The sequence below is a fragment of the Mucilaginibacter sp. McL0603 genome (genome assembly GCF_049992945.1).
Lineage (GTDB): Bacteria > Bacteroidota > Bacteroidia > Sphingobacteriales > Sphingobacteriaceae > Mucilaginibacter.
In genome coordinates, this window is record NZ_CP188251.1 from 4,435,096 (window position 1) to 4,550,438 (window position 115,343).

113 protein-coding genes, 6 tRNA genes and 1 pseudogene (2 of these 120 only partly in view) are annotated in these 115,343 nt (G+C 40.6%); 48 read left to right on the top strand and 72 right to left on the bottom strand.

Annotated elements, in window-relative coordinates; genetic code table 11:
• From rpoC to ACPPVU_RS20355, 21 genes and pseudogenes are all read right to left on the bottom strand, one after another.
• On the bottom strand, positions 1-1,843 hold the beginning of the coding sequence (rpoC, locus tag ACPPVU_RS20255; RefSeq protein WP_426668549.1) for a DNA-directed RNA polymerase subunit beta'. The gene continues 2,444 nt to the left of window position 1, outside the view; only the first 1,843 of its 4,287 coding nucleotides appear in the window; it begins with the start codon at positions 1,841-1,843; the stop codon falls past the left edge of the window.
• Between the two features lie 34 nt (positions 1,844-1,877).
• On the bottom strand, positions 1,878-5,681 hold the full coding sequence (rpoB, locus tag ACPPVU_RS20260) for a DNA-directed RNA polymerase subunit beta (protein ID WP_426668551.1): 3,804 nt from the start codon (positions 5,679-5,681) through the stop codon (positions 1,878-1,880).
• Between the two features lie 226 nt (positions 5,682-5,907).
• Positions 5,908-6,291, bottom strand: a complete 384-nt coding sequence (rplL, locus tag ACPPVU_RS20265; protein ID WP_426668552.1) for a 50S ribosomal protein L7/L12 — start codon at positions 6,289-6,291, stop codon at positions 5,908-5,910.
• A 60-nt stretch (positions 6,292-6,351) separates the two neighbouring features.
• Positions 6,352-6,870 carry a 50S ribosomal protein L10 gene (gene rplJ / locus ACPPVU_RS20270; RefSeq protein WP_426668553.1) on the bottom strand — a complete coding sequence of 173 codons (519 nt, stop codon included), beginning with the start codon at positions 6,868-6,870 and terminating at the stop codon, positions 6,352-6,354.
• Between the two features lie 2 nt (positions 6,871-6,872).
• The gene (rplA, locus tag ACPPVU_RS20275; RefSeq protein ID WP_426668554.1) at positions 6,873-7,571 is read right to left on the bottom strand and encodes a 50S ribosomal protein L1; all 699 of its coding nucleotides are present in this window, start codon (positions 7,569-7,571) and stop codon (positions 6,873-6,875) included.
• Between the two features lie 107 nt (positions 7,572-7,678).
• Complete coding sequence (gene rplK / locus ACPPVU_RS20280; protein ID WP_426668555.1) at positions 7,679-8,119, bottom strand: 50S ribosomal protein L11; 441 nt, start codon at positions 8,117-8,119, stop codon at positions 7,679-7,681.
• 172 nt (positions 8,120-8,291) lie between these two features.
• The gene (nusG, locus tag ACPPVU_RS20285; protein WP_426668557.1) at positions 8,292-8,834 is read right to left on the bottom strand and encodes a transcription termination/antitermination protein NusG; all 543 of its coding nucleotides are present in this window, start codon (positions 8,832-8,834) and stop codon (positions 8,292-8,294) included.
• 13 nt (positions 8,835-8,847) lie between these two features.
• Positions 8,848-9,042, bottom strand: a complete 195-nt coding sequence (gene secE / locus ACPPVU_RS20290; RefSeq protein WP_426668558.1) for a preprotein translocase subunit SecE — start codon at positions 9,040-9,042, stop codon at positions 8,848-8,850.
• Positions 9,043-9,060: 18 nt separating this feature from the next.
• Positions 9,061-9,131, bottom strand: a tRNA-Trp gene (locus ACPPVU_RS20295).
• A 117-nt stretch (positions 9,132-9,248) separates the two neighbouring features.
• Entirely contained in the window at positions 9,249-10,436 is a 1,188-nt protein-coding gene (gene tuf, locus ACPPVU_RS20300; protein ID WP_426668560.1) for an elongation factor Tu, read from the bottom strand.
• A 56-nt stretch (positions 10,437-10,492) separates the two neighbouring features.
• Positions 10,493-10,564 (bottom strand) — tRNA-Thr (locus ACPPVU_RS20305).
• Between the two features lie 87 nt (positions 10,565-10,651).
• Positions 10,652-10,724: transfer RNA gene (locus tag ACPPVU_RS20310), tRNA-Gly, on the bottom strand.
• A gap of 79 nt (positions 10,725-10,803) precedes the next feature.
• Positions 10,804-10,884 (bottom strand) — tRNA-Tyr (locus ACPPVU_RS20315).
• Between the two features lie 91 nt (positions 10,885-10,975).
• Positions 10,976-11,048 (bottom strand) — tRNA-Thr (locus ACPPVU_RS20320).
• Positions 11,049-11,357: 309 nt separating this feature from the next.
• Entirely contained in the window at positions 11,358-11,705 is a 348-nt protein-coding gene (gene hpf / locus ACPPVU_RS20325) for a ribosome hibernation-promoting factor, HPF/YfiA family (RefSeq protein WP_426668562.1), read from the bottom strand.
• Between the two features lie 14 nt (positions 11,706-11,719).
• Positions 11,720-12,607 carry a tyrosine-type recombinase/integrase gene (locus tag ACPPVU_RS20330; RefSeq protein ID WP_426672211.1) on the bottom strand — a complete coding sequence of 296 codons (888 nt, stop codon included), beginning with the start codon at positions 12,605-12,607 and terminating at the stop codon, positions 11,720-11,722.
• 86 nt (positions 12,608-12,693) lie between these two features.
• Positions 12,694-12,888: a 30S ribosomal protein S21 gene (rpsU, locus tag ACPPVU_RS20335; RefSeq protein ID WP_426668563.1), complete on the bottom strand. Its 195-nt coding sequence runs from the start codon at positions 12,886-12,888 to the stop codon at positions 12,694-12,696.
• Positions 12,889-13,343: 455 nt separating this feature from the next.
• Complete coding sequence (locus tag ACPPVU_RS20340) at positions 13,344-13,577, bottom strand: hypothetical protein (protein WP_426668565.1); 234 nt, start codon at positions 13,575-13,577, stop codon at positions 13,344-13,346.
• Between the two features lie 65 nt (positions 13,578-13,642).
• Positions 13,643-13,774, bottom strand: a pseudogene (locus ACPPVU_RS20345) (acyl-CoA dehydrogenase family protein); the annotation flags it as partial.
• Between the two features lie 214 nt (positions 13,775-13,988).
• Positions 13,989-14,207 (bottom strand): hypothetical protein, encoded by a 219-nt coding sequence (locus tag ACPPVU_RS20350; RefSeq protein WP_426668567.1) that lies wholly within the window; start codon positions 14,205-14,207, stop codon positions 13,989-13,991.
• A 150-nt stretch (positions 14,208-14,357) separates the two neighbouring features.
• Complete coding sequence (locus ACPPVU_RS20355) at positions 14,358-15,530, bottom strand: acyl-CoA dehydrogenase (RefSeq protein ID WP_426668568.1); 1,173 nt, start codon at positions 15,528-15,530, stop codon at positions 14,358-14,360.
• 357 nt (positions 15,531-15,887) lie between these two features.
• Here ACPPVU_RS20355 and ACPPVU_RS20360 point away from each other — a divergent pair, with 357 nt between their 5' ends.
• Positions 15,888-16,802, top strand: coding sequence for a slipin family protein (locus ACPPVU_RS20360; protein WP_426668571.1), 915 nt, complete (start codon positions 15,888-15,890; stop codon positions 16,800-16,802).
• Between the two features lie 300 nt (positions 16,803-17,102).
• On the opposite strand, the gene ACPPVU_RS20365 is transcribed toward ACPPVU_RS20360, so the two are convergent.
• Entirely contained in the window at positions 17,103-18,497 is a 1,395-nt protein-coding gene (locus ACPPVU_RS20365; RefSeq protein ID WP_426668573.1) for an FAD-binding oxidoreductase, read from the bottom strand.
• Between the two features lie 396 nt (positions 18,498-18,893).
• Between ACPPVU_RS20365 and ACPPVU_RS20370 the strand changes: the two genes are divergently transcribed.
• From ACPPVU_RS20370 to ACPPVU_RS20390, 5 genes are all read left to right on the top strand, one after another.
• Positions 18,894-19,106 carry a DUF2281 domain-containing protein gene (locus ACPPVU_RS20370; RefSeq protein ID WP_426668575.1) on the top strand — a complete coding sequence of 71 codons (213 nt, stop codon included), beginning with the start codon at positions 18,894-18,896 and terminating at the stop codon, positions 19,104-19,106.
• Positions 19,106-19,513: a type II toxin-antitoxin system VapC family toxin gene (locus tag ACPPVU_RS20375; protein ID WP_426668576.1), complete on the top strand. Its 408-nt coding sequence runs from the start codon at positions 19,106-19,108 to the stop codon at positions 19,511-19,513. The genes ACPPVU_RS20370 and ACPPVU_RS20375 overlap by 1 nt, the downstream gene beginning before the upstream one ends.
• A gap of 378 nt (positions 19,514-19,891) precedes the next feature.
• Positions 19,892-22,216 carry a TonB-dependent receptor gene (locus tag ACPPVU_RS20380; RefSeq protein WP_426668578.1) on the top strand — a complete coding sequence of 775 codons (2,325 nt, stop codon included), beginning with the start codon at positions 19,892-19,894 and terminating at the stop codon, positions 22,214-22,216.
• A gap of 3 nt (positions 22,217-22,219) precedes the next feature.
• Positions 22,220-23,023 carry a DUF4249 domain-containing protein gene (locus ACPPVU_RS20385; RefSeq protein ID WP_426668579.1) on the top strand — a complete coding sequence of 268 codons (804 nt, stop codon included), beginning with the start codon at positions 22,220-22,222 and terminating at the stop codon, positions 23,021-23,023.
• A 90-nt stretch (positions 23,024-23,113) separates the two neighbouring features.
• Positions 23,114-23,323: a hypothetical protein gene (locus ACPPVU_RS20390; RefSeq protein WP_426668580.1), complete on the top strand. Its 210-nt coding sequence runs from the start codon at positions 23,114-23,116 to the stop codon at positions 23,321-23,323.
• Between the two features lie 4 nt (positions 23,324-23,327).
• Here ACPPVU_RS20390 and ACPPVU_RS20395 read toward each other — a convergent pair whose 3' ends face one another.
• The gene (locus ACPPVU_RS20395) at positions 23,328-23,654 is read right to left on the bottom strand and encodes a hypothetical protein (protein ID WP_426668581.1); all 327 of its coding nucleotides are present in this window, start codon (positions 23,652-23,654) and stop codon (positions 23,328-23,330) included.
• 269 nt (positions 23,655-23,923) lie between these two features.
• Between ACPPVU_RS20395 and ACPPVU_RS20400 the strand changes: the two genes are divergently transcribed.
• Positions 23,924-24,898: an integrase core domain-containing protein gene (locus ACPPVU_RS20400; protein WP_426667237.1), complete on the top strand. Its 975-nt coding sequence runs from the start codon at positions 23,924-23,926 to the stop codon at positions 24,896-24,898.
• A gap of 584 nt (positions 24,899-25,482) precedes the next feature.
• Here the strand turns inward: ACPPVU_RS20400 and ACPPVU_RS20405 are convergent.
• Together ACPPVU_RS20405 and ACPPVU_RS20410 are read right to left on the bottom strand one after the other, a co-directional pair.
• Positions 25,483-26,010 carry an adenine phosphoribosyltransferase gene (locus ACPPVU_RS20405; protein WP_426668582.1) on the bottom strand — a complete coding sequence of 176 codons (528 nt, stop codon included), beginning with the start codon at positions 26,008-26,010 and terminating at the stop codon, positions 25,483-25,485.
• The gene (locus ACPPVU_RS20410; RefSeq protein ID WP_426668583.1) at positions 26,007-26,639 is read right to left on the bottom strand and encodes a ComEA family DNA-binding protein; all 633 of its coding nucleotides are present in this window, start codon (positions 26,637-26,639) and stop codon (positions 26,007-26,009) included. The genes ACPPVU_RS20405 and ACPPVU_RS20410 overlap by 4 nt, the downstream gene beginning before the upstream one ends.
• A 150-nt stretch (positions 26,640-26,789) precedes the next feature.
• Between ACPPVU_RS20410 and ACPPVU_RS20415 the strand changes: the two genes are divergently transcribed.
• Both ACPPVU_RS20415 and ACPPVU_RS20420 read left to right on the top strand, forming a co-directional pair.
• Positions 26,790-28,544 (top strand): lysophospholipid acyltransferase family protein, encoded by a 1,755-nt coding sequence (locus ACPPVU_RS20415; protein WP_426668584.1) that lies wholly within the window; start codon positions 26,790-26,792, stop codon positions 28,542-28,544.
• Positions 28,545-28,614: 70 nt separating this feature from the next.
• The gene (locus ACPPVU_RS20420; protein ID WP_426668585.1) at positions 28,615-29,418 is read left to right on the top strand and encodes a hypothetical protein; all 804 of its coding nucleotides are present in this window, start codon (positions 28,615-28,617) and stop codon (positions 29,416-29,418) included.
• Positions 29,419-29,495: 77 nt separating this feature from the next.
• Here ACPPVU_RS20420 and phoU read toward each other — a convergent pair whose 3' ends face one another.
• The 6 genes from phoU to ACPPVU_RS20450 all read right to left on the bottom strand — a co-directional run bounded on the left by phoU (position 29,496) and on the right by ACPPVU_RS20450 (position 35,525).
• On the bottom strand, positions 29,496-30,167 hold the full coding sequence (gene phoU, locus ACPPVU_RS20425) for a phosphate signaling complex protein PhoU (RefSeq protein WP_426668586.1): 672 nt from the start codon (positions 30,165-30,167) through the stop codon (positions 29,496-29,498).
• A gap of 107 nt (positions 30,168-30,274) precedes the next feature.
• Entirely contained in the window at positions 30,275-31,033 is a 759-nt protein-coding gene (gene pstB, locus ACPPVU_RS20430) for a phosphate ABC transporter ATP-binding protein PstB (RefSeq protein ID WP_426668587.1), read from the bottom strand.
• Positions 31,015-31,860, bottom strand: coding sequence for a phosphate ABC transporter permease PstA (gene pstA, locus ACPPVU_RS20435; protein ID WP_426668588.1), 846 nt, complete (start codon positions 31,858-31,860; stop codon positions 31,015-31,017). The genes pstB and pstA overlap by 19 nt, the downstream gene beginning before the upstream one ends.
• A 5-nt stretch (positions 31,861-31,865) precedes the next feature.
• On the bottom strand, positions 31,866-32,852 hold the full coding sequence (gene pstC, locus ACPPVU_RS20440; RefSeq protein ID WP_426668589.1) for a phosphate ABC transporter permease subunit PstC: 987 nt from the start codon (positions 32,850-32,852) through the stop codon (positions 31,866-31,868).
• Between the two features lie 143 nt (positions 32,853-32,995).
• Entirely contained in the window at positions 32,996-34,036 is a 1,041-nt protein-coding gene (pstS, locus tag ACPPVU_RS20445) for a phosphate ABC transporter substrate-binding protein PstS (RefSeq protein WP_426668590.1), read from the bottom strand.
• Between the two features lie 34 nt (positions 34,037-34,070).
• A complete protein-coding gene (locus ACPPVU_RS20450) occupies positions 34,071-35,525 on the bottom strand; it encodes a hypothetical protein (protein WP_426668591.1) in 1,455 nt (484 codons plus the stop codon).
• A gap of 302 nt (positions 35,526-35,827) precedes the next feature.
• Between ACPPVU_RS20450 and ACPPVU_RS20455 the strand changes: the two genes are divergently transcribed.
• Entirely contained in the window at positions 35,828-36,469 is a 642-nt protein-coding gene (locus ACPPVU_RS20455) for a DUF47 domain-containing protein (protein WP_426668592.1), read from the top strand.
• Between the two features lie 120 nt (positions 36,470-36,589).
• On the opposite strand, the gene ACPPVU_RS20460 is transcribed toward ACPPVU_RS20455, so the two are convergent.
• The 7 genes from ACPPVU_RS20460 to rpsT form a co-directional block, all read right to left on the bottom strand.
• A complete protein-coding gene (locus tag ACPPVU_RS20460) occupies positions 36,590-37,126 on the bottom strand; it encodes a DUF962 domain-containing protein (RefSeq protein ID WP_426668593.1) in 537 nt (178 codons plus the stop codon).
• A gap of 47 nt (positions 37,127-37,173) precedes the next feature.
• Complete coding sequence (gene rny / locus ACPPVU_RS20465; protein WP_426668594.1) at positions 37,174-38,739, bottom strand: ribonuclease Y; 1,566 nt, start codon at positions 38,737-38,739, stop codon at positions 37,174-37,176.
• 217 nt (positions 38,740-38,956) lie between these two features.
• Positions 38,957-39,247 (bottom strand): cell division protein ZapA, encoded by a 291-nt coding sequence (locus ACPPVU_RS20470; protein ID WP_426668595.1) that lies wholly within the window; start codon positions 39,245-39,247, stop codon positions 38,957-38,959.
• Positions 39,248-39,268: 21 nt separating this feature from the next.
• Positions 39,269-39,559: a hypothetical protein gene (locus ACPPVU_RS20475; RefSeq protein WP_426668596.1), complete on the bottom strand. Its 291-nt coding sequence runs from the start codon at positions 39,557-39,559 to the stop codon at positions 39,269-39,271.
• 107 nt (positions 39,560-39,666) lie between these two features.
• Positions 39,667-42,066, bottom strand: a complete 2,400-nt coding sequence (gene pheT / locus ACPPVU_RS20480) for a phenylalanine--tRNA ligase subunit beta (protein ID WP_426668597.1) — start codon at positions 42,064-42,066, stop codon at positions 39,667-39,669.
• 125 nt (positions 42,067-42,191) lie between these two features.
• Entirely contained in the window at positions 42,192-42,890 is a 699-nt protein-coding gene (gene radC, locus ACPPVU_RS20485; protein ID WP_426668598.1) for a RadC family protein, read from the bottom strand.
• Positions 42,891-43,068: 178 nt separating this feature from the next.
• Positions 43,069-43,323: a 30S ribosomal protein S20 gene (gene rpsT / locus ACPPVU_RS20490; protein ID WP_426668599.1), complete on the bottom strand. Its 255-nt coding sequence runs from the start codon at positions 43,321-43,323 to the stop codon at positions 43,069-43,071.
• A 202-nt stretch (positions 43,324-43,525) separates the two neighbouring features.
• On the opposite strand from rpsT, the gene ACPPVU_RS20495 reads away from it, so the two are divergent.
• Positions 43,526-44,476, top strand: coding sequence for a zinc dependent phospholipase C family protein (locus tag ACPPVU_RS20495; RefSeq protein WP_426668600.1), 951 nt, complete (start codon positions 43,526-43,528; stop codon positions 44,474-44,476).
• On the opposite strand, the gene ACPPVU_RS20500 is transcribed toward ACPPVU_RS20495, so the two are convergent.
• The 9 genes from ACPPVU_RS20500 to ACPPVU_RS20540 all read right to left on the bottom strand — a co-directional run bounded on the left by ACPPVU_RS20500 (position 44,473) and on the right by ACPPVU_RS20540 (position 52,803).
• Positions 44,473-45,123 carry a DedA family protein gene (locus ACPPVU_RS20500; RefSeq protein ID WP_426668601.1) on the bottom strand — a complete coding sequence of 217 codons (651 nt, stop codon included), beginning with the start codon at positions 45,121-45,123 and terminating at the stop codon, positions 44,473-44,475. The two genes, ACPPVU_RS20495 and ACPPVU_RS20500, sit on opposite strands and share 4 nt — an antisense overlap.
• 39 nt (positions 45,124-45,162) lie before the next feature.
• On the bottom strand, positions 45,163-45,891 hold the full coding sequence (locus ACPPVU_RS20505; protein ID WP_426668602.1) for a DUF4397 domain-containing protein: 729 nt from the start codon (positions 45,889-45,891) through the stop codon (positions 45,163-45,165).
• 27 nt (positions 45,892-45,918) lie between these two features.
• Positions 45,919-46,641 carry a hypothetical protein gene (locus ACPPVU_RS20510; RefSeq protein WP_426668603.1) on the bottom strand — a complete coding sequence of 241 codons (723 nt, stop codon included), beginning with the start codon at positions 46,639-46,641 and terminating at the stop codon, positions 45,919-45,921.
• Between the two features lie 113 nt (positions 46,642-46,754).
• Positions 46,755-47,879 (bottom strand): DNA polymerase III subunit beta, encoded by a 1,125-nt coding sequence (gene dnaN, locus ACPPVU_RS20515; RefSeq protein ID WP_426668604.1) that lies wholly within the window; start codon positions 47,877-47,879, stop codon positions 46,755-46,757.
• A 35-nt stretch (positions 47,880-47,914) separates the two neighbouring features.
• Positions 47,915-50,311 carry a gliding motility-associated ABC transporter substrate-binding protein GldG gene (gldG, locus tag ACPPVU_RS20520; protein ID WP_426668605.1) on the bottom strand — a complete coding sequence of 799 codons (2,397 nt, stop codon included), beginning with the start codon at positions 50,309-50,311 and terminating at the stop codon, positions 47,915-47,917.
• An 88-nt stretch (positions 50,312-50,399) separates the two neighbouring features.
• Complete coding sequence (locus ACPPVU_RS20525) at positions 50,400-50,894, bottom strand: hypothetical protein (protein WP_426668606.1); 495 nt, start codon at positions 50,892-50,894, stop codon at positions 50,400-50,402.
• A gap of 111 nt (positions 50,895-51,005) precedes the next feature.
• Positions 51,006-51,368, bottom strand: a complete 363-nt coding sequence (locus tag ACPPVU_RS20530) for a four helix bundle protein (protein WP_426668607.1) — start codon at positions 51,366-51,368, stop codon at positions 51,006-51,008.
• Between the two features lie 82 nt (positions 51,369-51,450).
• On the bottom strand, positions 51,451-52,155 hold the full coding sequence (locus tag ACPPVU_RS20535; RefSeq protein WP_426668608.1) for an ATP-binding cassette domain-containing protein: 705 nt from the start codon (positions 52,153-52,155) through the stop codon (positions 51,451-51,453).
• Positions 52,156-52,329: 174 nt separating this feature from the next.
• Positions 52,330-52,803, bottom strand: coding sequence for a hypothetical protein (locus ACPPVU_RS20540; protein WP_426668609.1), 474 nt, complete (start codon positions 52,801-52,803; stop codon positions 52,330-52,332).
• 102 nt (positions 52,804-52,905) lie between these two features.
• Between ACPPVU_RS20540 and ACPPVU_RS20545 the strand changes: the two genes are divergently transcribed.
• Positions 52,906-54,369, top strand: a complete 1,464-nt coding sequence (locus ACPPVU_RS20545) for a glycine--tRNA ligase (RefSeq protein ID WP_426668610.1) — start codon at positions 52,906-52,908, stop codon at positions 54,367-54,369.
• 185 nt (positions 54,370-54,554) lie between these two features.
• A complete protein-coding gene (locus tag ACPPVU_RS20550) occupies positions 54,555-56,837 on the top strand; it encodes a tetratricopeptide repeat-containing sensor histidine kinase (RefSeq protein ID WP_426668611.1) in 2,283 nt (760 codons plus the stop codon).
• A gap of 34 nt (positions 56,838-56,871) precedes the next feature.
• Here the strand turns inward: ACPPVU_RS20550 and ACPPVU_RS20555 are convergent, their stop codons facing one another.
• The 4 genes from ACPPVU_RS20555 to namA all read right to left on the bottom strand — a co-directional run bounded on the left by ACPPVU_RS20555 (position 56,872) and on the right by namA (position 61,324).
• Positions 56,872-58,203, bottom strand: a complete 1,332-nt coding sequence (locus ACPPVU_RS20555) for a M16 family metallopeptidase (RefSeq protein ID WP_426668612.1) — start codon at positions 58,201-58,203, stop codon at positions 56,872-56,874.
• A gap of 15 nt (positions 58,204-58,218) precedes the next feature.
• Positions 58,219-59,598 carry a M16 family metallopeptidase gene (locus ACPPVU_RS20560; protein ID WP_426668613.1) on the bottom strand — a complete coding sequence of 460 codons (1,380 nt, stop codon included), beginning with the start codon at positions 59,596-59,598 and terminating at the stop codon, positions 58,219-58,221.
• A gap of 148 nt (positions 59,599-59,746) precedes the next feature.
• The gene (locus tag ACPPVU_RS20565) at positions 59,747-60,166 is read right to left on the bottom strand and encodes an OsmC family protein (RefSeq protein WP_426668614.1); all 420 of its coding nucleotides are present in this window, start codon (positions 60,164-60,166) and stop codon (positions 59,747-59,749) included.
• A 93-nt stretch (positions 60,167-60,259) separates the two neighbouring features.
• Entirely contained in the window at positions 60,260-61,324 is a 1,065-nt protein-coding gene (gene namA / locus ACPPVU_RS20570; RefSeq protein WP_426668615.1) for an NADPH dehydrogenase NamA, read from the bottom strand.
• Between the two features lie 337 nt (positions 61,325-61,661).
• On the opposite strand from namA, the gene ACPPVU_RS20575 reads away from it, so the two are divergent.
• Entirely contained in the window at positions 61,662-62,861 is a 1,200-nt protein-coding gene (locus ACPPVU_RS20575; RefSeq protein WP_426668616.1) for a cation:proton antiporter, read from the top strand.
• Here ACPPVU_RS20575 and ACPPVU_RS20580 read toward each other — a convergent pair whose 3' ends face one another.
• Positions 62,862-63,227, bottom strand: coding sequence for a hypothetical protein (locus ACPPVU_RS20580; protein WP_426668617.1), 366 nt, complete (start codon positions 63,225-63,227; stop codon positions 62,862-62,864).
• A gap of 149 nt (positions 63,228-63,376) precedes the next feature.
• Here ACPPVU_RS20580 and ACPPVU_RS20585 point away from each other — a divergent pair, with 149 nt between their 5' ends.
• The gene (locus ACPPVU_RS20585) at positions 63,377-63,715 is read left to right on the top strand and encodes a single-stranded DNA-binding protein (RefSeq protein ID WP_426668618.1); all 339 of its coding nucleotides are present in this window, start codon (positions 63,377-63,379) and stop codon (positions 63,713-63,715) included.
• A gap of 101 nt (positions 63,716-63,816) precedes the next feature.
• Positions 63,817-64,092 (top strand): hypothetical protein, encoded by a 276-nt coding sequence (locus tag ACPPVU_RS20590; RefSeq protein WP_426668619.1) that lies wholly within the window; start codon positions 63,817-63,819, stop codon positions 64,090-64,092.
• A gap of 209 nt (positions 64,093-64,301) precedes the next feature.
• On the opposite strand, the gene ACPPVU_RS20595 is transcribed toward ACPPVU_RS20590, so the two are convergent.
• The 3 genes from ACPPVU_RS20595 to ACPPVU_RS20605 all read right to left on the bottom strand — a co-directional run bounded on the left by ACPPVU_RS20595 (position 64,302) and on the right by ACPPVU_RS20605 (position 67,881).
• Positions 64,302-65,006, bottom strand: a complete 705-nt coding sequence (locus tag ACPPVU_RS20595) for an SDR family NAD(P)-dependent oxidoreductase (RefSeq protein WP_426668620.1) — start codon at positions 65,004-65,006, stop codon at positions 64,302-64,304.
• A 58-nt stretch (positions 65,007-65,064) separates the two neighbouring features.
• Positions 65,065-66,834, bottom strand: a complete 1,770-nt coding sequence (locus ACPPVU_RS20600) for an aromatic amino acid hydroxylase (RefSeq protein WP_426668621.1) — start codon at positions 66,832-66,834, stop codon at positions 65,065-65,067.
• Positions 66,835-66,918: 84 nt separating this feature from the next.
• Positions 66,919-67,881: a lysylphosphatidylglycerol synthase transmembrane domain-containing protein gene (locus ACPPVU_RS20605; protein ID WP_426668622.1), complete on the bottom strand. Its 963-nt coding sequence runs from the start codon at positions 67,879-67,881 to the stop codon at positions 66,919-66,921.
• A gap of 144 nt (positions 67,882-68,025) precedes the next feature.
• On the opposite strand from ACPPVU_RS20605, the gene ACPPVU_RS20610 reads away from it, so the two are divergent.
• The 3 genes from ACPPVU_RS20610 (at position 68,026) to ACPPVU_RS20620 (ending at position 70,548) form a co-directional block, all read left to right on the top strand.
• Positions 68,026-68,895 (top strand): carbon-nitrogen hydrolase, encoded by an 870-nt coding sequence (locus ACPPVU_RS20610; RefSeq protein ID WP_426668623.1) that lies wholly within the window; start codon positions 68,026-68,028, stop codon positions 68,893-68,895.
• Positions 68,885-69,937, top strand: a complete 1,053-nt coding sequence (locus ACPPVU_RS20615) for an agmatine deiminase family protein (protein ID WP_426668624.1) — start codon at positions 68,885-68,887, stop codon at positions 69,935-69,937. Before ACPPVU_RS20610 ends, ACPPVU_RS20615 begins: the two co-directional genes overlap by 11 nt.
• A gap of 227 nt (positions 69,938-70,164) precedes the next feature.
• Entirely contained in the window at positions 70,165-70,548 is a 384-nt protein-coding gene (locus ACPPVU_RS20620; protein WP_426668625.1) for a LiaF transmembrane domain-containing protein, read from the top strand.
• Positions 70,549-70,629: 81 nt separating this feature from the next.
• Here ACPPVU_RS20620 and ACPPVU_RS20625 read toward each other — a convergent pair whose 3' ends face one another.
• The gene (locus ACPPVU_RS20625; RefSeq protein WP_426668626.1) at positions 70,630-71,790 is read right to left on the bottom strand and encodes a hypothetical protein; all 1,161 of its coding nucleotides are present in this window, start codon (positions 71,788-71,790) and stop codon (positions 70,630-70,632) included.
• A gap of 119 nt (positions 71,791-71,909) precedes the next feature.
• Between ACPPVU_RS20625 and ACPPVU_RS20630 the strand changes: the two genes are divergently transcribed.
• The 7 genes from ACPPVU_RS20630 to ACPPVU_RS20660 all read left to right on the top strand — a co-directional run bounded on the left by ACPPVU_RS20630 (position 71,910) and on the right by ACPPVU_RS20660 (position 77,611).
• Positions 71,910-72,815, top strand: coding sequence for an SAM hydrolase/SAM-dependent halogenase family protein (locus ACPPVU_RS20630; protein ID WP_426668627.1), 906 nt, complete (start codon positions 71,910-71,912; stop codon positions 72,813-72,815).
• A 161-nt stretch (positions 72,816-72,976) separates the two neighbouring features.
• Positions 72,977-73,798 carry a LiaF transmembrane domain-containing protein gene (locus tag ACPPVU_RS20635; RefSeq protein ID WP_426668628.1) on the top strand — a complete coding sequence of 274 codons (822 nt, stop codon included), beginning with the start codon at positions 72,977-72,979 and terminating at the stop codon, positions 73,796-73,798.
• A gap of 19 nt (positions 73,799-73,817) precedes the next feature.
• Positions 73,818-74,156 (top strand): DUF4288 domain-containing protein, encoded by a 339-nt coding sequence (locus ACPPVU_RS20640; protein ID WP_426668629.1) that lies wholly within the window; start codon positions 73,818-73,820, stop codon positions 74,154-74,156.
• 22 nt (positions 74,157-74,178) lie between these two features.
• Positions 74,179-75,213: a sensor histidine kinase gene (locus tag ACPPVU_RS20645; RefSeq protein ID WP_426668630.1), complete on the top strand. Its 1,035-nt coding sequence runs from the start codon at positions 74,179-74,181 to the stop codon at positions 75,211-75,213.
• Entirely contained in the window at positions 75,210-75,956 is a 747-nt protein-coding gene (locus tag ACPPVU_RS20650) for a LytR/AlgR family response regulator transcription factor (protein WP_426668631.1), read from the top strand. The genes ACPPVU_RS20645 and ACPPVU_RS20650 overlap by 4 nt, the downstream gene beginning before the upstream one ends.
• A 182-nt stretch (positions 75,957-76,138) precedes the next feature.
• Positions 76,139-76,750, top strand: coding sequence for a hypothetical protein (locus ACPPVU_RS20655; RefSeq protein WP_426668632.1), 612 nt, complete (start codon positions 76,139-76,141; stop codon positions 76,748-76,750).
• 129 nt (positions 76,751-76,879) lie between these two features.
• Positions 76,880-77,611 (top strand): L,D-transpeptidase family protein, encoded by a 732-nt coding sequence (locus tag ACPPVU_RS20660; RefSeq protein ID WP_426668633.1) that lies wholly within the window; start codon positions 76,880-76,882, stop codon positions 77,609-77,611.
• On the opposite strand, the gene ACPPVU_RS20665 is transcribed toward ACPPVU_RS20660, so the two are convergent.
• The 3 genes from ACPPVU_RS20665 to ACPPVU_RS20675 all read right to left on the bottom strand — a co-directional run bounded on the left by ACPPVU_RS20665 (position 77,597) and on the right by ACPPVU_RS20675 (position 80,056).
• Complete coding sequence (locus ACPPVU_RS20665) at positions 77,597-78,487, bottom strand: flavin reductase family protein (RefSeq protein ID WP_426668634.1); 891 nt, start codon at positions 78,485-78,487, stop codon at positions 77,597-77,599. The two genes, ACPPVU_RS20660 and ACPPVU_RS20665, sit on opposite strands and share 15 nt — an antisense overlap.
• Before the next feature lie 108 nt (positions 78,488-78,595).
• Complete coding sequence (locus ACPPVU_RS20670; protein ID WP_426668635.1) at positions 78,596-79,591, bottom strand: fumarylacetoacetate hydrolase family protein; 996 nt, start codon at positions 79,589-79,591, stop codon at positions 78,596-78,598.
• 90 nt (positions 79,592-79,681) lie between these two features.
• Positions 79,682-80,056 (bottom strand): four helix bundle protein, encoded by a 375-nt coding sequence (locus ACPPVU_RS20675; RefSeq protein ID WP_426668636.1) that lies wholly within the window; start codon positions 80,054-80,056, stop codon positions 79,682-79,684.
• 412 nt (positions 80,057-80,468) lie between these two features.
• Here ACPPVU_RS20675 and ACPPVU_RS20680 point away from each other — a divergent pair, with 412 nt between their 5' ends.
• From ACPPVU_RS20680 to ACPPVU_RS20700, 5 genes are all read left to right on the top strand, one after another.
• Positions 80,469-81,626, top strand: coding sequence for a homogentisate 1,2-dioxygenase (locus ACPPVU_RS20680; RefSeq protein ID WP_426668637.1), 1,158 nt, complete (start codon positions 80,469-80,471; stop codon positions 81,624-81,626).
• Between the two features lie 113 nt (positions 81,627-81,739).
• Positions 81,740-82,864, top strand: coding sequence for a 4-hydroxyphenylpyruvate dioxygenase (gene hppD, locus ACPPVU_RS20685; protein WP_426668638.1), 1,125 nt, complete (start codon positions 81,740-81,742; stop codon positions 82,862-82,864).
• Between the two features lie 383 nt (positions 82,865-83,247).
• A complete protein-coding gene (locus ACPPVU_RS20690; RefSeq protein WP_426668639.1) occupies positions 83,248-83,457 on the top strand; it encodes a hypothetical protein in 210 nt (69 codons plus the stop codon).
• A 35-nt stretch (positions 83,458-83,492) separates the two neighbouring features.
• Positions 83,493-83,708, top strand: a complete 216-nt coding sequence (locus ACPPVU_RS20695) for a hypothetical protein (RefSeq protein ID WP_426672212.1) — start codon at positions 83,493-83,495, stop codon at positions 83,706-83,708.
• A 359-nt stretch (positions 83,709-84,067) separates the two neighbouring features.
• The gene (locus ACPPVU_RS20700) at positions 84,068-85,549 is read left to right on the top strand and encodes a PAS domain-containing sensor histidine kinase (protein ID WP_426668640.1); all 1,482 of its coding nucleotides are present in this window, start codon (positions 84,068-84,070) and stop codon (positions 85,547-85,549) included.
• A gap of 79 nt (positions 85,550-85,628) precedes the next feature.
• Here the strand turns inward: ACPPVU_RS20700 and ACPPVU_RS20705 are convergent, their stop codons facing one another.
• From ACPPVU_RS20705 to ACPPVU_RS20720, 4 genes are all read right to left on the bottom strand, one after another.
• Positions 85,629-86,609: a type I phosphomannose isomerase catalytic subunit gene (locus ACPPVU_RS20705; RefSeq protein ID WP_426668641.1), complete on the bottom strand. Its 981-nt coding sequence runs from the start codon at positions 86,607-86,609 to the stop codon at positions 85,629-85,631.
• 15 nt (positions 86,610-86,624) lie between these two features.
• Complete coding sequence (locus tag ACPPVU_RS20710; protein ID WP_426668642.1) at positions 86,625-86,810, bottom strand: type II toxin-antitoxin system HicA family toxin; 186 nt, start codon at positions 86,808-86,810, stop codon at positions 86,625-86,627.
• Positions 86,810-87,025 (bottom strand): type II toxin-antitoxin system HicB family antitoxin, encoded by a 216-nt coding sequence (locus tag ACPPVU_RS20715; protein ID WP_426668643.1) that lies wholly within the window; start codon positions 87,023-87,025, stop codon positions 86,810-86,812. Before ACPPVU_RS20715 ends, ACPPVU_RS20710 begins: the two co-directional genes overlap by 1 nt.
• Positions 87,026-87,103: 78 nt before the next feature.
• Positions 87,104-88,333, bottom strand: coding sequence for an NADP-dependent isocitrate dehydrogenase (locus tag ACPPVU_RS20720; protein WP_426668644.1), 1,230 nt, complete (start codon positions 88,331-88,333; stop codon positions 87,104-87,106).
• 197 nt (positions 88,334-88,530) lie between these two features.
• On the opposite strand from ACPPVU_RS20720, the gene ACPPVU_RS20725 reads away from it, so the two are divergent.
• On the top strand, positions 88,531-89,244 hold the full coding sequence (locus tag ACPPVU_RS20725; protein WP_426668645.1) for an outer membrane beta-barrel protein: 714 nt from the start codon (positions 88,531-88,533) through the stop codon (positions 89,242-89,244).
• 67 nt (positions 89,245-89,311) lie between these two features.
• Positions 89,312-89,737, top strand: coding sequence for a hypothetical protein (locus tag ACPPVU_RS20730; protein ID WP_426668646.1), 426 nt, complete (start codon positions 89,312-89,314; stop codon positions 89,735-89,737).
• A gap of 9 nt (positions 89,738-89,746) precedes the next feature.
• Here the strand turns inward: ACPPVU_RS20730 and ACPPVU_RS20735 are convergent, their stop codons facing one another.
• Together ACPPVU_RS20735 and ACPPVU_RS20740 are read right to left on the bottom strand one after the other, a co-directional pair.
• A complete protein-coding gene (locus ACPPVU_RS20735) occupies positions 89,747-91,546 on the bottom strand; it encodes a DNA polymerase III subunit gamma/tau (RefSeq protein WP_426668647.1) in 1,800 nt (599 codons plus the stop codon).
• A gap of 75 nt (positions 91,547-91,621) precedes the next feature.
• Positions 91,622-91,843: a hypothetical protein gene (locus ACPPVU_RS20740; RefSeq protein ID WP_426668648.1), complete on the bottom strand. Its 222-nt coding sequence runs from the start codon at positions 91,841-91,843 to the stop codon at positions 91,622-91,624.
• A 183-nt stretch (positions 91,844-92,026) separates the two neighbouring features.
• On the opposite strand from ACPPVU_RS20740, the gene rpsF reads away from it, so the two are divergent.
• From rpsF to ACPPVU_RS20770, 6 genes are all read left to right on the top strand, one after another.
• A complete protein-coding gene (gene rpsF / locus ACPPVU_RS20745; protein ID WP_426668649.1) occupies positions 92,027-92,395 on the top strand; it encodes a 30S ribosomal protein S6 in 369 nt (122 codons plus the stop codon).
• Positions 92,395-92,658: a 30S ribosomal protein S18 gene (gene rpsR / locus ACPPVU_RS20750; protein ID WP_107831271.1), complete on the top strand. Its 264-nt coding sequence runs from the start codon at positions 92,395-92,397 to the stop codon at positions 92,656-92,658. The genes rpsF and rpsR overlap by 1 nt, the downstream gene beginning before the upstream one ends.
• 16 nt (positions 92,659-92,674) lie before the next feature.
• The gene (gene rplI / locus ACPPVU_RS20755) at positions 92,675-93,118 is read left to right on the top strand and encodes a 50S ribosomal protein L9 (protein WP_426668650.1); all 444 of its coding nucleotides are present in this window, start codon (positions 92,675-92,677) and stop codon (positions 93,116-93,118) included.
• 218 nt (positions 93,119-93,336) lie between these two features.
• Positions 93,337-93,942 (top strand): hypothetical protein, encoded by a 606-nt coding sequence (locus ACPPVU_RS20760; RefSeq protein WP_426668651.1) that lies wholly within the window; start codon positions 93,337-93,339, stop codon positions 93,940-93,942.
• Between the two features lie 151 nt (positions 93,943-94,093).
• A complete protein-coding gene (gene mtgA, locus ACPPVU_RS20765; protein ID WP_426668652.1) occupies positions 94,094-94,855 on the top strand; it encodes a monofunctional biosynthetic peptidoglycan transglycosylase in 762 nt (253 codons plus the stop codon).
• Positions 94,856-94,990: 135 nt separating this feature from the next.
• Complete coding sequence (locus tag ACPPVU_RS20770) at positions 94,991-95,590, top strand: hypothetical protein (RefSeq protein ID WP_426668653.1); 600 nt, start codon at positions 94,991-94,993, stop codon at positions 95,588-95,590.
• Positions 95,591-95,641: 51 nt separating this feature from the next.
• Here the strand turns inward: ACPPVU_RS20770 and ACPPVU_RS20775 are convergent, their stop codons facing one another.
• Entirely contained in the window at positions 95,642-96,250 is a 609-nt protein-coding gene (locus ACPPVU_RS20775) for a YdeI/OmpD-associated family protein (protein ID WP_426668654.1), read from the bottom strand.
• A gap of 86 nt (positions 96,251-96,336) precedes the next feature.
• Positions 96,337-96,819 (bottom strand): ABC transporter ATPase, encoded by a 483-nt coding sequence (locus ACPPVU_RS20780; RefSeq protein ID WP_426668655.1) that lies wholly within the window; start codon positions 96,817-96,819, stop codon positions 96,337-96,339.
• Positions 96,820-96,889: 70 nt separating this feature from the next.
• Between ACPPVU_RS20780 and ACPPVU_RS20785 the strand changes: the two genes are divergently transcribed.
• The gene (locus ACPPVU_RS20785; RefSeq protein ID WP_426668656.1) at positions 96,890-97,348 is read left to right on the top strand and encodes a hypothetical protein; all 459 of its coding nucleotides are present in this window, start codon (positions 96,890-96,892) and stop codon (positions 97,346-97,348) included.
• Here the strand turns inward: ACPPVU_RS20785 and ACPPVU_RS20790 are convergent.
• Both ACPPVU_RS20790 and ACPPVU_RS20795 read right to left on the bottom strand, forming a co-directional pair.
• Positions 97,343-98,140 (bottom strand): (Fe-S)-binding protein, encoded by a 798-nt coding sequence (locus ACPPVU_RS20790; RefSeq protein ID WP_426668657.1) that lies wholly within the window; start codon positions 98,138-98,140, stop codon positions 97,343-97,345. The two genes, ACPPVU_RS20785 and ACPPVU_RS20790, sit on opposite strands and share 6 nt — an antisense overlap.
• Before the next feature lie 91 nt (positions 98,141-98,231).
• The gene (locus ACPPVU_RS20795; RefSeq protein WP_426668658.1) at positions 98,232-99,533 is read right to left on the bottom strand and encodes a 4Fe-4S dicluster domain-containing protein; all 1,302 of its coding nucleotides are present in this window, start codon (positions 99,531-99,533) and stop codon (positions 98,232-98,234) included.
• A gap of 211 nt (positions 99,534-99,744) precedes the next feature.
• Between ACPPVU_RS20795 and ACPPVU_RS20800 the strand changes: the two genes are divergently transcribed.
• The 8 genes from ACPPVU_RS20800 to ACPPVU_RS20835 all read left to right on the top strand — a co-directional run bounded on the left by ACPPVU_RS20800 (position 99,745) and on the right by ACPPVU_RS20835 (position 110,948).
• Positions 99,745-99,817, top strand: a tRNA-Phe gene (locus ACPPVU_RS20800).
• A 741-nt stretch (positions 99,818-100,558) separates the two neighbouring features.
• Complete coding sequence (locus ACPPVU_RS20805; RefSeq protein WP_426668659.1) at positions 100,559-103,702, top strand: SusC/RagA family TonB-linked outer membrane protein; 3,144 nt, start codon at positions 100,559-100,561, stop codon at positions 103,700-103,702.
• 62 nt (positions 103,703-103,764) lie between these two features.
• A complete protein-coding gene (locus ACPPVU_RS20810) occupies positions 103,765-105,606 on the top strand; it encodes a RagB/SusD family nutrient uptake outer membrane protein (RefSeq protein WP_426668660.1) in 1,842 nt (613 codons plus the stop codon).
• Between the two features lie 19 nt (positions 105,607-105,625).
• Positions 105,626-106,345, top strand: coding sequence for a DUF3823 domain-containing protein (locus ACPPVU_RS20815; RefSeq protein WP_426668661.1), 720 nt, complete (start codon positions 105,626-105,628; stop codon positions 106,343-106,345).
• A gap of 19 nt (positions 106,346-106,364) precedes the next feature.
• Positions 106,365-107,510: a hypothetical protein gene (locus ACPPVU_RS20820; protein ID WP_426668662.1), complete on the top strand. Its 1,146-nt coding sequence runs from the start codon at positions 106,365-106,367 to the stop codon at positions 107,508-107,510.
• Positions 107,511-107,588: 78 nt separating this feature from the next.
• Positions 107,589-108,593, top strand: a complete 1,005-nt coding sequence (locus tag ACPPVU_RS20825; protein ID WP_426668663.1) for a family 43 glycosylhydrolase — start codon at positions 107,589-107,591, stop codon at positions 108,591-108,593.
• 33 nt (positions 108,594-108,626) lie between these two features.
• Positions 108,627-109,631, top strand: a complete 1,005-nt coding sequence (locus ACPPVU_RS20830; RefSeq protein WP_426668664.1) for a family 43 glycosylhydrolase — start codon at positions 108,627-108,629, stop codon at positions 109,629-109,631.
• 45 nt (positions 109,632-109,676) lie between these two features.
• Positions 109,677-110,948 (top strand): glycoside hydrolase family 71/99-like protein, encoded by a 1,272-nt coding sequence (locus tag ACPPVU_RS20835; protein WP_426668665.1) that lies wholly within the window; start codon positions 109,677-109,679, stop codon positions 110,946-110,948.
• Positions 110,949-111,238: 290 nt separating this feature from the next.
• Here the strand turns inward: ACPPVU_RS20835 and ACPPVU_RS20840 are convergent, their stop codons facing one another.
• From ACPPVU_RS20840 to ACPPVU_RS20850, 3 genes are all read right to left on the bottom strand, one after another.
• Positions 111,239-113,500: a glycoside hydrolase family 3 N-terminal domain-containing protein gene (locus ACPPVU_RS20840; RefSeq protein WP_426668666.1), complete on the bottom strand. Its 2,262-nt coding sequence runs from the start codon at positions 113,498-113,500 to the stop codon at positions 111,239-111,241.
• A gap of 166 nt (positions 113,501-113,666) precedes the next feature.
• Positions 113,667-114,926, bottom strand: a complete 1,260-nt coding sequence (locus ACPPVU_RS20845; RefSeq protein WP_426668667.1) for a glycoside hydrolase family 71/99-like protein — start codon at positions 114,924-114,926, stop codon at positions 113,667-113,669.
• A gap of 38 nt (positions 114,927-114,964) precedes the next feature.
• Positions 114,965-115,343: the end of a GH92 family glycosyl hydrolase gene (locus ACPPVU_RS20850; RefSeq protein ID WP_426668668.1), read on the bottom strand. It continues 1,868 nt past the right edge of the window; the window shows 379 of its 2,247 coding nt (coding positions 1,869-2,247); its start codon lies off the right edge, out of view — the gene reads right to left on this strand; it ends in the stop codon at positions 114,965-114,967.

The following is a 115,343-nucleotide window of genomic DNA, read 5'->3' on the forward strand; positions in this document are numbered from 1 at the left end:
GTAATGATTTTTTGGTCAATAGCTCATTAATATAACCTACCTCAATTGGAACGTGCTGGTTAAATAACACGCGACCAACAGTAGTGTCAATCAGTTTATTAACAATGGTGCCATCTTTTTCTTTCACATTAGCCTTAACTTTAATAAAGGCGTGCAGGTCAAGTTTACGCTCATTATAAGCGATAATAACCTCTTCAGAAGAATAGAATGACAAGCCTTCACCTTTAATAGTACGACCAGCATCAGTTTTACGGCCTTTGGTTATGTAGTACAAACCAAGCACCATGTCCTGAGATGGTACTGTAATAGGTGTACCGTTTGCAGGGTTAAGGATGTTATGCGATGCAAGCATCAATATTTGGGCTTCCAAAATAGCGGCATTACCAAGCGGTACGTGCACAGCCATCTGGTCACCGTCAAAGTCAGCGTTGAATGCGGTACAAGTTAACGGGTGTAACTGGATAGCTTTACCTTCAACCAGTTTTGGCTGGAAGGATTGTATACCCAAACGGTGCAGCGTTGGCGCACGGTTTAGTAATACAGGGTGGCCTTTCAGTACGTTTTCCAAAATATCCCAAACTAATGGGTCTTTACGGTCAACTATCTTTTTAGCTGATTTTACTGTTTTAACCACACCTCTTTCAATCATTTTACGAATGATGAATGGTTTAAACAACTCGGCAGCCATATCTTTTGGTAAACCGCACTCGTGTAATTTAAGGTTTGGACCTACAACAATTACCGAACGGGCTGAATAGTCAACACGTTTACCTAATAAGTTTTGACGGAAACGGCCTTGTTTACCTTTCAGGATATCTGAAAGTGATTTCAAAGCACGGTTACCTTCTGTTTTTACAGCGTTTACCTTACGTGAGTTGTCGAATAATGAGTCAACAGCTTCCTGTAACATACGTTTTTCGTTACGTAAGATTACTTCTGGTGCTTTGATCTCGATTAACCTTTTTAAACGGTTGTTACGTATAATTACACGACGGTATAAATCATTCAAATCGGAAGTAGCAAAACGGCCACCTTCCAATGGAACCAACGGACGCAATTCAGGCGGGATAACCGGAACGATCTTAACGATCATCCACTCAGGGTTATTTTCGATCCTGGTTTTTGCATCACGGAAAGCCTCAACAACCTGTAAGCGCTTCAAAGCTTCGTTTTTACGTTGCTGAGAAGTTTCGTTAGCTGCCTGGTGACGAAGGTTATAAGATAATTCGTCCAGATTTAAACGACGCAATAATTCCTCTAAAGCTTCAGCACCCATTTTGGCTACGAATTTCTGAGGGTCTTTGTCATCCAGGTACTGATTTTCTTTTGGAAGAGTATCCAAAACATCAAGGTATTCTTCTTCAGTCAGGAAATCCATTTGCTGGATACCATCACCTTCTTTAATACCAGGCTGGATAACTACGTATCTTTCATAATAAATGATCAGATCGAGTTTTTTGGTTGGTAAGCCCAGCAGGTAACCAATTTTGTTTGGTAACGAACGGAAATACCAGATATGCGCAACAGGAACTACCAGGTTAATGTGTCCCATACGCTCACGACGTACCTTTTTCTCGGTTACTTCAACACCGCAACGATCACACACGATACCTTTGTAACGGATACGCTTGTATTTACCGCAATGGCACTCGTAATCTTTAACCGGACCAAAAATACGTTCGCAGAATAAACCATCACGCTCAGGCTTGTAGGTCCTGTAGTTGATAGTTTCTGGTTTTAAAACTTCGCCGCTTGAACGCTCAAGAATGGATTCAGGTGAAGCCAAACTGATGGTAATAGTGGTGAAGTTACTTTTGATTTTATTATCCTTTTTGTAAGACATAGTCTCCTTTGTTTTTAATTATTGAATAATAGAATTATTCTAACGTGATATCCAAACCTAAACCTCTTAACTCATGAACCAATACGTTGAATGATTCAGGAACTGATGGTGTTGGCAGGTTTTCACCCTTAACGATAGCTTCGTAAGTTTTAGCACGGCCGATAACATCATCCGATTTAACGGTTAATATTTCCTGCAGAATGTTTGACGCACCAAATGCTTCAAGTGCCCAAACTTCCATCTCACCAAAACGCTGACCACCAAATTGTGCTTTACCGCCCAATGGTTGTTGTGTAATTAATGAGTATGGCCCTATAGAACGTGCGTGCATCTTATCGTCAACCATGTGACCCAGTTTCAGCATGTAGATAATACCTACTGTAGTTGGCTGGTCAAAACGATCGCCTGTTAAACCGTTATACAGGTAAGTTCTTCCTGATTCAGGTAAACCGGCTTTCTTAACCCACTCTTCCACTTCTTCGTGAGTTGCCCCATCAAATATCGGAGTAGCGAATTTCATGCCCAGTTCTTTACCTGCCCAGCCTAAAACTGTTTCGTAGATCTGTCCAAGGTTCATACGCGATGGTACACCCAACGGGTTCAATACGATATCAACAGGTGTTCCGTCTTCAAGGAATGGCATATCCTCGTCACGTACGATACGGGCAACAATACCCTTATTACCGTGACGACCGGCCATCTTATCACCCACTTTAAGCTTACGCTTTTTAGCGATGTAAACCTTAGCCATTTGCACAATACCTGATGGAAGCTCGTCACCTACACTAATAGCAAATTTATCACGACGGTAGCCACCCAGTTCTTCATTGACTTTTATTCCATAGTTATGAAGAAGGAGTTTTATCAGGTCGTTTTTATCATCATCAGTGGTCCATTTAGTTGGGTTAACGTTTTCATAGTTTAACTCAACCAATATTTTTTGGGTGAACTTAACACCTTTTGGTACCAGCAACTCTTTGTAAACATTGTAAACACCTTGTGATGTTTTACCGTTCACGATCTCGAATAATTTGTCGATCAAAATATTCTTAAGATCTTTCATTGCCTTTTCGTGCTTGGTATCCAGTTTCTCCAGCTGAGCTTTCTCTTCAGCCTTTGAAGTTTTCTTAGCACGTGAGAACAATTTGGTATCAATTACCACACCATTGATTGATGGAGGAGTTTTTAATGATGCATCTTTAACATCACCTGCTTTGTCACCAAATATGGCACGTAATAATTTTTCTTCCGGTGAAGGATCAGACTCACCTTTTGGAGTGATCTTACCGATCAGGATATCACCTTCTTTAACCTCGGCACCAACACGGATAATTCCGTCCTCGTCAAGATCTTTAGTGGCTTCTTCTGATACGTTAGGGATATCCGGAGTCAGTTCTTCCTCACCACGTTTAGTGTCACGAACTTCAAGTTCGAATTCTTCAACGTGTAAAGAAGTAAATATATCCTGTGACACAACGCGTTCTGAGATCACGATCGCATCCTCAAAGTTATATCCCTGCCAAGGCATGAACGCTACTTTAAGGTTACGGCCTAATGCCAGCTCACCATTTTGTGTTGCATAACCTTCGCAAAGCACTTGTCCTTTTTCAACTCTTTCGCCTTTTTTAACAATTGGCTTAAGGTTCATGGTTGTGCTCTGGTTGGTCTTTTTAAACTTAGTTAAAAGATAACCGCGTGTATCGCCATCAAATGATACCAAACGATCTAACTCGTTACGGTCGTATTTGATACGGATCTCGGTGGCATCCACGTATTCAACTACACCATTGCCTTCAGCATTGATCAGTGTACGTGAATCTTTTGCTACACGGCCTTCCAAACCTGTACCTACAATTGGCGCTTCAGGGCGCAATAATGGTACGGCCTGGCGTTGCATGTTTGATCCCATCAGGGCACGGTTAGCATCATCATGTTCCAGGAACGGAATTAATGAAGCTGCGATAGACGTGATCTGGTTAGGGGCAATGTCCATATAATCAAGTCTTTCAGGCTCAATTACCGGGAAGTCACCTTCGAAACGTGCTTTAACACGTGGCGTAGCAAATACACCTTTATCATCATATACTGCATTAGCCTGACCGATGGTTTTTCCATCCTCATCTTCTGCAGATAAGTATACAACTGGTTCATTAACAGCTACAACACCATTATCAACACGTTTGTATGGAGTTTCGATGAAACCTAAATTGTTGATCTTAGCGTGTACGCAAAGTGAAGATATCAAACCAATGTTCGGACCTTCAGGAGTTTCGATAGTACACAAGCGACCGTAGTGGGTGTAGTGTACGTCACGAACCTCGAAACCTGCACGCTCACGTGACAGACCACCGGGCCCTAAGGCTGACAGACGACGCTTGTGCGTGATCTCTGCCAGTGGGTTGGTTTGGTCCATAAACTGTGAAAGCTGGTTAGTACCGAAGAACGAGTTGATAACTGATGACAGTGTACGTGCGTTGATCAGGTCGGTTGGTGTGAACACTTCGTTGTCACGAATGTTCATACGCTCACGGATGGTACGGGCCATACGTGCCAAGCCTACACCGAACTGTGCATATAATTGCTCACCTACTGTACGAACACGACGATTTGACAAGTGGTCAATATCATCCACCTCAGCTTTTGAGTTGATCAGTTTGATCAGGTATTTAACGATCGCAATAATATCCTGCTTGGTTAAAACCTTAGTCTCGTCTGATGTATCCAGTTTCAGTTTGCGGTTGATGCGGTAACGGCCCACATCACCCAGGTCATATCTCTTATCAGAGAAGAACAAACGATCGATGATACCACGAGCTGTTTCTTCATCAGGTGGTTCAGCGTTACGTAATTGACGGTAGATATGCTCAACCGCTTCTTTTTCTGAGTTTGAAGTATCCTTTTGTAATGTATTGTATATAATAGTATAATCACCGCTGGTTGAAGCATCTTCCTTGTTCAGGATGATGGTTTTCACACCTGCATCAATGATCATATCAATATGGTCGTCTTCCAATACGGTTTCACGCTCAAGGATGATTTCGTTACGGTCGATAGACACAACTTCACCTGTATCCTCATCCACGAAGTCTTCAACCCATTTTTTGAGCACCCTTGCAGCAAGCTTACGGCCAATATATTTCTTAAGGCCTGATTTGCTCACTTTCACTTCATCAGCCAGTTCGAACAACTCTAAGATATCTTTATCAGAGTCATAACCAATAGCACGAAGCAATGTAGTAACCGGGAATTTCTTTTTACGGTCAATGTAAGCATACATCACGTTGTTCACGTCTGTAGCAAATTCGATCCATGATCCTTTGAAAGGGATAACACGTGCCGAATAAAGTTTTGTACCGTTAGTGTGACGGCTCTGACCAAAGAACACGCCTGGAGAACGGTGTAATTGCGATACAATTACACGTTCAGCACCGTTGATAACAAAAGTACCTTTAGGCGTCATATAGGGGATGGTTCCCAGGTATACGTCCTGTACTATTGTTTCAAAGTCTTCGTGTTCAGCGTCATTACATGATAAGCGAAGTTTCGCTTTCAGTGGCACACTGTAGGTTAAGCCGCGCTCAATACACTCGCGTATATCATAACGTGGCGGGTCAATAAAATAGTCAAGAAACTCTAAAACGAAGATATTTCTTGAATCTGAGATTGGAAAGTTTTCGGCAAACACTTTAAACAGCCCTTCTTTATGACGGTTGTCTGAGGTGGTTTCCAATTGAAAAAATTCCTGGAAAGATTGCAACTGAACATCCAGAAAATCTGGGTAATCTAATACCTTTCTGCTGGTTGCAAAGTTTACTCTTTGATCGATTTTGTTTGCCAAGGGATTATAATTTTAGTTTACTAATAAACTGTTGTAGATGTTCTTGAAGATGTGAGACGTGAGATTTGAGATTTGAGACATATGAAACAGATTTAAAACCAATTGGTGAAAATCCCACATCTCATATCCACTTCCCGTTATCTAAACTTCACATCTAATTATTATAAACGACAATAGACCCCGACCAAAACAGGTCGGAGTCTTATGCTATTTTTGCTGGTTGAAGTTATTTAACTTCAACAACAGCTCCGGCTTCTTCTAATTGTTTTTTCAGAGATTCAGCTTCTTCTTTAGTTACACCAGTTTTAACTTCTTTAGGTGCACCGTCAACAAGATCTTTAGCTTCTTTCAAACCTAAACCAGTAAGGTCTTTCACTAATTTAACAACTGCTAATTTAGCGCCGCCAGCTTCTTTCAGAATAACATCAAAAGCTGTTTGAACTGCTTCAGCAGCAGGAGCGTCACCACCACCAGCAGGAGCAGCAGCAACAGCAACAGCTGCAGCAGCAGGCTCAATGCCATACTCGTCTTTTAATATCTGAGCTAATTCGTTAACTTCTTTTACTGTTAAGTTTACCAACTGTTCAGCAAATGATTTTAAATCTGCCATTTTATTTTAATTTTTACTTTAAATACGTTTGTTGTTTAATTGCGAACTTTTAGGTGTTCGTTAACCTCTTTCTTGTAATGTTTTAACAATTCCTGCCAGTTTATTTCCGCCTGATTGCAGACCTGAAATAACGTTTTTAGCTGGTGATTGCAGTAATCCGATGATCTCTCCGATCAGTTGTTCTTTAGATTTTAAGTTAACTAAAGTATCCAACTGTTTGTCGCCGATAAATACAGACGAATCGATATAAGCTGCTTTTAAAATTGGTTTTTCACCTGTTCTCCTTAATTGTTTGATCAACTTTGCCGGAGCAGTTGCTGATCTTGAAAAAAGGATTGATGATGAACCTTTTAATACATCATATATCGGGCTGAAATCACCACCTGCGGCTTCCATAGCTTTTTTAATCAAGCTGTTTTTAGCCACCTGCATGGTGATGTCGCTTTCGAAAAATTTACGACGGATATCGTTTATTTTTGCAACCGTCAGATCAGAGGTATCAGTAATATAAAAATTACCGTATTCTTTAATCTGTTCAGTAAGGGCAAGAACAAGTTCGTGTTTTTCTTCTTTATTCATGATTAAATCCCCGCTACTGTTTTAGTTTCAATTTCGATTCCGGGCGACATAGTTGAAGAGATATGAATACTCTTGAAATATGTTCCTTTAGCTGCTGATGGTTTTAATTTTGAGATAATCTGCAATACTTCTAAAGCATTCTCATAAATTTTATCAGCAGGGAAAGATACTTTTCCTATTGATGCGTGAATGATACCGGTTTTATCAACCTTGAAGTCGATCTTACCACCTTTTACCTCAGTAACTGCTTTACCAACTTCGGTAGTTACAGTTCCTGATTTAGGGTTAGGCATCAGGTTACGCGGACCTAAAATACGGCCCAAACGTCCAACCTTAGCCATAACACTTGGCATAGTAATAATAATATCAACGTCAGTCCATCCGCCTTCAATCTTGGCAATATAGTCATCCAAACCTACAAAATCTGCACCTGCATCCTTTGCTTCCTGCTCTTTGTCAGGTGTGCAAAGCACTAATACACGTACAGTTTTACCGGTTCCATGAGGCAATGTTGCAATACCACGCACCATTTGATTGGCTTTGCGTGGGTCAACACCTAAACGAACATCTATATCAACAGAAGAATCAAACTTTGTATAGTTAATTGTCTTAACTAAAGCTGATGCGTCCTGTAGTGAATATGCCTTATTAGCCTCAATTTTGGATAGTGCCGCTTTTTGATTTTTTGTTAATCTTGCCACTGTCTTAAACTGATTTGTATAAATTAATTTATTTTGATTTGAGATCTGAGATTTGAGATTTGAGATTTAAAAAATCCGAAATCGAAAATCCGAAATCCGAAATCAATTTAGTTCCAGGGAGCCGTACCAGATACGGTAATTCCCATACTTCTGGCAGTTCCTGCCACCATTTTCATGGCTGATTCTACTGTAAATGCATTTAAATCAGTCATTTTATCTTTGGCGATTGTCTCAACCTGTGACCAATTTACATTGGCAACTTTTTTACGGTTGGGTTCAGCCGACCCACTTTTAATACCTGTTGCTTCCATTAACTGGATTGCTACAGGAGGGGTTTTGATGATAAAATCAAATGACTTATCGACATAAACAGTAATTACAACAGGTAACACTTTACCAGGTTTATCCTGGGTACGTGCGTTGAACTGCTTGCAGAACTCCATGATGTTCACACCTTTTGCACCTAAAGCAGGTCCAATTGGAGGAGATGGATTTGCAGCGCCGCCCTTCACCTGAAGCTTAACCATTGCACCGATTTCTTTTGCCATTTTGTTAATTTTAAATAGTACTCAATGTTATAAGTGGAAGCTATGTAACATTTAAGATCTTGCTGATTTCGGATTTCGGATGTTCAATTTCGAATTTGAAAAACCTCATTAAGAAATCTAATATTTTTAATTATAAAATTCCGACATCGGACATCCGACATCCGAAATTCTATTATTCTTTTTCAACCTGCATGTAATTCAATTCAAGCGGCGTACGGCGCCCGAATATCTTTACCATTACTTTTAATTTTTTCTTTTCTTCGTTTACCTCTTCTATCACACCGCTGAAACCATTGAACGGACCGTCCATTACCTTTACGCTTTCGCCTACATAGTAAGGTACGTTCATTGTTTCGCCCTGTGTGCTCATTTCGTCAACCTTACCTAAAATACGGTTAACTTCTGCCTGACGAAGCGGAATAGCATTGCCGGCTTTATCGCCAAGGAAACCTATCACACTGTTTATATTTTTAATGATGTGCTCAAGTTCTCCGTCCAGCGCTGCTTCCATCAATACATATCCAGGGAAAAAGTTACGCTCTTTAGCGATCTTCTTTCCATCACGCATCTGGTAGTACTTTTCAGTAGGTATTAAAACCTGTGGAACTAAATGGGTAATGCCCAAACGATTAATTTCGGCATCAATATATTGTTTCACTTTTTTTTCCTTACCACTGATGGCTCTTACCACATACCATTTCAATTGATCGCTCATCTTTGTATACAAATTAGGCTAATGATGTATAAAATTTATCCAGCACAAAATGTATTGCCTGATCCATAAAAAATATAGCTAAAGCAATAATTATTGCCGCTATCAAGACAACAACCGCGCTATTCTGTAACTCGCGCCATGTTGGCCAGGTTACTTTCTGGGTTAGCTCGATGTAAGACTCTTTAATATACTCTGTTACTGCAGCCATTTTTTGTTACTTATTATGCACGGGAACAAGGATTCGAACCCTGATCAAAGGTTTTGGAGACCTCTATTCTACCATTGAACTATTCCCGTTTTTAATTTAAACTTATAACTTCCTTTTAGTAAACAAAGTACTTAGCCAAATTTGACTAAGTACTTTGCAAGAAATTAACCTATTCCTTGTACCCCATTAAGGGTTGTCAGGCTAGATTATTTTAATATCTCAGTTACCTGACCAGCACCTACGGTACGACCACCTTCACGGATAGCGAAACGTAAGCCTTTTTCCATAGCGATAGCGTTGATCAACTTTACAGTGATGGTAACGTTATCACCTGGCATAACCATTTCTACACCTTCAGCCAGTGTAATTTCACCGGTTACGTCAGTTGTGCGGAAATAGAATTGCGGACGGTATTTGTTGAAGAATGGAGTGTGACGGCCACCTTCTGCTTTTGATAATACGTAAACTTCTGCTTTGAAATCTGTGTGAGGAGTTACTGAACCTGGTTTGCAAATAACCATACCACGACGGATATCAGTTTTTTCAATACCACGTAACAATAAACCTACGTTGTCACCAGCTTCACCTCTGTCAAGGATCTTGCGGAACATTTCAACACCAGTTACAGTTGATTTTAAGTTCTCAGCACCCATACCCAGGATGTCAACAGCTTCACCAGAGTTGATAACACCACGCTCGATACGACCAGTTGCAACGGTACCACGACCAGTGATCGAGAATACGTCTTCAACAGGCATCAAGAATGGAAGATCAGTTAAACGTGGAGGAATTGGAATGTGTGCATCAACTGCATCCATTAATTCCATAATTTTTCCAACCCATTTTGGATCGTTGTTCAAACCACCCAGAGCTGAACCTTGTATTACAGGAATATCATCACCTGGATATTCGTAGAATGATAATAATTCACGAATTTCCATTTCAACTAATTCTAATAATTCCGGATCATCAACCATGTCAACTTTATTCATGAACACAACCAATGAAGGCACACCTACCTGGCGGGCTAACAGAATGTGCTCACGAGTTTGAGGCATTGGACCATCAGTAGCGGCAACAACTATAATTGCACCGTCCATTTGAGCAGCACCTGTAACCATGTTCTTCACATAATCCGCGTGACCTGGACAGTCAACGTGTGCATAGTGACGGGTTGCAGTTGAATACTCAACGTGCGCAGTGTTGATAGTGATACCACGCTCTTTTTCTTCAGGAGCTGAGTCGATTGAATCGAATGAACGAGCTTCTGAGAAACCTTTATCAGCCAATACTTTGGTAATAGCTGCGGTAAGGGTTGTTTTACCGTGGTCAACGTGACCGATTGTACCGATGTTTAAGTGCGGCTTGCTGCGGTCAAACTTTTCTTTTGCCATGATTTATAAAAATTTTGTAGGTTAATTTTATATTTAATTGTCGTTTTTATACGCCGAGCCAACAATGGGATTTGAACCCATGACCTCTTCCTTACCAAGGAAGTGCTCTACCCCTGAGCTACGTCGGCTTATATTCAGTTTGCAGTTATCAGTTTGCAGTTATCAGTTATTAATTACTGCCAACTGCTTACCGCCGACTGCCCACTGTTTAACAGAGCGGAAGACGAGGTTCGAACTCGCGACCTATAGCTTGGAAGGCTATCGCTCTACCAACTGAGCTACTTCCGCATTTTGTTAATTAGTGAATGAGTGAATTATCGAATGAATGATTACTCACACATTCACTAATCCACTCATTCAAAAATAGTGGGGGGAGAAGGATTCGAACCTTCGTAGCCGAAGCAACGGATTTACAGTCCGTCCCATTTGACCGCTCTGGTATCCCCCCAAGCTTATTTAGTGATTGAGCGAATTAGTGAATTGCCGAGTTCATCACTCACTCATTCACTAATTCAGCAATTCACTCACTAAATAAACAGAGCCTCCTATCGGGATCGAACCAATGACCTACTGATTACAAGTCAGTTGCTCTACCAGCTGAGCTAAGGAGGCGTTTTTTATCTACTTTTTCGCCTGATCACATACCTGTTTGCAAGGGTCCGCCAGCTAAGCTAAAGAGATTTATTGCCTTTGTTTTTACTGTTAGTTTTCAAAATATTCCTGAATACCACCAGTTTAAACTACAGGCGTAAATTTTGTATTTTAATGAACAACCCTTTTGAATAAAATTTGAGGCTTGCATACCTCTCCGAAAGGGATTGCAAATTTACAAAATTTTAAACCCGGACAAAATTATTTTGCAAAAAAAAATCGACGGCCTTAAAAGCCGTCGATCTCCGCGATTTTTTATATGAATTTTTATTAATATTCTTCGTTTTCTGCCAGTATAGCGGCTTTTTTTGAAGTCTCAGCAACTAGTGCTTTCTTTTGCTTATGTTTTTCTATTTGCTTGCGAAGGCACTCAACCGCCAGGTCAGTCCCCTCTTCAAAGGTTTTACATTGCTCTTTTGCGAATAATTGAACGCCCGGTATCGACAGTTTTATTTCCGTTATTTTATTTGCCACATCTTCTACATTTTCTAATCGTAAATAAATTTCGCCACTAATGATCCTGTCATAAAACTGATCTAACTTATTGACTTTCTTCTGAATAAAATCCAATAATCTTTTGTCTGCATCGAAACGGATAGACTGCACTGTAATTTTCATGTTTCCTCCTTGAATTACGCCTTTGGATGGGCTTGTTTATAAATAGACTTTAATCGCTCAACTGAATTATGTGTATAAACCTGGGTGGCACTGAGGTTTGCATGGCCCAGGAGCTCCTTTATAGCATTTAAATCGGCTCCCCGGTTTAACAGGCTGGTTGCAAATGTATGCCTCAGCACGTGTGGACTTTTTTTATCCTGGGTTGATATGTAAGAGAGGTATTTCTGCACTATTAAATAAATAAACTTTGGATACACATCGGATCCTTTATTTGTAACGATTAACGTTACGGAATTGTTATGAAAATTTTGATTTTTCTTTAACTCGATATATTTCTCCAGCAAAATCTTCAGTTCATGGTTTACGGGGACGATCCTTTCCTTGTTCCTTTTACCTAAAACCTTTATAGTATCTTCATACAGATTGATGTCCTGCTCCTTTAAATTAACCAGTTCGGCCAATCGTATGCCTGTGCCGAAAAGTGTCTCGATAATCAGTTTATCGCGTGTACCTTCAAAGTCATCGCCGAACACTTCGCCATCATTAAGCATAGCACTGAGTTTAGCATCTTCAACCACTACAGGAAGATGCTTAACATTTTTGGGCGATTGAATTTTGGAAGTTGGATTATTGGTGATCAATCCCTCGCGAAGCAGGAACTTGAAGTATTTGCGTAACGTAGCAATCTTCCTGTTAACGGATCTCGCGGTCATCTCGCTCATCAAATGCACCATCCAGTTGCGGATATGCTGATAAGTAATTTCGGCAGGATTGCTTACCGTTTCTTCAGGATGATTCAGGAATTTAAAAAACTGATCAAGGTCTGACTGGTAAGCGGAGACTGTATGCGGAGAGTACCGCTTTTCGAATTTAATATATTGTATAAACCGCTCTAAAAACATAAAAACTATCTGTACACCCGGAGAATGAATGTACAAATAGTTTTAATATATATTGGAAAAAAAACTTAAAATTCTTTTAACAAGAATTAGACGTTTGTTTCTAAGTTCATATTTTGTTTGTAGATGGCATGTTTTACCTCGTGACGACGGGTCACAGATTTTTTCTCAAATGCCTGGCGACTGCGAAGTTCTCTTAAAACTCCAGTCTTTTCAAATTTCTTCTTAAAGCGTTTTAGTGCCTTGTCTAATGATTCGCCGTCTTTTACGTTGATAATGATCATAATTTCCTACATACCTCCTTTCAGGGACGTCAAAGGTACGGACAAAGTTTTGATTTTCAAATAGGAATATTAAAAATCAAAACTTTCTGAATATCGAACACTGAATGATGAAGTTACTTCGAAATTGGATATTCGACCTTAGTGAAGATCACGACTTTATTTTATACTTAAGCTTTGGATTACGGCTGGTATGGAAAACATGCAAAACATACATAGTATTTTCTGCCCTGTTGTACCTGAATATGATAATAAATGGAAAATCTTTAATTACAACTTGCCCTAAAATATCCCTTAGTCTTAAGAAATGCTTCAGGATTGGCTGACGATGCTACCAAAGTATCCCTGATTGTTTTTACAAACCGTTTTCCTAATCCTGTTGATCGATCTTCATACCAATCTGATGATTGTTCTAATTCTTTTATAGCGATTGATGAGTATCTAACCTGAGCAGGCATCTATCTTAATCTGTTCAATAAATGCTCTGTGGCTTGTTCCAAATTCATTCCTTTATCTTTTCCACTTATCAAATCACTATAACGGCGGTTCAGTTCTGCTACCAGTTCTTTATCCTTCCACCATTCATGAACTTTTTCTGCTTCATTGACAACTGTATAAATTGCCTCCAGTGATTTATCATCAGCATGGTTAATAAGATCATGCAATTCCGTCCTTATAACTACAGTATCCATACGTTTTACGTCTTTACGCAAAAATGATAAAAATTGTTTATTTGTTTTATTGACTAATCCAAAAACTACCTCAACGCCTCCCTCGCAATCACTATCTTCTGTATCTCTGATGTTCCCTCGCCTATGGTGCATAGTTTGGCATCGCGTTAATACTTTTCTACGGGGAAATCTTTGGTATAGCCGTAGCCGCCAAAAATTGAGCCGATGTCATTATTGGGATATCCTGAAAAGGATTTAATACTAATAAATCCTGGTCGCCTGTAATAAATAAAAACTTCAGTAAACTCATCCGCTGATTGCTGGGAAATTGCAACATACCCTTCTTTGCGGGCCTTGTTTAATGCTTTACGGGATATAGAATGTGGCAGTATAAAAGCACTAATCAGAATATTTGTATCAATTACAAATAGATTATTCTTCGTCATTCAATAGTTCATTCAATTTTTCTTCAGTAAGTCCGTTTGCTTCTGCGATTTTTCCCGCCTTATTAAGTAAATTATCAAACTCAGCTTCTTTTAGCCCTCTTAACAGATCGCTTATTTGACGCTCATAACTTGATCTTAAGGCTGGCGAACTATTTTTCCATGCCCTGGCTAATGCCCCATCCACTTCTAATACAATGCGTTCCATAATTCCTAAGATTACGTTTATATACAAAAATGCACGAATTAAATTTTGCAAGCAATAGTGGAATTTAGCTCTTTTAGATTAATACCGACTGAACAAGTGTTTACTTCAATATTCGGCATTCAAAATTCATCATTCGATATTGTCTTTTTCTCATCGAAGAACTTCCCTCGCAATCACTATCTTCTGTATCTCCGATGTCCCCTCGCCTATGGTGCAAAGCTTGGCATCACGGTAATACTTTTCTACCGGGAAATCTTTGGTATAGCCGTATCCGCCGAATATCTGTACGGCATCATTGGCCACTTTAACTGCTACTTCTGATGCATAATACTTGGCCATGGCTGCTTGCTTGGTTACAGGTTGATGGCGGTTTTTAAGATCTGCGGCCTGCATCAGCAACAAGTCTGCCGCTTCTATTTGTGTGGCCATATCTGCTAGTTTAAAGGATATGCCCTGAAAATTTGCTATCGGCTGACCGAACTGGTGCCGCTCTTTAGAATAAGCCACCGCAGCTTCAAAAGCCCCTTTGGCTATACCTAATCCTAATGCGGCTATAGATATACGCCCACCATCCAATACTTTCATCGCTTGCTTAAAGCCTTCACCTTCGTTGCCCAGCAGGTTTTCTTTGGGTACGCGACAATTGTCGAATATCATTTCGGTAGTTTCTGATGCACGCATGCCCAGCTTGTTCTCCTTTTTGCCGGCATTAAAGCCGGGAGTACCTCTTTCTATTACCAGGGTTGATATGCCCTTTGAACTTCCTTTTTCGCCCGTACGCACCATTACCACGGCTACACCGCTTGATTTACCATGCGTTATCCAGTTTTTTGATCCGTTCACGATATAATGATCGCCATCTAATACAGCTGTAGTGCTCATCCGCATGGCGTCTGATCCGGTATTGGCTTCGGTCAATCCCCAGGCGCCCAGCCATTCGGCGGTAGCCAGTTTGGGCAGCCATTTCATTTTCTGTTCCTGAGTGCCAAAATTGAGGATATGACCTGTACATAACGAGTTATGCGCCGCTACCGATAGCCCTATCGATCCGCAAACCTTTGCTATCTCCTGTATTACAGTTACATATTCAAAATAACCAAAGCCGGAGCCTCCATACTCTTCTGGCACAAATACGCTCATCATGCCCAGTGCGCCTAACTTTTTGAAGAGTTCTACCGGGAAATGCTGTGCCTCGTCCCATTCCATTACATGTGGTCTGATGTGTTTTTCGGCAAAGTCTTTAGCCATTTGTTCAACCATCTGCTGGTTTTCAGAAATAGAGAAATCATATCCTGCAAATGTTGCAGTAGCATCATTATCCATAAAAAAATATTATCGTTCGCAATTTAAACAAAAACAATTATTATGCATGCATAGTAATTGCAATTATTGTCCCGCTGTCCTGTCCCGGGACAATAAGACAAGCAAGACAGCACAAGACAGTTACTCTACTAGTGTCGTGTCAATTAAGAACTGACGTTTAGTCCTGAGTCTAAAGCCTTGAGTTCTGAGTAAGGTAATGCATAAAATTTGACTTACGACTAAAGACTGTTGACTTGACACCAGGTTATTCTAAGCAAGATACCTGGCTGCAAAATGTGTGATTGCTATTACTAATCAAGGTCACAATTTAATTATCTTTATTATACAATATATCAACCAATTAGGAGGTGGTTTGATATGAGAAATCAAAATTCGTTTCCTGTAATCATATTTGTTATAATTTTTGGTATTGGTATTGTATGGGCAAGGACAGCATATGAGGGTTCGGGTGTTACCACAAGCACAATCATTGTGATAAGCGCCTTTGTAGTTGCTTTGTTAATTGCTATATCTATCAAAATTGCTAATCCATGGGAGAAGGCCATAGTATTGCGCCTGGGTCGTTTTCAGTCTCTCCGGGGGCCCGGATTGTTTTTCATTATCCCCATCCTGGATACCATACCATATTGGATTGATACCCGCGTGATCACAACATCTTTTAAAGCTGAGAAAACCCTTACCAAAGACACCGTACCTGTTGATGTGGATGCCGTACTATTTTGGAAGGTGCTGGATCCGAAAAAAGCTTCCCTGGAGGTTGCGGATTATAAAGGTGCAATTAGTTGGGCTTCGCAAACCGCATTGCGCGATGTTATCGGAAAGACCATGTTATCAGACATGCTTGAGGGAAGGGAGAAAATTAGTGGCATATTGCAAAAAATTATTGATGAACGCACAGAACCATGGGGTATCAATGTCAATTCTGTGGAGATTAAAGACGTTTTGATTCCTGGCGCATTGGAGAACGCAATGTCTATGCAGGCACAAGCAGAAAGAGAACGGCAGGCCAGGGTAATTTTGGGGGATTCTGAGAAACAGGTGGCCGAAAAGTTTGGAGAAGCAGCCCTAACCTACGCAGACAACCCGGTGGCATTACATTTGAGGGCGATGAATATGCTCTACGAAGGTTTGAAGCAAAACTCCACCATTGTTATTGTACCCAGTTCGGCAATTGATACTATGCAACTGGGCAGCATGGCAGGGCTAACTGCATTGACTATGGGCATCGGCCAGGAAAAAGCAAACAAAGACAAGACCGCCGGTAAAAAATAAAATGCAGTTGACTCATCCTCTGCTTCGCAAAGAGGGGAGTCTAAAAAAACAAACCCTCTTTCTCCGCCTCGGGCAGAAAGAGAGGGTAGTCGGGCAATGTCATTAAGTTAAACAAAAATAGGCACTGATAATATCCATTAATGAATTTCGAACGCAGATGTTTTTTACTTCATTATTCAGCATTGAACATTCGATGTTCGATATTTAAAAGCTCGCAAATCCTTAACTTATAACTTAATGACATTGTTGATAAAATGAACCGATGACCGGGTGAGTCAATTCAAATCATACTTCCCAGCCTTAATGATGCGCCAAATGCATAGCCGGCTTAATATTCTGATTTACCCTGAACAAATTATCCGGATCATACTTTGCTTTAATGGTTGTAAGTCTTTCGTAATTATCACCATAAGTTGCTTTTATCCTGTCTTCGCCTTCTTCCATCATAAAGTTTACATAGGCACCGCCTGCCGAGTAAGGATGTAAAGCTTCCCAGTAGTCCTTTGCCCACCTGGTGATCTTATCATTATTTGCCGGATCGGGGTCGATACCTGCAATTACCATGGCCCACGTTGCGCTGCGGTAATTCCAGGCAGTATCCTTGTTACTTACTCTTGAGGCAGCACCATTTATAGGATACATGTGCATGGTAGAAAGCAAAGTAGGCATTTGCGGGCCATATTTTAAATGCGCGGCAATTGCTTTGTCATTCAGCTCATTTACAAAATCGGCTTTCCAATACCAGTTTAATCCGGGTGGCATCAGCGCATCGAACATACTGTTTAATGCAGGTACCGGTATCGGGCCTACAAAGTCAAGGGCAGGCTTTTTAAAGTTACGAATAGGTTCAAATACCTGTTCCGCCTTTTCCAGGTCACCACTATAGCACCAAACTACACCGCACATTTTTTTTGCATGCAGATGCTCAGGGAATGGTGGCCCCGGCGGAACAGAAAGATATGCAAAAAACCCGTTGAGATCATAGTGAGCGGTTTTTATCAGGTCTTGATACCATCGCAGCACTTCTTCGGCCTCATCAAGCTCCCATAACATTGGCCCTCCGTATACGGTGCTTAAAGGATGCAGCCTGAACACAAAAGAGGTAACCACACCAAAATTACCACCACCGCCTCTAAGCGCCCAGAAAAGATCCGGGTTGGTTACGGCGTTTGCTTTTGTTACGCTGCCATTAGCCAGCACTACATTTGCCTCTAATAAATTATCTATAGCCAAACCGTAATGGCGCGTAAGGTGCCCAAGGCCCCCGCCTAAGGTAATGCCGCCTATTCCCGTGGTTGAGAATATCCCGCTTGGAGTGGCCAAACCAAAGGCATGTGTTGCATGATCAACATCCCCCAGTGTACAACCAGCCTCTACCCAGGCTGTTTTTGCATCCGGATCAACATGGATGCCTTTCATTTGCGAGAGATCGATCACCAGTCCGTCATCACATAAACCCAATCCTCCGCCATTATGCCCTCCGCTCCTTACAGCCGTAAGCAGATCATTTTCCCGTGCAAAGTTCACTGCCGTAATTACATCGGCAATACCGGTGCATTTAGCTATTAATAACGGGCATTTGTCTATCATACCATTATACACTTTGCGGGCAGTATGATAATCGTCGTCATTCTGCTGAATTACTCTCCCGCGCAGGGACTGTTTCAGCTGTGTGATTTTGTCTTCAGATACCATGGTCTTCTCATTTAATTGGTTAAAAAATGATTACTAATAGTTTACAAGTACACATGAACCCCCGTTTTACCGCCTGATAACGATAGCAGCGTATAGCCGGGAAATAATATCTAAGGTTGGAGGTAAATTTTGGATACGTCGGGGTATTAAATTTGCCGGACAGATTTTATAATAAGATATTGAAAAGTATAATAAAGTTATACATAACTATATTGAATTTCAACGCTTTTGGTAAAAAAATATCAACTCACATTCTTCGGGTGAAATTGCGAGGTAAGGTTATGCTACTGCCACACTGTCCCGTTACAAGACAAGACAAGCGAGACACCCGGGACAGTATGAGACACTTTTTATTTAAACTTCAGATATTGTATATTTGTATTAAACAGAGTTATTATGCTTACGGCTATAAAGGGGTATTACGAGAAGGGGAAGATCATCATGAATGAAGATGCCCCTGTTAAGTCAAAGACCGATGTAATCATTACCTTCCTTACTAAGGATGATGAAAACACTGCAGGCAAAAGAATCCCCGGAGGCTTGAAAGGTAAAGTATCATTACCGGACGATTTTAATGAACCATTAGATGATCTAAAAGATTACATGTAATGGCTGGTGTTCGTTATCTTTTAGACACCCATGTTTTAATCTGGTTTCAGGAAAACAACCCAAAAATTCCTGAAAGAGTAATGAAAGAGATCCAGAAATCGGACAACACTATCTTATTTAGCCAGGTTAGTTTGTTTGAGATCAGCATTAAGCAAAAGATAGGAAAATTACCAGCTTTTTATGCCACAATTGAAGAAGTCTATCAGCAGGCTATCAACGATGGCTTTACATTCCTTAATATTCAAAATCAGCACATATATAATTACAACAGAGTTCCGCTTTTAGAAGACCACCGCGATCCATTTGACCGTTTGTTAATAGCAACGGCAATGGAAGAAAAAGCCGTTATTTTATCTGTTGATGAAAAAATAAGTCTTTATACTGATCTGGTTAAGGCACTTTGGTAAACTCAAAAATTGCTATTCGACCAATAAGCCCTGTCCCACTGTCCTGCTGTAAGACAATAAGACAAGCAGGACACCCGGGGGCAATACAAGACAGATCGTTGCTCGTATAGTTGACTCACGCCTGTGCCCCCTTTCCGCGCAGCGAAGAGAGGGCGCTCGATCCGACTTTAGGCGGAAATGACCGGGTGAGTAAACTCACGGATAAGTAATCAACAAGTTACATCTTTCGTAAGGTTTTATAACTAACTGATAACTAACTAAATTTACAGGTCATATTATGTTACAAGCAAAATGATTAACAAATATTTAACAAATACAGTAACAAAATCTGCTAATTGGTATCTGTAATACAATTACTTTAGCGTCAAATTTTACTGAATGGCCAAAACTTTACTTGCTTTTTTATTCCTACTCCTTGCACTTACCTCTTTCGGCCAAAAAAAATTCGCTATTAGCGGTACTATTACTGACGCTGCAACGGGCGAACAACTCATCGGCGCTACCGTACGGATAAAGGAACTGCCTCAAAGCGGTACCGCTACCAATAGCTACGGGTTCTACTCCATCTTTGCTCCTGAGGGTAATTATACCTTATTATATACCTATACGGGATACGAACCCGTTGTGAAACAAATATCTCTGCACAAAAACGAGGCGATCAATCTGCCGCTTAAAACGAGGACTGATTTGAAAGAGGTAGTGATAAGTGCTGATCGACCTAATAATGATAATATTGTTTCTCCCCAAATGGGTGTTGAGAAGCTGAATATGGCGCAGATAAACCAGGTGCCTGTTTTGTTAGGCGAAAAGGATATTTTAAAGACCATTGCCCTGCTGCCCGGTATTAAATCATCCGGCGAAGGGAATACCGGCTTTTATGTACGTGGTGGCGCATCTGATCAGAACCTGATCTTGCTGGATGAAGCTACTGTTTATAATGCTTCCCACTTTTTTGGTTTCTTCTCTACCTTTAATTCTGATGCGGTAAAGGATGTAACGCTGTACAAAGGTGGTATGCCTGCCGAGTTTGGCGGTCGACTTTCCTCTGTGCTGGACATTAAAATGAACGAGGGTAACAATAAGGACTATACTGTACAGGGTGGCTTGGGTTTGATCTCATCGCGTATTAAGGTTGAAGGGCCGATAGTGCAGGATAAAGGTTCGTTTATGATAAGCGCCAGGCGTACTTATGTCGACTTTTTCCTGAAAGCATCGTCCGACTCCATCGTTCGTGGCAGCTCTATTTATTTTTATGACCTGAATGCCAAGGCCAACTACCACTTTGATGATAAAAACGCCATTTACCTGTCGGGATATTTTGGCAAGGATGTTTTGGGGCTGAAGGGTACTTTCGGTACCAATTGGGGCAATACTACGGGTACTATCCGTTTTAACCATGTGTTCAACAGCAGGTTGTTCTCCAACACGTCTGTCATCTTCAGTAATTATAGTTATGTGGTGCAAAGCTTTTTGAGTAACGAAGATTTTAAAGCTACCTCGCAGATCAACGACGTTAACCTGAAGGAAGACCTGGCATATGTTATGGGCGATAACCATACGCTTAAATTTGGCTTTAACGTTTTGCACCATGATATCGCTCCGGGCAATATCTCCAGTTCAGCATCATCCAGCTTTAATAATATCAGCGTACAAAAACGCTATGGGTTTGAGAATGCCGCTTATGTAAGTGATGAGTGGAAAGCCAATAATAACCTCACCTTTTTATACGGTGTGCGCTTAAGCGGGATGTTTTTGTTGGGTCCCGGTACTTTTAATACTTATGACGATGCGGGTAATGTTACCAGTACAAAGGCCTTTACCTCGGGACAGCTGGTAAAAAGCTATGTTAATTTGGAGCCACGCTTCTCGGCAAGCTATACTTTGAATGATGCCAACTCGTTCAAGTTCTCGTACAATCGTAACACACAGAATATACACCTGCTCAGCAACTCAACAGCCAATACCCCTACCGATCTGTATGTTATGAGCAGTAACAATATTAAGCCCGAAATTGCCGACCAGGTATCTACCGGATGGTTCAAAAACTTTAAGGATAATACCTACGAGTTCTCGGCCGAGGTGTATTATAAATGGATGCAAAACCAGATCGACTATAAAGACGGTGCGCAATTACTGGTGAACCAGGATGTGGAATCGCAGTTAACGTACGGCTCGGGCAGAGCTTATGGGTTAGAGCTATTCCTGAAAAAGAAATATGGCCGTTTTAATGGCTGGATAGGTTATACCCTGTCTAAAACTGAAAGAAAGTTCCCGCAAATTAATGACGACCACTACTACCCCGCCACGCAGGACCGTACGCATGATCTCTCCGTAGTAGGTATCTACCAGCTGAATAAACGCTGGAGCTTCTCGGCTGATTTTATTTATGGTACGGGTAATGCGGTTACTTATCCTACAGGCAAATACAATATTGGCGGATTGACGACGTACTCTTATTCGGAGCGTAACGGGTACAGACTGCCATCATCTAACAGGCTGGATATCGGTGCTACTTTGGAGGGTAAACAGCATAAGAAATACCACTCCAGCTGGACATTTGGTATCTACAACGTGTATGCGCACCGCGACCCGTATTCGGTAACTTTTCGCGACAGCAAAACAGTGCCTAACACAACAGAAGCAGTGGAAACCAGCATTTTTGCTACCCTTATACCGTCCGTTACCTGGAACTTTAAATTTTAGCGTATGAAGATCATCAACTTAAAATATTATACAGCTCTACTGCTCCTGGCACTGATAGCCTCCTCATGCCAAAAGGTGATCCAGCTTGATTTGGGGAACGAGTCGGGCAAACTGGTGATAGAAGCCAATTTTATCGACGTGGTGAGCACGCAGTCGGTAAAGCTTAGTCGCAATGTGCCTTTTACCAGCACCAACACTTACCCGCCTGTTACCGGGGCGACGGTTACTATGGATAACCACCACGGCCGGATAATTAATTTTACCGAAACATCGCCTGGTTATTATTCTATTGATTCATTAGGTGGCATTGACGGCCGCAGCTATACCATGAGTGTGGTTACCGGCGGAACAACCTATAGCGCCAACTCCACCATGCCTAATTTAGTAGTGCTTGACTCGATAGCCTCAGCCTCTAATATTTTCGATAATAAAGATAATACGCGGATGATCACCGTTTATTTCCAGGACCCCGGAACTGAACCCAACTATTACCGCTTTATAATGTACGTTAACCACATACAGGTAAAAAGAGTTTTTGCTTTTGACGACCAGTTTTTTAACGGCAAGTACGTAAACTTTAACCTGCAACAAAACGATATTGATATCCACCCCGGCGATGTAGTAACCGTAGAGATGCAATGCGTTGATAAGCCGATATACACCTACTGGTTTACCCTATCCCAACAACAAGCCGATAACCCCGGCGGACAGATAGCGCCATCCAATCCCCCAGGCAACTTTACCCCAACCGTGCTCGGCTACTTTAGCGCGCATACCACGCAGAGTATTACGTTGGTGACGAAGTGATTTTTTGATTGTCTGAACTATGATTTTTATGATTGGTTGACTACTATGATTACCCGTTAAAATCAAGCTAATCATTTAATCTGTTTAATCATGGTTCAGACAAGTGCATTGGCTGTCTCACGCCACCGTGTAGAGCTATACCCCGACGTAAGCGCCTACACCAACTGGCAGCAAAAAGCCACCGACCTGCAACTGCTCATCAACAAAACCCGCTTCGTGGTATCAGACTTTTTAGAGGTGAACGCTACCGAGCAAGAGCGGAATGAGGGGTGGGATTTGGGGGATTATTTGGTGAGGTGAGATTTTATTCTTTAGGATGTAATGGTTTGTTTATGCCTGGATGGTCTTTATTATATTCAACCTCAACAGTATCACCAATTTTAAGGGAAGTATCGTGAGTATTCCCTTTGTATTGAGTCCCATTAATCTTGAATGAATAAGAATATGAGAATTTGGGGTCTACAGGGTGATTTCCCATAAAATTCTTTTCATCAATAATTACTGCTTTTATGTGTTGCGGATTAGAACCCAGAAAATGATCTGTAAATGAGTTCATGGCTATTTTATAAATAAGATACCCTATAAGTGCAAATGGCAATATTATCCAAAAGAGAGTTTGTATTTTTTTCATTGTGACTCAGGTTGGTAGGGCTAAGATAAAAATATTTCATCAACTAATCTCCGCACAATGACGGGCTGTCCCGTAGTGTCCCGCTTGTCTTATTGTCTTGTACAGGGACAGTGGGACAGTTAAATACTTGTCATTGCGAGCGATAGCGTGGCAATCGCAGACTATGCAAGTCCGCCCTGTACAGTTCGCGATTGCTTCGTACCTCGCAATTGTAAAGGTCAGATAATTCGGTAACAGAATTAGCTTTATATAATTTAAAGTTAAGCGTTATGCGAATCAATACAAATGATCTGACATTAAAGAGGAACTATTTACAGACTTACCGCCAACTGATTGCCGATTATGAACAGGTAAAGTTAGGCCATCACCCTAAGTATAAACTGGCGAAAGAGTTTTATGAAGCCAATCATACAGACAGGCGCAGTTTCCTGAAGTATTATAACCGCTATAAACAATCCGGGAATCCGGATGATCTGCTTCCGGGTAAACGCGGGCCGAAGTATCAGACCCGCAGACCCTCTGATGCGGATGAACAGCAGGTATTGATGCTGCGGCAGCGGGGCTGCAATAAGTTTGAGATCGCCAGTCAGCTTAAACAAAAATCAGATAAATTTACACCGTCTCCGTCAGGGGTGTATAATATCCTGAAGCGACATCATCAAAACCGGTTAACGGCGACTGATAAAGAAGTAAAGCGAAAGATCATCAAGGAACGTATGGGCCAATTAGGACATATTGACTGCCATCACTTAAGTAAAAGTGTTATCAGAGGTCAGCATAGGAACCTTTACCTGCTGTGTGTCATAGATGATTATTCCCGCCTGGCCTGGGCAGAAGTGATGGGAGACATTACCGCTTTAACAACCATGTTTACAGCTATGCGCTGTATGCAGAGGCTCAAACAGGAGTTCGGCATACAATTCGAAGAACTTATTGCCGACAACGGCCCTGAGTTTGGTACAGCTATTAGCCAGAATAAGCACAATCATCCATTTGAAAGAATGCTGGTAGAAACAGGTATTAAACGACGTTACATGAAGCCTTACCGCCCACAAACCAACGGCAAGGTGGAACGTTTCTGGCGTACACTTAAAGAAGACCTTATTGAGGAAACAGACTTTGACAGTTTGGAAGAACTAGAAGATGAACTCCTAAAATACCTCGTTTACTACAACTGGGAGCGACCTCATCAGGGTATCAATGGCAAAAAACCTATCGATATGGTCTCCCTAAACAACAAATAAAAATACCTGATTCTGTCATCGAATTACTAAACCCTTACAGCAATGACATGGTGGTGAGAATGTCTTGTTACTGTCCCATAGTGTCCCGCTTGTCTTCTTGTCTTGTACCGGGACAGTGGGACAGTGAGGTTCCCCTATTGACGGTAATGATATATGAGTTAGGGATAAGATTATTTTAACTTGTTAGCCTGCCTATACTTTCTTACAACGTAGATAATTATAATAGTAACTATTATTCTAAGCGTCCATATAAAATATGGGTTATAAAATTGATTGGTAATTAAGTTCAACATTGCAATAAGGTTTTAGGTGAAGTTACAGCTAAAGTTGCAAAAATGAAATAGCTGAACTGGTAGGCTTCCGAAGGATAGTTACTGTCCCGTAGTGTCCCGCTTGTCTTATTGTCTTGTACCGGGACAGTGGGACAGCTTGATTTCGGATGTCGAATTTTTCGCTTTTTGTTTGTTTTTAAGTTGTGCTCAAGAAAGCTTCGCTGTTTTCGATTTCGGATTTGAATAAGTTAATGGAGTAAAACAGCCAACCTAATCAACTTAATCCAACCCAATCAACCTAATCAACCCTACTCAATAATCCGCCAACACGATCACATTATCACTCAGCGGTGCAATACGTTCTTTGCCATTCAGGAAGCCTAAACCTACCACAAAGGCGAAGCCGGCTACGATGCCGCCCATTTCGGTGATGAGTTCGCTGGCTGCGGTTACGGTGCCGCCGGTGGCTAATAGGTCGTCGTGTATCAGTATGTGCTGACCGGGTTCGAAGGCGTCGGTATGCATTTCAATAATGGCAGTGCCGTACTCCAGTTTGTAGGCTTTTTGCTTGATGGTATAGGGCAGCTTACCGGCTTTGCGCACGGGGATAAAAGGGACACCGAGTTTGGTAGCTAATGTCAACCCAAACAAAAATCCACGACTCTCTACCCCTGCTACCACGTCAATGCGGATGCCTTTCAGTTTTTCAATAAAGGCGTCAACCACGTTTTCGCATAAAGCGGGGTCTTTCAGTATCGGGGTAATGTCCTTAAAGGTAATGCCCGGCTTCGGGAAATCAGGAATATCGCGTATGGCTGCTTTGATCTGCTGCTCTATCATTTGAAAACTAAATATGGCCCAATTTTACGCAAAATTCCGTCATTTAGGATGGCAATATTTCGCATATCGTCCAAAGAAGCATATTCGCCGTGCTGCTCCCGAAACTGGATAATAGCATTCATCTGCTTATAAGTAAGGTACGGGAAATGCTTCAGGCTATCAAAAGTAGCTTTGTTTATGTCGATCTTCCGAATGTGCACGGCATCAAACTTAACCTGCGACTGCAAGCCTGCATATTTTTCAGAATCAATCCCAAATACTTCTTTCAGCTGTTCTTTGTTAATGAACCCTCCTAACCTATCGCGGTAGCTAACAATACGTTTGGCAAATGTTGCACCTATACCATGTAATTGGGTTAATTGGGCTGTATCGGCAGTATTCAGGTCGATTATGGTACCGGGTGCTGCTTTTTTGTAGAATGCGGGTTGGTCAGCCGACTGTGATTTTTTGGCGCGATCGAGTACCTCAAGGGCGTTATTGAACTCTTTAGGATTAATTGTATTATCTTTGTGACCGGGTTGAAGGATATAAGGCGCAGTAAGGATCAACACAATCAGTATCAGGAGTACTACCAAACCGTTCCAATCTTTTTTGGTTAGGGACAAGTAGTTTTTAATGGCTGATCGCATATGGTCTAGGTTGAAACAAGTGTAAATTAAATAAATTTTTAGATATTTATTCGATAAAAATTCATGCTCCCTCCCTTCCTCCACCTAAAATCAGGGGGAGGTGTCGACCTAAGGACACGGAGGGGGTAAAACTATTTTTTAAAACTGTAGATGAAAATAATAACCACTGAAGAGTTTGCCAAGGCAACCAAACTGGATAAGCTGAAAATGCCCGGACTGGCGGCCCTGCTAATGGAAGTGATGAAGATAAACCAGGTGAACAAATTGTTTGCACAGGCACAGCCCAAACAAGGTCCTGAGTTTGTAGATGCAATTTTAGAGGGATGCGGTGTAGATATTGAGTTTGATGAACGCGAGTTAAGAAACATACCTAAAGATGGTGCTTTTATCGCCATCGCTAATCACCCTTATGGCGGTATAGAGGGCATGGTGTTATTAAAGATACTGTGCATGGCAAGGCCCGACTCAAAGGTAATGGCCAACTTCCTGCTCAAAAAAATACCTAACCTGAGCGATTACTTTGTAGCCGTAAACCCTTTCGAGAATATAGACCATTCGTCGAGCATAAGCGGGTTAAAGAACACTTTAGAATTACTTAATAATGGTACGCCTATCGGCATATTCCCGGCAGGTGAAGTATCTACCTTTAAAGTAGAACAACAACAGATCACCGACCGTATGTGGCATCCTGTTGTGGGCAAGATCATAGCTAAGGCAAAGGTGCCTGTTGTACCTATTTACTTCCATGGCAATAATGGGCTGCTGTTCAATCTGCTCAGTATGATCCATCCGGCGTTACGTACAGCCAAGTTGCCATCGGAATTGTTCAATAAGCAAGGGCATACCATTAAACTGCGTATAGGCAAGCCTATTAATGTAGAGGATATTCCTGACCATAACAATTCCACCAGGCTGCTCAACTTTTTAAGGGCACGCACCTATGCACTTGGGACAGGGCTTGAAGAGGAAAAGAAGATATTTAATCCGCGTAATCTTTTCAAAATAAAGAAACAGGCAGAGGAGATAGCGCCGGAGACACCAGCATCTGTATTAGAAAAAGAAATAGAACCGCTTCGCGAGGATTACAGGGTATGGGTTGAGAAAAACTACGAAGTGTTTATTGTACCCACTTCAGACATACCCCATGTTATACGCGAAATTGGCAGGCTGCGTGAGGTTACCTTTAGGGAGGTAGGCGAAGGCACTAATAAAAGCGTGGACCTGGATGAATATGACATTTACTACAATCACCTGTTTATCTGGGATACAGATGCCAAGCTAATAGTAGGCGCTTACCGCATAGGTATGGGCGATGAGATATTTTACAGTCTGGGCAAAAAAGGCTTTTATGTTACCGAATTGTTCAAGATCAAAGAACAATTTACACCGGTACTAAAAAAGAGCCTGGAGCTTGGCCGTTCATTCATCCGTAAAGAGTATCAGCAAAAGCCTTTACCATTATTTCTGCTATGGAAAGGTATATTGAAATATTTGATCGATAATCCAAGATATCGTTATTTGATCGGACCGGTAAGTATCAGCAATGCGTTTTCAAAATTCTCTAAGTCGCTTATTGTCGATTATATCAATCGTAACCATTTCGACGACGAACTGGCACAATATGTAAAGCCACGTAAAAAGTTTAAGGTTGATTTTTCGAGTATCGATACAGACCTGCTGATGTCGGGCGAAGACAGCTTTAAAGGATTGGATAACCTGATTGGAGAAGTAGAAAGCAGGAGCATGAAAGTGCCGGTATTGTTACGTCAGTACATCGCTTTAAATGCCAAGATCATCTGCTTTAATATCGACCCTAAGTTTGCCGATTGTTTAGATGGTTTCCTGGTACTGGATCTGCAAAAAGTGCCTCAGGATATATTGGAGAAGTTGGGGAAGAATTTGTAGTGGGGTTGGTTGGATTAACGAGTTGTTAGCTAATAACTTATTAAATTTATAAAACCTAAATCCTTAAACTATGAGATGGTTGATAGTAATTTTATGTTCAGTAGGATTTTCCTACGGCATCACAGCGCAAACAAATCCGACCAGGCAAACACAATGCGACTTTCTTAAAAATATAAAGTTCAGAAGTGGCAAGGATACTATCGTGATAAAAGCCATTTTGCATGATATTATTGAAGCGCCTCCCAGACTCATAACCTTAAAAAAGTCACCAAGAAGTATTTACAAATACAAATTTGGTAGTGAAATTGTCTTTCAGCCTGAAAACTGCACTAAAAAATATAGCGCACCGCTACTTGATGCTGCGTATGACAATCATTTCCTAAATTCGGCCAACCTGGGTATTACTGTTTACTTGACTTGTGTAGTATTCAATGAGTATTTTGACAATAACGGAATGCCTGATCTTATAGTAATAAATGTAGCTCCAAAAGTGCAGGAGCACATTGCCGGACAACAGACATCTAATTTTTTAACAAACCTGCATTTCAAAAACGGGGTTGATACTGTTGTTTTAAAAGCTAATTATCGTGGTATTTTCAAACAAGATGCAGGGTTAATAATGAACGATCTGGAAAAGAAACATTTTCTAATAGCAAACCAATACGATTATGGTATCGCCATTGAATTACCAGAGTACTCAAAAGAGTTTATAAGTCCTTATCATTTTAAAAACGCAAAAGAATATAGCTTACTTAAAAAACAACCTGAGGGGACAATCGCTTACCTAACATGTGTAGTTTTTAAAGGATATTATAGCTACAACGAGCCATTTTTTATAGTGAATAAGTTTGGTCTGAACAACCCCAACAAATAAAAAGATATAAAAAACGAAAAGGTGCTCAAAACAAGCACCTCTTCGCAGTTAAATTAATCAATAATTTATCCTTACACTTATTTACCTCTTGAGGCACCTGAGTGTTTTAGTATTTTCGCTTCTACGTAGAAGATAATTTCCTCAGCAATATTTTTAGATTGGTCGCCTATACGTTCCAGTTTACGGATGATCGACAGCATAAACAATGCCTCAGTAAGCATAGAAGAATCGCCTTTTATTACTTCGGCAATGCTGGTTGTAGCATTCCTGTTCACAACGTCCAATACTTCGTCCCTTTTAAATATGCTGCGGGCAAGAGCAGTATCTTCATTCTCAAATGCTGTACGGGTATCAGTCAGGATGGCAATAGCCTCGTCAAACATACGCAGTATAGATGTGCTCTCCAATGCGGCTTCATTAAAATTTGTAGTCGACTCGATCACATATTTAGCTACACCGGCAGCAATATCCCCTATACGTTCGAGGTTGGTGTTTATTTTTAGCGCAGCCAATAAAAAGCGCAGATCAATAGCTACGGGACAATGCAGAGCGAATATATTTTCGCAATCGCGATCTATTTTCAACTCAAATGAGTTAACCCTTTTCTCTTTTACCAATATTTCACGGGCAAGGTCCTTATCAAAGTTGGTCATTGCTTCGCGGGTCTTGTTCAATTGTGATTGCACAAGCATCCACATATTAATCAGCTCTTTCTTAAGAGATATTATTTCATTTTCTATTGGTGCCATGGTTTACCCCCTATCCCCCTAAAGGGGGAACATTTAATTGGTTTATTTTAATTTTTTATTTAACATTTTTAAGTTTTCCTTCATTCCCCCTTCATGGGGTTAGGGGGCTAACTGAACCTGCCTGTGATATAATTTTGTGTACGCTGATCTTTGGGATTGGTAAACATGATCTTTGTATCGTCAAACTCTACCAGTTCGCCCATGTAAAAGAATGCTGTCCTGTCGCTTACACGTGCGGCCTGCTGCATATTGTGTGTTACGATGATAAGCGTATAGTTTTGTTTCAGTTCGTGGAACAGATTTTCGACACTTGAGGTAGATATAGGGTCTAAAGCTGAAGTTGGTTCATCAAACAGGATCACTTCAGGCTGCATCGCTATAGCACGGGCAATACAAAGACGCTGTTGCTGACCGCCTGAAAGGAACGTACCTTTTTTATGCAGTGAGTCTTTGACCTCATTCCACAAAGCTGCACTAGTCAAAGATTTTTCAACTATGACATCCTTGTCTGCTTTTGGAAGTTTAATTCCATTCAGCAAGTAACCGGCTACCACATTTTCATAAATACTGAGGTTCGGAAACGGGTTGGGCCTTTGAAAAACCATTCCGATCTTATACCGAACATAAATAACGTTCATCTTATATACATCGTCGCCATCGAGTTTCATAATCCCTTCGGCACGGGCATTGGGAATCAGCTCGTGCATGCGATTGATGCAGCGCAAGAAAGTTGTTTTACCGCAACCGGACGGCCCCATCATCGCGACAACCTCGTTCCTGTTTATCTTGATATTGACATTCTTTATAGCGTGATTATCGCCATAATACGCGTTAATATTTTCAGCACTTACAATTGTACTTTCCATTTTCTTGTTAAAACCTTAGTGATTATGTTTAATGTCAAAACGAATACTAATAATATAAAGGACGCTCCCCATGCCAGGTCATGCCAGTCGTCATAAGGACTCGTTGCATAGGTATATATCAGGTGAGGCAAACTTTCCATCTCTTTACCCACAGAAAATGACAAATATCTGTTGCCTAAAGCAGTAAACAACAATGGGGCAGTTTCACCGATAATACGTGCTATCGATAAAGTTATACCGGATAAGATACCTGCAAAACCACAAGGTACAATTACTTTTAAAATAACACGATGATACGGTACACCCAATGACAGCGCTGCTTCTTTAAGTGAAGGGGGTAACAACAACAAAGTTTGTTCGGTAGACCGGATCACTATAGGCAGCATCATTATTGCCAGGGCTATACTGCCGGCTATTGCTGAGAAACCACCCATTGGTTTCACTAACCAGAAATACATTACAATGCCCACAACAATTGAAGGTACCCCTTGCAAAATATCAACACAAAGTCCGCTATAATAAGCAAGCTTCGTTCTGGGGTTTTCACTTAGATAAATACCTGCGAAAATACCTACCGGTATAGCAATTATTGATGCCATTATTACCATTAGGAAACTCCCGACAAGAGCATTAATGATACCTCCGCCTGTTTCGCCCACAGGAACAGGTACGTTGGTTAAGAAATGCCAGTTTACCTGTACTATCCCTTGTTTAACAATATATGCCAATACAATTATCAGCGGTGCAGTGATTATAAAGGCAAAAAATATCACTACCCACTTAAAGATCAAACTTTTTGCGTTTCGGATGCCTAATTTTGGTTCCATAGATCTTATTGATTAGTGAATCTGGAAATTATTCTTTTACCTATAAGGTTAATTATGACAGTTACGATGAATAGCACCAAGCCCAGTTCTATTAGCGCTGATAAATATTCAGTATGATCTGCTTCAATCAACTCATTTGCTATAACACTGGCCATAGTATTACCCGGTGAAAAAATACTGGTAGGTATGGCACTTGTATTACCGATAAGCATGGTTACGGCCATTGTTTCACCTAATGCCCGGCCTAATGACAATAAAACGCCTGCAAATAAACCAGAACGTGTATAAGGCATTATTACGCTGCGAATTACCTCATAGCGCGTAGCACCCAATGCGTAGGCACCCTCTTTTAATGCGGCCGGAACCATCCTTATTAGAGTGATACCAAGTGACGCGCCATACGGAATGATCATTACAGCCAGTACCAATGAGGAAGTAAAAATACCTATACCATAGGGCAACACATGAAATTTGACCTCTAGAGCGCGAACCAAAGGGACCAAAACAGCAATACCCCAAAAACCGTATATAATAGATGGGACTGCGGCGATTAATTCGACAGTATTTTTTAATAGATCCGACAACCATCCTTTGGGATTGTATTCCCCCAGGTAAATGGCAATAGCGTATGAAAAAGGGATTGAAATGATCAATGCTATAAACGACGTAAGCAATGTACCGATCAAAAATGGGTAAGCTCCGTAAATGTTGCTTACCGGGTCCCATACCTTACCCCAAAGAAAGCCAATCCCCAATGTTTTAATTGAGGACCAGGATTCAACAATGAGCGTTATCAATATGCCTGATACAACAAGTAACAGAATAGCGCTCATGATGATCAGGATCTTCTTAAATGTGATCTCCCATTTTAGCTGACTGTTGGAAAGGGCTAATCTTGTATTTTTCATCGCTGTAACCTGTTTTTTGTCGGAGCCGAGACTATCAGCATTGTTATTCATCGTTTTGCCGGTGTTTGCTAAAGATGGTTCCATAAATTCCTGGTTGTTATTACAAAACAATTACCAGCACCCTTTGCGGTGCTGGTAATTCATAGAATCAAGAGCCAATATTCAAGAGTCAAGACTTTTAAATAACCAACCTGGTTTCTTGACTCTTGTTTCCTGATTCTAATTAATTATAATATTGGCTTACCGTCGTAAGTAGCTGATTTTAGTATTTGTTCAGCAACTTTAACAGCAGATTTTGAAAGTGGCGCATAATTTAAAGGTGCACACTCTGCTTGTCCCTGGTGAATGTTATACCAAAGCAATTTCAATAATTCAGTAGCACGTGCTTTAGAACGGCTATTATAGTTTTGTTCTTTATAGATCAAAGCCCAGGTAAAGCTTGCAATAGGATAGCCTTTAGGGTTATCAGTATCAGTGATTGATACTTTTGAATCAGCAGGGATAGTTACATTACTTGCTAAAGTAGTAGCTTCCAGTGTTGGGGTAATATATTTACCGCTTTTGTTCTGGATGTTAGCAAAAGGCATGTTATTTTGTTTAGCATAAGCTAACTCAACATAACCTACAGCGCCAGGAGTTTGTTTAACCAAACCAGCAACACCTTCGCTGCCTTTACCACCTAAACCGGCTGGCCAGTTTACAGCACTTGCTTTACCAACTTTCTTTGCCCAATCAGCATTTACTTTGGTTAAGTAGTCAGTGAAAATAAATGAGGTGCCGCTACCGTCTGAACGGTGAATAACCACGATAGGAAGATCAGGGATAGCAACGCCTTTGTTAGCATCTTTTATCTCAGGGCTGTTCCAGTTGGTTATCTTTCCTAAATAGATATCAGCAAGGTCTTTACCACTCAGATTCAAACCACCTTTAACACCAGGTACATTGTAAGTTACTACTACAGCGCCTGAAGTCATTGGGATGTGCAGAACAGCAGCACTCATTTTAGCTGTCTGATCAGCATTCAATGGAGCATCTGAATCACCGAAATCAACAGTTTTGTTGGTAAGTTGCAAAATGCCGCCACCTGAGCCTATTGACTGGTAGTTAACTTTAGAAGCAGTATATTTTGAAAATATCTTCGAGAAGAGCGGGTACACAAAGGTACTGCCTGCTCCTAATAAGGTATTATCCTGTGCTGAAGCTGCTAACGATATGCACGATACCGCTGCTGCTACAACTGCTAATTTAAGGTTTTTGATCACTCTCATGGTTTGATTAATTTATGTTTTGAATTGTTTGTTCTTATTTACCAAATGTATAGAAGAAAGTCATTCTGTAAACCAAAGTATGGTTATCAGGTACATAACCAGCATGAGTTGGATCATATTGAGTTTTGTATTGAGTAAACCAGACGTTCGGCATAAAGTGGATGTTTTTAGCAGGAGTAAAATCTAAACCAGCTGTAACAAATTGTTCTTTAGTAGTTGGATCAAATGAGCTGTAACCATTAGCGTTAACTGAATAATTAGCAGCATTATCAAATTTGGAATCAGGGTTATAGTTGTCATAACGGGCGAAGTAACCCCATTTGTCTTTAACGATTGTACCGCGGATCCAGAATGAAATAGCATTCACTGTTGCATCATGAACTGTTTTATCCACAGAATTGATCATTGCATTTTTAAGCTTTTGAGTGTAAGCTTCAACCCCTATTGTAAAAGGCTTGGCATTATACGCCACAAAAAGCTTAAACATGTTATGTTCCTGAGGGTCGATAATACCTGACGCAACAGCTGCACTTGATACAGAAGATGAAGTTTCTGCATAATCCGCATATAAATCCACGTATAATTTTTTATCGAGGAATTTACCCCACAAGTCGCCATAAAATATTTTAAAGAAACCGGTGTTAGGGTTAGGGTTTGTTGGACTTGCAGGGTTGTTAGGGTTGTAAACTGTTGTTAAGTTTGACGTGGTGTTATCACCGACCATTAATACATAACCAAAGTTTTTAGTTTTAGGATCAAAAGTTCCCTGTAAAGCAGCACCTACGTCATAAGAGTTGTTTTTATGGAAATCGGTGATGGTTCTTTCAACTGAACGATAACCCCAGGTTGATTCCGATAATGACACAGGAGCGTTAGTTCCCGGCTCATTTAATGCGAAACCAGGTGTTCCCATTTCACCGATCACGAAGTCAGTACCATTCCAAATTTCTCTAACACGTAAGTTAAAGTTTTTGATGTAGAATGACATTCTGCCATCTGCAAGGTTATCACCGTTAGGAATTCCTGAAGTAGAAGTTGTAGGCGTAGTGTTTTCGTTTGGCTCAGATGCTAACAATACTTCTGCTTTGAATTTTTTGTTAATATCATAATCGTAGCCTAAATACAAACGACGGAACTGGAAAGCATTTCTGTCGGTTTGTGCCTGGTAATAGTTGTTTTCTTTACCTTGTGAAGAAGTAAGCGGCGGTGCGTGCTGTACATAGTAAGCATCACCAAATGCGTAACCCCATAATCTTCTTTGTGGGTGCCAGGTAGTATCAGCATCTGCAGGTTTAGCTGCAGCTTTTACTTCTGTTTTTGCGGCAGGTTTAGTTGCAGTAGCGGCAATAACTGCTGAATCTTTCTTAGCCTCTGTGGTTTTAAGCGTTGTGTTTGACGCTAAAGTAGTTTGCGCTTTAACATTAAAGCCAACTAATAAAAGGGCCAATATTAGTATTGATCCCGTGAGTTTCGTAAACATTTTTTCCATGTCTGGGTAAGGTTAAATTAAATTTCGGCTCAAAAATGCGTAGCCAGCATTACGTTAATGTTAAGACATGATTAACATTTGGTAATATTATGCGAACATTAACTTTAACCTGACGAAACAAATCCCCACCAGTTAAATCACATAAATCAATAGTTAAAAATGTTGTAACTATTTAAAGATCAATTATTTAATAGCAAATGATTGTTTTCTCCTTAAAATAACAATTTCTTAACATTGAGTTATTCTCCTTTAATGATGTCTTAATATAGCGAGCGTATTTTAGCTTTTTATAATTTGATACTATGCGCAAGCTGTTTTTTGATTTCTTTTCACACCGCGCTTTATTTTACGGGCTATTTAACCAGGCAGGCAAAAACATTGTGGAAATGTCGGAGCTACTTTCGGCCGTTGTGGATGCCGTTCCTGAAGAAGACCGTGAATCCTTATACAGGCAAATTAATGCGCTTGAGGAAACAGGCGATGATATCACACATAAAGTATACTTAGGATTAGATAAAGTTTTCTTTACCCCTATTAACCGTAAAGATATTCATATACTGGCATCTGCTATTGATGATGTCGCGGATAATATACATGAAGCCGCAGGGAGAATGAATATTTATGAGATAGAAATCTTTATACCGGCAATGAGCCAGATGGCAAAATATATTCAATTGTCATGTACTGAAATCCAAAAACTCATCAACGGATTAAGCCATATAACAGATACTGAAGCCATGCTTGAATCGTGCCGGTTGATAAAGGATCATGAACACCAAACCGACCAGGTTTATTACCATGCACTTGCCGATCTGTTCGCCCATGAAAAAGATGCTATTAAATTAATCAAGCACCGGGACATTCTTTTTTCGCTCGAAGCATCTGTCAACAAGTGCAAATCCGTAACCGATGCAATCGAGATCATCGTACTAAACAGTATCTAGTATCAATTCAAAAGTCTTTAGTCGAGAGTCTTAAGTCTTAAGTCAATTCTGTACTTTTTCTGACCCAACACTTAAGACTCTCGACTCAGGACTAAACGTCAATTCATAATTGACACGACGCTAGTACTTAATTGAAAATTTCTTTAGAATAAAATGCAACAGCCATATCGGGCCGATCAGTAAAAACTTCAGGTCGTCCAAAAATGATGGTTTCTTACCTTCTATATTGTGCCCGATAAACTGTCCGATCCATGATAGCACAAACAATACCAGGCATACCAGCCATAATGCAGGACCACCTGCCTTTTGCCAGTCAGCCAGTTCTATTACCCCGAAACTAAATATCATTAGTACGAGCAACATAAAATAGGACAGCACAGGCGATAGTTTGTAGTAGTAATAAATGCTGAACGCGATCAGGAAAGAGGCCCAATTAAAAAACCCATTGTATGAGCCCAGAAACTTAAGGTACGGGAATGGAATAGACCACAGTAAACCAAACAAACTAAATACGATCAATGGTACGCATATCCAATGTATCAGCTTATTTGTTGGGTTTTGATGGCTTTCGGAGTATTTGGCAAAGTAAATATCTACCGGGCGCATCTCGACCAGTCCCGATGGTTTACTTTGATTTGAATTTTGATTTTTCGCCATTATAATAAAAGCCCTCTCCAATGGAGAAGGCTCTGGAGAGTTCTTATTTATTTAGCAAACGCAACGGACCTTGTTTCCCTGATCACTGTTACCTTGATCTGGCCCGGATAGGTCATTTCTGTCTGGATGCGATTGGATATATCAGCAGCTAATATCTCTGATTGCGCATCGCTGATCTTTTCACTTTCAACCACTACACGCAACTCACGGCCAGCCTGTATTGCAAATGTCTTTTCAACACCAGGATAAGACAGAGCCAATTCTTCCAGCTCTTTTAAGCGTTTGATATAGCTTTCAACCACTTCACGACGTGCACCGGGACGCGCTCCTGATATAGCGTCACAAGCCTGTATGACCGGCGACAGCATTGATGTCATTTCTATTTCATCGTGGTGGGCGCCTATTGCGTTACAAACTTCGGGATGCTCTTTATACTTTTCGGCAAGTTGCATACCCAAAATAGCGTGTGGCAGTTCAGGATTATCATCGGGCACTTTACCAATATCGTGTAATAAGCCTGCACGTTTAGCCAGCTTCACATTCAAGCCTAATTCAGCTGCCATTGTAGCGCAGAAGTTAGCTACCTCACGTGAGTGTTGCAATAAGTTTTGTCCATAAGATGACCTGTAACGCATACGGCCAACCATACGGATCAATTCGGGATGTAAGCCGTGGATACCCAGGTCAATTACTGTGCGCTCGCCTATCTCTACTATCTCTTCATCAATCTGCTTTTTGGTTTTGGCCACCACCTCTTCAATACGTGCAGGATGGATGCGACCGTCGGTCACCAAACGGTGCATAGCCAAACGTGCAATTTCGCGTCTTACCGGGTCAAAGCCTGAAAGAATGATCGCCTCCGGGGTATCATCAACGATGATCTCTATTCCGGTAGCGGCCTCCAGCGCACGGATATTTCTTCCTTCACGACCAATAATGCGACCTTTGATCTCGTCATTTTCGATATTGAAAATAGATACCGTGTTCTCAATGGCACTTTCGGTAGCTGTACGTTGGATTGTTTGGATAACTATTTTCTTTGCCTCTTTTGTGGCAGTAAGTTTCGCTTCGTCAACAATATCCTTGATTTGCATCATGGCTTTGGTACGTGCTTCCTCACGCAGGTTATCAACCAATTGATTTTTTGCTTCTTCGGCAGATATTCCAGCTATAGTTTCCAGTTGTTCTACATGCTGTTGTTTCAAGTGCTCAACTTCTTCCTGCTTTTTAACCGCAATTTCAGTTTGTCTTTCCAGGTTTTTGCGCACATTATCCAGTTCAGACTCCTTGCGAGACATGTTTTCAAGACGCTGATTAAATGATTGCTCTTTTTGTTTTACGCCGTTCTCACGCTGATTAATGGCATTATTTTTTGAGTTGATCTCGTTCTCATGTTCAGCCTTCATCTGCAAAAACTTCTCTTTTGCCTCAAGGAGTTTATTTTTCCGCAATATTTCAGCATCGTTCTCCGCATCCTTCAAAATCTTTTTTACTTTATTTTGTGCTGATGATTCCTGGTCTTTAAAAAGCTTCCTGAGCAGGAAGCGGCCGACAACGATACCCGTGGGTACACCGGCAAGTAATCCGATAATAATGTATAATACAGAGTTCATTTTAAGTTTATATAAATAAAAAACCGCAACTAATTTTTAAGTGTCATGTATTGAAAAACTTCAAGTAACATGGTGGGACCTGGATGTCGTTAAATACAATGAAGTAACGTATACCGTTTGTGATCCGCTGATATTGAAGCGTTAAGTTTTTAATAGTGAAACCTAAAATTTAACTGCGGTTAAATCTTAATTTGCTCGTTATGTGTAAGAACGTTTATTACTTCGAGAAAAATTCAGACAACAGATGGTCCAACTGATAAACTTTGTCCGCCACATCTGTATCTTCTACCATCACCTTTTTTTCCGCCTTTAAGGATGATGTTGCATAATGCAACACCGCCATTGAAAGCAGATCCTGTTTATCCCTGACCGCATAATTTTCCTGGTATTCTTTTATCCGGTCGTTGATCAGCTTAGCTGCTCTGCGTATTATTTCTTCTTCCTCCATGTTTACCTTTAAGGGGTAAACTCTGTCAGCAATATTTATTTTTATTGAGATTTCTCCCATTTGAGCTATTCACTTTTTGCACTACTTTTTCAGTAACACAATACACTTGTCTATTTCTTGCACAAATTCGTCAATTTTTTGCTTTATGTCAAGTGTTTTTTCATTAGTTTCTGAAAAAGACCTCGCCATTTTCACTACCCGCAATTTTTCTTCCAATTCCTGGCTCTTTTCTTTGCCTGATTTTAATGCCGACGAGAGTGTCTGATTCTCCAGTTTCAGTAGATCATTCTCCTCCTGCAACGCTGAGCAAAGCTCAATTAAGCGCTCTGTCTTCTCTACAACTCTGTTTAACTGTTCAGCTACCGTTGGCATTTTAATTAGTGATTTATTGAATTATTGAATTATTTATTTTTTCAGTACCGGGCAATTAAAATATTGATTCAACAACCCGATAATTCACTAATTCATTAATTCAATAATTATTTACGTATCTCCGCTCCTGCTTCTTTACCGAAATTATAAATTAATTTTTGCATAACCGAATCTATTGCCTTGTCTGTCAAAGTTTTTTCTTCATCCTGTAAAGTAAAACTTAAAGCGTATGATTTTTTACCTGCCGGAAGCTTATCTCCCTGGTAAACATCAAATACATTTACATCTTTTAATAATTTCCGTTCTGTTTTTTGTGCGATCTGTTTCAGCTGACCGAAAGTAACCTGCGTATCCACCAGCATAGACAGATCACGCCTTACTGCCGGGAACTTTGAAACTTCCTGGTAAATGATCACATTCTTTCTTACCGCAGCAAGGATCAGATCAAAATTAAAATCAGCGTAAAAGACCTCTTTCTCAAGGTCTACCTTTTTTAATGAAACTGCTGCAACAGATCCGAACTTAACCAATTGTTTACCATTCCTCATATATTGCAAACCAAAGGCCATTTTACTGCAGTTAGCATCTTCAGTTATTATATCTTTGATATTCAACCGATCCAGTAAACCATCAACAACCGCCTTCAGCATATAAAAAGAAACCGGGTGTGGCTTTTGGTTCCATTGTTCAGCTTTATCAGCACCGGTAAGAAAGACAGAAAAACGTTGCGTCTCAATATACTTCTCTTCCTTTACACTATACACCTTACCAAATTCATAGAATTTCAAATCAGTGTTCTTCCTGTTTTGATTATAGGCAATCGCCTCCAATCCGGAATATAACAGGCTTTGACGCATCACATCCAAGTCATTACTCAAAGGATTCAATATTTTAACAGCATGATCCAAATCACTTGAATAAGCAGATTTGGTTAGCGAATTGGATAATATTTCATTAAATCCATTTGCAGTCAACAGATCGGATATGTTGTTCTGCACATCGTCCTTTTCTGGTCTTACAGAATTATTTAATGAAGCCCTGATCTGGGTTGGTATCTCGATATTGTTGTAACCGTAAATACGCAGTATCTCTTCAATCACATCCACCTCGCGGGTTACATCCACCCTATAAGGAGGTACTTTTAAAGACAAACCTTCTTCCGATTCCTTTATGATCTCGATATCCAGCGCCTTAATAATTGACCTGATCTCTTCATGTTCGATAGATTTACCGATCAAACGGTGCACGTTATGATAGGTAATATCAACATCAAAAGGCTTGATAGGTGTTGGGTAGATATCAGATATTTCGGATGATATAGTACCGCCGGCTACTTCTTTGATCAACAAGGCCGCATATTTCAAAGCAAACACCGTGATATCCGGATCGATACCGCGTTCAAAGCGGAATGATGCATCTGTTTTTAGGCCATGCCTCTTAGATGTTTTACGCACCCATACCGGGTTAAAATAAGCGCTCTCGAGAAATATACTTTTTGTTGAGCTTTTGACACCCGAATTGATACCCCCGAAAACACCGGCAATACACATTGGCTCTTCAGCGTTGCAGATCATCAGGTCATCCGCAGATAACTTACGTTCCACTTCATCCAAAGTCTTGAATAGTGTCCCCTCCGGACAAGTTTTCACAATAACCTTATTGCCTTTTATGGCATCAGCATCAAAAGCATGTAACGGTTGGCCCAGGCCATGTAATACATAGTTGGTTACATCTACTATGTTATTGATAGATCGAATACCAATTACAGCTAATTTTTCTTTCAGCCATTTTGGTGAGTCTTTCACTTCAATGCCCGAAATAGTTAAACCGGCATAACGTGGACATGCTGTTTCGTTCTCAACCACCACCTCAATTTTACGACTAGTGTTTTCTACTTTGAAGCCTGAAATATCGGGTTTAGTGAAGTTGGTTTTTAAGAACGCTGCGATATCCCTTGCCGTACCCAAATGTGATGCAGCATCAGCGCGGTTAGGTGTTAAACCGATCTCGTAGAGGTAATCATCAGTCAGTTTAAAATAATCTTTAGCCAGGTCGCCTATTAGGGCGTTGGCATCCAGTATCATAATCCCTTCGTGCGACTCACCTAATCCAATTTCATCTTCGGCACAGATCATTCCTTCAGATTCTTCTCCGCGTATTTTTGATTTGTTGATCTTGAACGGTTCGCCTTTGGTTGGGTAAACAGTTGTGCCTACAGTAGCAACCACCACTTTTTGTCCCACTCCTACATTAGATGCACCGCAAACGATCTGTAATTCAGTTCCTGTTCCTGCATCTACTTTGGTTATTTTCAGCCTGTCCGCATTTGGGTGCTGGCGGCATTCTTTAACGTAGCCAATTACCAGGCCTTCCAATCCACCGGGTACAGCCTGCACTTTCTCCAGGGTTTCCACTTCAAGCCCAATGCCAGTTAATATCTGCGAAAATTGTTCGGGAGTTTTATCGGTATCAATAAATTGTTTAAGCCAGTTATAAGAAATTTTCATTATAGCAAAATGATAATCGGCAAAGATAGGATTTAGTCCGGAAGTCGGGAAGACAGAAAGTCCGAAAGATGAAAAGAAGAAAAACACTTACGGACTTTCTGACTTGTGCCGACTTCCGGACTTAGTCACAAAAGGCCTTCGTCACCAAAACTGAAATAGCCATTATCAGTAATGATCAGGTGGTCTATTACATGAATATCCAGCATCTTACCGGCAGCTGATAGATTTTTGGTGAGGCTAATATCCTGCTGACTAGGTTTTAAATTACCTGATGGATGGTTATGGATTAGCATAATGCTGCTTGCCTGGTACTGCAACGCAGTATGGAATATAATTTTCGGATCTGCAACTGTTCCAGCCAAGCCGCCTTTGCTGATCAATTCTTTACCCAGCACTTTGCTTGATCGTCCAAGCAGGATGATCCAGAATTCTTCATGGTTCAGATCAACGAGGTAGCGACGCATCAGGTTATAACCATCCCGACTGCTCATGATGGTTTCTATTGCCTTGCTTTCAGTATCATCCCTGCGCCTGCCTATTTCAAGTGCGGCGATAATAGAGATCGCTTTAGCCTCTCCTATTCCTCTGAAATTAGAAAGTTCGTTGATGGATGCTTTAGCCAGCTTATTCAGATCATTATCGTAATGATGGAGGATACGTTTACTCAGTTCAACTGCTGATTCTGTACGGCTGCCGGAGCCGATCAATATGGCGATGAGTTCTGCGTCGGTTAAAGCCCGGCGGCCCTGGGTGCTTAGCTTTTCACGCGGTCGGTCTTCTTCAGCCCAGGATTTTATGCTGATCTTGTCTTGATAAGGTTTCATTAATACGAATACACGATTTAGCGATTATAATGATTTTTTTGATATCATCTCCTATTTCTTTAGTCTTTTAATTCACTAAAATCCTGAAATCGTGTCTTTATAATCCCAAAATCGTGTCCAAAAAAAATAGCGATGAGTTTGCACTCATCGCTATTCCTATATGATTAGAATATCTTAATTATTTTAAGCCGTTCACAAACTTAGTCAGCTTTGATTTATTGTTCGAAGCTTTGTTTTTGTGGATTACATTCTTTTTAGCTAAACGATCAAGCATAGATATCACTTTAGTTAAAAGCGGAGCTGCTTCTGCTTTAGTAGGTGTGCCTCTTAATTTTTTGATGGCGTTCCTGGTAGTTTTAGCCTGGTATCTGTTACGCAGACGCTTCGCAGCATTTGCTCTGATCCTTTTTATTGATGATTTATGATTTGCCATTTTAGCTAATTATTCTTTTTTATTTAAGGACTGCAAATATATGACGAATATTTATATTATCAAATGGGTTTTTAAAAATTTGTTGATTAAGTTGATTGGGTTAGAATAAGTTGATTAAGTTTCCTTCAAAAAATGCGATTCTTACCTAAATCAACCGCTCACCTAATCAACTCAATCTAACCAAAAATGAGCATATTTGGATATGAAACCTGTTGCAAGGAGCATTATTGCTTTGGCTATTCTTATTTCTTGTTCATCGTGGGGCTTCTTTGCACACAGGCGAATAAATCATGTAGCAGTTTTTACATTGCCAAAAGCAATGGCGGGATTTTATGAGGCGAATATTGATTTTATTACCGAACATGCTATCGACCCTGACAAAAAGCGTTATGTAGATTCGCTGGAAGCGCCCAGACATTACCTGAATATTGACCATTATGGCAAGAAACCTTTTATGAAGATGCCTGTAAAATGGGATGATGCCGCAAAAAAATATACTGCCGATACGTTGGCAAAATATGGGACAGTCCCCTGGCAGATCCAGTATGAGTACTATAAACTGGTAAAAGCTTTTAAGGAACATGACACCACAGCCATACTCAAAACCTCAGCTAACCTGGGTCATTATATTGCTGATGCCCATGTGCCACTACACCTTACCCAAAACTATAATGGACAGTTAACCCATCAGGATGGCATACATGCATTATGGGAAAGCCGTATTCCCGAATTGTTTAGCGACCAGTACAATTATTACGTCGGCAAGGCCCGGTATATTGAAAATCCTTTGAACGAAGCTTTCAAAATTTGCCGTGCTTCATTTAAATGCGTGGATTCAGTATTGCTTTTTGAACGGAGATTGAATAGCACCTTCCCTCCAGACAAAAAATATGAGACAATAAAGCGTTCAGGTAAAAATGTAAAGGATTATTCTGCCGCTTATGCCAAAGCTTATCAGATGTCTTTAAAAGGCATGGTAGCTCGAAGAATGCGCTCTTCAATATTGGAAGTTGGCAGCTTTTGGTTCTCGGCTTGGGTGGATGCAGGGCAACCAGATCTGAATAAACTGATCGGTAAGCCGTTATCTGCTGATGAAAAGAAAAATATTCAGCGTGAAGCGGCTTTGTACAGAATTGGAAAAATCAGTGATTAAACAGACTCTTTAGCTGGTCGCCTTTTTAATCCTGCTATGATCGGCGGAATAACAGAAACTAAAATGATCGCTATACCTACTAATGAAAAATGTGCTTTAAAGAACGGCACATTACCCAACAAGTAACCTGCAAACAGGAATACAATGATCCACGATACACCACCAATGATATTATAAAGGCTATATCTTAAAAACGGCATACGGCCTACCCCGGCAACAAAAGGTGCAATGGTACGGATGATCGGCATAAAACGGCTGAATATAACAGCCTTGCCCCCATGCTTGTCGAAAAAAGCTTTGGTTTGGAGGTAATAATCCAGTTTAAGTATTTTATTATTCTCTTTAAACACTTTAGGCCCAAGGTAATTTCCTAATAAATAGTTTATCGTATTACCTGTAAATGCGGCTATGATCAAGATAACAGCGAGCAAATAGATATTTAAACCTGTATTACCCCCGGCTATTAAGGCGCCCGCAGCAAAAAGCAGTGAATCGCCTGGCAAAAACGGGGTAATAACAAAACCAGTTTCTGCAAAAATGATCACAAACAATATCAGATAAGTGAGCGCATGATACTGGCTGATGATGTCGGCCAGGTGTTTATCAATATGCAGGATAAAGTCTATCAGGTGTTTAATGAGTTCCAATTGCTTAAATTTTTGCCAAAAATATAAATAAAACCCGGATTACTTGTTGGTAATAAAACCTGAACTAAAAGCCAGGGTATCGGCAGTGTGGCTTGCCAGTCCATAACAATAAAGAGTGTATAATCGCCCATCCTGTATAGTCACATTAGGTACATCTCTTAAAAGTGTAGCGGTGCCGGTAGGATACATTTTAAACTCGTACGTGCCGGCAGGCACTTCTTTATAAGCAGAGTATTTGGTATAAGCTATATTTGAAAAAAGGGAAGTATCATTTGCCGTTATATCAAAGCCGGTTGAGCCCGGAGAGGCATTGACAAACCGTATCTTACCCCTACCGCGGCTTGGGGACGAAGAAGTATCCGTCAGAAAAATATAAGTGCTATCAGGTTTTATACCTGTTAGTATAAGTGTATACCTTGTATTAGGTTTCAATGTATCATTCAGGGTAAAATAATTAGCACTTGAGGTTTGGGTACCCGGCACTAAAGTAGTACCCGGCCTTATCTGGAAAGGCAATTGGGTTGAATTAAGAAAAAAATATCCTGAAGGTGTTGGGTAAAAATAAGATGATGTATTTACTTTGATGTAGTTAACATACAGATCGACTGAACCCAGGCCGGGGCTTACATTTATGATCTGGTATTCTATATTCGAGCTTGGGCCTGTAGTTCCACTTTTACCGCATGACGAAATAAACGGCATCACTACAAACACAACGCCAAATAAAAAAAGAAAAATCAATAAACTGTTATTGTGCCTTTTATACATTTTCAATTCATAGTTAGTAAGTACAATTTATTGTATCCCGGTAGAATTTATTGTAGCTTCTACGCTAAATATCAAATTACCAGTTCCATTTAACTTCCCTTGTGTCCAAAAAGTATATGCATTGCCCGGAATTAATGAATAATGCCCGCTTATGATCGGCGTGGTTTGGCCTGCATGATATACGTTGATCGTCGCAAGGGTATCTGTGCTGGCACTTACAGTGACATGCTTAAAGCCGCTACCCGTTTTAAATGCCTGGTCACTAAATTTTGTACTATTCGCCGCAAAATCCAAACTGCCAGCATCTACGGATGCGTTTACAAATCTCACATAGCATGTTGTATTAATTGTACTTGTATCAACCAGGAATGCCAGCGTATCTACAGTAAAAAACGCATTTGCCTGGGTTTCATCCACTACAAATAATGAATGATACGGATGACCATCTGCCGGGGATGTTATACTGAACAGTGGCTGTACTACACTGGTTATTGGGTCAAACTTCTTTTTTATCTGGAAAGTCTGCGCACCGGAGGGAACAGGATAATAAACTGAAGCAATACCGGGGGACAAATCTGTATTATTATCCAGCCGGGTGCCATTCAGGTAGAAATTAACCGTATCTGCGGATGCATTAATCACCATCAGAGTGTCGGTGGTTTTAATCGTAGGCGCGTCATTATTTTTTTTGCAGGATGATAAACCTAAAATAAAAACAATGCTTAGCAGCGCTAATAACCTTATAATCATATTAACTAATTGCAATAATAACTGCTTATAATCGGTTTTGTTATTGTGTCGAACAAAAAAGTCCGGTTTGTACACCGGACTCTGGATTTGGATTTATAATTTAAGTTTACAACTTAAGCATAACTATTAAGCATTACCGGCATCACCAACATCAGCACATCTTCGTTCTCATCGCCGTTTTGCGGTAACAATAATCCTGCGCGGTTAGGGGTCGACATTTCAAGCATCACCTCTTCACAACTCAGGTTCTTTAACATTTCTATCAAAAACCGTGCATTAAAGCCGATCTCGATATCTTCGCCATCATACTGACAGGTTAAACGCTCATGCGCCTCATTAGCGAAGTCAATATCTTCTGATGAAATATTTAATTCACTTCCGTTGATCTTTAACCTAACCTGGTGTGTGGTTTTATTAGCATATATAGCTACACGGTTGAGTGAGCTCAAAAATGACTGCCTGTCTATAGTCAGTTTATTCGGATTATTCTGAGGAATAACTGCTTCATAATCAGGATAACGCTCATCTATCAAACGGCAAACCAGGTTGATATTGCTAAATTTAAAGAACGCACTTGTACTATTATACTCAACAGATACATTGATATCTTCTGAGGGCAAAGCCGATTTAAGCAAATTTAACGCCTTTTTTGGTAAAATAAAGGATGCTGTGCTTGCTGCTTTTGCGTCTTTTCGGCGGTAACGCACTAATTTATGGGCATCCGTTGCTACAAAAGTTAAAGAAGATGTAGACAACTGGCAATAGACCCCTGTCATAGCCGGACGAAGCTCGTCATTACTAACAGCGAAAATAGTCTTGTTAATAGCCTCGGCTAAAACCGATGCGGGAAGGTTCACTGATGATGCATTTTCAACAACGGGTATCTTCGGAAAGTCCTCGCCATTTTCACCGCTCAGTTTATATTTACCATCCCCTGCGCTTATTTCTATAGCAAATGTATTATCGTCAATATTAAAAGCGATAGGCTGCTCGGGTAATGATTTTAGGGTGTCCAGTAAAATGCGTGATGGTATTGCTATGCGGCCATTTTCCTTTGCTTCAACAGTTAAGGACGTGGTCATGCTGGTTTGCAGATCCGTAGCCGAAATAGTCAAGTTTCCATCCTTTATCTCGAACAAAAAGTTTTCCAGTATAGGTAATACCGTACTGTTGCTTAAAGCACCGCTCACAGACTGCAATTGCTTGAGTAATGTGGATGTTGAAACTATAAATCTCATGTTTAAATAGTATTAATCAACCAAAAGTATAAAATTTAATGAGCATACTTCCGCTTACGGATATAATGTTGAAAAATAGCAAATATTAACACAAATGCCAAAGGAATAACATTATTTATAACCTGCCAGTAGAGTTTTTCGCTGCGTATCCGGGCGCGGTCAAGCAGGCGTATCTGTATCTCTTTGGTACGCAATCCAATCAGGCCCGAATCGTCGGTCATATAGTCGGCAATATTCAATAAAAGGTTCTTATTCCCGTAGCTTTGCTGTGTAAAATGATCATATCCCAGCGGGTACGCTGAGCCATCATTACCTACCTGGTTTTTGAATACATCACCATCGCTGATCACGATCATTTTGGTACGTTTGCTTTCGGACAACGATTCGATCTTTTCAGTCAAACCTTCGGGCTGCGGCCTGTTCAAAAAGTCAGATTTAAATTTGCCTTCTAATAGTACACCCACAGTTTTAGGTGGATTTACAAATGTCTTTGGATCAGGTTCCTGCTCCAGCATCTGTAATGATAATTGGTAAGGCGTATTAAATTTCTTATTATAAGGCGACGAACTAAGCAAAACAGTTTTTTCAATACCCTTTTCTCCGATAGTATCAATAGTGCTGATAAATTCGGTATGAATGCCATCCAGGTTTTTTACTATCGGGTTTTTTGATGTTGGTATCAATACCGGGTAAAATAACCAGGGTACGTTTTGTATTTGTGCCTGTCCGCCTACGTTACCTGTCGCCACCGGTATTTGCGAGCAGTTCATGTCGGCAACCAGGTCGTAATTAATACGCACGCCGTATACAAACAATATATCGTCCAGGTTCAATTGTTTATTGAATGCTAATTGATCTCCACCATGTCCGCGAAGGCTATCCAGTTCGGCGCTTACCTGGTCAATAGTCCATAGCAGCCGGCCCCCTCGCATCGCATACTGATCAAGCTTGAATTTTTCGAGTTCAGTAAATGGTTTATCAGGTTTTGGGATAACCAGCAGCTTTACTTTTACCAATTCAGCAAAAGGTATGGTTTTCAGATCAACCCGGCCTACCGCATAACCATCGGACAGAGATTTCATGCCGTCATTTAGCTGTGCATCGCTTAATTCATTATGCCCTTCGGTAAAGCCAACTTCAGGCTTCCCTCCTGTTGTTACTTTTTTAATGGCTGATGAAAAAGCATATTCCAGGTTTTGGATAGAATTATTCAATTGCTCCTCAGGCGATAAACCGATGCGGTTCAGTAATAATTTCACCGCTATTTGTTTCCCATCAGAGGATACCATTGCATATGGAATAATGAGCTTTTGTGTCAGTCCGTTATCTGTTTTTTCGCTCAGATTAGTAGGTTCTATCCCCTTTTCTCCAAGATCCTGTATAGCTTGCTGCTGCTGATCACCGGCTAACCCTTTTAAAGGATCAGTAAAATCAAATTGCAATTTACCATGACTATATGCCTGAAGGTCATTTAGCATATCACGGGTGGCGCCCCGTAATCTTTTAAACGCAGCCGGGAAATTATCGCCCTGCAAATAAACGGTTACCTTAACGCCCTTAGGAAGACTATCCAATAGGCCACGGCTTATTTTAGATATAGTGAACCTTTTCTCTTTGGTAAAATCAAACCTGGTAAACGCATAGGATGATATCAGGCCTACAATAATGATCACTGCTAATCCACCTAACATTCCTTTCTGATTTGCCGATTTTTGTCTTTGTATTTTGATCACAAATAATGTAAACCAGATGAACAAACCACTGAGGCATACAAAATATCCCAGATCACGTGTATCCAATACCCCACGACTTACTGATGCATAATGCTCTGTAATACCCAAATGCTGCAAACCAAGGTTCTGTAACGAAAGCAGCGTGCTTAACGAATCAAACCCGCTGTAAACAAAAAAGGAAACAAAAACCGCGATAGTAAAGGCAATGATCTGGTTTTTGCTGATGGATGAGGCAAATAAACCTATGGCTACAAACCCCGCCCCTAACAAAAACAAACCTATGTAGGAGCCTATAACAGCCCCGGTATCAATATTACCTTGCGGCGTACCCAGCATATAAACTGAATAATAGTAAACCAGCGTAGGTATCAACGCAAAAAGCACCAGCAGCACACAGGCAAAAAATTTACCCAATATGATTTGCCAATCGGTAAGCGGACGTGTTAGTAGTAGTTCAAACGTGCCTTCTTTCCGTTCTTCAGCCAGCGAGCGCATGGTAATGGCCGGGATCAGGAACATAAAAAGATAAGGCGCAGTGCTGAACAGGCTATCCAGGCTGGCGTAACCATAATCCAAAATACTGGAGTCAGGGAATACCCAGAGGAACAATCCCAGCACTAATAAAAACACACCAATGGTAACATAGGCTACCAGCGAACTAAGGTATGAGGTAATTTCTTTCTTTAAGATGCTATACACTATAATGAAGGGGATCTTAGCTGCCGAAAATACAACAATATTCGCTAATGCAAAAAGGGATTGAAAAAGTTTAAAAATTGCATGATTATCAGAAGCGATAAGCTATGCGAATGGCTGTTTGTCTTAGCTTGTTGGCCCAGTCTTCATATCTAAAACTGATGTCCACCCCACTGTCCTCCCCTGCCGGAACAATAAAACCCGGCCCTATGGAAAATGCGAATACACTTTGTTTCTCATAGTTAGTTTCAATTGCTGTGCCTGCTTCTCCTTCGGCATAAACACCTTTATTAAAATAGTATTTGATACCTGCCTTTAATGGTATAAACCCTGCAGTTCCCGGCGTACGGGACGAGTTGAATAAGTTACTTTTATAAAACATAGCAGTAAATCCGGCCGTCAATGTTAAACTAACGGGGGCTACTATTGGCAGCTCACCTTTTATTGAGAACCCAGTTCCAACATTATAAACTGAATTTGCCGGGATAGCTAATTCAAAACCGGTGCTGATCGCTTTGGTGATTTCGGTTTGGGCGTAGATTTTAAAAGTGCAGAAAAGGAATAGGGGAAGTAATAGTTGTTTCATTATGGTTGTAAGTGTTGTAGTTGTTGTAAAGGTTGTAAAAGTTATAATGTCGTGATCATAATAACGGGAGTGATTTATCGATGTTGTGATAAGTTAGAGCGGACAAATATTTTATTCTTTTTTCCTACTTAGAAAAGCAATATATCCATTAAGTAAACGATAGCATTCGTTATACTTTGTTCTCATATCCTGTAATTGTTGACTTGTTATAAGCGATTCATCATGGGCACAAATTAAATGGTCAAGTATTTCATTTAATGAGCCACGGGCATTCCTGCAGAACTTTAAATTATCCTGATAGTGAAATCTTCCATGTCCTTCAGCAATATTTGCTGTTACCGATCTTGAAGCTCGCTTTAATTGATCAATTAATCTATACTTTTCTTCATCCGGAAATTGCTTAAGTAATAAAGCAATATCAATCCTAAGTAGCCGGCATTTTTGCCAGGTTTCAAGGTCTTCAAAGCTGTTCATTGGCATAACTGATTGTAATTATTTAAAAATAATATCAAAACTCCTACAACCATTCCAACATTTACAACTTCTACAACACCTATTAGTTAGTCAGATCAATAAATATATTCTCCAACGATTTCCCGCCATTCTTATTACGCAGTCCATCCAATGAATCATTAGCTACAATTTTACCTTTATTAATAATAATCACCTGGCTGCATACGGCTTCAACCTCCTGCATAATGTGGGTTGAAAGAATAATAGTTTTAGTTTTGCCCAGGTCGCGTATTAATTGGCGTATACCAATCAACTGGTTTGGGTCAAGACCAGAGGTTGGTTCATCCAGTATCAGCACTTGCGGATCATGTATTATAGCCTGCGCCAAACCCACACGCTGCTTGTAGCCTTTTGATAGCTGACCAATCTTTTTATGCTGCTCAGGTGTAAGCCCGGTTTGTTCAATAACTTCATTAATACGTTTTTCAGGCTGATCGATCTGGTGGATATTGGCTATAAACGCCAGGGATTCCTTCACATACATATCCTGATATAATGGGTTGCTTTCTGGAAGGTAACCAATATTACGTTTCACCTCCAAAGCCTGCGTTTCCACGTCAAAGCCACATACAGAAGCTTTACCAGATGACTGCGGGATGAAACCTGTAAGTATCTTCATCGTAGTGGATTTACCTGCACCATTAGGCCCAAGGAAACCCAATACACCCGGCGAGGCAGTAAAAGAAATACCATCAACAGCTTTTTGCGGGCCGTAAATTTTGGTCAATGATTCAACGCTGATGCTCATGCTTCAAATGTAAATTTTAGATTTGAGATTTGGGATAGGAGATTTGAGACAAATTTATCAGAGGTCTGAATCACAGATTTTATTGATTAATTGATTAAAAGATGACACTGATTAATTATTATAATCTGCGAAATCAGGGAAATCATTTGAATCAGCGGTTCAGACAAGAAAAATTCAAGGTATTATCCCATCCAAACCGGACATTTCTGTAATAACCCTATCCTTGCTTTTAATTACAAACGAGATCACGATCACACTCCCGGCATCCCGCTCTAAACGTCCGGCTTTAAATACGTAGGTATTATGATCTTCGGCGAGTCCATCCATATTATGAAATGCAGCGGAAAAAGATGGTGTAACAGAAATAACAGGTTTACTGAATTTTAGTAATATTCGTGTGTCCAGTAACGGGCCTGCCTCCTTATTCCCCAAATAAAAGGTAGTGACATAATTATTTGCACTATCTTTTTTCTGGATCGATTTGATAAGAAATAATTTGCTTGAAGCCGGTGAATTGACAATTACCTTCGCTATTACTGTTTTGCCATCGCGCGCATATATGTTGAGTTCTTTCCCCTCTCCTGTTTTACTTTGTGCGGTAGCAGCAAGAGCATAAAAACAGAGAGTTGCAAACAGTAACCCTTTCATAATCGGTCAATTGATAATATAAAGTTACCGATAAAAGCATAAAATAAATCCGAAATCGAAAATCCGACATCCGAAATCAAAAAAATATATCTTTGCGCTATTATGAGTAATTCCACCGACGAACTTTTTAAGAACGTAATATCGCACGCTAAAGAATATGGCTTTGTTTTCCCTTCGAGCGAGATATATGACGGGCTGAGCGCAGTTTATGATTATGGCCAAAATGGCGCCGAACTGAAAAACAACATCAAAACCTATTGGTGGAAGTCAATGGTGCAATTGAACGATAATATTGTCGGAATCGATTCGGCCATATTTATGCACCCAAAAATATGGAAAGCGAGCGGTCACGTGGATGGTTTCAGCGATCCTATGATCGACAATAAAGATTCAAAAAAGCGTTACCGTGCCGATCAATTATTAGAGGATAAGATAGATCGCTATGACAAAGATGGCAAAACAGATAAAGCAGAACAATTGCAGCATGATATGGACGAAGCACTGAAAAGTGACAACCTGCCACGCTTAAAAGAACTCATTATTGAACATGAAATAGCAGATCCGGTGAGCGGCACCCGCAACTGGACAGATGTGCGCCAGTTTAACCTGATGTTCAGTACACAAATGGGTGCTGTAGCTGATGATGCAGATGTAGTTTACCTGCGTCCGGAAACGGCACAGGGCATATTTGTGAATTATCTGAATGTGCAAAAATCAGGCAGGATGAAAATCCCTTTCGGTATTGCACAAATAGGAAAGGCATTCCGTAATGAGGTGATAGCCAGGCAATTTATTATCCGTATGCGCGAGTTTGAGCAGATGGAAATGCAGTTCTTCGTTCGCCCTGGCACTCAAAAAGAATGGTTTGAGCACTGGAAAACGATGCGCCTGAAATGGCATCTTGCTTTGGGTACCGGCCCCGAAAAATATCGCTATCACGAGCACACTAAGCTGGCACATTATGCCGATGCTGCCTTTGATATTGAATACGAATTCCCATTTGGCTTTAAGGAAGTAGAAGGTATACATAGCCGTACCGATTTCGACCTTAGCCAGCACCAGAAATTCTCAGGTAAAAAACTGCAGTATTTCGATCCCGAGATCAACCAAAATTATATTCCTTATGTAATAGAAACATCAATCGGTTTGGATCGTATGTTCCTGCTCACAATGATTAATGCTTACGAGGAAGAAGACCTGAGCACTGACGAGAAACAAGATAGTCGTGTTGTATTAAGGCTTCACCCCTGCCTGGCACCAGTTAAAGCAGCCATTTTCCCGCTGACCAAAAAGGATGGATTACCCGAAAAAGCCCGTGAGATCATGGACAAGCTAAAGGTAGATTTCAACCTGCAGTACGAAGAAAAGGATGCCATTGGCAAACGTTATCGTCGCCAGGATGCTATCGGAACACCTTTTTGCATTACTGTTGACCATCAGACATTGGAAGATAACACCGTAACTATCCGCTACCGTGATACCATGCAACAGGAACGCGTACCTTCTGATCAGCTTGAAAAGATCATTGGCGACCTGGTGAGCTGGAAAAATGTGCTTTCAAAATAGAAAAAGAATTTATTCGATACACAAAGCCCGTTTAAGTAAAATTGAACGGGTTTTTTATTTGTTCATAGTGCCCTATAACAAAAACACCCCTTCTTTACGTATAAGTCATAAGTAAATGCATTTAAGGCTGTTAGAATACCATTAACGCCTTTTTTGCTATGGTCAGGCGGCTTTAACTGTATTCAATGTTTTTATCAGGTATCAAAAAAATAATATCTACCTTATCGTTAATCTTTTTGCTAACCGGGCTAACGGCATCGGCCGCTAATAATGCGTCTTATTATTCAGGTGCATATAACCTGGCTAATTTCAAGGTTGACAGTCTACGTACGTTATTAGCCAGTACACTTGCCAACAAAGATAACCCCACTGATACTGTAACCATTAACCGTATAAACAAATTAGCTTCCGAGTTTATTGACGTAAATCCCGATAGTACTTTATATTATGGTAAAATGGCCATAGGACGATCATTAGCCATAAAATATAAAAAGGGTATTGCCGATGGAATGCTCTCAACCGCGAGAGTATATGTATCGAAGGGCGATTACGACAAAGCTAAAGAGAATTTTACAGGGGCAAAACTATTATATGTTAACATGAAGAATCAGGCGAGCCTGGGAAGCTGTTATATTGAAATAGGCCGTATGTATAATAATCTTGCCGATTATGAACTCGCTTCGGGTTACTTTAAACAAGCCCTTGATATATTCAAGTGGCTTAAGGATGAGAATGGGATAGCCAAAAGCTATCACAATATGGGTATGGTTTCTGATAATATCGGAAAGTCGTCATATGCCCTTGATAATTACTTTAAGTCACTTTCCCTTAATATTAAATTGCATGACCGGGTCTCTTCAGCAGCTGATTATAATAACATCGGCGAAGAAATGAAGGAAATGGAGATATATCCCAAGGCAATGGAATATTATAAACGTGCGGTAAAAATATGGGAAGAATCAAAGAATGTTATGGGTGTAAGTACCGCCTATGAAAATATAGGTGAAATATTGATGGCCGAGAAAAAATATGACCAGGCCCTTGTTTACCTTAATAAGTCAATGAAGCTAACAAGGGAAATGGATGACAAGAACGGCCTTAGTTTATTAGCCTCCGATTTTGGCCTTTGCTATGCTTATAAACAACAATATGATGTTGCGCTAAACTATCTTGCTGAAGCACTAAAAATTGCAAATGATTCGAAGATCGACTATAATAAAGCCGTTGCTTATATCAATTATGCGACAGTATATAATATGCAAAAGGACTATCAAAAGGCCTACAAATATGCTTTACAAGCCCAGGATCTGGCAAACAAATTAGGTAGCTTATCTAACAGAACTAATGCTACATTGCAATTAAGTGAGTCTCTTGGTGGATTAGGCAGATTTCAGGAAGCATTTAAAGAACAAAAAGTATACAATGGATTAAAAGATAGCTTAAAGAGTGATGAAAGTGTTCAGAAATTAACTTCTTATAATCTTGAATCTGATTTTGCAGAGAAGCAAAGATTACTGGCCGCGCAACATCAGCGACAGGACGATCTTTACCAACAAAAGATACAAAGACAAGGACTTTTAAGTGCTATATTCTTTATCATTATTTTAGGAATGGCTGCCGTTCTGATTGTTTATTACAGATCCAAACGTAAACAACAGAAGATAAATACTATACTGGAAGATAAAAACATTGAAGTAATAAAACAAAAGGGAGACCTGAATGATCAGGCCCAAAAACTCAACGATCTTAATAATTTAAAGGACAGGCTTATATCAGTACTGGCGCATGACCTGAGGGCGCCTTTAAGCACGCTGCGCGGGCTTTTTAGCCTTCTGGTAGACGATACCATATCGCATGAGCAATTCCTTGAGATGATACCGCAGTCTCTAAAAAAGCTGGAATATACATCTGACTTTTTAGACACTTTGCTATTCTGGATAAACAGCCAGATGGAGAATTTTGACAGTTCGGCAAAAAGCTTCCCTATTAAAGATGTTGTATCGTACGAGGTAAGCAATTATCATGAACAAGCCCTGGAAAAAGGCATAAGACTGGTAGATAAAGTTTCGAAAAATATGACGGTTGCGGCAGATCCAAACTCTGTCCGTATTGTTACCCGTAATCTAATTACAAATGCAATTAAATTCTCACGAAGAGACGATACAATTACAATCACCGCCCATTACCAGGATGATAATTATCTGTTATTATCTATAAAAGATACTGGAGTTGGTATGTCAGAAAAGCAACTCAATAAATTATTTAAGAGCAAAGTTGATAGCGGCACCGGAACCAACAACGAATCTGGTACGGGTATGGGACTGTTATTCTGCAAGGACCTGATAGAAAAATGCAACGGCAAAATATGGGTAGAAAGCACCCTGGGTCAGGGCACCGAATTCTTTTTTACTTTACCTGTAGGCACTATAGGTACAGTTAAGGAAGAAGAGCATGCATTGGCATCCTGATCTTCCTTTCCCTTCTGAATGATTTCAATTTTTTCTACTGATTTACCGGGTTATCCGCTTTATGCAAAGTTCCGTTAGTATAATTTAAAGGATTAACTTTTTTTGGATCGCCCTGGTATACCCATATTATATCCCCGATATATTTTCGAAAAGCATCATTTACTTCCTCAACAGTCAGCTTTTTTACATCATTCACTAAGGTAAGCGAGCGGCGCCAGTTGTTAAATAATATCTCGTTTGTCGCCAGCGAGGCTGCCTGTGCACTGTTTGTTTCCTGCCTGTAATAAAACCCTGTGAGGTAGGTTACTTTCATATCGGCCACTTCTTCGGGCTTAAAGCCTTCTGTTTTTACTTTATCTACTAATGTATCAAATACGGCAATGTATTTATCTGGCTGGGTGGTAGAGACTGCAAATTTGGCTACAGATACTGAGCCATAATTAAACCAGGCCTGCGGTGCATATGACAAGCCATTATTAGTACGCACATCAAGGAAATGGCGATTTGCAAATATACGCATGGCCACATTAAAAGCATCAAAATCAGGGGTGCCGGTTATAGGGCCGCTGGTAATGCCTTCCACATAATTAGTCGCCAGGTCTCGGGGTTCGGCTGAGAAGGTATTTTTATAAGCCCTGAAAAATGATTTTTTTAATTCATAAGGTGCCCCTTGTTTTATAGTGCCAAGCAACTGACTCACTTTTTGTTCGATAGTCGTTCTATCCAGGTTCGCAACAACCACTATCAGCATTCGCGATCGTATCAATATGGATTGATAGTAGGCTTTTGCTTCTTCGGGAGTGATCTTTGAAATGATATCGACAGTACCTTCGGGGTCTTTTGCATAATCACGCCCCTCAAAGGCCACCTTGTTAGCAAATTTATCAATGGCTGCATCAGGGCGGCCTTCTGTCTCTTTCAGGTTATTAATAGCATCCTGTTTAATGCGTGCAAATTCTTTTGGGTCAAAACTGGGCAGTGTTATTGCCTCAGCATATAGTGGCCAAACAACATCAAAATCGCTTTTTATGCAATTCATTTTAATAATGGAATAATCCTTGCCGCTATAGCCATAAACATCTGCGCTTACTTTATCCAGTTGATTTTTAAAGCTATTCTTGTCGTGTTTCAGTGTTCCGCATTCACTTAAGGCTGTCATTGCTAATGATTCGATACCGCTTTTATCAGCAGGGTAATTACTCACACCTCCTCTTATCGCAGTTTGTATCTCAACAATATCATTTCCGCTCGGCTGTACTATAACCTTTACCCCATCTACCATCATTTCATAAGCCTGCTGTGCCTTCGCCGATTGCATACCGAATAATGCGGCACCTACAAATAGTATAAATATTTTCTTTTTCATTGTAATTTGGTTAGGTTATTTGGCTGCAAAAAATGTCCCGGCGTTAAGTTGTTTATTTAGCTCCGGATTAATGATCAAACCCGCTACCATTGGTTTACCCGCAATATATTTCTTAACGTATCTGACTATATCCTCCCGGGTTACTTTTTGATAGTTATCATTTGTATCTGTATAATAATTAAGCGAAGTGCTGCACCAGTCATAACTTACCTGACCGGGCAGGCTTGATGGCTTTTCTTTATTATGAATACTGTTTCTTAAAAGAATAGCTTTTGCATCGTTTAACTGTTCATCGGTAAAATAATCAGGGTTGGCAAACTGGCTTACCTGGTTCATTATTTCAGCATAACACTCCTTAAGTTTATTCGGGTTAGGTACAGCAAACATATCTATAGGTCCAACATATTTACAGGTAGTGTAATTAAAAGATACGCCTGATGCTAGTCCTTTATCAACCAATGCCTGCTGTAGTTTAGATGAGTTTAGACCGAGTATGGTCGAAAATACATCAGCAGCTACTGTCGAAGCTGAGTCAGTAAGATAAGAAGGGCCCTGCCACGAAAACATCATATTCGGCGTTTGTGCTATAGTAGTCTCTTTTACAAAATAATCGCTTTTCTCCAACGGTTTGAAAGCTGGTATCGGGTATTTTTGTATTGGATCAAAGCCACTGTTCTCCCAGCTTCCAAAAATATTTTCAGCAAGTGCAAAAGCATCTTCATGCTTTATATCACCGCAAATGGTCAGTAAACTATTATTAGGAAAATAATATCTGTTTTTAATGATCATCATTTTCTCCGGTGTAGCGGTGTTGATCACTTCGTGTATACCAATTGCATTTTTACGTGTGATCAGATCACCCCAGAGATGTTGTTGTACGGCATACCAGAGTTGAAACCCGGGATCACTCTCCCCACGCTGAAACTCACCATCAACCACGGGCCTTTCCTTTTTCATATCTTCTTCGCGATATATCGGGAAACGGATAGCCGCATTCATAAACTGGAGGCCGGCCTTAAGGCTATCTCTGTCGAAGGTGAAAAAATAGTTTACACGTTCAACCCCGGTAGTTCCGTTCCAGAAGGCGCCCAGTTCCTGTGTACGTTTCAGAAACTTTTCCTGGGTAGGATAATCCTTGTTGGCTTTAAAAAACATATGCTCAAACAGGTGTGATAAGCCGCTAAACTCAGGGCCTTCGGTATATGCTCCATTTTTTACGGCAATTTCTATCGTTGCCAGAGGTACCTTACTGTTTTCAATTACCACCACTTCCAGGCCATTGGGTAGCTTTTTCCAATAATATCCTTGTGGAAGCCTTGGCTGCGCTATACTTTGAAATGCTAATAAAAATATAAATGCCGTTAAGAGCCAAAATTTGACACCCTTTGTGATCATACAATGCAGTTTAGATATAAGACTATAAATATATATTATTTACATTACTAAAAGTATTATACTAAAATTACATTTTTAATTCAATTTACAAAAAAAAGAGCTTCGGTATGCCCAAAGCTCTTTTCCTAAGAGGGTTGTAATTTAAGTATTAACTGTATTGAATATTTAAAGTAATAGGCACACTCAAGGCTTTTGATACAATACAATTGGCTTTCGCACCTTCGGCAATCTGTTTAAATGTATCTTCAGAAACACCAGGAATAGCTGCACCTACCAGGTTAAGCTGTATTCCGTTAATTTGCAGGGCAACCATATCGAGATCAAGAATAGCTTCAGTATTTAGATCACCCGGAGTAAAACCTGCCTGGGTTAGAGCCGCACCAACAGCCATAGTAAAACAACCTGCATGTGCAGCAGCTATTAATTCTTCAGGATTAGTGCCAACTCCGTCTGCGAAACGTGTTTTAAACGAATATTGAGTATTGTTCAAAGTGGTGCTTTGGGTAGTGATTTGACCCTGACCATCCATTAATGTACCCTTCCAATGGGCTTTTGCTGTGCGTTTCATGTTTTTATTATTTTAAGTGAATGTATTCTAATGGAATTAAGTTAGTAGTAATACTATATTAAGTTTATAACGATTATACTTAAAAGCATAAAGCTACCATTTTGCGCGTTCATACTGAACCGGCCATTTGATTTCCTGGCCTAATTCATGAGCCGCCCTTAACGGAAAATAAGGATCACGCAGCATTTCACGGGCCAATAGTACGATATCTGCCTGCCCGTTTTGAATAATTTCATTAGCCTGAACAGCTTCGGTAATCAACCCCACTGCTCCGGTTAATATATCCGCTTCTTTACGGATTTTTTCTGCAAACTCTACCTGATATCCTGGTTTCAAAGGAATTTGGGCCAGCACGTTTCCGCCCGATGAACAATCTACCAAATCAACACCAGCGTTTTTCAGCGCTGTTGCCAATTTAACTGAATCATCCGCGGTCCAGCCGCCTTCAGTCCAGTCGCTTGATGATATACGCACGAATAAAGGATTTTCTGCAGGCCATGTTTCTTTAACAGCTGCAACCACCTCTAACAATAAACGGATACGGTTCTCAAATGAACCACCATATTCATCTGTACGGTGATTGCTAAGAGGCGAATAAAATTCATGCAGCAAATAACCATGGGCAGCATGTATTTCTATCACTTTGAAACCTGCTTTTAATACTCTTGCTGCCGCAGCTTTAAAGTCAGCTTTAACTTTTTCAATACCTGCCTTATCAAGTTCCAAAGGCGTTTCCTCATCTGGAGTAAAAGGAACAGCGCTTGGAGCGAATGACTTCCAACCGTTTTCTTTGTCAGAAAGAATTTGTTTACCACCTTCCCATGGCACATTATGGCTTGCCTTGCGACCAGCATGTGCCAGTTGCACACCTGCAACAGCGCCATGTTCATGAATGAAATTTGCTATCTGTTTTAATTTTTCGATGTGTTCTTCTTTCCAGATACCCAGGTCACGGGGACTTATTCTGCCTTCTGCAGATACTGCGGTAGCCTCGGTAATAATTAATGCAGCGCCGCCTACAGCCCTGCTTCCTAAATGGACCAGGTGCCAGTCGTTAGCAAATCCATCAGTGCTTGAATATTCGCACATAGGTGAAACAGCAATGCGGTTTCTTAGTTCAATATTTTTTATTTTCAGAGGGGAGAATAGATGTGGCATATGTAGATTTTATGCAAATATAGATGAACTAACACCTAAGGCAACCACATAGTTTTGTAAAATAAGTCGGGTATTATTTATGTGATATTTGTATGAACCTTTAAGTGATATCTGAGTTATTTATACCAGTGTCAAGTCAACAGTCTTTAGTCGTAAGTCATAAGTCGGATTTTACTATTTATTTTAGTTAGAACTCAAGACTTTAGACTCAGGGCTAAACGTCAAATCTTAATTGACACGACACTAGATGAGCCGTAATTAACACGACTTTTCAGTTCAACAAAAAATTTACTATATATTAGTATAATAATGTTGTACTTAAATTACCGATTCGATTTTGACCACGTACACTACCTTGATCATCTTAAGCGGACTGGTAATTTTTTCGTACCTGTTTGATCTTATTGCCGGGAAAACGAAAATTCCAGCTGTATTACTTCTACTTTTTTTAGGTATCATCATTAAACAGGCGGTGGACTATTTTGGATTCAAAACCTATAATTTTATCAGGATATTACCCACGCTTGGTACCCTGGGGATAATATTGATTGTATTGGAGGGGGCACTTGAACTCAAATACAGTCAGCAAAAAAATGCCATTATCAAAAAGACCTTTTTTTCAGCACTCATTATATTACTGCTCAGTTGTATTTCTGTTACTTTACTGATCGGGTATGTTACCGGCCAGAGCTTTTACCTGTGCTTTGTTAACTCAATTCCTTTTTGTGTGATCAGTTCCGCTATCGCAATTCCATCATCAGCAGGCATTAGCAAAGCCAAGCGGGAGTTTATCATTTATGAATCGTCCTTCTCAGACATACTGGCCATTGTCCTTTTCAATTTTGCTATCAATAATACCAAATTTGATATACCAGCCTTCGCAGGTTTGGGCATTGAGTTACTGATGATATTATTATTCGCCGCAATTTCCTGTGTTTTCCTGTTATATCTGATCGGGCATATCAAACATCACATCAAATTCTTCCTGATAATCTCATTACTAACCCTGGTTTACGCTGTAGGGCAATCTTATCATCTTTCAGCACTTATCGTGGTGTTATCCCTCGGTCTGTTCCTGAATAATGCAGGTAGAATCAGGATACCGTGGTTCCGCAAATATTTTTTATATCCTACATATGCTTTCGATTTAAAGCAACTGCTGCAACTATCGGGAGAAAGCGCATTTGTAATGCGCACATTTTTCTTTGTATTGTTTGGTTTTTCAATGGATGTTTATCAACTACAAAATATATCTATATTGATTAGTGGTGGCGCGATATTGCTAGCCATTTATCTGATCAGATTCCTGTATATTAAATTAGTAGCCAAAATCGACCTGATACCCGAACTTGTATTGGTACCTCGTGGGTTGGTAAGCGTACTACTATATTATAACTTGCCTCAACAGCTAAAAATAAAGGGAGTGGAAACCGGATTGTTATTTGTCGTGATACTGGGCACCAGTATCATCATGAGCCTGGGGCTGCTTGCAAGTAAAAGGCAAGAAACTAACGAGATCAAAACTGATAAAATCTAATCAATCGATCTTATCTTCTCTTTTCACCAGCAGCACTTCATCACCATCAAGCGGTAGGTAACCATATTCATAACAAAAATGATAGATTTTACCGTTCTGCGTTTGATAAGTACGGGTATGATATTCAAAATCAAAACCTTTCGAAGTCATTTTCTTTCGTGTGGTTTTTGTTTTACCTGATGGGTTCAGCTCTTCTATTATTCTGCGGTTGCGGCGCAATATGTTGTTGATGTTACGCACCAGATTGGAGCTATTGCTATTTAATTGGTTATTATAATTGTTACGGCATTGGTCGTTGCAAAACTTTTTATCTGCACGACCGTGCAGTACTTCTCCGCAATCAAGGCAAAGTCTTTCTTCGTTCATATTTAATAAAGGTAGGTAATATATTATTCGTTTGCAAACGCTTACAAATGGAAATTGTCGACTATAAATGATTATTAACCGAATAAATTTTGTGCCGCCCGCCAACTTTGTGTCATTGAATCGATAAAAACTTAAAAATTGAAAAGCACATGAACACGTTAAAAAACAGCGTACGCCTGGTAGGCAACCTGGGTATGGACCCCGAAGTAAAAAGTTTTGATAATAACAAAAAGCTGGCAAAAATAGCCATCGCCACAAATGAAACTTATAAAAATGACAAGGGCGAAAAAATAACAGATACCCAATGGCACAATTTGGTACTGTGGGGCGCACAAGCAAAACTGGCCGAAGATTTACTAAGAAAAGGTGATGAAATTGCTGTAGAAGGAAAATTGGCCAGCAGAAGTTATGTAGATAAAGACGGTAACAAACGCTACGTGACCGAAGTTGTAGTGAACGAGTTTTTGAAGATCGGACTAAAGAAATAATAACCTAGCCTTATCATAATTATACCTAAACCTATCACCGCAGGGGCAGTAATGTGCTGTCTCTGCATTATTTAATTAAAATCCTAAACCTTATATTTGTTATGTACTTAGAAGCAAAAGAAACTGCCAGGCTGTATAAATTGTTATCTGATAAATTAGGTAGCGATACAACTGAAGCCATCTTTAAATACATTGATAATAAAACAGAACGATCTGTGGAAGCAACTATTAAAACATTAGCTACAAAAGATGATCTTGCAAAGGTTAAATATGATCTTAGTAAGGAAATCAGCAATTCAGTTAAGTGGATGTTTATATTCTGGATAGGACAAGTTGGTGCAACTTTGGCTATAGTCTTAGCTTTCTTAAAGAAATAAAAATCGGTGACCGTAGCTAGCAAAAAATCAGCGATAAAAGATGACATTGCTAATGTCCGGAAAGATATCAGGAGTCTCGGACATGATCTTTGCAGAGATATCCGAAATGCCAAAAATGAGTTGATTAGATGGATGTTTATCTTTTGGCTGGCGCAGGTTGAAGTGACTTTTCTTATTTTCCTTTATTTTGTAAAAAAGTAGTTGATACTTTAAGGTGTTGTTACCGCAACAGGCAATATTTTCCCATTAAAAAACTTATGCCCTGTAAGTGCAAAATCGGCAATATATTTACCCATTTCAAAAGCCATTACCGGCGATTCATATCCCGGGAAGGCTTTTTCAAGCATCTCTGTTTGTGCCGAACCCAATGCCAGGCAATTTACTTTGATCTGTTGTTCAACTAATTCTTGTGCCAGGCATTCTGTAAGTGTATGTAAGGCCGCTTTACTGGCAGAGTAAGCCGATAATCCCTGAAATTTTGCGCTACCCTGGAAACCACCCATGCTACCGATATTCAAAATATGCGAACCTGCAGGCATTAACGGTAATAAACTTTGAATGATGCGCACATGGCCGATGAAATTGCTTTGCAGCATTTCCACAAAATCAGTCTCCAATAATTCAGTAAAAGGCTTATTAATTAATATCCCTGCATTGTTGATCAGTATATCCACCTTGCCGTCAAAACGGCTATTGATAAATTGTATCAGATCATGATAGTCATCATGCACGATATCAAAAGCTACCGGGTAAAGCTCGCATTCAGGATTTAGTCCCTGTGCTATTTCAAGTAATCGTCCCAGCTTTTTTTCAGACCGTGCTAAAGCAATCACCTTATGTTTATTGGTAAGTATAAGCTCAAGCACCGCCTCAAAACCTACGCCACTGCTTGCACCTGTTATTATAATATTCATAAACCCCCTAGCCCCCTAAAGGGGGAACATTTTAATTTTTGCTAAGATATTAATTTTCTTAAACCACCAACTTCTGTTCCACCGGATGTTTGATAAGATAAAGCCCATCGTTGATCAGTTTTTTCAGTTCGGGTTCTTTTTTGGCCTTATTTTCAAGGAAGGTTCTGATCTCCGTAGCTAATTTTTTTTCAACTTCTTCATGGTCCAATATTTCCAATATTTCCAACGCACAAAGCCAATCATCATGATGATTTTTTTGAAGCCGCAACCACACATTACCCAAAAAGCCAAAATCACCGCCTGTATGCCTGCGGTCTCTTACCTGCTGATATAACTGATGAAGCTCCCTTGTTCTGGCATCATACTGAACATGATGTGTATTGGTGTTAGATTTATAAACAATCTCTTCATAGGCATCCTTATCTGCAGCGCCACAAAAAACTGATGTGATTATTTCGCCTACCGCCATGTCATAAACACCCCATGAAGGATCGAACAATATTTCACGATTCTCACCTTGTACTGTGCAATCAGTAAATGTGATCAGCAGGTTTTTGCCATCGATAGCCAGCACATGTTTAACAGTTCCGATTACTGTAATTCCGCTTTCGAAATTCAACACCGATTGTTTGCCTGCCTCAACGCCTAAAAGGCTTAATTCGTCAGCAGTCATATCTTCAAGCGCCGTAGCTGCTCCTTTTAATTTTCCTACAGGTGAACCAAATCCATCTTTATGATAATCCTTACCATGACCTTTTAATAGTTTATTGTTGAAAGAAAGAATAGTTAGCCCGGTAGTTTTAATGTATGATGGCTGATTATCCTTAAACTTCTCAAAATCAGAAAATGTGCCTGACACCTGCAAACCTGAACTATACACTGCCGTGCAGGTATTTTTGCTTTCCACTGCTTTTTTTAACCCATATAACCCACCTACCCTGAATGACATCGTATTGGCGAAAGTTTCCAGTACATCAATCAGGTTTTGAAAAGTTGGGGTGACGAACAATTGCGGCTGTGGCTTGGTAATATCATAAGCATACTTAACAGCATCAATGGTATAAGGTATTTTTTTTACATCCGGCTGCATACAGGTTACACTCTCGCCTATAGATGATAGCAAACCTGCTCCGTATATCTTTGGATTTTTTAAAGTACCTATCAAACCGTACTCAACTGTCCACCAATGCAGGCGGCTCAACAGAGCCATTTCAGACGGTTCACCCATATTTTCCTGGCGATGAGCAAGTAAGTCCTCAGCCTTTTTTATCTCGTTAGGATCAGCATCAGGCATTTCTTTTAAGATCGATAAAGCCCTGATCGCTTCATACAATTCAAAGTCCTGTGCCGAAAACATTGCCTTAGCTCCTATCGACCCAAAATAACTCAAATATTCGTGGTAGTCTTTATCCGCAATAATAGGTGCATGCCCGGCTGATTCATGAATAATATCAGGTGCTGGTGTGTATTCAATATGATTTAACTGGCGTATGTCAGCCGCTATTACCAATACCCGGTAGGCCTGGTACTCCATAAAAGCAGCAGGAGGGATAAAGCCATCAACAGTAACTGCACCCCAGCCTATTTTGCCCAGGGCATCGTTCATTTCCTGTAAGTTGGGTATTTTTTCAATGGTCAGTCCTGCTTTTTGCAAGCCCGGTATGTAGGGGTAATAAGCTACATCTTTAAGATAGCTGTAATTCTGACGCATAACATAGCGCCAAACAGCGTGATCAATAGGCGTATAATGTCCGTAATGCTGATTTACGATAAATTGTTTTAAATGACGGGGTAGTGCCGCAACCTGCGGGTTATTAAAATCACTCATTACGTTCAGTAGGTTTACTAAGAGAACGTAAAATTAAGAATTTTGGTTGCTTTTTTGATCTGATAAGTTGGTAATCCGTCTAAATCAATTGCTGATTTTATCAACTGCTTCATCTTCTCCGATTGAAGGCAGCCCTTCTTCCAACCTGCTTGGACGAATTACATAATAAAGTCCGGATAATGCCACGATCAACGATACCAGGTAGAACGATACGCTAAGGAATACCGCCAAACCAACATTCATATTAAATATGGGTGAAAGACGCGCGAAGATAGCTTCACGTGCACCTGCGCCACCAAAAGTAATAGGCACTACCGCAGCTAAGGCGGAAATCAGGAATGACAGCAGGTAAGGCGCAAATTTCCCATGAAAATCTTGCCCCATCAAAAAGCAAAGAATAGCCAATACCTGGAACGACTGTACGATAACTGCTTTAGCATGGCCCTTAAAAAAATGCCTGGTAAAATCCTTGAAAAATATTTTTACTACTATATAGTAAATAGCCGAGCCAACAACGAATATCGCCATTGGAATAGCAATGTGTATTTGCTCCTGAATTTGAGGAATAAACAACGTAAGTGCAACAACGATCAATCCAATAGCCCAAAGGCCGCTCAGGCGGTCGAATGCAATAGCCCAAAATACTCTTTTTGCAGGCAAATTATATCGCTTATGCAGCAGGTAGATTTTATAGCCATCGCCACCTATGCCGCCTGGCAAAAGCAGGTTATAAAATATTCCAAGTGCATAAAGCCTTAGATTGAACCTCGGATCTAAACGTAAATCAATTGATTTGAAAAAGCTAAGCAAGCGCCATGCGGAGGCAATCATAGAGCAGGCATACATCAATATAGCTGCCAGCATCCACCAATAGTTGGCATGCAAAAGCCTGTCTTTAATTTCGCCGATTGGCTGTTTACTAAATACATACCATAACAACACCGAAGTAACTGCGAGCTTTAAAAGTAATTTGGTTACATTCCAAACTTTATGTTTCCAGGTTCGGGGATTGGGGTTATCCTCTACGGTTTCTTCAAATGTTGTCATCGGCTGCAAAAGTAGGTATTTTTTGATTACACCGATTATGTCATAATGATTTCACCGATTGGTTAATGTGTTTATGCCACCGATGATAGAAATTGACAAATCAGTTAATATTTAAATCTTATTTTTGCACAAAAATTAAGGGGAATGGCTAAAGTAAAGGTTGGTTTGGTGCAGATGTCATGCACAGCTGATAAACAGCAGAATTTGCAAAAGGCGATTGTAAAGGTGCGTGAAGCGGCTGCAAAAGGCGCTCAGATTGTTTGCTTGCAGGAGTTATTTACTTCACTGTATTTCTGTGATGTAGAAAATTACGACAATTTTAAGCTGGCCGAAGCTATTCCCGGCCCATCTACAGATGAGCTATCCAAAGTAGCTAAAGAATTAAATGTGGTTATTATAGCCTCGTTGTTTGAAAAGCGTACTCATGGACTTTACCATAATACTACCGCTGTTTTAGATGCTGATGGGTCTTACCTCGGCAAATACCGCAAAATGCATATCCCGGATGATCCCGGCTTTTATGAAAAATTCTACTTTACCCCCGGTGATCTGGGTTATAAAGTATTCAAAACTAAGTATGCTACAATAGGTGTATTGATCTGCTGGGATCAATGGTATCCGGAAGCTGCCCGTATCACTGCACTAATGGGTGCCGAGATATTATTTTATCCTACAGCTATCGGCTGGGCAACCAGCCAGGACGATGCTACCAATACTGAGCAATATAACGCATGGCAAACCATTCAGCGCTCTCATGCAGTGGCCAACGGTGTACACGTAGTAAGCGTTAACCGTGTTGGGCAGGAAGAAGAGTTAAAATTCTGGGGCGGATCATTCTTTTCCAATCCTTTTGGAAGTATCATTCATCAGGCATCACATACTGATGAAGAAGTAATTGTGCAGGAACTTGACCTGTCAAAAACGGACCACTACCGTACGCACTGGCCATTTTTAAGGGACAGAAGAATTGACTCCTATCAGCCCATCACAAAACGCCTGATCGATGAAGATTGATTTTTCTAATTCACCTGCTTCGCAGGGATTTCATTTCCCTGCCGAATGGGCACCACATACCGCTACCTGGCTTAGCTGGCCGCACAAGGAAGAATCATGGCCGGGAAAGATCGACACGATCTATAAGCCTTACTGTGAGTTTATCAAAGCAGTATCCGACGGCGAATTGGTTCGGATTAATGTAGTTAATGAACAAATGGCTGCTTTTGCCAAAGAGCAATTGATGTCTGTTGGTGTCGACCTTAAAAAGATAGAATTCTTTGAATTTCCAACCAATGATGCATGGTGCCGCGATCATGGCCCTGCGTTTCTGATCAATAGCGATACCAAACAAAAAGTAATCGTTGATTGGGGATATAATGCCTGGGGTAATAAATATCCACCATATGATCTGGATGATGTGATCCCGACCAAAATTGCGAAGCATTTTAACCTGCCGGTTTATCATCCCGGTATTGTGATGGAAGGTGGCTCAGTTGATTTTAACGGCAAAGGAACTGTGCTAACCACTACTGCCTGCCTGCTTAACCAAAACCGTAATCCGCATTTAAATCAGCAGCAAATAGAAGCTTATCTGCAAAGCTATTATGGTGTTGAGCAGGTATTATGGCTGGGCGATGGTATTATAGGCGATGATACCGATGGCCACATTGATGATATTACCCGTTTTACAAACGAGGATACCGTGGTTACCGTAGTTGAAGAAAATAAAAACGACGAGAATTACCATATCCTGCAGGAAAATCTCGACACCCTTAAAACCATGCGCCTGCTGAATGGCAAGCAATTGAATATTGTAGAACTGCCTATGCCTGATGCGGTTTACTATGACGGTCAGCGTTTACCTGCCTCTTATGCTAATTTCTATATCAGCAATGCAACTGTGGTAGTGCCTACTTATCGCTCTAAAAATGACGACAAGGCATTGGATATTTTAACCCAATGTTTCCCTAATAGAAAAGTGATTGGCATTGATTCAACAGATATTATCTGGGGATTGGGCAGTTTCCATTGCCTCAGCCAGCAGGAACCTGCTTTATAAATAAACAAAAAGGGTATCACCCTGAGGCACTCGAGGGGTGAGCGCAGGGGCCTTTGCCCACTATGCTTCGAGTGCCTCAGCATGACACCCATTCCTTATCAAAGTTTAAACATCTATTCACCGACCCTTTATCACTCCTCACCGACTTCTTTAAGCATACCACCAACATTTGATTGCCGTATCTGTGCTATCGCTGTAGTTTTGAGTAAGATTTAAAATTCAAAACAATGAAAACGATCATAGAAAACCCCAACATACAACAGCACAAAAACAGGACTACTGTAGGTGCTATTATATTAGTTATCGGTAGCTTATTACTTATCGGTCAGTTTGATCTTGTACCTGATTGGCTTTTTAGCTGGCCAATGATATTGATTGCCGTAGGCGTGTACTCAGGTGTTAAACATCATTTCAGGAAGCCTCTCGCTACGATAATGATCATTTTAGGTATGGCATTTTTATTCACTGAAAACTTTGACAATGCCGACCGTGTAGTTTGGCCAATAGCCATCATTGCAGCAGGTACATGGATGATATTAAGACAACATAAAAAGGCCGATACCAATATCATTGATACCGAATATAAAGACAGCAGCTTTAAGGAGCTATAACATAAACAATACGATTAATAGTGATTATGAGCCGGATGAGTAAAAACTTATCCGGCTTTTTTGTGATGTAAGCTTGCGAGTTTATTTATCAATATAAAACCATGGAATATTTAATGTTCCTCTCTTTAAACTTACATTTATTAAACTCCCCGGAGTTGTTTTTTCATAAATTGAGTAAGAAACAGATATATCTTGAGGCTGTGGTCCGTCTTTCCAGGGGCTTATCGTCAAGTAGTAGTCAGTTCCTTTGCTGTGGCGAAAAAATTTCCCAACAACAGTCGTTTGCAATATTATTGGTTTAGAATTATCAAATGCACAATTAGCTTGCAATGTAGCCCCATATGTATAGATAATCGAAATAATAAGCATAAAGACAACTTGTACTACAACTGACTTTATAGATTTATTTAGTCCGATGGCGATTAACAAGATAAAAATAACGCAACTTCCAAGTATAAAAGGAAGCCAAAAATGATTATATCTGAATATAGAATAATCACCTATAGATTTTATCAGCATAGTAATTACCGGAGTCATAAATCCTAAAACAATCCATGGATAAATACTTCTTTTGCTATCGGATACAAATTTTATCAATCCTTTGCTAAATATCATAACTATAATGCCTGCTAATGGACATAGTATCCCTAAAATCGCAGCCAAATAATTATTCTTTAAAAGAAGAATTATAAACCCTAATGCAAAGCCTACGATATTATAGGCTATAGCAATTTGTTTTGCCCTGCTCAGTTTTTCCGTACGGTCTTCTTCTGTTAATCCTAAGTCCTGATTTTGTAATAGCCTATTTTGTTCATTACTTAAGTCTACAGCATCCAAATCAGTAAAATGTTCCTTCAGCCATTTTACCAATTCATCACTATCTCTTAAATCTATGTAATTATTGATCGTTATTTTGGAATTTAAGGGCGAAACGGGCTCGATGTAAATTACCTTCTGACCAATTCTGCAACCTTCAATTTCTGTAAATAGTAATTCTTTATTAGAAAAAACACTAATTCTTGTTATACTGATATCGGATATAATGACTTTACTCCTAACCTGGTTTACAATTATAATAAAAGCAAAAATCAATAGGAATATTGGTATTAACAACCCAACGGGACCAGCTTTGGAGTTATCAAGGCTGAAAAGAAAAAATGCAAATCCAGCTAAAAAAATAGCTAATGCACTATAAACGATTTTCAGACCCTTAGAAATTGTAAATTCTTGTTCCATCATCATTGTAATAAGGCGGCCACAATATATCACTACTACCTCAAACAATCAATAATCAAAATTTTAACTATACCCATTTCAAACAAATCCACTAAATTGTAGGCTTAATTTAACCAGGCACTCTGATGACTAGATTTTTACAAGCAGTTACGTTCATCTTCGTATTACTAGTTTTTACGCAACTTGCTTTCGCACAAAACAAGATCGTTGTTTTTCAGTCTGATTTTGGGCTTAAAGATGGCGCTGTTTCGGCCATGAAGGGTGTGGCAAACGGAGTCTCAACTGACTTGAAATTGTATGACCTTACCCATGAGATACCTGCCTACAACATTTGGGAAGCCGCTTACCGCCTCGAACAAACAGTAAGGTATTGGCCTGCCGGAACAGTGTTTGTCTCCGTTGTTGACCCGGGCGTTGGTACAACCCGCAAATCTGTCGTGCTAAAAACAAAGTCTGGTCACTATATTGTTACTCCTGATAATGGTACCTTAACCCTGATCGCCGAATCATTAGGTATTGCTGAAATAAGAGAAATTGATGAGGCCGTAAACCGCAGAAAAGACTCACAAAAATCTTATACCTTTCACGGTCGCGATGTATATGCGTATACAGGTGCACGCCTGGCAGCCGGGGTAATTACTTATGAGCAGGTTGGCCCTTTACTGCCAAAAAAAGTAGTGAGCATTCCTTATCAGAAAGCGACTTTAGATGGCAAGGTTTTAAAAGGCAATATCTCCATCCTGGATGTACAATATGGGAACGTCTGGACCAATATCCCGGATTCTCTATTCAACCAATTAAAGCCACATTATGGTGATATCGTACATGTAACCCTTTTATATAAAAACAAGCCTGTATACAAAGGAGATATGCCTTATAGCCAAACATTTGGCGAAGTAGCCGAAGGAAAACCACTGGCCTACTTAAATAGCTTGCTGCAACTATCCTTTGCCTTAAACCAGGGGGATTTCGCAAAGACCAACCACATAGCAAGTGGCAGCGACTGGAGTGTTGAAGTAAGTATAAATTAACAGTAAATACTGCCGCCATAAACAATTTTTAAACTTTAATAATTTTTCACCGACAATTTATCCCCACTTACCGAGATGTTTATTAATATCGCCAATATTTGATAGGTTCGCCCTTAGTATTACTTTAGCTTTGAGATTAGATTTAAAATAGGATAAATAGCATGAGCAACGATATAGATTTTCAAAACAGGCCCCGGAATAATAAGGCTCTCGCGGGGATCATACTACTGGTTGTTGGAGCAGTGTTGCTACTTCATCAACTGGACATGGTTCTTTTTCCCTTCTGGCTCATTAGTTGGCCTATGTTATTAATTGTAATAGGTGCGTACAGTGGGGCTAAACATAATTTCAGAAATTCAGGCTGGCTAATTATGGTACTTGTTGGCATAATTTGGTTGTTAAACTCCGCTTTGCCAGGTCGTGATGTGGGGCGGATCACCTGGCCTCTAATGATCATTATATTTGGTTTATGGCTGATATTAAAACGCAGCAACAGGTGGGACAAAAATAAAGAGCATTGGGATAAATGGGCTTACGGAAATCAAGGGCTTGATCCAAACGTAACATCGGCAGATCCTGTCGACCCCAATACTCCCCCTCAGCCCAATACCGATTTCACCGGCAAAGCAAAACACAGTTATAGCGATGATTACCTGGATGCGGTATCAGTATTTGGCGGGGTTAAAAAAACCATTCTATCTAAAGATTTTAAAGGTGGAGATATAGTAAACATTTTTGGCGGTGCCGAACTTGATCTGACACAGGCCGATATCAGTGGTCGGGTTATACTTGACATCACCCAGATATTCGGTGGTACTAAAATAGTGGTACCGTCTAACTGGCAGGTGGTATCAGATGTTGCTGCAGTATTTGCCAGCGTGGATGATAAAAGGCTGAGAAGCACTGCCGGCGTTGGTAGCGAAAAAATACTGGTACTTAAAGGTGTTTCCATTTTTGCCGGGATAGATATCCGCAGCTATTAATCTTAAAATTTCTTTTGATATGAATTGGTACGTAGCAAAAATAGTGTTCAGGATCATCAGCGGCGATGGTAAGCACCATGCCCAGTTTGATGAGCAACTGCGACTGATAAATGCCAATGACGAGCATCAGGCATTTGAAAAAGCAACCACGATGGGTATCAATAACCAGGAGAGCTTTATGAATAATCAAAGTCAGCCGGTACAATGGAAGTTTATTGATGTAGCCGAGATCAATCCGTTGAATGACCTGTCCGATGGCACCGAATTATACTATCAGATACACGAAGCGCCTGATCCTGAACTTTATATGGCCTGGGCGCATCATAAATCAGCCTTGTTGGGCGTTAGAAATAATTAATCAAAATAAAAAAAAACACGTTTTGGCTAATACGCAGTTAACATTTTCCAAACTACGCACAGCATTTTTAACAGGAGGCATTGTATGGGCCGCCCTGTTAACTTACCTGGTGCATGGTTTCGGTTTTACCTGGTATATCGCCTTAACAGATGGCCTTATCAGCTCCATATTGCTTGGTGCAGCGTGCTGGCTCATCAATAACAACCTTAGATATTTTCAGCCCGGCAAAGGCAGCTATATCAATATTCTGATATGGTGCGTAGCCCTGGCAGGTGCCTGTTCATTGGGATGCCGTTGGATACTTCCTTACGTTAGCAGCAATCCGGTTTATGGCAATTTCGTTGTTCAGTCGTTAACCATTCGTTTCTTTACCAATTTCCTGGCTGTGGGATGGATGGCCATGATCAGTATGATCTGGTATTCTCAACTGGATCAGAAAGAAAATGAAAAAAGGAAATCCGAAGCCGAAAAGCTTGCCCGTGATGCAGAGTTATATAACCTGCGCCAGCAACTACAACCGCATTTCCTGTTCAACAGCCTTAACTCTATTAATGCTCTGATCGGTTTTAAGCCTGATGAAGCGCGGAAGATGATTCACCAGCTTTCTGATTTTTTGCGTGGTACCTTAAAGAAAGACGATCAGCAGCAGGTAACGCTGACTGAGGAACTTGCGCACCTGCAACTATACCTTGATATTGAAAAGGTGCGTTTCGGTCATCGCTTAATGACCGAGATCAGCTGTGATACCAAATGCCAGGAGTGTACCCTACCGCCAATGATACTGCAGCCGATTGTTGAAAATGCCATTAAATTTGGCTTATATGATACTACTGAAAGTGTAACGGTAAGCATCAGGGCCGAATGGGATGATAATTACCTTATAATCATAATCCAAAACCCTTACGATCCCACTACTGCCCGGCCGAGAAGAGGCACCGGTTTTGGGCTGAGCGGTGTGCAAAGAAGGCTCGATTTGCTTTTTGCCCGTACCGACCTTGTTGAAACTCACGCAAATGATAATATATTTACAACAATTATTAAAATTCCGCAAGCATGAAACGAGTACTGATTATTGATGATGAACCTTTGGCACGAATGGTTGTACTTGAATATCTGCAGAATTTTAAAGACGAAATAGAAGTATTACAGGAATGTAATGATGGCTTTGAAGGCCTGAAAGCGATACAACAGTATCAACCCGATCTGATCTTTTTGGATGTACAGATGCCAAAGATCAATGGCTTTGAAATGCTGGAGTTAGTTGAGAACCCACCATCAGTAATATTTACCACCGCTTTTGATGAATATGCCATCAAGGCTTTTGAAACCCACGCGGTTGATTACCTGTTAAAACCTTTCAGTAAGGAACGTTTTAACAAGGCGATTGAGAAATTTTTAGCACAGGCGCCTGCGCCTCAACCTGCAAGGCAAACCGAAAACCTGCTGGATACCGCCGCACAATCACCTGCACAGCATGAACGTATTGTGGTGAAAACAGGAACTAAGGTGAAGATCATCCCGGTTGCAGATGTTGAATATTTAGAGGCCGACGATGATTACGTAAGCGTACATACCAAAGAAGGATCATACCTGAAAAATAAGACCATGAGCTTTTTTGAGCAGACCCTCGATAGTAGTCAGTTTGTTCGTGTACACCGCTCCTACATCATCAAAATACAGGATATTACCCGTATAGACCCCTATGAAAAGGATGCCCACATCGCCATACTTAAATCAGGTGCAAAGATACCCGTAAGCAAAACCGGATATGCCAAGTTAAAGCAGGTGCTGGGAATTTAATGAGGTCGGACGTCTGATTTCCGGTGTCAGAAACTCTTTTGAAAAAAGGGTGTCATGCTGAGTACCACACTCTCCGCCGTCATTGCTATGACGTGATGTTATAAGACCTCCGTTTGGTTATCCATTTTTTTTAAAGCTCAGTATTTTTTCATAAATTGAACAGCTATTATTTAGGCCCCCTAATGAAATTTTATTCAATATTGCTATTATTGATGTTATTGGACGGTTATGCTTATTCGCAAAAATTAGTTATTGAAAAATTAAGCAAGGATAAAATTGATTCCCTTAGAAATGAGAATGTAGACACCATATTATGGTATCATAGCTATTGCGGGGAATGTTTAATTATAGGCCGGCCTGATACACCGATCATTTACTCAAATTGCACCACACAATTAGGCTACAAACTAATCAACAACCTTATTTTCTACAAGCAAAAAGGCAAGTATTTCATCATAAATTTTGATTGTAATAATGTAACCATCAAAAGGCAGTTAAATGTTTGCAAATCGCTGCCCTATTTTATCTCGATCGTACCGGTTTTGGATGCACGTGACAAATCCATTAAAGATATGTATAAAAAAGGCGGATCTTATAGCCCATGGCAGATGGATGGAGGTCTGGAGAACATGGATGTCTTTTTTAATAAGAAAAGCCAGCACATATCCATGTCGGCCAAAGAAGAGACGGATAAGCTTTACAAAAAATACGCCTGGATAGACAAACAAATCATGCTCCTGAATTTAATATCATCCGATATCACTGTAAAGAAGAAGCCTAAAACAACTTCATAATTACAGCCCCTTTACTGTCCGTCCGTTTTCCAGGCCCATACCTTTTGGACAACCGGACAGTTCCCCATTCCCCCTATTTCCCATTGGCATCAAGTTTGCCTGTATCTATCTGTATCAACCTGTAACCCAATGCCTAAAATCCTCCACAGTTTACTGATAGGCCTATTTTTGCTTGTCAACACCCAATCCAATATACCCGATAGTAAACGTGCTGCCGACATACGGGGAAAAGTTTGGCCACGATTGCAAAAAAGTCTACATGCTATGGGATTGGATGATAATCAACATATTTACCTCAGGATAATAAAGGAAACCAATACTCTACAGGTTTGGGTATACTCGGGAAAGGAATACAAGCTGTTTAAAAGCTATGACATTTGCAATTTCTCAGGTGGGCTGGGTACAAAAAAACAGGATGGCGACAACAAAAGTCCCGAGGGGTATTATACTATCAAGCCGTCACAGCTCAACCCGATGAGTACGTTTCATCTATCCATCAATATAGGATATCCCAATGCGCTCGAAAAAAAATTAAAATACACCGGGGATGCCATTATGATACACGGCGATTGCGTTTCTATAGGTTGCTTTGCCATGACTGATCCTGTTATCGACGAAATTTATACCCTGGTTTATGAGGCTTTCCTTCACGGACAAAAATCCATCGAACTAAACATATTACCCTTTAAGATGGATGATGCACACATGAAAACCTATGCCTCGTCGTCCAACATCGCTTTTTGGCGGAACCTTAAAACGGGGTATGATATATTCCAGAAAACCCATCTGCCGCCAATCGTATCAGTAAGCAATAAGAGTTATGTTTTTACCGAAGCAACTAATCTGTTAGCCGATCAATAACACCTTCCACGCCTCCTCTACCCTGCCTTCATCCAGTAGTTGTTTGGCTTTGAGATGCAGTTGCAGTTCGCGGGTTTGGTTGTCGCCGATGGTGGCATCAAGGAGGTCTTTTATTTCATCAGACTGGCAATATTCTTCGATCTCATTATCACCCGGTAATACTTCCACATTGCCTAACTGGCCGAGATTATTGCCCGTAAGCACGTTTGAATTGCGGATGGCATAAGGGATGCTATCCACACCGATGCCAATGGTACGTACAGGTTTGGCTACCTTAAACAGGTTATCTTTTGATACACGGCAATACCAGTCACCACCGAGGCGTGCTACCAATTCCAGTTTCTCCTGGTCTATTGTGCCCCCGGCATCCAAAATGGCTTCGTTAATGTGGATCAGCTTGATCTCTGCCAATATTAAATTACCGGCACCGGGACCATCACCTAACGCTTTTACTTCGTTCACCACGCATTCCAGCTGCACGGGCGACTCAGCGACACGGGGTGGTTTTACCATGTTGGATGCAATAGGTGTAAAGCCCGATTTGATGAACTCGTTTACGCCTTTGGGATACTCCACACTGGCCAGCGAAGTTTGCTGCACCATATCATAAGTAACAATATTGATCACACATTCAGGCACCTCCAGTATGTTCTCCAGCGTATGTTTAGTAGTATTACCCCTCACCCTGCGCGATGGCGAAAACACACAAATTGGCGGATTGGTACTGAACAAATTAAAAAAGCTAAACGGACTCAGGTTCACATTCCCATCCTTATCCACTGTAGATGCAAAACAGATGGGCCGTGGTGCAATGGCATATTGCAAGTAGTTGTGTAATTCGGGAGTGGAGAGGTTTTTAACGTTTATAGATAACATATTACATAATATAATATGTCATTGCGAGCGATAGCGTGGCAATCGCAGACCATGCATATTCGCCCTGTAAGGTTCGCGATTGCTTCGTTCCTCGCAATGACATGGTGGTTATTTTTTCAATTTTAATATAGAAAAATCGCTATCTGCCTTTTTTATTACATTGCTTAATATGCCTAATCCTGTTACGTCCATCTCTACCAGATCGCCGGGTTGCAGCCATTGGGGTTGATAGTTAGGATCGTTTAATAAGCCTGTGCCGTTCAGTTCCAGGAAGCAGCCTGTGCCTACTGTGCCAGAGCCTATTACATCGCCTGGCAGTACATCACAGCCGTAGGCGCAACGCTCAATGATCTCAGCGAAGGTCCAGTCCATATCCCCCATGTTACCGTTGGATACTTCTTTGCCGTTTACATGGCACCTCATAGTCAGGTTATAATTATTGCCTGTATGGCCGGCTTTAGGGGCTATTTTGTAAGGTTCCAGTTCATCAGGCGTAACGAGCCACGGACCGATCACGGTAGAAAAATCCTTCCCTTTTGCCGGGCCAAGATTCAGCAGCATTTCCTCCATTTGCAGGGTACGCGCGCTCATATCGTTCATGATCATGTAGCCAGCAACGTAGCTATCCGCATCAGCAGCTTTAATGTTGCGGCCTTTTTTGTTGAGCACAACGGCTACTTCAAGTTCAAAATCCAACTTATTGAAATGGTCGGGCATGCACTCAATATCACCCGCGCCTTGTATGGCATTGTGATTGGTGAAATAGAAAATGGGGTACTGGTCAAACTCGGGTATCATGGGTGCCTTGCGGTTACGCCTTGCAACCGCCACATGCTGACGGAAAGCATATCCATCCCTGCACGATGTGGGGTGCGGAACCGGGGCAATTAACTCAAAAAATAATTCTTCCTTAGCCTCCAGCTTACCCGAAGCGATATCGTCATTTACCTTTTTAGCGCGATCCATCAGTTCATCGCCTCCCCATAAAAACTCGTTCATATTATTGGGGATCAGCTTATGGCACGAGTTGAGGTTATAAATATGCCCGTTCACAAAAATGCCCAGGTGTTCATCGTCCTCAGTTTTATAGGATACTAATTTCATATTTAGCAGATTGGTGGAGCAAAGCTAATTATTTTTGGGTTGAATAAGTTGATTGAGTTGGATTAGGTTGATTGGGTTTGATTTAGTTGGTTATTCTAATTCATTGTTCTTTTTCTTTTTTATGAATTGGATATAACCGTTTAGTAATTTAAGGCATCGGGCATATTCTATTTGAAATTTATTAAAGATATCTTCTGAAATTAAGTTTTCGTCTTGGGCTATAATGATATGATCAAGCGTTTCAGAAAGTGACCCTCTTGCAATGATACAAAAGCGGGTATTGTCCTGGTAATGAAATCTGCCATGTCCTTCTGCAATATTATTACCTATGGATCTTGAGCATCTAATTATTTGGTCGGTAAGTCTAAATTTTTCTTCGGATGGGAATTGTTTAACTATTTCAGATATGAAAATTCTTATTTTTCGCGCTTGTTTCCAAGTCTCCAATTCAGTAAATGAAGCCATAATTATTAAGGTTTGGTCCCCAAACATAATCAACTTACTCAACCTAATCAACTTAATCCAACTCAATCAACCTACTCAACCAATACTATGCTTGCATATTAAACATAATACACTTAACTTCGTATAAGAAAACCATGCTGAGCATACAAACACATTTTCTATTCTCCCTCGGGCTTACTTCTATGAGTGATGCCTCTTCTTTCAGGGATGCTGTGCTTGCCAAGATCATTTTGGCGCAATACTAACTTCGTGTTGAAAAGTTGTAAGGTTGTAACGTTGAAAAGTTATCCCCTTACAGCGAGCTTTTAAAACTATTATAGCTACATATTCGTTTTATAGCAGAATGGCGTAAGTGATTGATTATAAAAACATTTCAACCTTATAACATTCCAACTTTCAAACAATTAAAACCATGCCTGTCTACCATACATTAGGGAAGATCCCGCCTAAGCGGCATACGCAATTTCGTAAGCCGGATGGCACTTTATACGCCGAAGAACTGGTATCTACGGAGGGTTTTTCGAGCCTTTACTCGCTGGTGTATCATGCCTATCCGCCTACTATTGTAAAAACTTTGGGCGAACCTTATTCGGTTGAGCCGAAGATAGCACGCGAAAAGCACCTGAAACATACCAGCCTCATCGGTTTTAAAATTGAGCCGGAGGATGATTATTTAAAGAGTCGCAAACCTGTACTGGTGAACAGCGATCTGCATATCTCACTGGCTGCACCACGCAAATCGATGATAGATTATTTCTATAAGAATAGCCAGGCTGATGAAGTGATATTTATCCACGTAGGCTCGGGTACTTTAAAAACTGGTTTCGGCAATATCAAATTTGAGTATGGTGATTACCTGATCGTCCCACGCGGTACCATTTATCAAATGGAATTTGATACGGAGGATAACCGCCTGTTCATAGTAGAAAGTTTTAGCCCGATACGATCGCCTAAAAGGTATCTGAACCAATATGGGCAACTGATGGAGCATGCCCCTTATTGTGAGCGCGACCTGAAATTACCTACTAATCTGCAAACCCATGATGAGAAAGGTGATTTTAAAATACTGATCAAAAAGCAAGGGCTCATCTATCCTTATATCTATGGTACACATCCTTTCGATTTTATCGGTTGGGACGGCTATCATTATCCATATGGATTTTCGATACACAACTTTGAGCCGATAACAGGGAGACTGCATCAACCACCACCAGTGCATCAAACATTTGAGGGAAACAACTTCGTGATCTGCTCATTTGTACCGCGCAAGTTTGATTATCATCCCCTATCCATACCGGCACCCTACAATCACAGCAATGTGGATAGCGATGAGGTATTGTATTATGTAGATGGTGATTTTATGAGCCGGAAGAGCGTGGTAAAGGGGCAGATCACCCTGCATCCTGGTGGTATTCCACATGGGCCGCATCCAGGCAGTGTAGAGAAATCCATCGGCAAAGAATCAACTGATGAACTGGCGGTGATGATAGACCCTTTCAGACCATTGATGTTAACCGAGGATGCGATAAAGATTGAAGATGAGAATTATTATAAAAGTTGGGCTGAGTGAGTAAGCCTCACCTAAATCCTCTCCAAAGGAGAGGACTTTAAAAGAACCGTTTATAAAATCACTTTCCCACCCTCTCCTTTGGAGAGGGCAGGGTGAGGCAAAACAAAAAGAAAATGGAAACATTAACCATAAATAAACAACAAAAAACAACGGATTTTTTACCGTTAAACGGTACCGATTACGTTGAGTTTTATGTAGGCAATGCCAAGCAGGCGGCACACTTTTATAAAACGGCCTTCGGGTTCCAGAGCCTGGCTTATGCAGGGCCTGAGACAGGGGTGCGGGATAGAGCGTCGTATGTATTAAAGCAGGATAAAATTCGCCTGGTATTGACCACTCCCCTGCACTCTGATCATCCTATAGCCGATCACCTTAAAAAGCATGGGGACGGTGTCAAAGTATTAGCTCTTTGGGTTGATGATGCTTACAGCGCCTTTGAGCAAACCACTATACGTGGCGCTACGCCTTACCAGGAACCACAAATCTTAAAGGATGAGCATGGTGAAGTTCGCACGAGCGGTATTAAGCTGTATGGCGAAACGGTACACCTATTTATAGAACGGAAAAACTATAACGGCATATTCCTACCTGGCTACCAGGAATGGAAGACAGACTATAACCCGGAACCTGCCGGATTGAAGCATGTAGACCATTGTGTAGGCAATGTAGGCTGGCATAAAATGAACAATTGGGTGAGCTTTTACGAAGAGGTAATGGGCTTTAAAAACATCCTGACATTCGATGATAAAATGATCTCAACCGAGTATTCAGCCCTGATGAGCAAGGTAATGAGTAACGGGAACGGTTATGTTAAATTCCCGATCAATGAGCCTGCCAAGGGTAAAAAGAAGTCGCAAATTGAAGAATACCTTGAGTTTTACGAGGGTGAAGGCGTTCAGCACCTCGCATTGGCTACAGATCATATTGTTGATACCGTTACCGAATTAAAAAAGCGCGGCGTTGAGTTTTTGCATATTCCTACAACTTATTATGATGATTTGCTAAGTCGTGTAGGCCATATCGATGAGGACCTTGGACCACTAAAGGAGTTAGGGATTTTGGTTGACCGGGATGATGAAGGCTACCTTTTGCAGATCTTCACCAAACCACTGGAAGACAGGCCAACGGTATTCTTCGAGATCATCCAGCGTAAAGGTGCACGCTCATTTGGGGCAGGAAACTTTAAAGCTTTGTTTGAAGCTATTGAGCATGAACAGGAATTAAGGGGAAATCTCTAGAATTTCGGATATCGGATTTTCAATTTCGAATTTAGATTGATATTGAGCCGGGCTTGTTCTCGGCTTTTTTGTGGAACTTAGAATTATAAATTTGTTATTTTTAGCAATATAGATTATCCCAAAAAATGAATGATAATTACAATGGAAATCTTTTTGATTCTCTGAATGAAGAACAGAGAAAAGAATTGTTGATAGCTTATGAAGAAAGCTTTACTGAAGATAGTTTTAAGTCATGAAGAAGCTAAACTTATGCACGAAAAATGGCTAAAAACAGATCAATAAAATGAAATGGATGTTCACCCAACCATTGGATAAATGGTGCACTAAAAGAACTTGAGAATCGGTTTAAGGATTAGTATATTTAATCCTCCAATCACTAAGCAATGATAAAGAACCTGATCATAGTACTGCTGCTTATAACCAGTGCCAATTGCTTCGCGCAATCTAAAAATTCACAATATGACCCCCAACTGGCTCAGAAATTAGGGGCCGATGAATATGGGATGGAAACCTATGTAATGGCATTTTTAAAAGCCGGACCAAACAGGCCGAAAGACTCAGTTGCAAGGGCGGAACGCAAAAAGCACATCTAAAAAATATCACAAAGCTCGCTGCTGAGGGTAAATTAATTGTTGCAGGTCCGTTTTTAGATGATCAACCTATAAAGGGGATATTTATTTTCAACGTGACCAGTATTGAGGAAGCTAAAAAGTTGACAGAAACTGATCCTGCAATAAAGGCAGGTTCGCTGGTAATGGAACTGCATCTGTGGTATGGATCAGCCGCATTAATTGAGACAGTAGATATACATAAAAAATTAGAAAAGAAAAGTGTTGTTGATTAAATAGAAATGACGTTTTAGAATAGAATTTATAAAAAATAATAGCCGATCATCACAATTACAGCTTTGAACGCCAATAAAATATGGGAAATTTATTGCCCACATTTAAGTCCCAACCATAAATAAAATCGTGAAACCCCTGTATAAAACCGAACTTATAGGGGGCTTTTTACGTAAAATAACGGATTGTAAATGAAGCAAATAAAGAAAGCATCTAATGATGTGGATTTGCTTGAGATTATTGGCCTCTAATTTGTAATATCCGACCACTATTGCTTGCGATAACGGATAACCCTGATTAAGCCGAACTAATGATTAATATTTAACTAACCATCATAAAATTGTTGTGACCAGTTGAAGGTATGAGTTTTACCAAAGAAGACAAAGTTTCTTATGATGGCGATTTCCATGTTACCGAGCTAATAAATAGCATAAATGCGGGGATATGGGAGTATAATATCATCACTAAAGACGTAAAGTGGTCTTCCGGGTTTTATACCATTTTGGGGTATGATGCCGGGGATATCCCTTCGTCTTATGACTTTTTCTTTGAAAATATTCTCTATTATGAGGATAAGCCTGTATTCTTAAAATCCCTCAACAAACATCTGCATGACCCGGCAGAGACTGTATTGGTACGCCTTTTAACTAAAAGGACCGGCTACCGCTGGTTTGAAAGTACCGTAAAAAAATGGGGCGATAAAAATGAACCGAAGATCACCGGTTCAATTGTCGATATACATGATTTTAAACTTTTAAGGTTACAGGCCAACCGTAACGATTTTCTATTTAAGGAAACGATCAAGATAGCCAAGATAGGTGGTTGGGAGATCGATGTAAGAAGCATGACGCTCTCACTTACCCGTGAGGTTTATGATATTTTTGAGCTGCAGGATACGGTAAAGCTGACCATTGAAGAAACAGTAAGTTTCTTTGAACTGCATTATCGTGACATCATGAGCAGGGCTATCGATAATATCATCAAATATTCGCAGCCTTTTGATCTTGAACTTTTATTCCGTACAGCAAAAAATAACCAGATATGGTTACGTGCAAAAGGTGTTGCTGTAATTGATGAGTATGGCCAATGCATAACTGCCAGATGTATATTCCAAAACATCGATTACATAAAAAAGAAGGAGCTCGACGTTCAAAACGCAGTTACTTTGTTAAGTGACCAGAATAAACGCCTGCAAAATTTTGCCTATATCGTTTCGCACAATCTGCGTTCGCATACCGGCAACCTGCAATTCATGGTTAACTTGCACGAGCAGACAGCAGAAGAAGGCGACAAAAAGGAAATATTTTCCCACATTAAGTCAATAAGCGAGAGTCTTAAAACCACCATCGATCACTTGAGCGAGATCGTTAAGATACAAACCGAGATCGGCAAGGAAAAAAAGTTGCTTGACCTGGAATCGATATTTAAAAATGTATTATCTGCCCTTGAGAGCAATATTAATACTACACAGGCAGATATAGAATACGATTTCAGTAAGTGCCCTGAAGTGAATTATATTCCAGCTTACCTTGAAAGTATTTTCCAAAACCTGTTGACCAACTCGATCAAGTATCGTCACCCGGATCGTAAACCAGTGATCCGATGCAGTTCGGCCGGGGAAGGCTCAAGCGTTTATCTGTATTTTGAGGATAATGGACTGGGTATAGATCTGGACCGTTATGGCGATAGCATATTTGGTATGTATAAGACATTCCACCACAATCCAGAAGCCAAAGGTATAGGCCTGTTCATCACCCGCAACCAGATAGAAGCACTAGGCGGTACCATCAGCCTGGAAAGCACGGTGAATGAGGGCACTAAGTTTGCTATTAAACTGGTTTAATTTAGTAATGAGGGCTAAGTGATGAGTTGTGAGTATAGTCACAATAACTCACAACTCATTACTCAAAACTAATAACTCGTTACTCAATATAACTTTCCAGTATTTTAAACCCGTTGGTAGTTTTTAATTCAACTGAATTAATGGTTTTTGGTAAAAGGATGCATTCTCCCATTTTAACAGGATATTGTTTACCATCAGCTTCAATTACATAATCCCCTGCTACACATACATGGATAACAAAAGAATCCAGGCCTGAATAGTCCTTTGAAGTGCTTTCTGTAAAATCCATTATGTTGGTTGTGAAATACGGACATGTTACTAAGTGAACATCCTTATTCTTTTCGGGTTGATATTTGGTTTTGTATTCAGGATAAAAATGGTAATCGATAGCTGCAAGGGCTTCCTCGGTGTGCAACTCGCGTTTATTGCCATTATCATCCACCCTATCAAAATCATAGATACGATAAGTGATATCCGAAGTTTGCTGTATTTCGGCGATTAACAAACCTTTACCGATGGTATGCACCCTGCCTGCAGGTAAAAAGAAAACATCACCGGCTGTTACATTTTCCCGGTTCAGGATATCCATTAAATGACCGTTGTTAAACTTATCCAGGTAGATCTGTTCGGTGACAGGCTGGTTAAACCCTGTTATTAATGTTGATCCTTTATCAGCCTCAATCACATACCACATTTCGGTTTTACCAAATGAGTTATGACGTTTTTTAGCCAGTTCATCATTAGGGTGTACCTGTATCGACAGATCATCATTGGCATCGATAAATTTTATCAGTAACGGGAAGATGTTTCCAAAATGATCATATACCTTTTTACCAACTAATTGGTCTTTATATTTTTCAAGAAGATCAGCCAACGACTCCCCTTCCAATTCACCATTCGCCACTACTGAAACATCTGATTTCACACCTGATATTTCCCAGGTTTCGCCGCAATTAGGCAGGCTGCCAAAGTCTTTGTGCAGATAAGTTTTGATCTTCTGACCACCCCAAATTTTGTCTTTATATATGGTTTTGAATTTTAAAGGATATAATGCTGACATAGTACAATTAAATTATTACACAAAAGGAATTTCAAGTTGTTTACAGATCTTTTTGCAAAGCAAATTATCGAGTTCCTGATGCCGTCCAACGGCTGTTTGTTTTTGATTGGCAGGGTTAATATAAATGGCATGATTAGCGCCTTCACGTAAAAGACTACATCCATTCTTCTCCAGGTGCTTTATTAAAGCAGAACGCTTCATTATATTAAATCGAGTTCTTCTTTAATAATTGTTTTACCTAAATATTCTTTTTCCGTGATTTCTTTGTTAGCATCTAGTAGCAATTTTATAGCATCCAAAAGATTCTTTTTCAATTCCTCAATGGTTTTACCTTGTGAGATGGCGGCAGGTAATTCCTCCACTTGCCCTACAAACCATCCATTTTCGCCTTTCTCGATAACTGCTGTAAATTTCATAGTCCAAAAATAACTAAATAGTTCAACAAAAAACCCATTTGTAATTACAAATGGGTTCAACTATCTAAAGACAAATTTTTACTTACCCAGCTTCTTCTTCAAATTCTCATCGATAGCTGATAAGAACTCTTCGGTATATAAATAATCTTTACCGTGTTCTACTTTAGGTTTAATGGTGATAGCCAAATCCTTGGTCATTTTGCCGCTTTCAACTGTTTCGATACAAACTTCTTCCAGCGTTTTGCAGAATTTGATCAGCTCATGGTTATTATCCAGTAAGCCGCGGAATTCTAAGCCTCTTGTCCATGCAAAAATAGAAGCAATTGGGTTGGTTGAGGTTGGTTTACCAGCCTGGTGATCGCGGTAATGACGGGTTACTGTACCGTGTGCAGCCTCAGCTTCCATTGTTTTGCCATCAGGAGTAACCAATGTTGAGGTCATTAACCCCAATGAGCCGAAACCTTGTGCAACTGTGTCCGATTGTACGTCACCATCATAGTTTTTACAAGCCCAAACAAAATTACCATGCCATTTTAAAGCAGAAGCAACCATGTCATCAATTAAACGGTGCTCATAAGTTAATTGGTTGGCTTCAAACTCCAGCTTAAATTCGTTTTCATATATCTCCTGGAAAATATCTTTAAAACGACCGTCGTATTTTTTAAGAATGGTGTTTTTAGTTGATAGGTATAAAGGCCATTTCTTTAACAAAGCCTGGTTAAAACACGCACGTGCAAATCCTTTTATTGATTCGTCAGTGTTGTACATAGCTAATGCTACGCCATCACCTTTAAAGTTGAATACTTCAAATGATTGTTCTTTTCCACCGTCTTCAGGTGTAAAAGTAATGGTCAGCTTGCCTTTGCCTTTGGTCAAAAAATCAGTAGCACGATATTGATCGCCAAAAGCATGACGGCCGATACATATTGGCGCAGTCCAGTTAGGCACTAAACGCGGAACGTTTGACATTACGATAGGTTCACGGAAAACAGTACCATCCAGGATATTACGAATCGTTCCGTTAGGTGATTTCCACATTTGTTTTAAACCAAATTCTTCTACACGCGCTTCATCAGGCGTAATAGTGGCGCATTTGATACCAACACCATATTTTTTTATGGCATTAGCAGCATCAATGGTTACCTGGTCATCTGTTTCATCCCGATATTCCAAACCAAGATCATAGTATTTTATGTCAAGCTCAAGATAAGGGGTGATCAGCTTATCTTTAATAAACTTCCATATAATGCGGGTCATCTCATCGCCGTCCAGTTCAACTACCGGATTTGCTACTTTAATTTTTGACATATAGTAGTATTGTTTTTAATTTAAATGGCTCCAAATATATAAAAATGACTTACCTATTTCATTAAATAGTTTATTGAAAATAGCAATAGCAGTGTAAACAAATATTTAATTTCAGTGTTCAGTTATTAAAGTTATTTTTATAAAATTGTTACACACTAAAAATCATCTTCTTATCCATTGAAAGCGCCTCTTAAATCATGGTAAAACTTATCGCCAAAGCCACGCTTTTAACCCTGATTATATGCTTCTCAGTCATTATATCAAAAGCACAGGTGGGTGCCGAGTTTGCACAATTTGATGTTGGTGCATCAGCGGGTGTTAATCAGTTTTATGGTGATGTAGTTACAAAAAAATCTACGCAGGCGTTTAGCTTTAATATAGACTTTAATCAAACCCCATTTGTCAATTATATCCTCGAAGGCCAATTCGGTAAGCTGGCCGGAGGAGGAGTCAATGATCAGTTAGGAAGGCAGTTTTCTGCCGATTATCAATATTATGCATTTAGGGTACAGTTTCAACTAGGGGAAGTAATTGATTACTCGCAAAGTGATTTTGCCAACTCAATGAAAAATTTGTATGCTGGTGCAGGGGTAGGCATCATTTATGGTAAGATTACCAGCATTAACAGGTATTCTACGCAAATTCCGGGTTATTACACCCCTGGTGAGGACAAAAGCAATCAAACGTTTTTACCTTTGAGAGTGGGGTATGAGTTTAAAATATTTAACCAGTATTTGCAGCCTAATATCAAAATTGACATCGGATACCAGTACAATTATATATTTGGAGATGAAATTGATGGATTCAGATCCGGCCATCTTAATGATTCTTTTTCCCAATTTACTGTAGGTGTCAAGTTTTCAGTCGGTGTTATAGCTTCCTATCGTAAAGAGATCAACTATTTCCACTAAATTAAATATCATTTTTTAAAATCCTTTACTGTAATTTTATTGTTTACTTATTTATAAAACAATGATTATGGCCAGGAAGACATTTTACCCCCAGTTTGATGATGAAAATCAGGACAGGGACAAGTCACTAAAGAATAGTTTAGGAGAAGAATCTGATGCCACTGATCTGCATTATAATGCAGATGATGATAGCTTTGAGTATGATGTGGAAAGCAACGATCCTGATTATGATCATCCTGACCCTTATAATACTTCAGTAAAAAATGGCGCTGATATGGATTCAACTTATGATGAAGCCAATCCATTTGATGCTGTGGATGAATATATTCCAAATGAATCACTTGAAACGGATGTGAGTCAGTTAGGTATGCATGTTGATCATGGGCAAATTGTAGAAGTTGACCCGATAGACGACATACTATCAAGAACTCCTGAAGACAGTCGTACTGATCTTGATGAGGAAGGATATCCTAAAAATGACAGGCCGCGGTGAACCGTAATATTAATCCAGATCTAAATTAAAACGTCTTCTCAGCTCAGCAAGCTGTGGATTTTTGCTTGCCATATGCTGGTATTTTTCGGTGTTGGTATATGGCCGTTTGGCAGCTTTTACTTCATCAACCCGTGTATTTACTTCAATATCAAAATTCCTGAGGCCTACACGCAAATAGTTCATCAGGCTGGGTTTTTCATCGCGGAAAAGATTTTCCTGCACCTTGTTGGCTACTACAACTTCAAACTGATAAGGCTTTAGCATAACCGGTGCATTAGCCGTAAAAATAGTAAACAGGCTCATATTACGTTCAGCTTTTATTTTGGCAGCATAATCGCTCCAGAATTTCAAAAAACTGCTAATCGTAAAATCTTCCTTTGCATCACCCTTAACATAAGGATCTTCTTCTTCAGCTAATTCTGCGGCTGTAGCATTGCCTAAATTTTTCAGGGACGGTATTTTAACCGATGTTGAAGCAGCATTCAGATTGGGAATAAATACTTTTGGCTTTTCAGCAGCTACCGGTTCGCTGGCATTTTTTATCAGTTCGTTTTCATTAACAGGCGTTTTTGCGACAGGAATGATCGGGGGCCGATTATTTAATGTCGATACTTCATTGGCTACTGGCTGGCTTGGGGCTGAGGTATCAGGTTTTTTTTTTAATTGCCCGGCCGTAGCAGACATTTCAGCAGCAGGGGCTGTCAGCATATTGAATGCCGACGGCAGATGGCACATTTTGAGCAGGGCCAGTTCTACTTGCAGCCTTTGATTTTTGCTTAGCTTATAACTTAAATCACACTGATTGGCAATATTCATGGCCGAAAGCAGGAACGAAACTGAAGATGCCTGGGATTGCTGCAAATATTTTGCTTTAATACCTTCGCTTACTTCAAGCAACTTTAAAGTTGTTGTATCCTTACTCACTAAAAGATTTCGGAAATGCTCTGACAAACCTGATATAAAATGAGAACCATCAAAACCTTTGGATAGTATTTCATCAAAAAGCAGTAATGTACCAGCGGTATCTTCCTTTAACAGGCTATCTATAATGTTAAAATAATAATCATAGTCAAGTATGTTCAGGTTATCAATTACCGTACGGTAGGTAACATTGCCATCAGAGAAACTAACGATCTGATCGAACATAGACAAAGCATCACGCAAACCACCATCCGCTTTTTGGGCGATGATGTGCAAGCCATCATTCTCATATTTAATACTTTCCTTTTGGGCGATCGATGCCAGGTGGTTAGCCATATCCTCCACCTTAATCCGGTTAAAGTCGAATATCTGGCAGCGGGATAATATGGTAGGCAGTATCTTATGCTTTTCTGTTGTTGCCAATATAAATATAGCATAATGCGGCGGCTCTTCCAATGTTTTCAAAAAGGCATTAAAAGCAGCCTGCGAAAGCATGTGCACCTCATCGATGATGTATATTTTATATCTGCCTGCCTGTGGCGGTATGCGTACCTGGTCAATCAGGCTGCGGATATCATCAACTGAGTTATTGGATGCAGCATCCAGTTCGTGAATATTAAATGAATTTCCGTTCTGGAAAGAAGTACACGAAGGGCATACACCGCAAGCCTCCCCATTAGGTTGTAAATTCTCGCAATTAATGGTTTTGGCCAGGATACGGGCACAGGTAGTTTTGCCCACACCACGCGGTCCGCAGAATAAAAATGCCTGTGCCAGCTGATTATTTTTAATCGCGTTTTTTAGCGTATTGGTTATATGTTGCTGGCCTACAACACTTTCAAAGGTAACCGGACGGTATTTTCGTGCTGAAACAATAAAATTCTCCACAGCCACTAAGGTAGCAAGAATATGCCTTAAGTTAAAGTCCCGGTAAATGGATTGTTGATAATATTCTGAAGATCTTTAATCATCATCCTCCGGAAGATGGTCATCATCTTCGGGATAGGGTTCGCCCAGATCATCATCAACCTGTATCTCGTGCAGATCGTCAAGGTCTTCTACCCTGTCTTCAAAATCTTCGTCCTCAAGATCTTCATCGTCTTCATCTTCCCAGTCATCACCTTCCGGCCCCCATGAGGCATTAACTATTAATGTCTCATCCATTTCAATATCTGTGAGTAACATAATCGTATGGTTTTCTATATTACAGTTTATATGCTTATATGTTTACAATGTTATGTAAGTTTTGGCAAAAAGCAACAACACATATTTTGATAAAATTTCAAATATCTATTTATAAATTAATTATTTATATCTACATTTGCAGCCCCGTAATAGCGGGTAATTAATTAAAAATCAAGTATAATAATGCAACAGTACGAAACCGTGATCGTTCTAACCCCGTTGCTGTCAGAAGAAACTGCTAAAGAGGCCATTGCCAAATATAGCAAGTTATTAACTGATGGCGGAGCCGAAATTGTCCAGGAGGATAATTGGGGTTTGAAGAAATTAGCGTATCCTATTCAAAAGAAAACTACAGGATACTATCACTTAACTGAATACAGGGCTCCGGGTGATTTAATTAACAAATTGGAGATTGAATTCAGGCGTGATGAGCGCGTTCTTCGTTTCTTGACCATTGCACTGGATAAGCATGCCACTGCATACAATGAGAAAAAACGCAGTGGTGCCTTCAATCAAAAGAAAAACGTTAAAGCAGAGGAGGCAGCAAAATAATGGCAAACGACCAAATCCAATACGTTACCGCTCCCAAGGTGGACGATAACCGTAAAAAATACTGCCGTTTCAAAAAGAATGGTATTAAATACATCGATTACAAAGACGCTAACTTTTTATTAAAGTTTGTGAACGATCAGGGTAAAGTATTACCACGCCGTTTAACAGGTACTTCATTAAAGTTCCAGCGTAAAGTGGCACAAGCTGTTAAGCGGGCACGCCACATCGGTTTATTGCCTTATGTAACAGATTCTTTAAAATAATCAGGAGGTTTAAACAATGGAAGTTATTTTAAAACAAGACGTAAAAAACCTCGGTGAGAAAGACGATATCGTTAAAGTAAAACCAGGTTATGGCCGCAATTTCTTAATCCCTAAGGGTTTTGCACAACAGGCCACTGAATCTGCCCGCAAAGTTTTAGCTGAAAACCTAAAACAGGCACAATTCAAACAAGAAAAGATCCGTAAAGATGCTGATGCTATTGCAGCTAAACTGGAAGGTATAAAACTGACCATCGGTGCAAAAGCAGGCGAAAGCGGTAAAATATTCGGTGCTATCAACACTATTCAAATTGCTGACGCTTTGAAAAAAGAAGGCTTTGATGTTGACCGTCGCCGTATCACTTTTGATGCAGAGCCTAAAGTTATTGGTGAATACACCGCTAACCTGAACCTGCACAAAGAAGTGAAAGTAAAAGTTCCGTTTGAAGTTGTAGCAGAGTAATTTTGAATTTCGGATTTCGAATGTTCAATTTCGAAATTAGAATTTAGATATTAGAATTTAAAAAAAGGTGTTTAGTGCAAACTAAGCACCTTTTTTGTTTATCAAAGTCTGAGTGTTTGTTAATGTTATGTAACAATTTGGCAGCGCGAAAACTAACTTTTTTAAAAATTCGTTTTAGCTAACATTGTTATTTTCTTTTGACCGCATCTGTTATTAAAATGAATATTAAAAAAACGTTACTTTTTATCGCAATTTTATTAGGGGCTGCTTATCATGCAAGCGCACAATATTATCCCTTTAATAATTCCCGGTCATTGAAATTGGATATTGGCATCAGTTCCGGGTTTTCCACAGGTCCGGTATCGAATTATTTTCCAGAAGCAGGAGGGATTTCAGTTGGGCTCGAAATGCCAATCAAACAATCACCCGTAAGCGTACTATTTTCAACCGGGTATACCTTTTACGTATCAGGCGGCGGGTATGATGTGGGCTTTGATGATTATGGATACGGTTATAGTGGTTATTACAGCGGTGATATTGCATCCTTTATCCCGGTTGAAGCCGGACTAAAGATTTTCCCTGCCCGGCGTTTCTTTATTGAAGGCCTGGCGGGTGCCTCCTTCAATGTAAATAGTTACAGTTCCGATTACACATACAAGTCCACCGCATTTGTTTACTCGTTTGGTGCCGGTTACTCCTTTCCATTGGGTTTCAGAGGAAGAAATTCAACTGATCTAAGCGCTTTCTATGAAAATCGCCCTGAGCCGGGAGGAGGTTATAGCCAGGTAGGCGTAAAGGCAGCTTTCTGCTTTGCTCTTCATTAAAAAAACGGATAATACTCTTTGCTAAGAAACTATTACTGTTCTTTTTCGTAAAAATTTCAATAAATCGCCCTGCGAAAATTTAACAGAAATGATTCAAAAATCTTTTATAAAGCTATGCCTGCGAAGGCGTAGCATTTTTTATTTTTAGGCGATGAAAAATGTCCAAAGTAACAGGGCCACCCACAAACCTAAACCCGGATCGCAAAAATCAAAGGGATTATTTCGCGGTGGCCTCCTAAAGCTTATTCTTCGCATACTCAAAATCACCGTCATATTATTTTTCGCTATCTCTATTTTATGGGTGATACTGTATCGTTTTGTAAACCCACCTATTACCTGGTTGATGGTCACCCGTGGATTTGAGCGCAAATCAGCAGGGAAAGAATGGAAGATCGACAAAGAATGGATAGACTTCGATGACATAGCCGACCCTATGAAGCGTGCTGCTGTTGCTGCCGAAGACCAGAAGTTTCTGGATCATTTCGGTTTCGACTTTAAAGCTATGGAAAAGGCAATTGACAAAAATGCGCATAGCCACAAGTTAATAGGCGGCAGTACTATTTCGCAACAAACTGCCAAGAATGTATTCCTGTGGCCGGGTCGTTCGTATGTACGCAAGGCTTTCGAGGCTTATTTCACAGTACTAATCGAAGTATTTTGGAGCAAAAAACGCATAATGGAAGTCTACCTGAATGAAATAGAGATGGGTGATGGTATTTATGGCGTAGAAGCCGCATCTCAGGCGTATTTTCACAAATCAGCCAGCGACCTGACCAGTTACCAGGCTGCAGCCATTGCCTCTATATTTCCTGATCCATTGAAATGGTCACCCACCAACCCAAGTGACCATGTAAGGCATCGGCAGTATTTGATACGGAAAAATATGAGGAGGTTAGGGCCCTTGGATTTTTGAGTGTCTTGCTCCCAATGGAGAAAAATAAATATCGAACATCGAATATTTAATATCGAATTATGAAGTTTACTACTGTCGAACAATTTTGGATTGCTGTTGCCGTTTAAAGTCCATTAATGTGGCGCCAACCTTTTCATGAAATCAATTATCCGGCCCGAAGATTTTAACTTATCAAACTACAATTTTGATTCCGCCTATTTTGTACTTGCCACCCCTGGCCAGATTATACCGTCAATCTTTGACAATAGAGACAACATTTGCTTTATCAATTTTCCGTTTAAAGAGGCAATAAAAACCCCATCTTATATACAGAAAATAGGGAAAAAGCCCGCGAAGCAGATACTTGAAGAAATTCGGTCTTTAATATCTCCCAAAATCAAAATTAACCCTGACGGATATTTCGCTCACGTTATCATTGGTTTATTTAATGAGCTAAGAGTGAATGATACTATACTTCTTGAGACATCTGGATTAAGTTCAGAATCGATTGTTGAGTTAATGCGTCTCAGCATGGAAATAACAGGAATATCTAATCATAAAAAAATATTCATCATCGATGTAAGCAATATCTCATCAAGTCAAGAATTGGATATAACGATTTATAAAATTGATCAACAATTGATAGATGAAGTTGCGGCAAAAGGCCTAAATAATTTTACTGATCGAAAAGCAGAATCAGTATTTCCAAGTAGTAACTTATTCAAATCAAGAGGCAAAACGTTATTAAGATCTTAAATCACACCATTTAACCAATCCAACTCAATCAACTATTCAACCAATCAACTACTATTTATACTTCCAGTTCCTGGTCTTCCCCTCGGCTATCCACTCTAAAGCTTGTTGTATTCGTTTTTCGCGGGTGGCATCGGATTTAGCTTCGGCAAACCATTCCAGGTATTCCCTCTTGCATGATGGGCTGAATTTTTCATAATTTCCCATTGCCCCCAGGTCCTCTCTGAGCAACTTATCAAAATCAGCAGGCATAGATAGTTCGGGTTTTGGTGCTGATGGCTTTTTGGCTTCTTTAACCCCGCTTTCATTAAGCGCGATCATCTGATGAATGAATCCTATCAAGGCTTCGTCGGAAGGCAGATCTTCTATTTTATTAATGCGGCCAAAACTGCCGGCAGCCGCTTCTTCGTCGCTTCCCTGTAACAATCTTTCGGGATCATTTAATCTTGATGCTTTCCAAAATCCGAAGCCGCAATGCTGTTTAAACGCGGCCATCATGCAAATCGGCCCCTTATAGTCAAAAAAGGGCATGCCCCATTTAACGGTTTCATTTATTAAAGGCGAGGCTTGGTGAACCACCTGCCTGATGTGTATTAAAATAGGTTTTGCAAAATCAGCCGACTTGGCGATATATGCATCTATGCGTTCGTCGAAATGTCCCATAATGAATAAAATTAATAATTCTATTTTGGATTTGACAAATAGCGATCAGAGATTGGAAAACAGTGATTAGTTATCCGAGTAAACTATCAACTTGCCAGATCGCCAAATAACTGCACATGCCAACTATCCTTAAATGGCACTTCCCATTTGCTTTCCAGTTGCTGCAGATTTTGTACCAGGTTGTTAAATACAATGGTATTTGTGTTGATCTTACGGGTCTTTATCAATTCTTCAAATTCAGGACGGTGTGCAGATAATACCTTGTCACCATCGCGGTAGGCAAGATTAAAACGATCGAACAGGTTGATACCAAATTGCTGTTCCAGGCGTTTCATAAAATTGACGGACTTATCAATGGAGCATCCACTGGCGCCTGCCTGGCTTTCGTCAACAATCAATATCAGGAAACGGTTGTATCTCACCTCAGCTTTGGCCTTTAACTGATGATTGTGGGCAGTCCATTCAGCGGCAAACAGATTTAACTGATGCAGTGCTTGTTTTACCTGTTCATCAGATAATTCTCTATCCGATTGATATACCCATACCCGTGATTGTTCAGAAAATTGCATTTACAAAAATATTCAATTTATTAACTTTAATATAAAAGATGTTGTCATGGTAAGATCAATTCTCAATAATATGAAAAGAGCACCCATTACCCTGTTAATTATACTCCCAGCTGTATTTTTCTGCGCTTTTGGCCCCGCAATGGGCGAAAAAGAATGGCTCGACTGGAGTAACAAATGCCTCACAGATGCTTACAATCCCGCAGGAGAAGCCAAATTAAAGAAATGGGAGATCAGCGTTACACCCGAGCATTTTATCCATTTTAGAAAAACTTATCAACATGGTAAGCAGCTATATTACTCCTTTAATTTAAAACAGCTTGACACTGTCAATTACCAGGAAACAGCAGCGGGCAGCCGGTTAAAATTTAAGACTTTGCGGGACGATATCATAGTACAGACTTATGATGATCCGAAAGGTAATATTGATTCCATGTCGACCGAGTTGAGCATCCCTGTAAAGGGATTCTCTCCGGAGCGTTTAGATAGTCTGAATAATGCAATAAAATATTTTAAAGAGGAAAAACTATAAGCCGTTTGCTCTGGCGGTGATCTCTGCAATATCCAGTACCTGTATTTCCTGTTCCTTCTCGAAATGCTTTACGCCATCGCGCAACATAGTCATACAAAACGGACAAGCTGCAGCCACTACTGTTGCTTTGCTTTCCAGTACATCTTCCATCCGTTCTACGTTGATATCCTTATTGCCTTTCTCAGGTTCTTTAAACATTTGCGCTCCCCCTGCCCCACAGCACAAACCATTTGATTTGCAGCGTTTCATTTCAATAAGATCGGCATCTAAAACCTCTAAAGCTTTACGCGGTGCCTCGTAAACATTATTCCCCCGGCCCAGGTAACATGGATCATGGTAAGTAATGCGTTTCCCTTTAAAACTTTCGCCTCCTTCAGCTTTCAGTTTTCCCTCATCGATCAATTGCTGAATTAATTGAGTATGATGGATCACTTCGTAATTCCCGCCTAACCCGGGATATTCATTACGAATAGTATTGAAACAATGCGGGCAACCAGTCACTATCTTTTTGATGTTATAGCCATCCAACACCTGTATATTCATCATCGCCTGCATCTGGAAAAGAAACTCGTTACCTGCGCGTTTTGCAGGATCGCCTGTGCAGCTTTCTTCCGTACCCAAAACTGCAAAGCTGATACCCACATGGTTCAGTATCTTACAAATATCACGTGTTATCCGCTGTGCGCGTTCGTCAAAACTGCCAGCACATCCAACCCAGAACAATATTTCAGGCTCTTTACCTTGTGCGGCCATTTCGGCCATGGTGGGGATTGTTAGTAGTTCATGGTTCATGGTTCATGATTTGGTCCATAGCCGATAGTCCATGGATAATAGTTATATTTTTATATCAATATCTTATTAAGTTTCGCATCATAGCTATGATCTATGAACTCTCCTTCCAATTAAATCTATCCGCATTTGAATACTTCCATGGCGCCCCGTTATTTTCAACGTTACCAAACATATTGTTGAGGCTTGCCGGTGCCTGTGATTCTTCCATTACGATATACCTGCGCATTTCGGTAATGATCTCTAACGGATTGATATTTACCGGGCAGGCTTCTACACAGGCATTGCATGTAGTACAAGCCCAAAGCTCTTCGCGCGTAATATAGTTGTCCAATAATGACTTATCATCCTTAAAATCCTTGCCGTTCTTATCCAGGTTATTGCCTACTTCGGTCACCCGGTCACGCGTATCCATCATGATTTTGCGGGGGGATAACAGTTTACCTGTTTGATTAGCCGGACAAACCGAAGTACACCTACCGCATTCTGTACAAGTGTAGGCTTCCATCAAATTTTTCCAGGTAAGATCGGTTACGTCCTTTGCACCGAAACGCGCTATTTCACCAGCAGTTTCAGGTACAAATGAAGGATCGAGCATGGCTTTTACCTCATTGGTCACCGATGCCATATTGGTAAATTTTCCTTTTGAATGGAGGTTTGAATAATACGTATTCGGAAAAGCCAGCAGGATATGAAAATGCTTTGAATAAGGCAGATAATTCAGAAAAGCCAGTATTCCGATAATATGAAACCACCAGCAGCCGCGTTCGATCATTTCAAGTGCATTAGCACTGTCCGGCAATAGCGGACCAATAAATGTGCTTGCAGGGAAGCTACCGGCTTTGATATAATGACCAAAGTTTAACAGCTGCAGTTTATGATCAGTAGCATTCATGGTCAAAAAGGCGGTCATCAGCAATATTTCGATGATGAGAATATAGTTTGCATCGGATTTTGGCCATGATGTCATCTCAACGCCGCTAAAGCGTTTTAGATGGGCAATATTTCTGCGGGCAAGGAATGTGATACAGGCAACCAGCACCAGAACGGCCAATATTTCAAAACCACCGATCAGCAATCCATATAAGCCTCCCAGCGGGCGTGAAAAAATGCGGTGTGATCCAAATACGCCATCGATCAATATCTCCAGCACCTCGATATTGATGATAACAAAACCAACATAGATAAAAAAATGCATTACTGCAGCAAAGGGGCGTTTCACCATTTTGGTTTGGCCAAGGGCAATTTTAGCCATTGTCTTCCACCTTTCAGCCGGGCGGTCAGAACGATCAGTATCCCTACCGAGCAGTATATTACGCCTGATCTTAGCTACGTTTTTACTAAATAGATAAACGGCTGTTGCTAAAATGATGATGAATATGACCTGCCCAATCATTATGCTTGCATAGTAAAATTTCTCAAAGTTAATTTTAAAGTTGAAATGTCAAAGGGGCGGCAGTTGGAAAGTTGAAATGTTAAGAGTTAGTTGATTGAGTTAGATTAAGTTGGATAAGTTGATTGGGTTGAATTTTGTGCATGATCGACCTTTTTTCAAAAAAAGTTTTTAGAAATGAAAAAACGGAGTACATTTGCAGCCCCAACGGGATGGTATCATAGCTCAGTTGGTAGAGCAAAGGACTGAAAATCCTTGTGTCGCTGGTTCGATTCCAGCTGATACCACTGATATAAAAAGGTCTTTTTCATTGCGAAAAAGACCTTTTTTGTTATATTTAGGCATCTTTTAGACTTGTAGTCACCTGGTAAGGACGATCCGCTTCTGTCAGCTTTCCATAATAATTTGTTGAACTATACTTTCCAAGCACTTAATTAAGATTTTCCTAATCGGAAACAGATCCACTAACAATTAAGGTTGGGAATGTCAAATCGTTGTGAACTTGCAATTGTTCTTAAATCCTTAATAAATTGGTTCGAATTCCGCCCAGCCCTGGGGAGAAGTTTCTAGAATCAATACTATGTCCCCGTAGGGGAATCTGAATTTTTAAGACGCGTCCGCCTTCATACTATTATTAAGTATTTCATAGAAAATGGCACAATTTCAATTAATGCAGATACAGCACACGTCTTTGACGTTTGGTTGATTGAACTATACCCTTCTGGCTTTATCTCGCTACGATAAAAAGCCGCAATCGATTGCAATATTTTAAAAAGCCGGTTTTTTTTGTGATTTTCCGGCCAAAATTAATCTATTATTTATTTTTTATTAATGATCGCCTATTCTTTTGTGTCATTATTATAAACCAACTATAACATCCGTTGCCTCTCATAAAGCAACAGGTGATTAATTAATCAACCAAATAGATCATGTACAATTACGAACCTAACCCGCCGTAAGTATGCTGCTGTATGCACTATTTATTCACGGTAAACCAAACCAATAAACTTAAACATAACACAAGAGATATGAAAAAAACAAAATACTTACTTATACTTTTCCTTCTTTTTCCGCTTAGTTTGTTAGCCCAACAAACCGTTATCAGCGGAAAAGTAATAGATTTCACCGATGGGAACTCCCTTCCCGGGGTAAGTGTCAGGGTTCAGGGTACTAATGCTGGTACCGTTACCGACAAAGATGGGAAATTCAGCATCAGCGTTTCCGGGAACGATGCAACCCTGATAATATCCTACATTGGCTATCTAAGTCAGGAAGTTAAGGCGACCGATCTGAAAAATGGCATCGTTGCGCTAAAAACCGGCAGCAAGGGCCTTGATGAACTTGTCGTTGTGGGTTACGGCGTACAGAAGAGGGCAACAATAACCGGCTCTGTTTCAACGCTTCAAAATAAAGAGATCATCACAACAAAAAACGAAAGCGTTATAAACATGCTAACCGGTAAAATACCGGGTGTACGTATCGTTCAAACAACTTCCGAACCAGGATCATATGCTAACAATTTAAATATCAGGGGTTATACATCCGCCCCATTGGTTGTAATTGATGGTGTAATCGGCGGAGACCAGTCAACAATAGGCCGGATGGATCCAAACGAAATTGAAAATATTTCGGTACTGAAAGACGCTGCCGCATCTATATACGGTATAAGGGCTGCCGGCGGCGCTATTTTGATCACGACCAAAAAAGGCGCAAAAAACGGAAAAATGAACATCAATTATTCGTTTAATGATGCAATCCAGTCATTTTTAGGGATGCCCCAGGGTGTAAACGCGGTAGATTATATGATGTTAACAAATGAGAAAGTTAAGCGTGATTTCGCTAGTAATTTTGCCAATAATGTAACTCCGCAATTCTCCTATGCCGATATGAAACCATGGCTCGATGGTACTAACAAATCAGCCGATTGGTCGGATATGGTTTTCAGGAAAACAGCCAACGAAATAAGTCACAATTTAAATATTGATGGTGGAAATGATAAGATCAGCTATTTTTTCAACTTTGGTTACCTGAAACAGGACGGTGTCTATAAAACCGGAGACTTAAACTACGACAAGTATAATTTCCGCTCAAACGTTACCGCAAACATTACCAAAGGGTTAAAGGCACAGGTATTGACATCAGGCTGGATGGATCAAAAAAATCAGCCATATACCCAGGAGTATACTGTTTATAAGTATACCTGGAATCAGATCCCTACGAACCCGATCTATGCTAATGACAATCCTTTATACCCCGCTGTAATGCATGATAACATGAATCCCGCGGTTTTTACAGATGACAGCAAAGTAGGTTCAACGACGAGCAAGAATAAAAGCTTTACAAGCCAGTTAAACCTAACGTATGACATACCCGGCATAACCGGGCTGTCTGCCAAGGCTTTGTTTAATATTGATTACGGAGTTAATGACTATAATCAATTAAAAAATACATTTTCTTTATATACTTATGACGCAGCTAATAATGCTTATATACCAAGCGTTGTAAATTCACCTTCGCGCATAACCCGGGCTTATTATACACATTTTAATACCTTAAGCCAGCTAACATTAAATTATGCGCATACTTTTTTCAAGGACCATAATATAACCGCTATGGTTACCTATGAGCAAAGCCATGAAACCGCTGATAATTTTAGTGCTTCCCGGGATACTGAAATCCCCGTGGAGTATTTATTCGGTGGTTTGACAACTAACATGTTTGGTGGTATGGATCCCAATGCTTTACAGGATGCTGCTCACAGGAGTTATATAGGACGTTTTAACTACGATTTTAAAGGAAAATATCTTGCTGAATTCAGCTTTCGCCAGGATGGCACTAGTTTGTATCAGCCGGGTCCCGATCAATGGGGCTTCTTCCCTGGCGCATCAATAGGCTGGGTTATAACCAAAGAAGATTTTTTCCGCAAACTGATTTCTGAAAACATCCTTTCCAACCTGAAGCTCAGGGCCTCTTACGGTCAAGTCGGTGACGAAAAGGGACAGGCATACAATTATGTAAACGGCTATACCTACCCGATAAACTCTTATATTTTTGGCCCCGGTGCAGTGAACGGATCAGCGCCAAAACTGGGTAATCCCGGTTTAACATGGCCGGTAAGTACTATAAAGAATATAGCTCTTGATTTCGGCTTATTTAATGGAAAAGTTGACGGAACTGTAGAAGTTTTCAGAAACGACAGAACAGGTTTGCCGGCCACGCCTTCTACAGCTTTACCCGGAACAGTGGGTGCAGATGTGCCGCAGATCAATTATGACAGCGACAGGGTGCAAGGCCTGGATTTTAGCTTATCATACAGAAATACATTTGGCCAGCTGGGTGTAAATATTAGCGGTAATATAGGTACAACGCGCTTGGAAAAATTGACTACTCTCCGCACCAAGTCGGGCAACGAATACTCAAACTGGGTAGAAAACCAAACCAACCGGTACCAGAACGTTTGGTGGGGCCCTGAATATGCCGGGCAGTTTACCAGTTACAACCAGATATACAATTATGGTGTAAACACAGGCGGAGGCAATAACAATGTGGTTCCCGGCGACTACTATTATAAGGACTGGAACGGTGATGGAGTGATAGATAGTAAGGATAACCATCCTATTGCAACTACCGATATCCCATTGTATAACTATGGCTTTAGTTTGGGCTTAAATTACAAAGGGTTTGATATGAATATGCTATTGCAAGGCGCTGCCGGGGTTTACGTGCAATACGGCGAACAATTTGCGTCGCCGCTGAATTATGGCCAAAGCTCGTTGACCCGTTTCCTGGATAGCTGGCATACCGTAGATCCCAGCGCAAACGTTTTCGACCCCAACACGAAATGGGTGCCAGGATTTTACCCTGCAATGGGTTCGCCAAGTGCTCAAGGTACAAAAGCTATACAGGACGCCAGTTACCTGCGTGTAAAATCACTTGAATTTGGTTATACCCTGTCGCCTTCAGTTTTAAAACATGTAGGCCTTAAAAAACTTAGGATATATGTAAACAGTTACAACCTGTTAACATTCACCAAGTTGAAGAACTATGACCCGGAGCACCAGGGCCCTAATCCGAGAGATGCAGATAACCCGGATCCTTTCGCAGTAGCCTACCAGGGATACACCTATCCAATGAACAGGACTTTTAATTTCGGAGCTAACGTTTCCTTTTAAACTGCGGAGTATCTCATGAAGGCCTTTAAAAGGCAAATTATTAACGAATAATTATTTGACATATGAAAAGTATACATAAATTAATAATAGCAATATCTATCACTGCGGCAGCTTCGGTAACTTCCTGCCAGCGGTTGGATATACCACCAAAGAATATATTTACGCCGGACGTTATCTATAATAGTGAAGCGGGCGTTAAATCGTTTTTAGCGACGATATACCAGAATTTACCGATCGAGGATTTCAAATACACGCCCAGCACAAATGACGGTGCTGCTAACCCCGCAGGCTTTTTACACGGAGGTAATGATTGGATGAGCTTTTTTAACGAAGCCGGATGTATAGGCGAAGAGGTTGGCCCCTGGAGCGGCATGAATATTACCGGCGGCTTTGGTTTCTGGCCGTATGGCGATATCAGGAACGTGAATACCCTGATAGACGAGCTGCCCAAACATGCTGCTGCACTAACCCAGCCCAAAGTTGATGCTTTGTTGGGCGAAGCCCACTTTTTAAGGGCGTACTATTATTTTGGCCTGGCCAAGCGTTATGGTGGCGTACCGATCATAAAAGTTCCGCAAGATCCGGGGGCACCTTTATCACAACTCCAGGTGCACCGTGACAAGGAAGAGGCTACATGGGATTTTATAGGGGCGGAGCTTGATTTGGCTTACCAGATGATGCCAGAAACCAGCGATGCAGGCAGGGCTAACAAATACGTTGCAGCGGCATTAAAATCGCGGGCCATGTTATATGCAGCATGTGTTGCCAAATACGGCTCAGTAAACTTTGTTGACGGGCAGGCGCGTTCACTGGGTTTGGTAGGTATCCCTGTCAGTAAAGCAAATACCTATTTCCAGGCAGCTTATGATGCCGCTAAACTACTTGAAGGCCATTATTCGCTTTATACTGCAAATCCCGATAAGGTACAGAACTATGTTGATCTGTTCCTAAAAAGCGGAAGCCCGGAAAATATTTTCATCAAACAGTACTCAATTGCTAATAATACAGCCCATAGCTGGGACGCTACCATGTCTCCGCGTTATATGACAGCTAACGCGCTTACTCGTTCATACCCTACGCTGGAGTTTGTAAGCCTTTGGGGAACTTTGCCGGTAACCAACGCCGACGGTACACCTAAGCGTTTTAATAACCGTGCAGAATTAATGCAGGGAGTTGAACCCAGATTGCTGGCTACCGTTTATTTCCCTGGAGCAACTTTAAGAGGGCTTACATTTGATATGCAAAGGGGCATTTATCCGTCATTTAGCGGAACCGCAGCAGCAGAGGTTGCAAAACCGGCCAACTCACGCTCATATATACTTGCCGGCGATACAAAAACATTGTACCAGGGCATGCAGATTATTGGCTTTACAGGGCCGTGGACGGGAGGCGATGAATTAACGCGCACAGGTTTTTATGTACGCAAATATGTTGATTACAATAAGCCCCAGGCCGCAGTTGATCTGAACAGAAGCGAGCAGCCCTGGATAGACCTGCGATACGGTGAAATATTGCTGAACCGCGCAGAAGCCGCTATGGAACTGGGCAATACTGCTGATGCATTAAGCTCCATTAACCTGTTAAGGGACCGGGCAGGTGCAACACTATATGTTTCTATCGACCTGGATAAAGTGCGTAAGGAAAGACGTATGGAGCTCGCCTTTGAGAATCAATACTACTGGGATCTGAAAAGATGGCGCACTGCCGATGCGGTGCTTGACCGCGCGCATTTTAAAGGACTGATGCCTTATTACGTATTTAACGAGAATAAATACATTTTCCTTGCCGAACCTGAGCTATATAACCGGGAATATACTTTCCAGAAACAATATTATTATGAAGGGCTGCCGGGCGACCAAATTGGAAAGAACCCAAATTTACTCCCTAATAACCCTAATTATTAAGAATATAAAATTTTAAGATATGAAAAAGCTGATTAGCAATTTTTTATTGGGCGCAGGTATACTGGCAGTTTCTGCATGTACAAAAATAGATAATTATCCGGGCCCCAATGCTTCCTTTCAAGGCAGGTTAATAGACGCCACTACCAATGCCAATTTTGAAACATCACAAAACAGCATTCAGGTACAGCTTGAGCAAATAAGCTGGAGCGCTACTCCTACCCCTCAATTTATACCAAGTAAATCTGACGGCACTTTTGAGGATACCAAACTGTTTAAGGGTACCTATCGCATTATCCCCAAAGGCGGTGCGTTCTGGCCCATTTATGATAGTTTGAAAATGGATATCAAACAGGGTAGCTCGCATGATTTTGTGCTTACGCCCTACATCGCGATAAAAAACTTTACGCATGAACTGGTTGGAACAACGCTGACCTTAAAGTTCGATATCGATGCCCCGGTAGTAGCTGGCTTGCCAACTATTATTGATACGCAACCTTATGTAAACACCACTAAACTGGTTGGCGCAGGTGCCTCTATCAGGGATTTTTCAGACGCTAATGCAGTAACAATTAACAAGGATTTCATCGATCTGGCCCCTGCTGATAAATCAATCACTTTAACGGTTCCTAATCTTATTGCGGGAAGAACATTCTTTGTAAGAGTGGGTGTCCGTTTGAATGACAGTTTTAAAAGCTCCAATTTTTCTGAAGTAATACAGATAGATGTACCCAATCAGTAAACCTAAAACTTAAAAGGAAATGAGATTAATAAAAATAATGATGGTATGTTCCATCTTCGCTATAGCACTTGCAGCTACAGGCTGTAAAAAGGAGGTATACAAGTCAAGGGATACTTCAATGCTCAAACCTCCGCCGGTTGATACCACATCACCGCCACCTGTTGATCCTACTCTTGTAGTATTTGACAATGCTGATGTTAAAGATGGCTGGCAAACAGTCGGCGATGTAAACATTACAACACCAGGACAGAAAGAAGGAGCAGGTTATATCAAAAATACGATAGCAAATGGTGGAGATTTTATGCAGTTTATTAAGGATTTACCGGCGCCACTTGATACCAAACTTAATGAAACTAACGGACAGTTTAAATTCTGGTGGTACGTATCAGACGTGTCCCTGCTTAAAGCTGATGGCTCAATCGAGATCACAAGTTCAGGAAAGTCGGATGTCAATGAGTCGGCCTGGGATGTAGCCCCGTTAATACCAACGTTAAAAGACGGCTGGAATGAAATATCGCTTAATTTTAGCAACGCTATAAAAACAGGAGATGGCGGGGCAGATTATTCAGCCATAAATCACTTTCGCATATTTTTCTTTACAACAACTAAAGATCATGCCGACTTGGTTACCGGAGTGGACGACTTTGTATTCAGGGCAGCTCCAGCGCCTCCACCGGTTCCGTTTGATGCTTGCGACATTAAAGATGGCTGGGAAACGGTAGGTGATGTTAACATTACAACAACTGGTCAAAAAGAAGGCGCCGGCTATATAAAAAATACAATTGCCAACGGCGGCGACTTCATGCAGTATATAAAACAGTTACCCGCACCGCTTAACACAACCTTTACCGAATCTACCGGCAGGTTCCAATTCTGGTGGTACGTATCGGATGTATCCCTGCTTAAAGCTGATGGCTCGATTGAGATCACCAGCTCCGGAAAATCAGATGTGAACGAATCGGCCTGGGATGTGGCTCCGCTTATACCAAATTTGAAGAATGGATGGAACCTGATAACGCTCGATTTTGACAAGTCCATCAAAACCGGCGATGGCGGTGCCGATTATACAGCAATTGACCACTTCCGCATCTTCTTTTTTACCACTAGTAAAGATCATGCTGATCTTGTTACCGGTATAGATGACCTGCGGTTCATATCAAAATAATCATTCTTAACCGCATCAATTTAATAAATCAAAAATGGCAGGGAGCATATCTCTCTGCCATTTAAAACACTATCAATAATGAATAAATATAATTTGTTAAGAATATCAACAAGCAGGAATAAGCGAACATTTCTATCGGCAGTATTAGTTATAAGTTGCGTCATATCGGCCACCTCATGTTTTGCCCAGGTTAAGCCGGATACGAATGCAGTTGGCAATCCTTTTGTAAGAGACATCTATACAGCCGATCCATCTGCCCACGTTTGGAAAGACGGACGCCTGTACGTATATCCATCTCATGACATTGCCCCTGCTCGCGGCTGCGACCTGATGGATCAATACCATGTTTATTCAACCGATGATATGGTGCACTGGAAGGATCATGGTGAAATATTACGGGCAAGCCAGGTTGAATGGGGGCGTCCTGAAGGGGGCTTTATGTGGGCACCCGACTGCGCTTATAAAAATGGCACCTACTACTTTTATTTCCCCCATCCAAGCGGCACAGCATGGAACAATACCTGGAAAATAGGCGTTGCTACCAGCAAAAACCCGGCAAGCGGTTTTAAATCGCAGGGATATATCAAAGGGCTCGAATCTATGATTGATCCATGTGTTTTTATTGATGACGACGGACAAGCCTACTTTTACTACGGCGGCGGTGGCACCTGTAAAGGCGGCAAGCTAAAGGATAATATGATCGAAATCGATGGGGAAATGCGGAAGATGGAAGGCCTTGAGGATTTTCACGAAGCAACCTGGATACATAAAAGGAATGGGATTTATTACCTGTCATACTCAGATAACCATGATGTTAATGGCAAACATAATCAAATGCGCTATGCCACCAGTAACAGCCCCTTAGGCCCCTGGACCTATAAGGGTATATACATGGACCCTACCGATAGCTACACCAACCATGGTTCAATAGTTCAGTTCAAAGGTCAATGGTATGCATTTTATCACAACAGTTCTCTTTCAAACCAGGATTGGTTAAGGTCCATCTGTGTGGATAAACTTTACTACAATGCTGATGGTACTATCCAAAAGGTTGTACCAACCGGTGCGATAAAAAGCAAGTAAACTGACGTTAAGCCAATCATATAGACCCATCTTATGAACAAAAAAACAATTCATATCATCCTTTTTACAGCGTTGATTATGGCAACAGGTGGGTGTTCAAAAAAAGGCGATGCCGACAAGAATACGCCGGAACCAGTTGTTGAGGATGCTAAAGGCGATGGATTTAAAAATCCTTTTGTTGCGCAGATCTATACAGCAGATCCATCAGCTCACGTTTGGGCCGATGGGCGTTTGTATGTATATCCATCCCATGACATAGACCCTCCCCGTGGTTGCGATCTGATGGATCAATACCATGTTTATTCGACGGACGATATGGTAAAATGGAGAGATGAAGGGGAAATACTGCGTGCCAGCGATGTTTCATGGGGGCGACCAGAAGGCGGATTTATGTGGGCGCCTGATTGTGCTTATAAAAACGGCACCTATTACTTTTATTTCCCGCATCCAAGCGAAACGGACTGGAGCAATACATGGAAAATAGGTGTGGCAACCAGCAAGAGCCCTGCAAGCGGCTTTAAGTCGCAGGGATACATACCGGGGCTCGAATCACTAATCGACCCATGTGTATTTGTGGATGATGACGGACAAGCCTATTTCTATTATGGTGGCGGAAATATTTGTAAAGGTGGAAAGCTTAAGGATAATATGATGGAAATTGACGGCGAAATGCAAACCATGCAGGGACTTACTGATTTTCACGAGGCAACATGGGTACACAAAAGAAATGGACTGTATTACTTGTCATACGCGGATAATTTTAATGAGGCTGGCAAATATAACCGAATGCGGTATGCCACAAGTACAAACCCGCTTGGCCCATGGTCATACAGGGGCGTATACATCGACCCCACAGACAGCTTTACTGACCACGGCTCAATTGTTCAATTTAAGGGGCAATGGTATGCATTTTATCACAACAGTTCACTTTCACATAATGATTGGCTGAGATCCATCTGTGTAAATAAGCTTTATTACAACGCCGATGGTACTATCAGAAAAATTATTCAAACAGACTTAGCAGGTATAAAAAAATAAATGCATCTAACGAATAAATACATTACATTCCAAACACTAAAGAACATGAGAAGAAGAAATCTTGAGGCGTTGTTACTGATAACGCTGTTTGCCGTAGTTAGTAGTTGTTCAAAAAAACATGTTCCTACCCCAGCACCGCCAAAAACGGATACTACTACAGTCGATCTTACCCCTTCGCCGGTAGGTGATGTAGTGGGGAAAGTCGTTGTTGGTTATCAGGGCTGGTTTGCTGCTATTGGCGACGGCTCGCCCATAAACAGGTTCTGGCATTGGTCAAACATATGGGAAAACCCACCTTCGCCAACCAATACCGCTATATCGGCATGGCCGGACGTACGTGATTATACCAGTACGTTTAAAACAGACTATGCTAACCTTAATAATGGCAGCGAGGCCAGGGTATTTTCATCTTTCAGCGACCAAACTGTTGATATACAGTTTAAATGGATGAAAGACTATGGTATTGACGGTGCGGCTTTGCAGCGTTTCAATCCAAGCGGCCTTGAAGGACCGGTCCGTGATGCGATGGCCACCAAAGTAAGAATAGCCGCCGAAAAGAACGGTGTTAAATTTTATATCATGTACGATGTAAGCGGCTGGACAAACATGGCTACAGAAATGGAAACCGACTGGACAACCAAAATGTCGGCTCTTACTGCATCATCTGCTTATGCCATGCAAAATGGTAAACCGGTGGTATGTATCTGGGGCTTTGGGTTTAGTGACGATAACCACAATTTTACCGCAGCAACTTGTCTTAATGTGATCAAATGGTTCCAAAGCAAGGGCTGTTATGTAATTGGCGGCGTACCCACGCATTGGCGTGATCAGAACAGTGATTCCCGTCCTGATTTTTTAAACACGTATAGGGCTTTTGATATGTTGTCGCCCTGGATGGTTGGAAGAATTGGCAATGCAAATGAATCTGACGGCTTTTTCGCCAACGTAAACAAAGCCGACCAGGCGTATTGTAATGGCAATGGCATTGACTACCAACCCTGTGTTTTACCCGGTGATCTGAGTGCCCGCCAACGGGCACATGGTGATTTTATGTGGAGGCAATTTTATAATATGAAAAGAGTTGGCTGCCAGGGTATTTATATCTCGATGTTTGACGAGTATAATGAAAGCAACCAGATCGCCAAAACTGCTGAAACCCAGGATTTTGTTCCGGCCGGTTCAAATTTCAGATCGCTTGATGAGGATGGTACTCCTTGTTCCTCAGATTATTATTTAAGGCTTACGGGTGATGGCGCCAAAATGTTTAAAGGTATTATACCACTTACAGCAACACGGCCAACCAAGCCTGTGCTGTAAATAAATCGTTTGTTAAGCCGTACAATTAAACAAAACAACAGTATGCAAAAACCCCTGCGAACCAAAGATCGCGGGGGTTTTTTACTGATCAATTTTAAATAAGTGTGTCCGTATCTCACCCCGGACACACACGCTATCAACGTATCTGATAACATCAACTAAATTCCGGTTTATTTTAATTACCCCAGAATATCTTTTCTATGTGGAAAATGTCTTAATTTATTTTTAAACTTTTCTAATCTATCATTTGCACATCCGCACATTTGAAATCCGCACATCTGACATCAAGCTTATTTCACATAAAAACTATCTCTTGCTCTTATATCTTCTGAAGAGCTGCCTATCATAACTTTAAACTCGCCGGGTTCAACAATCTGTTTCATCTCCCTGTTCCAAAGCATTAACTCCTTGTTATCTATATTAAACTGCACTATGCCGCTTTCACCTGGTTTTAAGGTAATGCGTTTAAATCCTTTTAATGACTTTACAGGCGTTGTAACGCTGGCAATAACATCCCGAAGATAAAGCTGCACTACTTCTGTACCTTCAACTTTGCCGGTATTCTTTATGCTGACATTGATAGTAACGGAACCATTAAGCGGGATGTGAGGCTGTGTAATTTTTAAACCCGAATACTGAAAAGTAGTGTAGCTTAAACCGTGCCCAAAAGGAAATAATGCCGAGGTATCCTGATCGACATACTTGTGTCTTGAGGTGGGTTTATGGTTATAATAAAAAGGCAATTGCCCTACTGAGCGCGGGAAAGTCATCGGTAACTTGCCTGAAGGGTTAACTTTTCCGAGTAATACATCGGCAATAGCCAGCCCTCCCATATCACCCAAAAACCATGATTCAACTATGGCGGGAATCTTTTTGGCTACCCAGTTTATACATAAAGGACGGCCATTGAAAAGCACAACCACAGTAGGTTTGCCGGTGTTATACACCGCCTCAATAAGTCGGGTTTGCTGCTGGTTCAGGTCAAGATTTGAGCGGTCTTTGCCCTCGCCTATTTCTTTTATATCCTCACCTAAAACAACTATGGCTACGTCAGCATTGTTAATTGTACTTATTGCCTTTTGCAATAGTTCGGTTTGTGTTGCAGCGGATGTATCTGACGAGTAACCTTCTTCATATTTAATGTCCAGGCTGTTCCCGGCCCTTTGTTTCAAACCGTCAACTATAGCGATACCTTTGCCTTCCTTATTAGCATATCCGCCCAGGTAAGTACTCTCAGCCAGCGGACCAATAACTGCAATTGAATGCATGCCCGGCCCTAATGGCAAAAGTGAATTTTCATTTTTCAGCAAGCTGACACTTTCCTGCGCAGCCTTTAATGCTAAGGCACGGCTTGATTCGGTATGATTTACTTTTTTAAGTAATTCTTCATCAATATAAGGATGATCAAACAGGCCCAGCATAAATTTAACCTTCAACACGTTTGATACCGCCCTGTTAAGATCACTTAAAGACAGCTGTTTATTTTTTAAAGCCTGCGTCATGGCATCTAAAAATTGGTCATGCGGAAAATCATAAAACTGCATATCTAACCCGGCCGTAAACGTTTGGCCAAGTGCATCAGCAGGGCTCGATGCAATCTGGTGATTATTTAGGGACATCTTTATAGCTCCAAGATCAGACAATACAAAACCTTTAAAGCCCCATTCTTTACGCAGCACATCTTTCAATAACCAGCGGTTATCTACACAGGGAATGCCATCTATCTCACTATAGGCAGCCATCATACCTAAAGCACCACCTTCTTTAACTGCCTTTTCAAATACGTATAAAAACGATGAACGGGCCTCTCTTTCGCCCATATTTACAGGGGCAGTATTACTTCCGGCCTCGGGTATACCATGTACGGCAAAATGTTTTGGCTCAGATATTACCGCATCAGGATCACTTAATTTATTCCCTTGTAAACCTTTTACCATAGCTACTCCATTTGCGGCAGCCAGGTAAGGGTCTTCACCGTAGGTTTCCTCCACCCGCCCCCACCTGGGATCGCGCGGCAGGCAAAGTACGGGACCCAATATCATATTAACGCCATGTGCACGTACTTCGGTTGCTATAACGCGTCCTGCTTTATGTACTATGGCTGTATCCCATGCCCCGGCCAAAGCTATTGGCGTTGGGAAAGTGGTGCTGCCCAAACTTTCATACCCGTGAAGCCCCTCTTCAATAAATAAAACGGGTATGCCCAGGCGGGTTTTTTCGAGTGCGTAACGCTGTATCTGATTAGTGACAGTTGCGTTTAAAGGATAAAGATCATGTACCGAACCAATACCTTCCGTACCAATATTGATCTTTGCGCTATCTGACATTGACTCAGCTTCGTGCCCTTTCATATTGGCAACCTCGTGCCCCCAGTACATATCCAGTTGCTTGATTTTTTCGGCAGTAGTCATCCTGGCTAAAAGATCAGCAACCCGTTCATCCACCGGCAAGGCAGCATTCTTGTAAGGAGATTTTGCGGGCTGATCCGGTTTGTTAAATGAGCAAAACGTTAGTATTAAAAGACCCAAAATCAGGGTGTTCTTTTTTTTCATACGATGTTACAACGTGATAAAAGTGATTTTTTTAACATAATCCTGCAGCATGCCTTATCATACAGGCTTATTAATGATTTACAAGACTAAACTATGCCGGGTAACTAATAAGTGATTAATAATGCATTAACAGGCATCAGTATTTTCAGATTTTGTTACAATTAATTTATTTGTGAACCGGCGGGGGAACATTTTCCTGCAGGGGAACTTGTTTCTTAAGCATTTTACCGGCATAGCCCGTCAGGTATAAATAATAATCATTCGGGATACCGTCCTCATAAGTAACAAAAGTGCTTAATCCAACTGGTGGATTTTTTGATGCTTTAAGGATGGCTGTGCCCTCGTCCACCTCATCAAACATGGCTACATACAGCATATCGGCACCGCTTTTGATGGCTCCCGTAATTTGTTTCCAGTAAAAATGGCCCTTATTGCGTGGGATTTGGTTCTGCGGGCTGTGGGGGTTCATATTATGCCAGCTAAACCCTGGAAAAACAGTGGGTACATATTCAAGCTTATTTGCTTTGCACCAGTCAATATCATCGGCAATACGGCTTTGAAATGCGGGGTATGCGGTTTCATTAAACCTTCCCACAAACCAGGGATGGACAATATCCACCTTGCGCAACAGATCATGCAGGTGCGGTTCTTTTTCGGTATCGCTCCCAAAATCGCGCCAGTAAGTCGGTACCCCAAGTAACACGGCGCATCCGCCATAAACAGGATCATTTTTTAAAAAATCAATAATCCGCTCCGCTTCTGCCAGTCTATATTTGCGGTTATCGTTAAAGCCAACACCCCATACCGCGATCAGCGGTTTGCCATTATGATACAACCAGGTTTGATTGTTGCCGCGATTGGTTAATCGCATACTATCCACAAGGTGCTTCCAGTCTTTGATTACCAGGGAATCGCCGCCGGCCCTCATGCCCGAAAGGTCATACATCAGTGAAATTGCCCTGTGGTATTTTTGTGCCGATTTGAGCGCATTGCCCAAAACCACGTCGTTATGATGACGACCGGCTCCGCGCTGCACATCAGCAATAAAACGCTGTACAAAAACACCGTCAACCCCGTATTCCTGCATCCATTTAAAGTGAGTATCAGTGGATGATGCATCATACGAGCTATACAGGTAAGCATCACTGCCATCGGCCAGCTTAAAGGGTGATTTGTAAGTTTTTTTATACTCGCTTACGTCAGGCCAGATATCTATGTTGGTACTACCCGGTTCAAATTTGCCATGAGAGAGGTAATGGTTCCAGCCACGGTTACCGCCATCACCGGGTGCATTGAACCAGCCCTGGTAACCGGCCATTACAAGGCCCTTATAACTTTTAAATGCGGATGTTTTACTGTGCTTTTGCTGGCCATATCCAACAGCGCATAGCAGTAGCAGCAAGATGCTAAAAACTTGTTTTTTCATCAGGATAAATTTTATATGTGTTTGTTTTTTTGTTTAGATCAGATGCCCCAGTTTTTATTGGGCTTCGGGCCCATTTCAAGTTCAAGTTCTCCACCGGATATCAGTTGCTCATGTGTAAACCATGGTTTATTTAAAACCTGGCCATTAAACTTAGCACTCTGAATATATTTATTGATCACCGAACAATTATGCGCAACCATTTTAAACTGTTTTCCATTGGACAGATTGATAGTGACCTTACTGAAAACAGGACTGCCAATGGTATAAACAGGCTTACCAGGCGTAACAGGATAAAATCCCATTGAGGAGAAAACCACAAAGGCCGACATGCCCCCACCATCCTCGTCGCCGGGGATACCGAAAATGTTGTCTTTGTACCACACATCAAGCAAAAAACGTACACGTTTTTGGGTTTTC

Excerpts from the sequence above, each read along its gene's own strand:
- ACPPVU_RS20375 (WP_426668576.1), top strand. The coding sequence starts at position 19,106 with ATGGCTGGTGTTCGTTATCTTTTAGACACCCATGTTTTAATCTGGTTT.
- ACPPVU_RS20540 (WP_426668609.1), bottom strand. The coding sequence starts at position 52,803 with ATGAAAGGGTTACTGTTTGCAACTCTCTGTTTTTATGCTCTTGCTGCT.
- ACPPVU_RS20495 (WP_426668600.1), top strand. The coding sequence starts at position 43,526 with ATGAAACCTGTTGCAAGGAGCATTATTGCTTTGGCTATTCTTATTTCT.
- dnaN (WP_426668604.1), bottom strand. The coding sequence starts at position 47,879 with ATGAGATTTATAGTTTCAACATCCACATTACTCAAGCAATTGCAGTCT.
- pstS (WP_426668590.1), bottom strand. The coding sequence starts at position 34,036 with ATGAGAGTGATCAAAAACCTTAAATTAGCAGTTGTAGCAGCAGCGGTA.
- ACPPVU_RS20815 (WP_426668661.1), top strand. The coding sequence starts at position 105,626 with ATGAAAAAGCTGATTAGCAATTTTTTATTGGGCGCAGGTATACTGGCA.
- rpsR (WP_107831271.1), top strand. The coding sequence starts at position 92,395 with ATGGCAAACGACCAAATCCAATACGTTACCGCTCCCAAGGTGGACGAT.
- ACPPVU_RS20450 (WP_426668591.1), bottom strand. The coding sequence starts at position 35,525 with ATGGAAAAAATGTTTACGAAACTCACGGGATCAATACTAATATTGGCC.
- ACPPVU_RS20675 (WP_426668636.1), bottom strand. The coding sequence starts at position 80,056 with ATGGCTTCATTTACTGAATTGGAGACTTGGAAACAAGCGCGAAAAATA.
- ACPPVU_RS20395 (WP_426668581.1), bottom strand. The coding sequence starts at position 23,654 with ATGAAAAAAATACAAACTCTCTTTTGGATAATATTGCCATTTGCACTT.
- hppD (WP_426668638.1), top strand. The coding sequence starts at position 81,740 with ATGGAAACATTAACCATAAATAAACAACAAAAAACAACGGATTTTTTA.
- ACPPVU_RS20620 (WP_426668625.1), top strand. The coding sequence starts at position 70,165 with ATGAAAACGATCATAGAAAACCCCAACATACAACAGCACAAAAACAGG.
- ACPPVU_RS20405 (WP_426668582.1), bottom strand. The coding sequence starts at position 26,010 with ATGATAGAGCAGCAGATCAAAGCAGCCATACGCGATATTCCTGATTTC.
- ACPPVU_RS20415 (WP_426668584.1), top strand. The coding sequence starts at position 26,790 with ATGAAAATAATAACCACTGAAGAGTTTGCCAAGGCAACCAAACTGGAT.
- ACPPVU_RS20720 (WP_426668644.1), bottom strand. The coding sequence starts at position 88,333 with ATGTCAAAAATTAAAGTAGCAAATCCGGTAGTTGAACTGGACGGCGAT.
- ACPPVU_RS20660 (WP_426668633.1), top strand. The coding sequence starts at position 76,880 with ATGCCTAAAATCCTCCACAGTTTACTGATAGGCCTATTTTTGCTTGTC.
- ACPPVU_RS20355 (WP_426668568.1), bottom strand. The coding sequence starts at position 15,530 with ATGGATAATGATGCTACTGCAACATTTGCAGGATATGATTTCTCTATT.
- ACPPVU_RS20370 (WP_426668575.1), top strand. The coding sequence starts at position 18,894 with ATGCTTACGGCTATAAAGGGGTATTACGAGAAGGGGAAGATCATCATG.
- ACPPVU_RS20475 (WP_426668596.1), bottom strand. The coding sequence starts at position 39,559 with ATGCCAACGGTAGCTGAACAGTTAAACAGAGTTGTAGAGAAGACAGAG.
- rplJ (WP_426668553.1), bottom strand. The coding sequence starts at position 6,870 with ATGAATAAAGAAGAAAAACACGAACTTGTTCTTGCCCTTACTGAACAG.
- ACPPVU_RS20805 (WP_426668659.1), top strand. The coding sequence starts at position 100,559 with ATGAAAAAAACAAAATACTTACTTATACTTTTCCTTCTTTTTCCGCTT.
- ACPPVU_RS20455 (WP_426668592.1), top strand. The coding sequence starts at position 35,828 with ATGCGCAAGCTGTTTTTTGATTTCTTTTCACACCGCGCTTTATTTTAC.
- ACPPVU_RS20840 (WP_426668666.1), bottom strand. The coding sequence starts at position 113,500 with ATGAAAAAAAAGAACACCCTGATTTTGGGTCTTTTAATACTAACGTTT.
- ACPPVU_RS20330 (WP_426672211.1), bottom strand. The coding sequence starts at position 12,607 with ATGTTTTTAGAGCGGTTTATACAATATATTAAATTCGAAAAGCGGTAC.
- rplI (WP_426668650.1), top strand. The coding sequence starts at position 92,675 with ATGGAAGTTATTTTAAAACAAGACGTAAAAAACCTCGGTGAGAAAGAC.
- ACPPVU_RS20410 (WP_426668583.1), bottom strand. The coding sequence starts at position 26,639 with ATGCGATCAGCCATTAAAAACTACTTGTCCCTAACCAAAAAAGATTGG.
- ACPPVU_RS20525 (WP_426668606.1), bottom strand. The coding sequence starts at position 50,894 with ATGAAACAACTATTACTTCCCCTATTCCTTTTCTGCACTTTTAAAATC.
- ACPPVU_RS20390 (WP_426668580.1), top strand. The coding sequence starts at position 23,114 with ATGGTTCAGACAAGTGCATTGGCTGTCTCACGCCACCGTGTAGAGCTA.
- rpsT (WP_426668599.1), bottom strand. The coding sequence starts at position 43,323 with ATGGCAAATCATAAATCATCAATAAAAAGGATCAGAGCAAATGCTGCG.
- ACPPVU_RS20770 (WP_426668653.1), top strand. The coding sequence starts at position 94,991 with ATGAAATCAATTATCCGGCCCGAAGATTTTAACTTATCAAACTACAAT.
- ACPPVU_RS20585 (WP_426668618.1), top strand. The coding sequence starts at position 63,377 with ATGAACACGTTAAAAAACAGCGTACGCCTGGTAGGCAACCTGGGTATG.
- ACPPVU_RS20795 (WP_426668658.1), bottom strand. The coding sequence starts at position 99,533 with ATGATTGGGCAGGTCATATTCATCATCATTTTAGCAACAGCCGTTTAT.
- rplL (WP_426668552.1), bottom strand. The coding sequence starts at position 6,291 with ATGGCAGATTTAAAATCATTTGCTGAACAGTTGGTAAACTTAACAGTA.
- ACPPVU_RS20760 (WP_426668651.1), top strand. The coding sequence starts at position 93,337 with ATGAATATTAAAAAAACGTTACTTTTTATCGCAATTTTATTAGGGGCT.
- hpf (WP_426668562.1), bottom strand. The coding sequence starts at position 11,705 with ATGAAAATTACAGTGCAGTCTATCCGTTTCGATGCAGACAAAAGATTA.
- ACPPVU_RS20725 (WP_426668645.1), top strand. The coding sequence starts at position 88,531 with ATGGTAAAACTTATCGCCAAAGCCACGCTTTTAACCCTGATTATATGC.
- ACPPVU_RS20535 (WP_426668608.1), bottom strand. The coding sequence starts at position 52,155 with ATGAGCATCAGCGTTGAATCATTGACCAAAATTTACGGCCCGCAAAAA.
- ACPPVU_RS20580 (WP_426668617.1), bottom strand. The coding sequence starts at position 63,227 with ATGAACGAAGAAAGACTTTGCCTTGATTGCGGAGAAGTACTGCACGGT.
- pheT (WP_426668597.1), bottom strand. The coding sequence starts at position 42,066 with ATGAAAATTTCTTATAACTGGCTTAAACAATTTATTGATACCGATAAA.
- ACPPVU_RS20560 (WP_426668613.1), bottom strand. The coding sequence starts at position 59,598 with ATGATCACAAAGGGTGTCAAATTTTGGCTCTTAACGGCATTTATATTT.
- rny (WP_426668594.1), bottom strand. The coding sequence starts at position 38,739 with ATGAACTCTGTATTATACATTATTATCGGATTACTTGCCGGTGTACCC.
- ACPPVU_RS20715 (WP_426668643.1), bottom strand. The coding sequence starts at position 87,025 with ATGAAATTTACAGCAGTTATCGAGAAAGGCGAAAATGGATGGTTTGTA.
- secE (WP_426668558.1), bottom strand. The coding sequence starts at position 9,042 with ATGGCTGCAGTAACAGAGTATATTAAAGAGTCTTACATCGAGCTAACC.
- namA (WP_426668615.1), bottom strand. The coding sequence starts at position 61,324 with ATGCCACATCTATTCTCCCCTCTGAAAATAAAAAATATTGAACTAAGA.
- ACPPVU_RS20625 (WP_426668626.1), bottom strand. The coding sequence starts at position 71,790 with ATGATGATGGAACAAGAATTTACAATTTCTAAGGGTCTGAAAATCGTT.
- ACPPVU_RS20640 (WP_426668629.1), top strand. The coding sequence starts at position 73,818 with ATGAATTGGTACGTAGCAAAAATAGTGTTCAGGATCATCAGCGGCGAT.
- ACPPVU_RS20605 (WP_426668622.1), bottom strand. The coding sequence starts at position 67,881 with ATGACAACATTTGAAGAAACCGTAGAGGATAACCCCAATCCCCGAACC.
- ACPPVU_RS20420 (WP_426668585.1), top strand. The coding sequence starts at position 28,615 with ATGAGATGGTTGATAGTAATTTTATGTTCAGTAGGATTTTCCTACGGC.
- ACPPVU_RS20360 (WP_426668571.1), top strand. The coding sequence starts at position 15,888 with ATGAGAAATCAAAATTCGTTTCCTGTAATCATATTTGTTATAATTTTT.
- ACPPVU_RS20730 (WP_426668646.1), top strand. The coding sequence starts at position 89,312 with ATGGCCAGGAAGACATTTTACCCCCAGTTTGATGATGAAAATCAGGAC.
- ACPPVU_RS20705 (WP_426668641.1), bottom strand. The coding sequence starts at position 86,609 with ATGTCAGCATTATATCCTTTAAAATTCAAAACCATATATAAAGACAAA.
- rpsU (WP_426668563.1), bottom strand. The coding sequence starts at position 12,888 with ATGATCATTATCAACGTAAAAGACGGCGAATCATTAGACAAGGCACTA.
- ACPPVU_RS20700 (WP_426668640.1), top strand. The coding sequence starts at position 84,068 with ATGAGTTTTACCAAAGAAGACAAAGTTTCTTATGATGGCGATTTCCAT.
- ACPPVU_RS20590 (WP_426668619.1), top strand. The coding sequence starts at position 63,817 with ATGTACTTAGAAGCAAAAGAAACTGCCAGGCTGTATAAATTGTTATCT.
- ACPPVU_RS20460 (WP_426668593.1), bottom strand. The coding sequence starts at position 37,126 with ATGGCGAAAAATCAAAATTCAAATCAAAGTAAACCATCGGGACTGGTC.
- ACPPVU_RS20615 (WP_426668624.1), top strand. The coding sequence starts at position 68,885 with ATGAAGATTGATTTTTCTAATTCACCTGCTTCGCAGGGATTTCATTTC.
- ACPPVU_RS20835 (WP_426668665.1), top strand. The coding sequence starts at position 109,677 with ATGAGAAGAAGAAATCTTGAGGCGTTGTTACTGATAACGCTGTTTGCC.
- ACPPVU_RS20830 (WP_426668664.1), top strand. The coding sequence starts at position 108,627 with ATGAACAAAAAAACAATTCATATCATCCTTTTTACAGCGTTGATTATG.
- ACPPVU_RS20545 (WP_426668610.1), top strand. The coding sequence starts at position 52,906 with ATGAGTAATTCCACCGACGAACTTTTTAAGAACGTAATATCGCACGCT.
- ACPPVU_RS20825 (WP_426668663.1), top strand. The coding sequence starts at position 107,589 with ATGAATAAATATAATTTGTTAAGAATATCAACAAGCAGGAATAAGCGA.
- ACPPVU_RS20550 (WP_426668611.1), top strand. The coding sequence starts at position 54,555 with ATGTTTTTATCAGGTATCAAAAAAATAATATCTACCTTATCGTTAATC.
- ACPPVU_RS20690 (WP_426668639.1), top strand. The coding sequence starts at position 83,248 with ATGATAAAGAACCTGATCATAGTACTGCTGCTTATAACCAGTGCCAAT.
- ACPPVU_RS20555 (WP_426668612.1), bottom strand. The coding sequence starts at position 58,203 with ATGAAAAAGAAAATATTTATACTATTTGTAGGTGCCGCATTATTCGGT.
- ACPPVU_RS20365 (WP_426668573.1), bottom strand. The coding sequence starts at position 18,497 with ATGGTATCTGAAGACAAAATCACACAGCTGAAACAGTCCCTGCGCGGG.
- ACPPVU_RS20380 (WP_426668578.1), top strand. The coding sequence starts at position 19,892 with ATGGCCAAAACTTTACTTGCTTTTTTATTCCTACTCCTTGCACTTACC.
- ACPPVU_RS20740 (WP_426668648.1), bottom strand. The coding sequence starts at position 91,843 with ATGTTACTCACAGATATTGAAATGGATGAGACATTAATAGTTAATGCC.
- ACPPVU_RS20595 (WP_426668620.1), bottom strand. The coding sequence starts at position 65,006 with ATGAATATTATAATAACAGGTGCAAGCAGTGGCGTAGGTTTTGAGGCG.
- pstA (WP_426668588.1), bottom strand. The coding sequence starts at position 31,860 with ATGGAACCAAAATTAGGCATCCGAAACGCAAAAAGTTTGATCTTTAAG.
- rpsF (WP_426668649.1), top strand. The coding sequence starts at position 92,027 with ATGCAACAGTACGAAACCGTGATCGTTCTAACCCCGTTGCTGTCAGAA.
- ACPPVU_RS20385 (WP_426668579.1), top strand. The coding sequence starts at position 22,220 with ATGAAGATCATCAACTTAAAATATTATACAGCTCTACTGCTCCTGGCA.
- pstC (WP_426668589.1), bottom strand. The coding sequence starts at position 32,852 with ATGGAACCATCTTTAGCAAACACCGGCAAAACGATGAATAACAATGCT.
- ACPPVU_RS20510 (WP_426668603.1), bottom strand. The coding sequence starts at position 46,641 with ATGATTATAAGGTTATTAGCGCTGCTAAGCATTGTTTTTATTTTAGGT.
- ACPPVU_RS20665 (WP_426668634.1), bottom strand. The coding sequence starts at position 78,487 with ATGTTATCTATAAACGTTAAAAACCTCTCCACTCCCGAATTACACAAC.
- ACPPVU_RS20845 (WP_426668667.1), bottom strand. The coding sequence starts at position 114,926 with ATGAAAAAACAAGTTTTTAGCATCTTGCTGCTACTGCTATGCGCTGTT.
- radC (WP_426668598.1), bottom strand. The coding sequence starts at position 42,890 with ATGAAACCTTATCAAGACAAGATCAGCATAAAATCCTGGGCTGAAGAA.
- mtgA (WP_426668652.1), top strand. The coding sequence starts at position 94,094 with ATGAAAAATGTCCAAAGTAACAGGGCCACCCACAAACCTAAACCCGGA.
- ACPPVU_RS20505 (WP_426668602.1), bottom strand. The coding sequence starts at position 45,891 with ATGTATAAAAGGCACAATAACAGTTTATTGATTTTTCTTTTTTTATTT.
- ACPPVU_RS20680 (WP_426668637.1), top strand. The coding sequence starts at position 80,469 with ATGCCTGTCTACCATACATTAGGGAAGATCCCGCCTAAGCGGCATACG.
- ACPPVU_RS20655 (WP_426668632.1), top strand. The coding sequence starts at position 76,139 with ATGAAATTTTATTCAATATTGCTATTATTGATGTTATTGGACGGTTAT.
- ACPPVU_RS20780 (WP_426668655.1), bottom strand. The coding sequence starts at position 96,819 with ATGCAATTTTCTGAACAATCACGGGTATGGGTATATCAATCGGATAGA.
- ACPPVU_RS20565 (WP_426668614.1), bottom strand. The coding sequence starts at position 60,166 with ATGAAACGCACAGCAAAAGCCCATTGGAAGGGTACATTAATGGATGGT.
- ACPPVU_RS20790 (WP_426668657.1), bottom strand. The coding sequence starts at position 98,140 with ATGAACCATGAACTACTAACAATCCCCACCATGGCCGAAATGGCCGCA.
- nusG (WP_426668557.1), bottom strand. The coding sequence starts at position 8,834 with ATGAGCGATCAATTGAAATGGTATGTGGTAAGAGCCATCAGTGGTAAG.
- rplK (WP_426668555.1), bottom strand. The coding sequence starts at position 8,119 with ATGGCAAAAGAAATCGGTGCAATGGTTAAGCTTCAGGTGAAGGGCGGC.
- ACPPVU_RS20820 (WP_426668662.1), top strand. The coding sequence starts at position 106,365 with ATGAGATTAATAAAAATAATGATGGTATGTTCCATCTTCGCTATAGCA.
- ACPPVU_RS20710 (WP_426668642.1), bottom strand. The coding sequence starts at position 86,810 with ATGAAGCGTTCTGCTTTAATAAAGCACCTGGAGAAGAATGGATGTAGT.
- phoU (WP_426668586.1), bottom strand. The coding sequence starts at position 30,167 with ATGGCACCAATAGAAAATGAAATAATATCTCTTAAGAAAGAGCTGATT.
- ACPPVU_RS20470 (WP_426668595.1), bottom strand. The coding sequence starts at position 39,247 with ATGGGAGAAATCTCAATAAAAATAAATATTGCTGACAGAGTTTACCCC.
- tuf (WP_426668560.1), bottom strand. The coding sequence starts at position 10,436 with ATGGCAAAAGAAAAGTTTGACCGCAGCAAGCCGCACTTAAACATCGGT.
- ACPPVU_RS20600 (WP_426668621.1), bottom strand. The coding sequence starts at position 66,834 with ATGAGTGATTTTAATAACCCGCAGGTTGCGGCACTACCCCGTCATTTA.
- ACPPVU_RS20650 (WP_426668631.1), top strand. The coding sequence starts at position 75,210 with ATGAAACGAGTACTGATTATTGATGATGAACCTTTGGCACGAATGGTT.
- ACPPVU_RS20340 (WP_426668565.1), bottom strand. The coding sequence starts at position 13,577 with ATGGATACTGTAGTTATAAGGACGGAATTGCATGATCTTATTAACCAT.
- ACPPVU_RS20635 (WP_426668628.1), top strand. The coding sequence starts at position 72,977 with ATGAGCAACGATATAGATTTTCAAAACAGGCCCCGGAATAATAAGGCT.
- ACPPVU_RS20610 (WP_426668623.1), top strand. The coding sequence starts at position 68,026 with ATGGCTAAAGTAAAGGTTGGTTTGGTGCAGATGTCATGCACAGCTGAT.
- ACPPVU_RS20530 (WP_426668607.1), bottom strand. The coding sequence starts at position 51,368 with ATGAACAGCTTTGAAGACCTTGAAACCTGGCAAAAATGCCGGCTACTT.
- ACPPVU_RS20630 (WP_426668627.1), top strand. The coding sequence starts at position 71,910 with ATGACTAGATTTTTACAAGCAGTTACGTTCATCTTCGTATTACTAGTT.
- ACPPVU_RS20350 (WP_426668567.1), bottom strand. The coding sequence starts at position 14,207 with ATGGAACGCATTGTATTAGAAGTGGATGGGGCATTAGCCAGGGCATGG.
- ACPPVU_RS20400 (WP_426667237.1), top strand. The coding sequence starts at position 23,924 with ATGCGAATCAATACAAATGATCTGACATTAAAGAGGAACTATTTACAG.
- ACPPVU_RS20670 (WP_426668635.1), bottom strand. The coding sequence starts at position 79,591 with ATGAAATTAGTATCCTATAAAACTGAGGACGATGAACACCTGGGCATT.
- ACPPVU_RS20775 (WP_426668654.1), bottom strand. The coding sequence starts at position 96,250 with ATGGGACATTTCGACGAACGCATAGATGCATATATCGCCAAGTCGGCT.
- pstB (WP_426668587.1), bottom strand. The coding sequence starts at position 31,033 with ATGGAAAGTACAATTGTAAGTGCTGAAAATATTAACGCGTATTATGGC.
- ACPPVU_RS20785 (WP_426668656.1), top strand. The coding sequence starts at position 96,890 with ATGAAAAGAGCACCCATTACCCTGTTAATTATACTCCCAGCTGTATTT.
- ACPPVU_RS20810 (WP_426668660.1), top strand. The coding sequence starts at position 103,765 with ATGAAAAGTATACATAAATTAATAATAGCAATATCTATCACTGCGGCA.